91 protein-coding genes, 3 rRNA genes, 4 pseudogenes and 1 riboswitch (2 of these 99 cut by a window edge) are annotated in these 115055 nt (G+C 72.9%); of the genes and pseudogenes, 26 read left to right on the forward strand and 72 right to left on the reverse strand.

Features of this window, described 5'->3' with window-relative positions:
* From ACWH4W_RS26325 to ACWH4W_RS26360, 8 genes are all read right to left on the reverse strand, one after another.
* A protein-coding gene (locus tag ACWH4W_RS26325; RefSeq protein WP_473078332.1) for a DUF881 domain-containing protein crosses the window boundary here: on the reverse strand, positions 1-710 show its 5' portion. Its footprint begins 268 nt before the window's first position; only the first 710 of its 978 coding nucleotides appear in the window; its start codon is at positions 708-710; its stop codon lies beyond the left edge, outside the window.
* A gap of 5 nt (positions 711-715) precedes the next feature.
* Positions 716-1048, reverse strand: a complete 333-nt coding sequence (locus ACWH4W_RS26330; RefSeq protein ID WP_031181996.1) for a small basic family protein — start codon at positions 1046-1048, stop codon at positions 716-718.
* Positions 1045-1947, reverse strand: a complete 903-nt coding sequence (locus tag ACWH4W_RS26335; RefSeq protein WP_473078333.1) for a DUF881 domain-containing protein — start codon at positions 1945-1947, stop codon at positions 1045-1047. Before ACWH4W_RS26335 ends, ACWH4W_RS26330 begins: the two co-directional genes overlap by 4 nt.
* A 111-nt stretch (positions 1948-2058) precedes the next feature.
* Positions 2059-4554 carry a mannose-1-phosphate guanyltransferase gene (locus tag ACWH4W_RS26340; RefSeq protein ID WP_106415212.1) on the reverse strand — a complete coding sequence of 832 codons (2496 nt, stop codon included), beginning with the start codon at positions 4552-4554 and terminating at the stop codon, positions 2059-2061.
* Between the two features lie 111 nt (positions 4555-4665).
* Positions 4666-5274 carry a cardiolipin synthase ClsA gene (gene clsA, locus ACWH4W_RS26345; protein WP_473078334.1) on the reverse strand — a complete coding sequence of 203 codons (609 nt, stop codon included), beginning with the start codon at positions 5272-5274 and terminating at the stop codon, positions 4666-4668.
* 109 nt (positions 5275-5383) lie between these two features.
* Positions 5384-5500 (reverse strand): 5S ribosomal RNA (rrf, locus tag ACWH4W_RS26350).
* A gap of 90 nt (positions 5501-5590) precedes the next feature.
* Positions 5591-8714: ribosomal RNA gene (locus tag ACWH4W_RS26355) — 23S ribosomal RNA — on the reverse strand.
* Positions 8715-9012: 298 nt separating this feature from the next.
* A 16S ribosomal RNA gene (locus ACWH4W_RS26360) occupies positions 9013-10542 on the reverse strand.
* The 16S, 23S and 5S rRNA genes sit together here, the layout of an rRNA operon.
* A 573-nt stretch (positions 10543-11115) precedes the next feature.
* Here ACWH4W_RS26360 and ACWH4W_RS26365 point away from each other — a divergent pair.
* Both ACWH4W_RS26365 and ptsP read left to right on the forward strand, forming a co-directional pair.
* Entirely contained in the window at positions 11116-11565 is a 450-nt protein-coding gene (locus ACWH4W_RS26365) for a PTS sugar transporter subunit IIA (RefSeq protein ID WP_473078335.1), read from the forward strand.
* A gap of 77 nt (positions 11566-11642) precedes the next feature.
* Positions 11643-13313, forward strand: a complete 1671-nt coding sequence (gene ptsP / locus ACWH4W_RS26370) for a phosphoenolpyruvate--protein phosphotransferase (RefSeq protein ID WP_473078336.1) — start codon at positions 11643-11645, stop codon at positions 13311-13313.
* A 59-nt stretch (positions 13314-13372) separates the two neighbouring features.
* Here the strand turns inward: ptsP and ACWH4W_RS26375 are convergent, their stop codons facing one another.
* Entirely contained in the window at positions 13373-14263 is an 891-nt protein-coding gene (locus ACWH4W_RS26375) for a hypothetical protein (RefSeq protein WP_473078337.1), read from the reverse strand.
* Between the two features lie 99 nt (positions 14264-14362).
* Positions 14363-16339: an acetoacetate--CoA ligase gene (locus tag ACWH4W_RS26380; protein ID WP_473078338.1), complete on the reverse strand. Its 1977-nt coding sequence runs from the start codon at positions 16337-16339 to the stop codon at positions 14363-14365.
* 213 nt (positions 16340-16552) lie between these two features.
* Between ACWH4W_RS26380 and ACWH4W_RS26385 the strand changes: the two genes are divergently transcribed.
* Positions 16553-18850 (forward strand): glycoside hydrolase family 31 protein, encoded by a 2298-nt coding sequence (locus ACWH4W_RS26385; protein WP_473078339.1) that lies wholly within the window; start codon positions 16553-16555, stop codon positions 18848-18850.
* A 9-nt stretch (positions 18851-18859) separates the two neighbouring features.
* Here ACWH4W_RS26385 and ACWH4W_RS26390 read toward each other — a convergent pair whose 3' ends face one another.
* Both ACWH4W_RS26390 and ACWH4W_RS26395 read right to left on the reverse strand, forming a co-directional pair.
* The gene (locus ACWH4W_RS26390; RefSeq protein ID WP_473078340.1) at positions 18860-19390 is read right to left on the reverse strand and encodes an NUDIX domain-containing protein; all 531 of its coding nucleotides are present in this window, start codon (positions 19388-19390) and stop codon (positions 18860-18862) included.
* A 49-nt stretch (positions 19391-19439) separates the two neighbouring features.
* Entirely contained in the window at positions 19440-20249 is an 810-nt protein-coding gene (locus ACWH4W_RS26395) for a M15 family metallopeptidase (RefSeq protein ID WP_473078341.1), read from the reverse strand.
* 327 nt (positions 20250-20576) lie between these two features.
* Here ACWH4W_RS26395 and ACWH4W_RS26400 point away from each other — a divergent pair.
* Positions 20577-20846: pseudogene (locus ACWH4W_RS26400) on the forward strand (aquaporin); the annotation flags it as partial.
* Between the two features lie 69 nt (positions 20847-20915).
* Here the strand turns inward: ACWH4W_RS26400 and ACWH4W_RS26405 are convergent.
* From ACWH4W_RS26405 to ACWH4W_RS26425, 5 genes are read right to left on the reverse strand one after another with little or no spacing between them, the layout of a single operon-like run.
* Positions 20916-21521, reverse strand: coding sequence for a GTP-binding protein (locus ACWH4W_RS26405; RefSeq protein WP_473078342.1), 606 nt, complete (start codon positions 21519-21521; stop codon positions 20916-20918).
* On the reverse strand, positions 21502-25155 hold the full coding sequence (locus tag ACWH4W_RS26410) for a hydantoinase B/oxoprolinase family protein (protein ID WP_473078343.1): 3654 nt from the start codon (positions 25153-25155) through the stop codon (positions 21502-21504). Before ACWH4W_RS26410 ends, ACWH4W_RS26405 begins: the two co-directional genes overlap by 20 nt.
* A gap of 24 nt (positions 25156-25179) precedes the next feature.
* Entirely contained in the window at positions 25180-25575 is a 396-nt protein-coding gene (locus tag ACWH4W_RS26415) for a DUF742 domain-containing protein (RefSeq protein ID WP_473078344.1), read from the reverse strand.
* A gap of 9 nt (positions 25576-25584) precedes the next feature.
* On the reverse strand, positions 25585-26019 hold the full coding sequence (locus ACWH4W_RS26420; protein WP_473078345.1) for a roadblock/LC7 domain-containing protein: 435 nt from the start codon (positions 26017-26019) through the stop codon (positions 25585-25587).
* A complete protein-coding gene (locus ACWH4W_RS26425; RefSeq protein WP_473078346.1) occupies positions 26016-29018 on the reverse strand; it encodes a sensor histidine kinase in 3003 nt (1000 codons plus the stop codon). Before ACWH4W_RS26425 ends, ACWH4W_RS26420 begins: the two co-directional genes overlap by 4 nt.
* A gap of 417 nt (positions 29019-29435) precedes the next feature.
* On the opposite strand from ACWH4W_RS26425, the gene ACWH4W_RS26430 reads away from it, so the two are divergent.
* Positions 29436-29981 (forward strand): hypothetical protein, encoded by a 546-nt coding sequence (locus ACWH4W_RS26430; RefSeq protein WP_473079266.1) that lies wholly within the window; start codon positions 29436-29438, stop codon positions 29979-29981.
* Positions 29982-30088: 107 nt separating this feature from the next.
* Complete coding sequence (locus tag ACWH4W_RS26435) at positions 30089-30883, forward strand: IclR family transcriptional regulator (protein ID WP_473078347.1); 795 nt, start codon at positions 30089-30091, stop codon at positions 30881-30883.
* Positions 30884-31412: 529 nt separating this feature from the next.
* Here the strand turns inward: ACWH4W_RS26435 and ACWH4W_RS26440 are convergent.
* From ACWH4W_RS26440 to ACWH4W_RS26455, 4 genes are all read right to left on the reverse strand, one after another.
* The gene (locus tag ACWH4W_RS26440) at positions 31413-36038 is read right to left on the reverse strand and encodes a coiled-coil domain-containing protein (protein ID WP_473078348.1); all 4626 of its coding nucleotides are present in this window, start codon (positions 36036-36038) and stop codon (positions 31413-31415) included.
* Between the two features lie 33 nt (positions 36039-36071).
* Complete coding sequence (locus ACWH4W_RS26445; RefSeq protein ID WP_473078349.1) at positions 36072-36953, reverse strand: hypothetical protein; 882 nt, start codon at positions 36951-36953, stop codon at positions 36072-36074.
* An 82-nt stretch (positions 36954-37035) separates the two neighbouring features.
* Positions 37036-38562, reverse strand: coding sequence for a hypothetical protein (locus ACWH4W_RS26450; RefSeq protein WP_473078350.1), 1527 nt, complete (start codon positions 38560-38562; stop codon positions 37036-37038).
* Positions 38563-38666: 104 nt separating this feature from the next.
* A complete protein-coding gene (locus ACWH4W_RS26455) occupies positions 38667-39362 on the reverse strand; it encodes a GntR family transcriptional regulator (protein ID WP_473078351.1) in 696 nt (231 codons plus the stop codon).
* A gap of 132 nt (positions 39363-39494) precedes the next feature.
* Here ACWH4W_RS26455 and ACWH4W_RS26460 point away from each other — a divergent pair, with 132 nt between their 5' ends.
* The 5 genes from ACWH4W_RS26460 to ACWH4W_RS26480 are packed head-to-tail and all read left to right on the forward strand — an operon-like array spanning position 39495 to position 43986.
* On the forward strand, positions 39495-40817 hold the full coding sequence (locus ACWH4W_RS26460) for an MFS transporter (RefSeq protein WP_473078352.1): 1323 nt from the start codon (positions 39495-39497) through the stop codon (positions 40815-40817).
* A 47-nt stretch (positions 40818-40864) separates the two neighbouring features.
* Complete coding sequence (locus ACWH4W_RS26465; protein ID WP_473079267.1) at positions 40865-41671, forward strand: putative hydro-lyase; 807 nt, start codon at positions 40865-40867, stop codon at positions 41669-41671.
* A 55-nt stretch (positions 41672-41726) separates the two neighbouring features.
* On the forward strand, positions 41727-42485 hold the full coding sequence (locus ACWH4W_RS26470; RefSeq protein ID WP_473078353.1) for a LamB/YcsF family protein: 759 nt from the start codon (positions 41727-41729) through the stop codon (positions 42483-42485).
* Positions 42482-43111: a 5-oxoprolinase subunit B family protein gene (locus ACWH4W_RS26475; protein WP_473078354.1), complete on the forward strand. Its 630-nt coding sequence runs from the start codon at positions 42482-42484 to the stop codon at positions 43109-43111. Before ACWH4W_RS26470 ends, ACWH4W_RS26475 begins: the two co-directional genes overlap by 4 nt.
* Entirely contained in the window at positions 43108-43986 is an 879-nt protein-coding gene (locus ACWH4W_RS26480) for a 5-oxoprolinase subunit C family protein (protein WP_473078355.1), read from the forward strand. Before ACWH4W_RS26475 ends, ACWH4W_RS26480 begins: the two co-directional genes overlap by 4 nt.
* A gap of 75 nt (positions 43987-44061) precedes the next feature.
* Here ACWH4W_RS26480 and ACWH4W_RS26485 read toward each other — a convergent pair whose 3' ends face one another.
* Together ACWH4W_RS26485 and ACWH4W_RS26490 are read right to left on the reverse strand one after the other, a co-directional pair.
* Positions 44062-45480 (reverse strand): HEAT repeat domain-containing protein, encoded by a 1419-nt coding sequence (locus ACWH4W_RS26485; RefSeq protein WP_473078356.1) that lies wholly within the window; start codon positions 45478-45480, stop codon positions 44062-44064.
* A gap of 300 nt (positions 45481-45780) precedes the next feature.
* Positions 45781-46173, reverse strand: coding sequence for an ankyrin repeat domain-containing protein (locus ACWH4W_RS26490; RefSeq protein WP_473078357.1), 393 nt, complete (start codon positions 46171-46173; stop codon positions 45781-45783).
* 258 nt (positions 46174-46431) lie between these two features.
* On the opposite strand from ACWH4W_RS26490, the gene ACWH4W_RS26495 reads away from it, so the two are divergent.
* Positions 46432-46626 carry a hypothetical protein gene (locus ACWH4W_RS26495; RefSeq protein WP_006136669.1) on the forward strand — a complete coding sequence of 65 codons (195 nt, stop codon included), beginning with the start codon at positions 46432-46434 and terminating at the stop codon, positions 46624-46626.
* A gap of 49 nt (positions 46627-46675) precedes the next feature.
* A complete protein-coding gene (locus ACWH4W_RS26500; protein ID WP_473078358.1) occupies positions 46676-48388 on the forward strand; it encodes a P-loop NTPase family protein in 1713 nt (570 codons plus the stop codon).
* A gap of 297 nt (positions 48389-48685) precedes the next feature.
* On the opposite strand, the gene ACWH4W_RS26505 is transcribed toward ACWH4W_RS26500, so the two are convergent.
* A complete protein-coding gene (locus ACWH4W_RS26505) occupies positions 48686-50185 on the reverse strand; it encodes an SCO1417 family PLP biosynthesis transcription factor (RefSeq protein ID WP_473078359.1) in 1500 nt (499 codons plus the stop codon).
* A 99-nt stretch (positions 50186-50284) separates the two neighbouring features.
* On the opposite strand from ACWH4W_RS26505, the gene yczE reads away from it, so the two are divergent.
* The 4 genes from yczE to ACWH4W_RS26525 all read left to right on the forward strand — a co-directional run bounded on the left by yczE (position 50285) and on the right by ACWH4W_RS26525 (position 53767).
* Positions 50285-50950, forward strand: a complete 666-nt coding sequence (gene yczE / locus ACWH4W_RS26510; protein WP_473078360.1) for a membrane protein YczE — start codon at positions 50285-50287, stop codon at positions 50948-50950.
* Positions 50947-51714, forward strand: coding sequence for a glycerophosphodiester phosphodiesterase family protein (locus tag ACWH4W_RS26515; RefSeq protein WP_473078361.1), 768 nt, complete (start codon positions 50947-50949; stop codon positions 51712-51714). Before yczE ends, ACWH4W_RS26515 begins: the two co-directional genes overlap by 4 nt.
* Positions 51715-51766: 52 nt before the next feature.
* Positions 51767-53113 carry an MFS transporter gene (locus tag ACWH4W_RS26520; RefSeq protein WP_473078362.1) on the forward strand — a complete coding sequence of 449 codons (1347 nt, stop codon included), beginning with the start codon at positions 51767-51769 and terminating at the stop codon, positions 53111-53113.
* A 279-nt stretch (positions 53114-53392) separates the two neighbouring features.
* Entirely contained in the window at positions 53393-53767 is a 375-nt protein-coding gene (locus ACWH4W_RS26525; protein WP_003977404.1) for an RNA polymerase-binding protein RbpA, read from the forward strand.
* A 103-nt stretch (positions 53768-53870) separates the two neighbouring features.
* On the opposite strand, the gene fxsA is transcribed toward ACWH4W_RS26525, so the two are convergent.
* The 4 genes from fxsA to ACWH4W_RS26545 all read right to left on the reverse strand — a co-directional run bounded on the left by fxsA (position 53871) and on the right by ACWH4W_RS26545 (position 58340).
* On the reverse strand, positions 53871-54452 hold the full coding sequence (gene fxsA / locus ACWH4W_RS26530; RefSeq protein WP_473078363.1) for an FxsA family membrane protein: 582 nt from the start codon (positions 54450-54452) through the stop codon (positions 53871-53873).
* A 69-nt stretch (positions 54453-54521) separates the two neighbouring features.
* Entirely contained in the window at positions 54522-55406 is an 885-nt protein-coding gene (locus tag ACWH4W_RS26535; protein WP_473078364.1) for a polyprenol monophosphomannose synthase, read from the reverse strand.
* A gap of 541 nt (positions 55407-55947) precedes the next feature.
* Positions 55948-57552: an amidohydrolase gene (locus ACWH4W_RS26540; protein WP_473078365.1), complete on the reverse strand. Its 1605-nt coding sequence runs from the start codon at positions 57550-57552 to the stop codon at positions 55948-55950.
* A 347-nt stretch (positions 57553-57899) separates the two neighbouring features.
* A complete protein-coding gene (locus ACWH4W_RS26545; RefSeq protein WP_048458120.1) occupies positions 57900-58340 on the reverse strand; it encodes an Lrp/AsnC family transcriptional regulator in 441 nt (146 codons plus the stop codon).
* A gap of 214 nt (positions 58341-58554) precedes the next feature.
* On the opposite strand from ACWH4W_RS26545, the gene ACWH4W_RS26550 reads away from it, so the two are divergent.
* Positions 58555-58989: a hypothetical protein gene (locus ACWH4W_RS26550; protein WP_473078366.1), complete on the forward strand. Its 435-nt coding sequence runs from the start codon at positions 58555-58557 to the stop codon at positions 58987-58989.
* A 357-nt stretch (positions 58990-59346) separates the two neighbouring features.
* Here ACWH4W_RS26550 and ACWH4W_RS26555 read toward each other — a convergent pair whose 3' ends face one another.
* On the reverse strand, positions 59347-60519 hold the full coding sequence (locus tag ACWH4W_RS26555; protein ID WP_473078367.1) for an acyl-CoA dehydrogenase family protein: 1173 nt from the start codon (positions 60517-60519) through the stop codon (positions 59347-59349).
* A 413-nt stretch (positions 60520-60932) separates the two neighbouring features.
* Between ACWH4W_RS26555 and ACWH4W_RS26560 the strand changes: the two are divergent.
* Positions 60933-61109 (forward strand): annotated as a pseudogene (locus tag ACWH4W_RS26560) (chitinase); the annotation flags it as partial.
* Positions 61110-61477: 368 nt separating this feature from the next.
* Here the strand turns inward: ACWH4W_RS26560 and ACWH4W_RS26565 are convergent.
* Both ACWH4W_RS26565 and ACWH4W_RS26570 read right to left on the reverse strand, forming a co-directional pair.
* A complete protein-coding gene (locus ACWH4W_RS26565; protein ID WP_473078368.1) occupies positions 61478-61618 on the reverse strand; it encodes an SCO1431 family membrane protein in 141 nt (46 codons plus the stop codon).
* Between the two features lie 141 nt (positions 61619-61759).
* Entirely contained in the window at positions 61760-63133 is a 1374-nt protein-coding gene (locus ACWH4W_RS26570; protein WP_473078369.1) for a peptidase C39 family protein, read from the reverse strand.
* 291 nt (positions 63134-63424) lie between these two features.
* Between ACWH4W_RS26570 and ACWH4W_RS26575 the strand changes: the two genes are divergently transcribed.
* Both ACWH4W_RS26575 and ACWH4W_RS26580 read left to right on the forward strand, forming a co-directional pair.
* Positions 63425-64033: a hypothetical protein gene (locus ACWH4W_RS26575; protein WP_473078370.1), complete on the forward strand. Its 609-nt coding sequence runs from the start codon at positions 63425-63427 to the stop codon at positions 64031-64033.
* Positions 64034-64483: 450 nt separating this feature from the next.
* Entirely contained in the window at positions 64484-66352 is a 1869-nt protein-coding gene (locus ACWH4W_RS26580) for an AAA family ATPase (RefSeq protein WP_473079268.1), read from the forward strand.
* A gap of 37 nt (positions 66353-66389) precedes the next feature.
* Here the strand turns inward: ACWH4W_RS26580 and ACWH4W_RS26585 are convergent.
* The 9 genes and pseudogenes from ACWH4W_RS26585 to ACWH4W_RS26625 all read right to left on the reverse strand — a co-directional run.
* Positions 66390-66869 (reverse strand): annotated as a pseudogene (locus ACWH4W_RS26585) (CBS domain-containing protein); the annotation flags it as partial.
* Positions 66870-66902: 33 nt separating this feature from the next.
* The gene (locus tag ACWH4W_RS26590) at positions 66903-67364 is read right to left on the reverse strand and encodes a PH domain-containing protein (protein WP_473078371.1); all 462 of its coding nucleotides are present in this window, start codon (positions 67362-67364) and stop codon (positions 66903-66905) included.
* A 20-nt stretch (positions 67365-67384) separates the two neighbouring features.
* On the reverse strand, positions 67385-68269 hold the full coding sequence (hisG, locus tag ACWH4W_RS26595) for an ATP phosphoribosyltransferase (RefSeq protein WP_473078372.1): 885 nt from the start codon (positions 68267-68269) through the stop codon (positions 67385-67387).
* A 47-nt stretch (positions 68270-68316) separates the two neighbouring features.
* Complete coding sequence (locus tag ACWH4W_RS26600; RefSeq protein WP_004990764.1) at positions 68317-68589, reverse strand: phosphoribosyl-ATP diphosphatase; 273 nt, start codon at positions 68587-68589, stop codon at positions 68317-68319.
* Positions 68590-68623: 34 nt separating this feature from the next.
* Positions 68624-69109, reverse strand: a complete 486-nt coding sequence (gene ribH, locus ACWH4W_RS26605) for a 6,7-dimethyl-8-ribityllumazine synthase (protein ID WP_106415166.1) — start codon at positions 69107-69109, stop codon at positions 68624-68626.
* A 19-nt stretch (positions 69110-69128) separates the two neighbouring features.
* Positions 69129-70499: a bifunctional 3,4-dihydroxy-2-butanone-4-phosphate synthase/GTP cyclohydrolase II gene (locus tag ACWH4W_RS26610; protein WP_473078373.1), complete on the reverse strand. Its 1371-nt coding sequence runs from the start codon at positions 70497-70499 to the stop codon at positions 69129-69131.
* Positions 70496-71137: a nicotinamide mononucleotide transporter family protein gene (locus ACWH4W_RS26615; protein ID WP_473078374.1), complete on the reverse strand. Its 642-nt coding sequence runs from the start codon at positions 71135-71137 to the stop codon at positions 70496-70498. The genes ACWH4W_RS26610 and ACWH4W_RS26615 overlap by 4 nt, the downstream gene beginning before the upstream one ends.
* On the reverse strand, positions 71134-71748 hold the full coding sequence (locus ACWH4W_RS26620) for a riboflavin synthase (protein WP_473078375.1): 615 nt from the start codon (positions 71746-71748) through the stop codon (positions 71134-71136). The genes ACWH4W_RS26615 and ACWH4W_RS26620 overlap by 4 nt, the downstream gene beginning before the upstream one ends.
* A 144-nt stretch (positions 71749-71892) precedes the next feature.
* Positions 71893-72023, reverse strand: a riboswitch (FMN riboswitch).
* 464 nt (positions 72024-72487) lie between these two features.
* The gene (locus ACWH4W_RS26625; protein ID WP_473078376.1) at positions 72488-73675 is read right to left on the reverse strand and encodes an ROK family transcriptional regulator; all 1188 of its coding nucleotides are present in this window, start codon (positions 73673-73675) and stop codon (positions 72488-72490) included.
* 156 nt (positions 73676-73831) lie between these two features.
* Here ACWH4W_RS26625 and ACWH4W_RS26630 point away from each other — a divergent pair.
* A pseudogene (locus tag ACWH4W_RS26630) lies at positions 73832-75038 on the forward strand (MFS transporter).
* On the opposite strand, the gene ACWH4W_RS26635 reads toward ACWH4W_RS26630, so the two are convergent.
* The gene (locus tag ACWH4W_RS26635) at positions 74998-75456 is read right to left on the reverse strand and encodes an acyl-CoA thioesterase (protein ID WP_473078377.1); all 459 of its coding nucleotides are present in this window, start codon (positions 75454-75456) and stop codon (positions 74998-75000) included. The pseudogene ACWH4W_RS26630 and the gene ACWH4W_RS26635 overlap by 41 nt on opposite strands.
* 174 nt (positions 75457-75630) lie before the next feature.
* Here ACWH4W_RS26635 and ACWH4W_RS26640 point away from each other — a divergent pair, with 174 nt between their 5' ends.
* Positions 75631-77037, forward strand: a complete 1407-nt coding sequence (locus tag ACWH4W_RS26640; RefSeq protein WP_473078378.1) for a uracil-xanthine permease family protein — start codon at positions 75631-75633, stop codon at positions 77035-77037.
* Here ACWH4W_RS26640 and ACWH4W_RS26645 read toward each other — a convergent pair.
* Positions 77019-78146 carry a glycoside hydrolase family 6 protein gene (locus ACWH4W_RS26645; protein ID WP_473079269.1) on the reverse strand — a complete coding sequence of 376 codons (1128 nt, stop codon included), beginning with the start codon at positions 78144-78146 and terminating at the stop codon, positions 77019-77021. The two genes, ACWH4W_RS26640 and ACWH4W_RS26645, sit on opposite strands and share 19 nt — an antisense overlap.
* A 173-nt stretch (positions 78147-78319) precedes the next feature.
* Here ACWH4W_RS26645 and ACWH4W_RS26650 point away from each other — a divergent pair, with 173 nt between their 5' ends.
* Entirely contained in the window at positions 78320-79006 is a 687-nt protein-coding gene (locus ACWH4W_RS26650) for a DUF5995 family protein (RefSeq protein WP_473078379.1), read from the forward strand.
* A 2-nt stretch (positions 79007-79008) separates the two neighbouring features.
* Here ACWH4W_RS26650 and ACWH4W_RS26655 read toward each other — a convergent pair whose 3' ends face one another.
* From ACWH4W_RS26655 to fmt, 11 genes are all read right to left on the reverse strand, one after another.
* Entirely contained in the window at positions 79009-80706 is a 1698-nt protein-coding gene (locus ACWH4W_RS26655) for a flavin monoamine oxidase family protein (protein ID WP_473078380.1), read from the reverse strand.
* A 41-nt stretch (positions 80707-80747) separates the two neighbouring features.
* Positions 80748-81536: a carbon-nitrogen hydrolase family protein gene (locus ACWH4W_RS26660; protein ID WP_473078381.1), complete on the reverse strand. Its 789-nt coding sequence runs from the start codon at positions 81534-81536 to the stop codon at positions 80748-80750.
* Positions 81537-81805: 269 nt separating this feature from the next.
* Positions 81806-82996, reverse strand: a complete 1191-nt coding sequence (locus ACWH4W_RS26665; protein WP_473078382.1) for an MFS transporter — start codon at positions 82994-82996, stop codon at positions 81806-81808.
* Between the two features lie 232 nt (positions 82997-83228).
* Positions 83229-83681, reverse strand: coding sequence for an Lrp/AsnC family transcriptional regulator (locus ACWH4W_RS26670; protein WP_473078383.1), 453 nt, complete (start codon positions 83679-83681; stop codon positions 83229-83231).
* 10 nt (positions 83682-83691) lie between these two features.
* Entirely contained in the window at positions 83692-85170 is a 1479-nt protein-coding gene (locus ACWH4W_RS26675) for an amino acid permease (RefSeq protein ID WP_473078384.1), read from the reverse strand.
* A gap of 245 nt (positions 85171-85415) precedes the next feature.
* On the reverse strand, positions 85416-86858 hold the full coding sequence (locus ACWH4W_RS26680; RefSeq protein ID WP_473079270.1) for a GuaB1 family IMP dehydrogenase-related protein: 1443 nt from the start codon (positions 86856-86858) through the stop codon (positions 85416-85418).
* Positions 86859-86925: 67 nt separating this feature from the next.
* On the reverse strand, positions 86926-87315 hold the full coding sequence (locus ACWH4W_RS26685; protein WP_473078385.1) for a barstar family protein: 390 nt from the start codon (positions 87313-87315) through the stop codon (positions 86926-86928).
* A 410-nt stretch (positions 87316-87725) separates the two neighbouring features.
* Positions 87726-88769 carry a sugar-binding transcriptional regulator gene (locus ACWH4W_RS26690; RefSeq protein WP_473078386.1) on the reverse strand — a complete coding sequence of 348 codons (1044 nt, stop codon included), beginning with the start codon at positions 88767-88769 and terminating at the stop codon, positions 87726-87728.
* 78 nt (positions 88770-88847) lie between these two features.
* Complete coding sequence (gene rpe, locus ACWH4W_RS26695) at positions 88848-89534, reverse strand: ribulose-phosphate 3-epimerase (RefSeq protein WP_473078387.1); 687 nt, start codon at positions 89532-89534, stop codon at positions 88848-88850.
* A 448-nt stretch (positions 89535-89982) separates the two neighbouring features.
* Positions 89983-91410 carry an RsmB/NOP family class I SAM-dependent RNA methyltransferase gene (locus ACWH4W_RS26700; protein WP_473078388.1) on the reverse strand — a complete coding sequence of 476 codons (1428 nt, stop codon included), beginning with the start codon at positions 91408-91410 and terminating at the stop codon, positions 89983-89985.
* A 73-nt stretch (positions 91411-91483) separates the two neighbouring features.
* Entirely contained in the window at positions 91484-92416 is a 933-nt protein-coding gene (fmt, locus tag ACWH4W_RS26705; protein WP_473078389.1) for a methionyl-tRNA formyltransferase, read from the reverse strand.
* A 294-nt stretch (positions 92417-92710) separates the two neighbouring features.
* Here fmt and ACWH4W_RS26710 point away from each other — a divergent pair, with 294 nt between their 5' ends.
* The gene (locus ACWH4W_RS26710) at positions 92711-93259 is read left to right on the forward strand and encodes a hypothetical protein (protein ID WP_473078390.1); all 549 of its coding nucleotides are present in this window, start codon (positions 92711-92713) and stop codon (positions 93257-93259) included.
* Positions 93260-93845: 586 nt separating this feature from the next.
* On the opposite strand, the gene ACWH4W_RS26715 is transcribed toward ACWH4W_RS26710, so the two are convergent.
* From ACWH4W_RS26715 to pyrR, 14 genes are all read right to left on the reverse strand, one after another.
* A complete protein-coding gene (locus ACWH4W_RS26715; protein WP_473078391.1) occupies positions 93846-95993 on the reverse strand; it encodes a primosomal protein N' in 2148 nt (715 codons plus the stop codon).
* 349 nt (positions 95994-96342) lie between these two features.
* Positions 96343-97551, reverse strand: coding sequence for a methionine adenosyltransferase (metK, locus tag ACWH4W_RS26720; RefSeq protein ID WP_473078392.1), 1209 nt, complete (start codon positions 97549-97551; stop codon positions 96343-96345).
* Between the two features lie 237 nt (positions 97552-97788).
* Positions 97789-98991: a bifunctional phosphopantothenoylcysteine decarboxylase/phosphopantothenate--cysteine ligase CoaBC gene (gene coaBC / locus ACWH4W_RS26725; protein ID WP_473078393.1), complete on the reverse strand. Its 1203-nt coding sequence runs from the start codon at positions 98989-98991 to the stop codon at positions 97789-97791.
* Between the two features lie 120 nt (positions 98992-99111).
* On the reverse strand, positions 99112-99384 hold the full coding sequence (gene rpoZ / locus ACWH4W_RS26730) for a DNA-directed RNA polymerase subunit omega (RefSeq protein WP_106415143.1): 273 nt from the start codon (positions 99382-99384) through the stop codon (positions 99112-99114).
* Between the two features lie 62 nt (positions 99385-99446).
* The gene (gmk, locus tag ACWH4W_RS26735) at positions 99447-100040 is read right to left on the reverse strand and encodes a guanylate kinase (RefSeq protein WP_473078394.1); all 594 of its coding nucleotides are present in this window, start codon (positions 100038-100040) and stop codon (positions 99447-99449) included.
* A gap of 60 nt (positions 100041-100100) precedes the next feature.
* A complete protein-coding gene (locus ACWH4W_RS26740) occupies positions 100101-100424 on the reverse strand; it encodes an integration host factor (RefSeq protein ID WP_003977346.1) in 324 nt (107 codons plus the stop codon).
* Positions 100425-100711: 287 nt separating this feature from the next.
* Positions 100712-101557, reverse strand: a complete 846-nt coding sequence (gene pyrF, locus ACWH4W_RS26745; protein WP_473078395.1) for an orotidine-5'-phosphate decarboxylase — start codon at positions 101555-101557, stop codon at positions 100712-100714.
* Positions 101554-102660, reverse strand: coding sequence for a quinone-dependent dihydroorotate dehydrogenase (locus tag ACWH4W_RS26750; RefSeq protein WP_473078396.1), 1107 nt, complete (start codon positions 102658-102660; stop codon positions 101554-101556). The genes pyrF and ACWH4W_RS26750 overlap by 4 nt, the downstream gene beginning before the upstream one ends.
* A 48-nt stretch (positions 102661-102708) precedes the next feature.
* The gene (carB, locus tag ACWH4W_RS26755; RefSeq protein ID WP_473078397.1) at positions 102709-106023 is read right to left on the reverse strand and encodes a carbamoyl-phosphate synthase large subunit; all 3315 of its coding nucleotides are present in this window, start codon (positions 106021-106023) and stop codon (positions 102709-102711) included.
* Entirely contained in the window at positions 106016-107158 is a 1143-nt protein-coding gene (gene carA, locus ACWH4W_RS26760; protein ID WP_473078398.1) for a glutamine-hydrolyzing carbamoyl-phosphate synthase small subunit, read from the reverse strand. The genes carB and carA overlap by 8 nt, the downstream gene beginning before the upstream one ends.
* On the reverse strand, positions 107155-107715 hold the full coding sequence (locus ACWH4W_RS26765) for a PH-like domain-containing protein (RefSeq protein ID WP_473078399.1): 561 nt from the start codon (positions 107713-107715) through the stop codon (positions 107155-107157). The genes carA and ACWH4W_RS26765 overlap by 4 nt, the downstream gene beginning before the upstream one ends.
* Positions 107712-109025 (reverse strand): dihydroorotase, encoded by a 1314-nt coding sequence (locus ACWH4W_RS26770; RefSeq protein ID WP_473078400.1) that lies wholly within the window; start codon positions 109023-109025, stop codon positions 107712-107714. Before ACWH4W_RS26770 ends, ACWH4W_RS26765 begins: the two co-directional genes overlap by 4 nt.
* A 5-nt stretch (positions 109026-109030) precedes the next feature.
* The gene (locus tag ACWH4W_RS26775) at positions 109031-110023 is read right to left on the reverse strand and encodes an aspartate carbamoyltransferase catalytic subunit (protein ID WP_473078401.1); all 993 of its coding nucleotides are present in this window, start codon (positions 110021-110023) and stop codon (positions 109031-109033) included.
* Between the two features lie 106 nt (positions 110024-110129).
* Positions 110130-110714 (reverse strand): bifunctional pyr operon transcriptional regulator/uracil phosphoribosyltransferase PyrR, encoded by a 585-nt coding sequence (gene pyrR / locus ACWH4W_RS26780; RefSeq protein ID WP_473078402.1) that lies wholly within the window; start codon positions 110712-110714, stop codon positions 110130-110132.
* A 262-nt stretch (positions 110715-110976) separates the two neighbouring features.
* On the opposite strand from pyrR, the gene bldD reads away from it, so the two are divergent.
* The gene (gene bldD / locus ACWH4W_RS26785) at positions 110977-111480 is read left to right on the forward strand and encodes a transcriptional regulator BldD (protein ID WP_006131213.1); all 504 of its coding nucleotides are present in this window, start codon (positions 110977-110979) and stop codon (positions 111478-111480) included.
* A 154-nt stretch (positions 111481-111634) separates the two neighbouring features.
* Here bldD and nusB read toward each other — a convergent pair whose 3' ends face one another.
* The 5 genes from nusB to aroB form a co-directional block, all read right to left on the reverse strand.
* Positions 111635-112066 carry a transcription antitermination factor NusB gene (gene nusB, locus ACWH4W_RS26790; RefSeq protein ID WP_473078403.1) on the reverse strand — a complete coding sequence of 144 codons (432 nt, stop codon included), beginning with the start codon at positions 112064-112066 and terminating at the stop codon, positions 111635-111637.
* A gap of 2 nt (positions 112067-112068) precedes the next feature.
* The gene (gene efp, locus ACWH4W_RS26795) at positions 112069-112635 is read right to left on the reverse strand and encodes an elongation factor P (protein WP_106415132.1); all 567 of its coding nucleotides are present in this window, start codon (positions 112633-112635) and stop codon (positions 112069-112071) included.
* 70 nt (positions 112636-112705) lie between these two features.
* Positions 112706-113812 carry an aminopeptidase P family protein gene (locus ACWH4W_RS26800; protein WP_473078404.1) on the reverse strand — a complete coding sequence of 369 codons (1107 nt, stop codon included), beginning with the start codon at positions 113810-113812 and terminating at the stop codon, positions 112706-112708.
* 101 nt (positions 113813-113913) lie between these two features.
* Positions 113914-114756, reverse strand: coding sequence for a Pro-rich N-terminal domain-containing protein (locus ACWH4W_RS26805; RefSeq protein WP_473078405.1), 843 nt, complete (start codon positions 114754-114756; stop codon positions 113914-113916).
* Between the two features lie 131 nt (positions 114757-114887).
* Positions 114888-115055: the 3' end of a 3-dehydroquinate synthase gene (gene aroB / locus ACWH4W_RS26810; RefSeq protein ID WP_473078406.1), read on the reverse strand. The gene runs 927 nt beyond the window's last position; 168 of the gene's 1095 nt are visible here — the last part of the coding sequence; the start codon falls outside the window, past its right edge; its stop codon occupies positions 114888-114890.

Genomic DNA, 115055 nt, shown 5'->3' on the forward strand with positions numbered 1-115055 from the left:
ACCTGGATCGCCTCCGCGCCCGCGGCGCGCAGCTCCTGGACGGCGTCGAGCAGCATGTCCGACTCGACCATCCCCTTCGTGTCCTCCACGGTCATCTCGATGCCGGGCCCCTGCGCGGCCACGGTGCCCGCGAGGACGCCGAGTTGCCGTTCCTTCTCGATCGTCTGCCTGCGCGCCTCCTCGGCCTGGTCGGAGCTGTTCTCCAGCTCCTCCCGCTGCTTCTCGAGACCCTGCCTCTCGTCTTCAAGACGCTCGGTACGGTCGTCGAGTTCATCGAGGATGCGCACAAGATCCTCCTGGCGCGCGCCGCGCAGCGCACCGTCCGTGTCGCTGGTGGAGGCGACCTGGACGGCGAGACCGAACCCCAGTCCGAACAGCAGCAGGGCGACGATCAGTTGGGCCCGGGTCACGCGCGGCGGCCACAGCCCGTTCACGAGCCGCTGCCGCCCGGTCAACGCGGGCCCGCCCGGCTCGTCGGCGACGGGCTCCGCGGGCGCCTGACGCGGCTGGAACGCCTCGGACGGGTGGGACGCGGGGGGCACCTCGGTCCCGCCGTTCCTCACCGGCGCGGCCGGGGGCACCTCCGCGGGCAGTTCCCGGCGCAGCCCGGCCGGGGGCGGCGTGCCGGGGACGGACGCAGGCGTATGGGGGGCGGTCCGCGGCGGGGTCACCGCCGGGCGCGTCGTCTCGGGCTGTTCGCGCTCGCTCATCGGCCTCACGCCCGGAACACGTGCCGGCGGATCGCCGCGGCGTTGGAGAAGATGCGGATACCGAGGACGACGACCACACCCGTGGAGAGCTGCGCACCCACGCCCAGCTCGTCGCCGAGGAACACGATCAGCGCGGCCACGACGACGTTCGACAGGAACGACACCACGAAGACCTTGTCGTCGAAGATCCCGTCGAGCATGGCCCGCAGGCCGCCGAACACGGCGTCCAGCGCGGCGACGACGGCGATCGGCAAGTAGGGCTCGACGACCGCCGGCACCTCGGGCCGGACCAACAGGCCGGCCACCACTCCCACGATGAGGCCCAGTACGGCGATCACGATGTGTCCTTCTCGGTTATCGGCTGTGCGGTTCGTACGGTCACACTCGTTGCGGCGGGCAGCCGGACGTCGTCCTCCGCGGACAGGGCCGTCCGGATGCCGTAGTTCTCCTGCAGGACGTGCAGGTACAGCCCGTCGGCGCTGTTCTGGAACCGGTCGCCGAGCTCCTCGCCGTCCCCCACCGCGAGCACCGTGTACGGCGGTACCAGCGGCTTGTTGTCGACCAGTATCGCGTCTCCCGCGGCCCGGATCGCCGACAGGGCGGTCAACCGCCGCCCGTTGATGGAGACGGCCTCCGCGCCGGACTCCCAGAGCCCGTTGACCACCCGCTGCAGATCGCGGTCCCGGACCCGCCCGGTGTCGGAGAACCCGGAGGTGGAGCGGGGGTCGCCGTCACCGCCGCCGCCGCTGCCCTCGGCGTCGTTCACCACGAGCCGCACGCCCGGTCCGTGGACGGGCGTGGCGCCCGACAGGATGCCCATGAGCGTCGACCGGTCACCGCCGCTGTCCCTCAGCGCCTCCCGCTGCCGTGCGCTGACCTCCGCGCGCAGCTCGTCGATGCTCTCCTCGAGCCGGTCGGCGGCCGCGGTCTCCTCGTCGATCCGGTCGATCAGCTCCTCGCGCTCCTTGGCGACGACCGGAGCGGCGACGCGGGCCTGGGCCGCGCCGACGGTGACGACGCACGCGGCGAGGACCAGCCCCACGGCCAGACCGAGCTTCGCCCTCAGGGTCTTCGGCATGCCGCCGGTCCCCTCGCTCCGCTTCCGGGCGGCGGCCTCGGCGTAGCCGTCGTCGAGACTGTGGTCCATCACGTTGGTGATCAACGACATGGACGCGTCCGGGCGCGCGGGCCGCGCGGGTGTGCTCCGAACGGGGGGTTGCAGCGGCATGCCGCACATCGTCGCACGCCTCGCCCCGTACTTCCGAACAGACCCGGCGGCGTGCCGGACGGGCCCCTTCCGGGACTCCGGTCCGGCACGCCGCCGGTCACTGCGTCCGCTACGGGACGGTCACCTGCCCGCGCTGTCCACGATCGCCGACCACTCGTCGAGGAGCGCCTGCGCGGAGGCGTCGTCGGGCCCCTCGGCCCACAGGTGGGTGACGGCCTCGGCCGGGTCGGGCAGCACCATGACCCAGCGTCCGTCGGCCTCCACCACGCGCACGCCGTCGGTGGTGTCCACGTAGCGGTCTCCGGCCGCCTCGACGACCCGCCGCATGACGAGGCCCTTGACGGCCCACGGGGTCGCCAGGTCGCGCTTGAGGACGTGCGCCCGCGGGATCCGGGCGTCGATCTGGCTCAGCGTCAGCTGGGTCCGCGCGACCAGCCCGATGAGCCGGACGAACGCCGCGGTGCCGTCGTAGACGCCGCTGAACTCGGGGACGATGAAGCCGCCCTTGCCGTCGCCGCCGAAGATCGTCCCTTCCTCGCGGCCGACACGGGTGAGGTCGTCGGGCGACGTGGTCGTCCACTCCACCTGCGTGCCGTGGTACGCCGCCACCTGCTCGGCGATCCGCGTGGTGGTCACCGGCAGTGCGACGCGGCCGCTGCGCCGCTCGGAGGCGACCAGGTCGAGCATGACGAGCAGCGCCCGGTCGTCCTCGACGATCCGCCCCTTCTCGTCGACCAGCGACAGCCGCTCGCCGACGGGGTCGAACCGCACGCCGAAGGCCGCCCCGGAGGACGCCACGATCTCCCCGAGCCGCACCAGGCCTGCGCGGCGCATGTCGGCCGTCTCGGTGGGCCGGGACTCGTCCAGACCGGGGTTGATGGTCAGCGAGTCGACGCCCAGCTTGCCGAGCAGGCTGGGCAGGACCAGGCCGGCGCTGCCGTTCGACGCGTCGACGACGACCTTCAGCCCGGACTCGGCGATACCGGTGATGTCGACGTTGCGCAGCAGCGACCCGGTGTAGGAGTCGAAGACGCTCGCCGGGAAGTGCAGGTCGCCGATCTCCCCGGGGAAGGCACGCCGGTACTCCTGCCGCGCGAAGACGCGGTCCAGCTTGCGCTGGCTGCCCTGCGACAGGTCGGCGCCCTGCCCGTCGAAGAACATGATGTCGACGGAGTCGGGCACGCCCGGCGTGGTGCGGATCATGATGCCGCCGGCGCTGCCCCGCGCGGTCTGCTGCCGGGCCACGGGCAGGGGCACGTTCTCCAGGTCGCGTACGTCGATGGCGCTGGCCTGGAGCGCGGAGATGACCGCGCGCTTCAGGGCCCGGGCGCCTCGGGAGTGGTCGCGGGCCGTGGTGACGGTCGACCCCTTCTTCAGGGTCGTCGCGTAGGCGCCGGCGAGGCGGACGGCGAGCTCGGGGGTGATCTCGACGTTCAGGATGCCGGAAACGCCACGGGCGCCGAAGAGGTGCGCCTGGCCGCGGGACTCCCAGATCACCGATGTGTTGACGAAGGCGCCGGCCTCGATGGTCTTGAACGGGTAGACCCGCACATTGCCCTGGACGATCGATTCTTCACCGATCAGGCACTCGTCACCGATGACCGCGCCGTCCTCGATCCGCGCGGCGCGCATGATGTCGGTGTTCTTGCCGACGACGCAGCCGCGCAGGTTGCTGTGCGGGCCGACGTACACGTTGTCGTGCACCACGGCCTTGTGCAGGAAGGCGCCGCTCTTGACCACGACGTTGGAGCCCACGACCGTGTGCTCGCGGATCTCCGCGCCGGCCTCGACCTTGGCGTAGTCGCCGATGTAGAGCGGTCCGCGGAGCACGGCGTCGGGATGCACCTCGGCGCCCTCGGCGACCCACACGCCGGGCGAGATCTCGAACCCGTCGAGGTCGACGTCGACCTTGCCCTCGAGGACGTCGGCCTGCGCCTTGACGTAGCTCTCGTGGGTGCCGACGTCCTCCCAGTAGCCCTCGGCGACATAGCCGTAGATGGGCTTGCCTTCCTTCATCAGCTGCGGGAAGACGTCACCGGACCAGTCGACGGGGACGTCGGGCTCGACGTAGTCGAAGACCTCCGGCTCCATGACGTAGATGCCGGTGTTCACCGTGTCGGAGAAGACCTGGCCCCAGGTGGGCTTCTCGAGGAAGCGCTCGACCTTGCCCTCGTCGTCGACGATGGTGATGCCGAATTCCAGTGGGTTGGGCACGCGGGTCAGGCAGACCGTGACCAGGGCGCCCTTTTCCTTGTGAAAATTGATCAGCTCGGTGAGGTCGAAGTCCGTGAGGGCATCGCCGGAGATGACGAGAAAGGCATCGTCCTTCAACGCCTCCTCTGCGTTCTTGACGCTCCCGGCGGTACCGAGTGGCTTCTCCTCATTGGCATACGTGAGCTCCATCCCGAGCTCCTCGCCGTCACCGAAGTAGTTCTTGACGAGTGAGGCAAGGAACTGGACAGTCACAACGGTTTCGTTGAGCCCGTGCCTTTTGAGCAGCCGCAGAACATGCTCCATGATCGGCCGGTTGGCCACCGGCAGGAGCGGCTTGGGCATGCTTGAGGTCATGGGGCGAAGACGGGTGCCTTCGCCCCCGGCCATCACGACGGCCTTCATGTCGGAAGCGTCCTCCTCGAAGAGACGACGGTCTGGCCGACACCCGCCTGGTTTGCCGCACACTTATCCAGCATGGGACATCGCGCGCCACGTTGCGCGTGAAGAAGCGAGTCAATCGGCCATGGTGTCCGCACGGATCAAGCGGCGGACTTGGACCACATACAGCACTCCTGCCCACCAATAGAGGGTTGTACCCCATCCGGCGAACGCCCAGCCGAAAATCGCAGCGAGTGATGAGATCCAGCCACTTCCGTCACTGAGCAGGAGCAGCGGGAAGGCATACATCAGGTTGAAGGTCGCGGCCTTCCCCAGGAAGTTCACCTGCGGCGGCGGATAGCCGTGGCGCCGCAGGACGCCCACCATGACCAGGAGGACCAGCTCCCGGGCCAGCAGCACGACGGTCAGCCAGAGCGGCAGAATCTCCCGCCAGGTGAGTCCGACCAGGGTCGAGAGAATGTAGAGCCGGTCGGCCGCGGGATCGAGCAGCCGGCCGAGGCTGCTGATCTGGTTCCACCGACGGGCGAGCTTGCCGTCCAGGTAGTCGCTGACGCCGCTGAAGGCCAGCACCAGGAGCGCCCAGCCGTCGCTCTTCGGCCCGCCGAACTCCGGCCGCAGAATCAGCCAGAGGAACAGGGGTACGCCGACGAGCCGCGCCATGCTGAGCATGTTCGGGATGGTGAGGACACGGTCCGTCTGGACCCGTGTCTCCTGGACCTCCACCCGGGATCCTCCTGTGGGAAACGTTTCTACGATGCTCCCTGACCCTACCGCAACGCGAAAAAGCTCCGGCTCTCGGGCTGTTCGCCCAAGAGCCGGAGCTGTAAAAGAAGTTCGGCGGCGTCCTACTCTCCCACAGGGTCCCCCCTGCAGTACCATCGGCGCTGTAAGGCTTAGCTTCCGGGTTCGGAATGTAACCGGGCGTTTCCCCTACGCTATGACCACCGAAACACTATGAAACTGACAACCGGCCGCATGCCGTGACCATGGCATGGGGTTGTTCGTGGTTTCAGAACCAACACAGTGGACGCGAGCAACTGAGGACAAGCCCTCGGCCTATTAGTACCGGTCAACTCCACACGTTACCGTGCTTCCATATCCGGCCTATCAACCCAGTCGTCTACTGGGAGCCTTACCCCATCAAGTGGGTGGGAGTCCTCATCTCGAAGCAGGCTTCCCGCTTAGATGCTTTCAGCGGTTATCCCTCCCGAACGTAGCCAACCAGCCATGCCCTTGGCAGAACAACTGGCACACCAGAGGTTCGTCCGTCCCGGTCCTCTCGTACTAGGGACAGCCCTTCTCAAGACTCCTACGCGCACAGCGGATAGGGACCGAACTGTCTCACGACGTTCTAAACCCAGCTCGCGTACCGCTTTAATGGGCGAACAGCCCAACCCTTGGGACCGACTCCAGCCCCAGGATGCGACGAGCCGACATCGAGGTGCCAAACCATCCCGTCGATATGGACTCTTGGGGAAGATCAGCCTGTTATCCCCGGGGTACCTTTTATCCGTTGAGCGACGGCGCTTCCACAAGCCACCGCCGGATCACTAGTCCCGACTTTCGTCCCTGCTCGACCCGTCGGTCTCACAGTCAAGCTCCCTTGTGCACTTACACTCAACACCTGATTGCCAACCAGGCTGAGGGAACCTTTGGGCGCCTCCGTTACCCTTTAGGAGGCAACCGCCCCAGTTAAACTACCCATCAGACACTGTCCCTGATCCGGATCACGGACCCAGGTTAGACATCCAGCACGACCAGACTGGTATTTCAACGACGACTCCACCCGAACTGGCGTCCAGGCTTCACAGTCTCCCAGCTATCCTACACAAGCCGAACCGAACACCAATATCAAACTGTAGTAAAGGTCCCGGGGTCTTTCCGTCCTGCTGCGCGAAACGAGCATCTTTACTCGTAGTGCAATTTCACCGGGCCTATGGTTGAGACAGTCGAGAAGTCGTTACGCCATTCGTGCAGGTCGGAACTTACCCGACAAGGAATTTCGCTACCTTAGGATGGTTATAGTTACCACCGCCGTTTACTGGCGCTTAAGTTCTCAGCTTCGCCCACCCGAAAGTGAGCTAACCGGTCCCCTTAACGTTCCAGCACCGGGCAGGCGTCAGTCCGTATACATCGCCTTACGGCTTCGCACGGACCTGTGTTTTTAGTAAACAGTCGCTTCTCGCTGGTCTCTGCGGCCACCCCCAGCTCAGAGCGTAAAGCCCCTCACCAGGTGTGGCCCCCCTTCTCCCGAAGTTACGGGGGCATTTTGCCGAGTTCCTTAACCATAGTTCACCCGAACGCCTCGGTATTCTCTACCTGACCACCTGAGTCGGTTTAGGGTACGGGCCGCCATGAAACTCGCTAGAGGCTTTTCTCGACAGCATAGGATCATCCACTTCACCACAATCGGCTCGGCATCAGGTCTCAGACTACGTGCCAGGCGGATTTGCCTACCTGACGTCCTACACCCTTACCCCGGGACAACCACCGCCCGGGATGGACTACCTTCCTGCGTCACCCCATCACTCACCTACTACCAGCTCGGGTCACCGGCTCCACCACTCCGACCTCGTCCGAAGACTCAGCCGGCGGCTTCACGGGCTTAGCATCACTGGATTCGATGTTTGACGCTCCACAGCGGGTACCGGAATATCAACCGGTTATCCATCGACTACGCCTGTCGGCCTCGCCTTAGGTCCCGACTTACCCTGGGCAGATCAGCTTGACCCAGGAACCCTTAGTCAATCGGCGCACACGTTTCTCACGTGTGAATCGCTACTCATGCCTGCATTCTCACTCGTCAACCGTCCACAACTCGCTTACGCGGCTGCTTCACCCGGCAGACGACGCTCCCCTACCCATCACGATCCCCGTTGGGGGTACATATCGCAATGACACGACTTCGGCGGTACGCTTGAGCCCCGCTACATTGTCGGCGCGGAATCACTAGACCAGTGAGCTATTACGCACTCTTTCAAGGGTGGCTGCTTCTAAGCCAACCTCCTGGTTGTCTCTGCGACTCCACATCCTTTCCCACTTAGCGTACGCTTAGGGGCCTTAGTCGATGCTCTGGGCTGTTTCCCTCTCGACCATGGAGCTTATCCCCCACAGTCTCACTGCCGCGCTCTCACTTACCGGCATTCGGAGTTTGGCTAAGGTCAGTAACCCGGTAGGGCCCATCGCCTATCCAGTGCTCTACCTCCGGCAAGAAACACACGACGCTGCACCTAAATGCATTTCGGGGAGAACCAGCTATCACGGAGTTTGATTGGCCTTTCACCCCTAACCACAGGTCATCCCCCAGGTTTTCAACCCTGGTGGGTTCGGTCCTCCACGAAGTCTTACCTCCGCTTCAACCTGCCCATGGCTAGATCACTCCGCTTCGGGTCTTGAGCGTGCTACTACAGCGCCCTGTTCGGACTCGCTTTCGCTACGGCTTCCCCACCCGGGTTAACCTCGCAACACACCGCAAACTCGCAGGCTCATTCTTCAAAAGGCACGCAGTCACGAGAGCAAGGCAAGCCTCGCTCCGACGCTCCCACGGCTTGTAGGCACACGGTTTCAGGTACTATTTCACTCCCCTCCCGGGGTACTTTTCACCATTCCCTCACGGTACTATCCGCTATCGGTCACCAGGGAATATTTAGGCTTAGCGGGTGGTCCCGCCAGATTCACACGGGATTTCTCGGGCCCCGTGCTACTTGGGTGTCTCTCAAACGAGCCGCTGACGTTTCGACTACGGGGGTCTTACCCTCTACGCCGGACCTTTCGCATGTCCTTCGCCTACATCAACGGTTTCTGACTCGTCTCATGGCCGGCAGACCATGAAAGAGAGATCCCACAACCCCCACGACGCAACCCCTGCCGGGTCTCACACGTCGTAGGTTTGGCCTCATCCGGTTTCGCTCGCCACTACTCCCGGAATCACGGTTGTTTTCTCTTCCTGCGGGTACTGAGATGTTTCACTTCCCCGCGTTCCCTCCACACTGCCTATGTGTTCAGCAGCGGGTGACAGCCCATGACGACTGCCGGGTTTCCCCATTCGGACACCCCCGGATCAAAGCCTGGTTGACGACTCCCCGGGGCCTATCGTGGCCTCCCACGTCCTTCATCGGTTCCTGGTGCCAAGGCATCCACCGTGCGCCCTTAAAAACTTGGCCACAGATGCTCGCGTCCACTGTGCAGTTCTCAAACAACGACCAACCACCCATCACCCCGAGCATGACACTCGAGTGCACTGGGGCCGGCAACTGAAGGAAACTCATTCCCTCAGACACCCAACAGCGTGCCCGACACCCTCACCCTCTCCTCATTCCGTTCCACGCCGAAGCAGTACTAGGAAGACAAGCAGGCCAAGTGTGCCGAGTAGTCAACGTTCCACCCATGAGCAACCAGTGCGAGACGTTCGCCCGCATGCTGGCCTCTGGACTGCCGAGGCAGCCTAGAAGTGCTCCTTAGAAAGGAGGTGATCCAGCCGCACCTTCCGGTACGGCTACCTTGTTACGACTTCGTCCCAATCGCCAGTCCCACCTTCGACAGCTCCCTCCCCGCAAGGGGGTTGGGCCACCGGCTTCGGGTGTTACCGACTTTCGTGACGTGACGGGCGGTGTGTACAAGGCCCGGGAACGTATTCACCGCAGCAATGCTGATCTGCGATTACTAGCGACTCCGACTTCATGGGGTCGAGTTGCAGACCCCAATCCGAACTGAGACCGGCTTTTTGAGATTCGCTCCACCTCGCGGTATCGCAGCTCATTGTACCGGCCATTGTAGCACGTGTGCAGCCCAAGACATAAGGGGCATGATGACTTGACGTCGTCCCCACCTTCCTCCGAGTTGACCCCGGCGGTCTCCCGTGAGTCCCCAGCACCACAAGGGCCTGCTGGCAACACGGGACAAGGGTTGCGCTCGTTGCGGGACTTAACCCAACATCTCACGACACGAGCTGACGACAGCCATGCACCACCTGTACACCGACCACAAGGGGGGCACCATCTCTGATGCTTTCCGGTGTATGTCAAGCCTTGGTAAGGTTCTTCGCGTTGCGTCGAATTAAGCCACATGCTCCGCCGCTTGTGCGGGCCCCCGTCAATTCCTTTGAGTTTTAGCCTTGCGGCCGTACTCCCCAGGCGGGGCACTTAATGCGTTAGCTGCGGCACGGACGACGTGGAATGTCGCCCACACCTAGTGCCCACCGTTTACGGCGTGGACTACCAGGGTATCTAATCCTGTTCGCTCCCCACGCTTTCGCTCCTCAGCGTCAGTATCGGCCCAGAGATCCGCCTTCGCCACCGGTGTTCCTCCTGATATCTGCGCATTTCACCGCTACACCAGGAATTCCGATCTCCCCTACCGAACTCTAGCCTGCCCGTATCGACTGCAGACCCGGGGTTAAGCCCCGGGCTTTCACAACCGACGTGACAAGCCGCCTACGAGCTCTTTACGCCCAATAATTCCGGACAACGCTCGCGCCCTACGTATTACCGCGGCTGCTGGCACGTAGTTAGCCGGCGCTTCTTCTGCAGGTACCGTCACTTTCGCTTCTTCCCTGCTGAAAGAGGTTTACAACCCGAAGGCCGTCATCCCTCACGCGGCGTCGCTGCATCAGGCTTGCGCCCATTGTGCAATATTCCCCACTGCTGCCTCCCGTAGGAGTCTGGGCCGTGTCTCAGTCCCAGTGTGGCCGGTCGCCCTCTCAGGCCGGCTACCCGTCGTCGCCTTGGTGAGCCATTACCTCACCAACAAGCTGATAGGCCGCGGGCTCATCCTGCACCGCCGGAGCTTTCGATCACCAAGGATGCCCAAGATGATCAGTATCCGGTATTAGACCCCGTTTCCAGGGCTTGTCCCAGAGTGCAGGGCAGATTGCCCACGTGTTACTCACCCGTTCGCCACTAATCCCCTCCCGAAGGAGGTTCATCGTTCGACTTGCATGTGTTAAGCACGCCGCCAGCGTTCGTCCTGAGCCAGGATCAAACTCTCCGTGAATGTTTACCCGTGATCGGGTGCACACATCACGAGAGCGGAACATCGGGAGGAATAGTCCCGACGTTCACAGCGTCCTCGCTGTGTTTTCTTCAAAGGAACCTCGACCATCCGGCAGGACCGGACGGACGGGGTATCAACATATCTGGCGTTGACTTTTGGCACGCTGTTGAGTTCTCAAGGAACGGACGCTTCCTTCGTACTCACCCTCTCGGGCTTTCCTCCGGGCGCTTCCCTTCGATGTTTCCAACTCTACCAGTGTTTTTCCGGCCCTCTGACCACCGCTCCGCAAGCATGCGGAAAGAAACCCAGAGACAGGATCTGACAAGTTGGATTGCTGCCGGGTCCTGGACGCGTGACCGCACCCCTCAACCCCAGGCAGGTTTAAGACTGTACACGGGGTCGCCGACCACGTGCAAATCGATTAGGGTGCATGGTCTAGACCTCTTGTCTGGACCACGGATCTGGACCTGTCCCCCGGAACCGGTACGTCTCATGACATACCCTGCTGAACAGCACGCCGGAGACAGCCAGTGACGGCGCTCGTACAGATCTCCACTTCTTGGGAGGCTTCCCATGACCACCGTGACGTCCCCGCTTGCAGGACGCGCCATCGGACTGGCGTCCGTGCCCGATCCGGTCTTCTCCGGGGCCATGGTCGGCCCGGGCACCGCGATCGACCCCGTGCGGGAGCCTTCCGAGGCCGTCTCCCCCGTCGACGGCGTGATCGTCTCTCTGCACCCGCACGCGTTCGTCGTCGTCGACGAGAGCGGGCACGGCGTGCTCACCCACCTCGGCATCGACACCGTCCAGCTCAACGGCGAGGGCTTCGAGGTGCTCGTCAACAAGGGCGACACCGTGACGCGCGGACAAAGCATCGTGCGCTGGGACCCGGCCGCCGTCGAGGCCTCCGGCAAGTCCCCCGTGTGCCCGGTCGTGGCGCTGGAGGCCACGGCGGACGCCCTCTCCGAGCTCCGCGAAGAGGGCGACGTGAAGGCGGGCGACGCGCTCTTCCTCTGGAAGTGACGTGACGCCGTCCCCGCGACGGCACAGAAACATCGGACGCTGCGGCGCGACCCGCCGCTTTACCGGAGACGGGTGAGATGGAGACAACGCTGCGAGGCGTCGGCGTGAGCCACGGTGTGGCGATCGGCGAGGTTCGGCACATGGGCACGGCGGTGCTGGAGCCGCCGGCCAAGCAGATCCCGGCGGAAGAGGCGGAGCGCGAGCAGCAGCGCGCCCGTCAGGCCGTGGAGGCGGTCGCGGCCGATCTGACCGCGCGCGGGAACCTCGCCGGGGGCGAGGCCCAGGCGGTGCTCGAGGCGCAGGCCCTGATGGCGCAGGACCCGGAGCTGATGGCCGACGTGGAGCGGCGCATCGCCGTGGGCAGCTCGGCCGAGCGCGCGGTCTACGACGCGTTCGCCGCGTACCGCGAGCTGCTGGCCAACGCGGGCGAGTACCTGGCGGGCCGGGTGGCCGACCTGGACGACGTGCGCAACCGCATCGTGGCGCGGCTGCTCGGCGTGCCGATGCCGGGCGTACCGGACAGCGACCAGCCGTACGTGCTGGTGGCGAGGGATCTCGCGCCGGCGGACACGGCGCTGCTGGACCCCACGCTGGTGCTCGGCTTCGTGACCGAGGAGGGCGGGCCCACCAGTCACAGCGCGATCCTGGCGCGTGCGCTGGGTGTGCCGGCGGTCGTGGCGCTGCCGGGGGCCGGTGAGATCGCCGAGGGCACGCTGATAGCGGTCGACGGCAGCTCGGGCGAGGTCTTCGTGGACCCGGCCGAGGAGCGCAGGGCCGCTCTGGAGGCCGCGGCCGCGGAGCGTAAGGCCGCGCTGGCGGCGGCGACCGGGCCGGGTGCGACGGCGGACGGGCACAAGGTGCCGCTGCTGGCGAACATCGGCGGGCCGGCCGATGTGGCCGCGGCGGTCGAGGCGGGCGCCGAGGGCGTCGGTCTGTTCCGGACCGAGTTCCTGTTCCTGGACGACAGCAGGAGCGCTCCGTCCGAGGAGAAGCAGGTCGAGGCGTACCGGCAGGTGCTGGAGGCGTTCCCCGAGGGGCGTGTCGTGGTGCGGGTGCTGGACGCCGGCGCGGACAAGCCGCTGGACTTCCTCACCCCGGGCGACGAGCCGAATCCGGCGCTGGGCGTGCGGGGCCTGCGGACCCTGCTCGACCACCCCGAGGTGCTGCGCACCCAGCTGACGGCGCTGGCCAAGGCCGCGGAGGGGCTGCCCGTGCACCTCGAGGTGATGGCCCCGATGGTGGCGGACCGGACCGACGCGAAGGCCTTCGCGGACGCGTGCCGGGAGGCGGGGCTGCGCGCGAAGTACGGCGCCATGGTCGAGATCCCCTCGGCGGCGCTGCGGGCGCGCTCGGTGCTGCGGGAGGTGGAGTTCCTGTCGCTGGGTACGAACGACCTCGCGCAGTACACGTTCGCCGCGGACCGTCAGGTGGGTGCGGTGTCCCGACTGCAGGACCCCTGGCAGCCGGCGCTGCTCGACCTGGTGGCGCTGTCCGCCGAGGCGGCACGGGCCGAGGGCAAGAGCTGTGGTGTGTGCGGTGAGGCCGCTGCGGATCCGCTGCTGGCGTGTGTGCTGACGGGGCTGGGTGTCACCTCGCTCTCGATGGGTGCGGCGTCGATTCCGTACGTGCGGGCGTCGCTGGCGAAGTTCACGCTGGCGCAGTGCGAGCGGGCAGCCGCTGCCGCTCGGGCCGCGGACAGCGCGGAGGAGGCGCGGAACGCGGCGCAGGCGGTGCTGTCGGGCGAGTAGTCCTCCCTGAACGTGCCTGGGGCGCTCCACTTCGGTGGGGCGCCCCTTGTGCTGTGCGGTCAGTGCTGGTGGTCCGGGCCGGGGTCGGCGTCGGTGAGGTCGGGTGACGCGCAGTAGTCCACGTTGGATTCGGGCGGGATGATCTCGCCCGTCTCGGCGTCGGTGCAGTAGGCGTCGAAGACCTCTCCGGCGGTGAGCGGGACGAGTCCGTGGGAGCGCAGGCGCCAGCCGTGGACGCGGTCGGGTTCGCCCGGGGTGCTGGCGCGCATCACGAGGCCGCCGGGGCTCGCGGTGGCGAGGCCGACGGCCAGGACGGTGGTGAACTCCAGGGCCTCGGTCTCGTCGATGCGTACGCCGTCGTCGGTGTCGTCGGCGTGCAGGACGGCGACGAGCGATTCGGGGGGTCCGAAGACGCTGCAGACGAGGTGGCGGTCGCCCGGTGGGGCGGTGTCGAGGATGCGGGTGACGAGGCGGGAGGCGCGGGCGAAGGCCGCGTGTCCGAGGTCCTCGCCGCAGGAGGCGCAGGGGCCGAGGCGGGCGAGGAGTGCGGTGGCGTATTCCCAAGTGGCGCGGCGGACGGCCTCGTCGACGAGGGTGGTCATGAGGTCGGCCAAGGGGCGGCCGTCGTAGGGGACGGCGGGTCCGGTGGCCGCGCGTTCGGCGGTGAAGCGGGTGCGGCTGACGTGGCTGTCGGGGTCGAGGCCGTGGTGCGCGCAGTACTCGGCGTACTCCTCGGGGTCGAAGAGGGCCACCGTGGTGTGGCTGCCCTGGAGGGCGCGGGTGCGCAGGACCGCTTCCACGTGTTTCAGGTAGGTGGCGTGGTCTTCGAAGGCGAAGCTGTCGTAGCGCCGCATGGCGCGGAAGTCGTGTTCGTCGGTCAGCACGCCGATGGTGCCGGCGATCTCGCGGCGCAGGACGCGTCGCAGGGTCCGGTGGTCGGTGTACGCCATGTCTCCCCCTCTGCACGGTCGATCAATGCTCACTCACCGTAATCGGCGGCACTGACAACGGGCGGAGGAGGAGACGCGGCGTGACCGGTCCGGGGCGGCTCAGGGGCGGGTGCGGGCCAGTTCCTGGTAGGGGGCGAGCAGGTCGAGGTCGTCGATGGAGCCGGGGTTGACGGCCTTCTCCAGCGGGGTGCCCTGGAGGAGGCGCTTGACCGGGACCTCGATGCGCTTGCCGGTGAGGGTGTGCGGGATGCCGGGCACCTCGATGATCTCGTCGGGGACGTGCCGGGGCGAGAGCTGGGTGCGGATGGTCTTCCTGATGCGGTCGGTGAGGTCGTCGTCCAGGGTGGCGCCGGGCGCCAGGTGGACGAAGAGCGGCATCCAGTAGCCGCCGTCGGGCTGTTCGATGCCGACGACGAGGGACTCCTTGATCTCGGGGAGGCGTTCGACGGCCTCGTAGATGTCGGCGGAGCCCATGCGGACGCCCTGGCGGTTGAGGGTGGAGTCGGAGCGGCCGTGGATGACGACGGAGCCGCGCGAGGTGAGGGTGATCCAGTCGCCGTGGCGCCAGACGCCGGGGTAGGTGTCGAAGTAGCTATCGTGGTAGCGGCTGCCGTCGGGGTCGTTCCAGAAGTGGATCGGCATGGACGGCATGGGGGTGGTGACCACGAGTTCGCCGACCTCGTCGGTGAGGGGCTTGCCGCTGGGGTCCCAGGACTGCAGGTCGGTGCCGAGGCAGGGGGCCTGGAGCTCGCCGACGTGGACGGGGAGGGTGGGGACGGCTCCGGCGAAGCAGGAGCAGACGTCGGTGCCGCCGCTGACGGAGGCGATCCACAGGTCGTCCCCGCTCTCGGCGAACTCGTCGTGGAGCCAGCGGAAGCCGTCGGGCGGCAGGGGTGAGCCGGTGGTGGCGACGCACGTCACGGCGGACAGGTCGTGGTCGCGCGCGGGGTGGACGCCGGCCTTGCGGCAGGCCATGACGTATGCGGCGGAGGTGCCGTAGAGGGTGGCTCCGGTGCGTTCGGCGATGCGCCACTGGGCGCCGGTGTCGGGGTGGCCGGGGCTGCCGTCGTAGAGGACGACGGTGGTGCCGGTGAGGAGGCCGGAGACGAGGAAGTTCCACATCATCCAGCCGGTCGAGGTGTACCAGAAGAAGCGGTCCTCGGGGCCGAGGTCGCAGTGCAGGCCGAGCTGCTTGAGGTGTTCGACGAGGATGCCGCCCTGGGACTGCACGATGGCCTTGGGCAGTCCGGTGGTGCCGGAGGAGTAGAGCACCCACAGCGGGTGGTCGAAGGGCACCTGTTCGTAGACCGGTCCGGTGTCGGCGGCGGTGAGGGCGGACCATTCCAGGGCGCCGTCAGGGGCGTCGGTGCCGAGCAGCGGGATGTGCACGACGGCGCGCAGGGTGGGCAGTTCGCGGCGGAGTTCGGCGACGGTGTCGCGGCGGTCGTGTTCCTTGCCGCCGTAGCGGTAGCCGTCGACGGTGAACAGGACGACCGGTTCGACCTGCTGGAAGCGGTCGAGGACGCTGCGGGCGCCGAAGTCAGGGGCGCAGGAGGTCCACACGCCGCCGACGGCCGCGGTGGCGAGGAGGGCGACGACGGCCTGCGGGATGTTCGGCAGGTAGCCGCTGACGCGGTCGCCGGGCCGTACGCCGAGGGCGCGGAGCTCGGCGGCGAGGGAGCCGACCTGGCGGCGCAGTTCGGCCCAGGTGACGGGGCGGGGGTCGTGGGTCTCGTCCACGTGGAGCAGGGCGGGCTCGTCCGCGCGGGAGTCGGCCGCGCGCAGGGCGTGCTCGGCGTAGTTGAGGGTCGCTCCGGGGAACCACTGGGCGCCGGGCATGGAGCGGTCGCCGAGGACGCGCTCGTACGGCGTGGCGAAGCGGACGTCGAACCACTCGGTGACCGCTTTCCAGAAGGTCTCCAGCTCCTCCACGGACCACCGGTGGAGCGCCGCGTAACCGCCGTCGGCGGGGGCGCCGTGGTGCTCGGCGGCCCAGGCCTGGAACCGGGTGATGCGGGCCTCGGCGATACGTTCCGGTGTCGGCTGCCAGAGCGGCTGGGGGTTCACGGTCGACATGGGGCGGCTCCCGGACTGTGCGCGTCGTGTGCGTCCTCCGCGCACGGGCTGGGGTGTGCGCGTGACGCGGCTGACAGGGACGATGCCATGTGATCGACTTCCGCACCAGGGCGCCCCCCGCATAGTCCCTGTCGTGAGGATGTGGTCCGATCACGGGTGAACGGGAGTTGAACGCCACGTCTGCGGGGCGCGGTCGATGGCAGGGTGAGCAACATGAACGGTCGTGGCCTGGTGCGTTCGTGGTGGTCGGTCGGCGGGGCGGGAGCGGCACGGGGACCGCGTGCCGTACGAGCAGCGTGGCGCAGGCGGGGGGCGGACGCCACCGGGCCGGTGCGGGCGCGGGTGCCGGGGACCGTGCGGGAGGTGGAGCCTGGTCCGGGCGGGGGTGTGATCCGGTTCGGCCGCTCGGAGCTGCGGATCCTCGTGGCGGTGAACGGCGCGGTGTTCTGGGGCTGGGACGGGGCGGGCCCGGAGCCGTCGTACGCGCTGGCCGGTGCGTGTCCCGAACCGGACCCGCGGGCCGCGCTGGAGCCGGACACGGACGGCGGCTGGCGGGTGGTGGCCGAGCGGGTGACGGTCGCGGTGTCACGGCACGGCGCGCTGGAGGTGCTCACGCCCGGGGGTGTGATGCTGCGGCGGGATCTGCCGCCGCGGTGGTGGGAGCCGGCGGACGGGGGTCCGGCGTGCTGGATGCAGCGTGCGGAGGTGCCGGCGGACGCCCGTTTCTTCGGTCTGGGTGGCCGGGCTGAGGGGCCGCGGCTGCGGGACGGCACCCACCGGCTGGGGAACGGCGTCGTCGGGCGGGCCGCCGAGGGCGCGGGGGGCCCGGCCCCGGTGTCGATGCCCGTGCAGCTGGTGGTGGCCGACGCGGGCACGCATCTGTTGTTCGTCGACAACCCGTGGGACGGCACGGTGACGCTGCGGGAGGGCGCGGAGGGCGCCGGTTCCGGGCACGACCGGGTGGGCACGAGCGAGCTGCGCGTGGCGGGTGGTCCGGTGCGCGGCTGGGTGGTGGTGGGCACGCCGGCGCGGGTCCTGCTGGCGTGGGCCTCGCTGACCGGGGCGCCGGCGCTGCCGCCCGCGTGGGCCTTCGGCCACCACCATGTGCGGGAGGGCGCCGGCGGGGAGGACGACGTGCGGCGGGTCGTCGCCGGGCACCAGGAGGGCGGGCTGCCGCTGGAGGCGGTGCATCTGGGGGACGGTCACCTGGACGGCCGCCGGGCGTTCACCGTCGACCAGGACCGTTTCCCGAAGCTGCCGGTGCTCGCGGACGAGCTGCGGCGCGAGGGGGTCCGGCTGGTGTCGGTGGTGATCCCGGCCGTGCGGGCCGTGCCGGGCGGCGCGGTGTACGAGGAGGGGACGCGCCGGGACGCCTTCGTGCGGGACGGTTCCGGGGAGGTGGTGCGCGCGGCGGGCCGGCGTGGCGAGGCGGTGTTCCCGGACCTCACCGACGCGCGCGTGCGGACCTGGTGGGGCGGCTGGTACGCGGAGCGGACGGAACAGGGCTTCGCGGGGGTGTGGCACACGCTCGACTCGCCCGCGCCGGTCGGCGGGGAGACGCACAACGTGTACGCGCTGTGCCTGGCCAGGGCGGCGTCCGAAGGGCTGCGGGACGAAGCCGTCGACGGCGGGCGGCCGTTGGTGCTGTCCCGGTCCGGGTGGGCGGGGCTCCAGCGGTACGGCGGGGTGTGGTCCGGCGAGGGGGCCGCGGGGTGGCCCGGACTGCGGGCGTCGCTCGCGCTGGTGCTGGGGCTCGGGCTGTGCGGGGTGCCGTTCTCGGGGCCGGACGTCGTCGTCGGCGGCAAGGACGGTTCGCCTGAACTGTACGCGCGGCGGCTGCAGTTGGGCGCGTACCTGCCGTTGCTGCGTACGGTTGCGGCCACTGCGGCGGGTGACGGGCCGTGGGAGTACGGCGCGGGGGTGCTGGAGCACGCGCGTGCGGCGCTGGGCGAGCGGCGGCGTCTGCTGCCGTACTTCGTGACGCTGGCGCATCTCGCGCGGCGGACCGGGGCGCCCTGTGTGCGGCCGTTGTGGTGGGCGGCGCCGGAGGAGCGGGCGTTGCGGGACTGCGAGGACGCCTTCCTGCTGGGGGACGCGCTGCTCGTGGCGCCGGTGCTGGAGCCGGGCGCGGAGCGGCGGGAGGTGCGGCTGCCGCGCGGACGGTGGTACGACACGGCGACGGAGCGGGTGTACGAGGGGCCGGCGACGGTGCTGGCCGACGCCCCGCTGGAGCGGATACCCGTGTTCGCGCGGGCGGGCGCGGTGGTCCCGGTACGCGGGGAGGACGGGGGGACGGAGCTGGAGGTGTGGGCGCCCGCCCCGGGCCGGAGCGGGGGCGGGCCGGTGGTGCCGGACGGCGGGGACGAGGGGGCGGAGCCGGAGGTCGAGCGGTACTCGGTGACCTGGTCGGGCCCGCGGGTCGTCGTCCGGCGGGAGAGGGAGGGCGGCGCGCGGGAGCCGTCCCGGCCGGTACGCGTCCGCGGGCTCGGCCGGTCCGGAGGCCGGACGTAGCGGTCCGGATCAGAGGTAGCGGCCCTCGAAGAAGGCGCGCACGGCCACGGTGTGCAGGGGGAAGGCGAGTTCCTCGGGGCGGCGCAGCAGGTGCGTGCCCTCGGTCTCGTCGGTGGGCGCGGAGACGGGCAGGTCGTCCGCCGGGCGCTCGGGCAGCAGCCCGAAGAGCAGCAGGTGGCCGTCGGGGGCGCTCATGGCGTCGGCGAGCCGGACGTCGCGGCCGGCCGCGTCGAGGCCGGTCTCCTCCTCGAGTTCGCGGACGACGGCCCGGCGCCAGTCCTCACCGTGGTCGATGTAGCCGCCGGGCAGGACGGTGCCGCCCTTGGCGGGCGGGATCGACCGGGTGACGACGACCAGGGCCGTGCCCTGGGTGTCGTACACGGGCTGGAGGGCCACGGCGACGGGGAGCGGGTTGCGGTAGGCGACGGCGCCGCAGGCGGGGCAGGTGCGCGGCCAGCCGGAGACGCCCTCTCCGTAGGGTGTGCCGCAGGACGAACAGTGGGAGTTCACCGCGGAGTTGGGAACGTGAGTATCGGACACGCGCGGGACTGTATCCGATGGCGGACGGGGCGTCTGAGGGGAGGGCGGTTCAACGGTGGCCGGCGAGGGACCTGCGGGCCACGGGGAAGTCGAAGTAGGTGTCCGGGTAGGTCTCGGGCTTGAAGGTGTAGTGCCACCACTCCTCGGCGAGGTTCACGAAGCCGAGGTCCTCCAGGGTGTTCTTGAGCAGCATCCGGTGGGCCCGCTGCTCGTCCGTGATCCTCGGGTCGAGAGTGTGGCTGAGGGTGTCGAAGCAGTCGTAACCGGTGCCCATGTCGACGGAGTTGTCGGGGAACCGCTCGTCCTTCGGCGCGAAGCAGGGGGTGAGGGGTTCGCCCGGGCGGTAGGGCCGGGTGGGGCGGGCGGGGAGCTCGACGAGGGTGAGGTCGACGGTGGAGCCGCGGCTGTGGCCGGACTTCTCCGCGATGTACCCGTCGGCGAACAGGCGGGTCTTGTCGACGTTCGGGTAGAACTCGGCCTTCATGGTCTGGTCGTCGAGGTCCTCGGCCCAGCGCACGAAGTGGTCCACGGCGCGCTGCGGGCGGTAGCAGTCGTAGACCTTCAGGGAGTAGCCCTGCGGCAGCAGCCGTCGCTGGGCGGTGCGGAGTGCCTCGGCGGCGGGGCGGGTGAGGATGCACAGGGGCTGCCGGTAACCGTCGACGGGCTCGCCGAGGAAGGTGTGCGGGGTGACGTAGCGGATCTCGTGCAGGATCGTCGGGTCGACGCTGTGGAGGGCCACGAAGTCGCGGGGCGCCTTGGGTTCGGGCGTCGCCCGGGCGGGCGCGGCGATGGTGGTCGCGGTGAGCAGGGCGGCGAGGGCGGTGACCAGGGCGCGTACCGCGCGCGGTGAATGTGTCATGTCCTCTGCATCTATCAGACGGGGACGGTCGTACGGAAGCAGGCGCCCCGACCCGTTCCGTCACCGACCTCGACGCTTCCCGGACGCCGGTGAACACTTCCGGTGTCCGTCGGCATCGTCGTGCATCCCGGCGCAATTCGGCGCGCCACGGCCGGCGTCCCACCGGCGCCAGGACTCCCCCACGGGCGGTGCGGCTGCGACGGCACGCTCGTCGCGGATGCCGGGCGGGGCGCGGATCCCCCTGTCTCCGGCAGAAGTCGGCACGGGAAACGCACCCTGCACGTGAGGTCCGGGGCCGGCCGTCCCGGGCCCGGCCCAGGAGCCGCCATGACCAACGGGGACATATGCGTCGGCGAGGTCGTCGGCACCGTCATGCTCCTCCTCTTCGGCGCCGGCGTGGTCGCCGCCGTCGTCCTCGACCACTCGAAGGCGAAGGACGCCGGCTGGGTGGTCATCGCGTTCGGCCGGGGCTTCGGCGTGACGGCCGGCGCGTACACCGCCGCCCCGCTGTCCGGGGGCCGCCTCAACCCCGCGGTCACCCCCGGGGTCGCCGTCCGCACCGGCGGGTGGGACACGGTTCCGGTCTACGGGGCCGGGTGACCGGACCGTCGTACGGCGGCTCGTGCTCCGGCCGGCGGGCGCGCGGGCCGCGTCCGTCCGGCCGTGTCAGGTGGCGACCGCGCGGCGCCGCTCGGCGGCCCGGGTCATGGCGTGCTGGACGACGCCGACCAGGACCTCCTTGACCGACTCGCGGTCCCGCGCGTCGCACAGCACCAGCGGCACCCCGTCGTCGAGGTCGAGGGCCCGCCGTACCGCGTCCTCCGGGTAACGGGCGGCACCCTCGAAGCAGTTGACGCCTACCAGGAACGGTATGGACCGCCGCTCGAAGTAGTCGACGGCGGCGAAGCAGTCCTCGAGGCGCCGGGTGTCGGCGAGGACGACCGCGCCGAGCGCACCCTCGGACAGCTCGTCCCACATGAACCAGAAGCGTTCCTGACCGGGGGTGCCGAAGAGGTACAGCACCAGGTCCTCGCGCAGGGTGATGCGGCCGAAGTCCATGGCCACGGTGGTGGTGCTCTTCGCCTCGACACCGCTGGTGTCGTCGACGGGCCGCCCGGCCTCGGTGAGGAGCTCCTCGGTGCGCAGCGGCCGGATCTCGCTGACCGCGCCGACGAGCGTGGTCTTGCCCACGCCGAATCCGCCGGCCACCAGGATTTTGAGCGTGACGGGCTCGACCGGGGGCCTGCCGCGCTCAGATCGCCCGAGGATCATCGGTTCCTTCTCCTGCTCGACGAGGGTCGGGCGGCGGGCCGTATCCCCCGCCGCCGGGGGTTTCGATGACGAGGACGTCGCCGGGGGCGACGTCCGCCGAGTCGCTGCCGACGAGCGGGGTGACCGTGCCGTCGGCCCGCTCGATCCGGTTGGCGCCCGTCGCGCCGGGGGCCCCGCCGGCCATGCCGTAGGGCGGCACCCGGCGGTGCTGGGACAGCGTGGAGACCGTCATGGGCTCCAGGAAGCGGATGCGGCGGACGGCTCCGTCACCGCCGCGCCACCGTCCGGCGCCGCCGCTGCCCCGGCGCACCGCGAACTCCTCGAGCCGGACCGGCAGCCGCCACTCCAGGATCTCCGGGTCGGTGAGCCGGGAATTGGTCATGTGGGTCTGGACGACGGGGGCTCCGGGGTGGCCGTGGCCGGCGCCGGAGCCGGACGCCACGGTTTCGTAGTACTGGTGGCGGGCGTTGCCGAAGGTGACGTTGTTCATGGTGCCGGATCCCTCGGCCTGGACGCCGAGCGCCGCGTAGAGGGCGCCAGTGACGGCCTGTGAGGTCTCGACGTTGCCCGCGACGACGGCGGCCGGGGGTTCGGGCGCCAGCATGGAGCGGGGCGGGACGACGATGCGCAACGGGCGCAGACAGCCGTCGTTGAGCGGGATGTCGTCGGCGACCAGGGTGCGGAAGACGTACAGGACGGCCGCGTCGACGACGGAGGAGGGTGCGTTGAAGTTGGTGGCGAGCTGGGGGGACGTGCCGGTGAAGTCGACGGTCGCGGAGCGGTCGGCACGGTCCACGCTCACCGTGACGCGCAGGACGGCGCCCGAGTCGGTCTCGTAGGCGTACGCGCCGTCGTCCAGGGCGTCGATGACGCGGCGCACCGCCTCCTCGGCGTTGTCCTGCACGTGCCGCATGTAGGCCTGGACGACGTCGAGGCCGTAGGCGTCGATCATGCGGCCGACCTCTTCGACCCCCTTGTGGTTGGCGGCGATCTGGGCGCGCAGGTCGGCGAGGTTGGTCGCCGGATCGCGGGAGGGGTGGGGCGCCCCGGTGAGCAGGCGGAGGGTCTCCTCCTCGCGGAACCGGCCGTTCTCGGTGAGCAGCCAGTTGTCGAAGAGGACGCCCTCCTCGTCGATGGTGCGGCTGTGCGCGGGCATGGAGCCGGGGGCGATGCCGCCGATCTCGGCGTGGTGGCCGCGGGAGGCGACGTGGAAGAGGACCTCGGGGCCCCGCCGCGTGCCGTTCCCGGGTGCGGAGCCGAAGACGGGGGTGATGACGGTGACGTCGGGCAGGTGGGTGCCGCCGTGGTACGGGTCGTTCACGGCGTAGGTGTCGCCGGGGCGCATGGCGGAGCCGCGCCGCCGGACGACCTCCTTGACGCTGGTGCCCATCGAGCCCAGGTGGACGGGGATGTGCGGGGCGTTGGCCACCAGGTTCCCGTCGGGGTCGAAGAGGGCGCAGGAGAAGTCCAGGCGTTCCTTGATGTTGACGGACTGGGCGGTGGCCTCCAGACGGGCGCCCATCTGTTCGGCGATGGACATGAAGAGGTTGTGGAAGATCTCGAGCATGACCGGGTCGGCCTCCGTGCCGACGCCGGAACTCTCCGTGATCGCGACGCGTTCCATGACCAGATGCCCGTCGTCGGTGGTCGCGGCCCGCCAGCCGTCGTCGACGACGGTGGTGGAGCCGTCCTCGGCGATGATCGCGGGGCCGGTGACGGTCTCGCCGGGAGGGAGGTCCTCGCGGCGGTGGAGGGGCACGTCGCACCAGGCGCCACCGGTGTGGAGGCGGACGGTGACGGGCGCGGCGGGCCGCCCCGACCAGGTGGCCAGGGCGGAGAGATCGGGGGGTTCGGTGGTGCCGGTGGCTTCGACGGAGAGGGCCTCGACGACGATCAGGCGGTCGAGGGTGAAGGAGTAGGTGGCGCGGTGCCGGTCCTCGAAGGCGCGCCGCATGGTGTCGGGCTCGGTGAGCCCGACGGTGAGGGTGGTGTCGGTGCCGTCGTAGCGGAGCTGGGCCCGGCGGGTGACCTCGACGCGTTCCTCGGGGACGTCCTCGGCGAGGAGCTCGGCGCGGGCTGCCGCCTCCAGCTCGTCGGCGGTCCCGTGGACGCCGGGCATGGCGGCGGGCTCCAGCGGGGCCTCGACGGAGCGTTCCCGCATGGCGGTGGTGTCGGCGAGGCCGATGCCGAGCGCGGACAGCACGCCCGCCATGGGCGGCACGAGGACGGTGCGGATGCCGAGGGAGTCGGCGACCATGCAGGCGTGCTGGCCGCCCGCCCCGCCGAAGGCGGTGAGGGCGTACCGGGTGATGTCGTGGCCCTTCTGCACGGAGATCCGCTTGACCGCGGCCGCGACATGGGCGACGGCGATCCGGAGATAGCCCTCGGCGACCTGTTCGGGGGTGCGGTCGTCGCCGGTGCTCTCGTGGATCTCGCGGGCGAGGGCGGTGAAGCGTTCGCGGACCACGTCCGCGTCGAGCGGCCGGTCGCCGCCGGGGCCGAACACGGCCGGGAAGTGGGCCGGCTGGACGCGGCCCAGCATGACGTTGGCGTCGGTGACGGCGAGCGGGCCGCCGCGCCGGTAGCAGGCGGGGCCGGGGTCCGCTCCCGCCGAGTCGGGGCCGACGCGGTAGCGGGAGCCGTCGAAGCGCAGCACCGAGCCGCCGCCCGCGGCGACGGTGTGGATGTCGAGCATCGGCGCGCGCAGCCGGACCCCCGCGATCCGGGTGGTGAAGACGCGCTCGTACTCGCCGGCGAAGTGGGACACGTCGGTGGAGGTGCCGCCCATGTCGAAGCCGATGACCCGGTCGAAGCCGGCGAGCCGCGACATGCGGGCCATGCCCACGATCCCGCCGGCGGGCCCGGACAGGATCGCGTCCTTGCCGCGGAACTGCCGGGCCTCGGTGAGCCCGCCGTTGGACTGCATGAACATCAGCCGTACGCCGTCGAGCGCGTCGGCGACCTGGCGCACATGGCGGCGCAGCACGGGTGAGAGGTACGCGTCGACGACGGCGGTGTCCCCGCGCGGCACCAGCTTCATCAGCGGGCTGACCTCGCTGGACAGCGAGATCTGGGGGAAGCCGATGCGGGCGGCGAGCTCCCCGACGGCCTGTTCGTGGGCGGGATGGCGGTCGCTGTGCAGGCAGACCACGGCGACGGCCCGGATCCCGTCGTCGTACGCCTGCCGCAGCGGACCGGTGAGGGCGTCGAGGTCGGGGGCGCGCAGCACGGTGCCGTCGGCCGCGACGCGTTCGTCCACCTCGACGACCCGCTCGTGGAGCGGTGCCGGCAGGTCGATGCGGCGCGCGAAGATGTGCGGGCGGTTCTGGTAGGCGATGCGCAGGGCGTCGCGGAAGCCGCGGGTGACGACCAGCAGGGTGCGCTCGCCCTTGCGTTCGAGGAGGGCGTTGGTGGCGACGGTGGTCCCCATGCGGACGACGTCGACGGGGTCGCCGGAGCCGTTCAGCAGCGCGCGGACGCCGGCCACCGCCGCGTCGGCGCCGGACGGGCCCGAGCGGCCCGGGTCCGGGGCGTCGGAGAGGACCTTGCGGGTGAGCAGCCGGCCGTCGGGGCGGCGCGCGACGATGTCGGTGAAGGTGCCGCCTCGGTCGACCCAGAACTGCCAGCCTGTCACGCCACTACCCCGCTTCCGCGCCGGTCACAGCGCCCGGAGGCCGTTGATCACGTCGCGCAGAATACTCTCGTCCGGCAGCTCGGCCGGGGGGACGGGCCGGTTCACATGGACGAGTTCCGCGTCCACGAGATCACCGACGAGGACCCGGACCACGCCCACCGGCAGGTCGAGCCCCGCGGCGAGTTCGGCGACCGTCTGGGGGATCTCGCGGCACAGTCCGACGATGTCGACGTGTTCCGGGGAGAGGGTGGGGTCGTCCTCCGGGTCGTCCGCGTGCGGCTCCGCGACGACCACGGCGATCAGGTCGAGGCGGTGCTGGGCCGCACTGGTGGTGCGGCCCCGCGTCATGGCGTACGGACGGACGACCGGTCCGGCCTCGTCGTCGAACCAGTGGCTTCTCCCCTGACCGTGAGCGCTCATGCCGGTTCACTACCCGCTCGGGGGCAGATCGGTGCGTGGCGCGGCGCCCAGGTGTGCGCCGACCCGCTTCACCAGGAGGGTCATCTCGTAGGCCACCTGGCCGACGTCGGAGTCGGCGTCGGCGAGGACGGCGAGGCAGCTGCCGTCCCCTGCGGCGGTGACGAACAGGAACGCCTCGTCGAGCTCGACGACGGTCTGGCGGACCTCACCGGCCTCGAAGTGGCGGCCCACGCCCTTGGCGAGGCTGTGGAAGCCGGAGGCTACGGCGGCCAGATGTTCGCTGTCCTCCCGGGTGAGGTCCTTGGACGCCCCTGTGGGCAGGCCGTCGCCGGAGAGCACGATCGCCTTGCGGATGCTGGCGACGCGGTCCACCAGGTCGTCGAGGAGCCAGTTCAGCTCTCCCTTGTCGTTCGCGATGTGGCCGGTGGCGCTCGGTTCGGTCATCGACCGTCCCCCTTAGTCCTTCGTCGTGGTGCTGTGCCGCTGTCGGCGTCGTCGCCCGCGGCGTTCTCCTCCCGGCCGCGCTGCCAGCCGCGCTGGAGCGAGGCCATACGGCTGCGCACTTCGTCCGCGTCCCGTTCGACGGGCCGGGCCCGGTCGGTCTTCCGGGCCGCGACGTCGCGCTTGAGCTGCGGTGCCAGGCTGGCCTGCCGCACGCGCCGGGGCAGTTCCGCGCCGTCGGGCTGCGGTGTGCCGTCGGGCTGCGGTGTGCCGTCGGGCTGTGGTGTGCCGTCGGGTCGCGGTGTGCCGGTGTACGCGTCACTGATGACCGGAGGAAAGTCGTCGGGGCCGCCGCCGGTGGCCGCGGGGCGGCGGGAGGGGCCGGTGGGTGCGGGACCGGCGGGCGCGGGGGTGTCGTCGCGCTTCCCCGTGCCGGTGGCGGTGCCGGGCCGGGCGGAGCCGGTGGCGCGCCGGCGGGCGGGCAGGGGCGGCGGTGTCTCCGTGCCCGGCTGCTCCGGGTCACGCGCGGGAAGCTCCGGCACGGGTTCCGCGCCGGCCCGGCCGATGGCCCGGCGGCCGGTGTCGCCGCGGCGCCGGGAGGGCAGCGGCGGGGGCTCGGCCGCGTCGGGGCGGGTGTGCGGGGCCGCGGTGTCGCCGTCCGTCCGGTCCTCCAGGGCCCGCGGGTCGCGGACCGGGCGACCGTGGGAGCTGACCAGCTTGGGGGTGGCCCGGCGGGTGAGCGGCACGGGTCCGCTCCCCCGCCCGCCGGCCGTCCCGTCCCGGTCGTCCGGGGCGGTGTCGTGCCGCGCGGTGTCGTGTCCGGGGGTGTCGCGGCCGGGGGTGTCGCGGCCGGGGCGCTCGGCGTCGGCGCGGGAGCGGCGGGACCGGAACAGACCGCCGTGCGCGCGGTCCCCGTCGTCCGGGGCGGGGAAGCCGTCGAGGGCGTCCAGGTCGACGGGCGCCTCCAGTTCGACCGGTCCGTCCAGCACGGAGGCGGGCAGTCCGGGCAGGGCCGCGGGCACCTGGGAGAGCGTGGCGCGGCGGCTGTCGGCCGGTTCCTTCTCCGTACGGCGGGGGCGGTCGAGGCGGAACCCGACGCCGTTGGTGTCGGGCACGTCGTCGGTGAGCAGCGCGTCGGGGATGAACACGACGGCCGTGGTGCCGCCGTACGGGGAGGGCTGGAGGGAGACGCGGACGTTCTGGCGCCGGGCGAGCCGGCTGACCACGAACAGGCCGAGCCGGTCGGTGTCGGACAGCTCGAACTCCGGCGTCTCCGCGAGCCGGAGGTTGGCGTCGAGCAGCGCGTCGGCGGCCATGCCGAGGCCCCGGTCGTGGATCTCCAGGGTGAAGCCGTTGCCGACGCGTTCGCCGACGACCTGGACGGCGGTGTGCGGCGGGGAGAACACCGTGGCGTTCTCCAGGAGTTCGGCCACCAGGTGGGTGAGGTCGGCGACGGCCGGTCCGGTGACGGCGACCCGGGGCAGCCGCCGGACCTCGATGCGCTCGTAGTCCTCGACCTCGGCGACGGCGGCGCGGACGACGTCCATGAGCTGCACGGGCTTGCGCCACTGGCGGGAGGGTGCGGCGCCGGACAGGATGACCAGGCCCTCGGCGTGCCGGCGCATGCGGGTGGTCAGGTGGTCCAGCCGGAACAGGTCGGCGAGTTCCTCGGTGTCGTCCGTCCGGCGCTCCATCGCGTCGAGCAGGGTGAGCTGTTTGTGCAGCAGCACCTGGCTGCGGCGGGCGAGGTTGACGAAGACCTCGGAGACGCCGGCCCGCAGTTCGGCCTGCTTGACCGCGGCCTCGACGGCGGCGCGCTGCAGGGTGTTGAGGGCCTGGCCGACCTCGCCGATCTCGTTCTTGTCGTACTCCAGGCGCGGGACCTCGGTCTCGACGTCGACCTGTTCGCCGGCCGAGAGACGGCTCATGACGCTGGGCAGCCGCACCCCGGACGCCTCGTGGGCCTCCAGGCGCAGTTGCCTGAGGTCGCGGATGAGCCTGCGGCCCACGCGCACGGAGAGGAACAGGGAGACGAGCAGGGCGGCCAGGCCGAGCACACCGGCGGCGACGGCCTTGGCGATGACGCCCATGGCGACGGGCCGCACCCGCTCCTGGTAGCGGTCGGTGGCCTGGTCGTTGAGGGTGGCGAGTTCCTCCAGCACCTCCCCGGCGGCGGTGTCCCAGGTCCTGGCGGTGACCCCGCGGGGCTTGCCGTCCTCGGCGAAGACGGCTGCCTGCTCGCCGACCCGCAGCGGGGCGGTGGCGGCGTTCGACCAGAACGTCTCGTAACGCTCGCGCTCGTCCGCGGGGAGCTGCGGCAGCGCCGACTCGTACAGCAGGGTGCGCTGGGCCATCAGGTCGGAGACGTCCCGCACCTCGGTGGGGGCCAGCTCGCCGACGACCAGGGCGGAGCCGAGCAGGGCGTCCTGGCGGGCGAGCAGTTCGCGGGCGCGGGCCAGGTTCACCAGGGCGCGGTACTGCTTGTCGAGGCCGACGTCCTCGACCACGCGCAGGTCGGCCAGCAGCACGTAGCAGGGGTCGACGAGGCGGTTGTAGAGGTCGAGGGCCTGGCGGCGGTCGACGGTGCCGTCGTCGACGCTGCGGCGGAGGGACTGGATGCCCTCGAACGAGTCGAGGGCGGCGTCGAGTTTGCCGGAGCCGCCGTGCATGGCCTCGCGCACGCCGTCGGCGGACGCGCTCCTGCGGACGGCGGCCACGGCCCTGTCGGTGGCCGCACGGCTGCGTTCGAGGGCGGAGAGCCCGTCGGCGGCACGGGGGTCGGCGAGGTGGACGAGGGTCTGCCGGCGCTCCTGCTGGAGGACGCGGACGGTGTCCTCGACCGGGTAACCGACCTCCTCCATCACGGACGACACGTCGAACAGGCGGCTCGCCTCGCGGCTCGTGATCACCGTGGTGAAGACCCAGAGCGTGGTCAGGGACACCAACGGCACGAGAAGCAGCGCCACGATCTTCCGGCGGATGGACTTCCCGCGAAAGCGCATGGCCTCCCCCAGCTCGGCCCCCCGGGTGGCCGGGGGCACGCATGTGCGTCAACAAACGGCGCGAGCCTACTACCGCATCGGGGTCAACTCGAAGACCCGGCCGGAGGGTTGGGTTCCGGCAGGCGGTCGGTACAGGCGGAGTTGTCCGCCGATTGCGGGAGATCGCCTCCCGGAGTCCGGGTCGGGTTTCCCGGCCCTTCCCCCGGGTCGCGGACGGCTGTTGGCCGAAAACTTTCCCGACCGGGAATCTTCACGATGCTCCGCGCGTCCTTACCTGTGGGACATGGGGGCGGAATCAGCCACAGGAGCCGTGTCCCGCATCCGGGCGGCGTAAAACAGCGCAAGCCGGGCAGCCAATGGGGAGCCGGGTCTTCGGACATGGGCAGCGGGCTGGCGGCGGTGGGGAGTGACACGGTGATGGGCACGGCGGAGCGGCGCGGGACGTCCGAGGACGGCACTGCGGCGCGGGATGTGACGCGGCGGGGCGCCGCGGCGGCGGAGCGTGTGACGGACGCGGCCGGGCGACGGGCGGACGGCGGGCCCGTCCGGGAAGCGGCCGAGGACCGGCCGGCCCACCGGCCGCTGTGGGTGGAGGAGCCGGCCAAGCGGCGCCGCATGCCCGATCCGGTGCGGACGGCCGCGGTGCGATCGGTGCTCGTCATCGCGGTGACACTGATCCAGGCCATGGTGGCCCTGCTGTGCACGCTGGCCGGATCCTGGCTCGCCTTCCCGATGGTCATCAGCAGCGTGGTCAGCACGATCGCGGCCACCTGGGCGGTGCTCGACGTGTGGGTGACCCGCCAGGTGTGGAACCAGCGGCACGGCGTGGTGTCCACGCCCAGCAGCACGGCCCGGGCGCTGCGCCGCGAGCGGCGGCAGGCCCGCCGTCGGCAGCGGGCCGCCGAGCGGGAGCAGACCCGCATACGCCGGCGGGGCGGCACCGGGCAGCTGTCACACCCGTAGGACGCGTCGTCGGTAGGGTGGCGTTCCGTATGACGCGCAGGTGAGTGCGGTGCGCGACGGCCCGGCGGGCGGCGCGCACCGGGCGTTCGAAGGGATGGGGGCCGGCCATGACCGGTGCGGGACGGCCCGGAGAGCGGGGGAAGAGCGCGAGCGGCGCCGTGCAGTCCGTGGACCGGGCGGTGAGCGTGCTGGAGATCCTCGCCCGGCGCGGCGAGGCCGGGGTCACGGAGATCGCCGACGAGCTGGGCGTGCACCGCTCCACCGCGTTCCGGCTGCTGGGCGTTCTGGAGAACCGCGGTCTGGTCGCGCAGGCCGGCGACCGGGGCAAGTACCACCTCGGGGCCGGTGTGCTGCGTCTCGCGGGCGCGGCGGCCGTGCGGCTGGACGTCTCGCAGGAGGCCGTCCCGGTGTGCCGGGACCTCGCCGACGAGCTGGGCGAGACGGTGAACACCGCGGTGCTGGACGAGGACGCCGCCGTCAACATCATGCAGGCGCGCGGTACGGCCGCGGTGACCGCGCAGGACTGGCTGGGCCGGCGCACAGCGCTGCATGCGACGTCCAGCGGCAAGGTGTTCCTGGCCCACATGGCGCCCGCGCTCCGCGAGGACCATCTGGCCCGCCCGCTGCGCCGGTTCACGGAGCACACCGTCACGGAGGCGTCCGTGCTGCGCGACGAGCTGGAGCGGGTGCCGGAGCAGGGGTACGCGGCGACGCGCGAGGAGCTCGAACGGGGACTCGTCGCCGTCGCGGCACCGGTCCACGCGCACGACGGCGCGGTGATCGCCGCGATCAGCGTCTCGGGCCCGGTCTTCCGGATGACGCCGGATCGCCTGCCCCGACTGGGCGCCAGGACCGCGGCCGCAGCGGAGGAGCTGTCACGGCGGATGGGGTACGGCTTCTAGGCACCGCCCGCGGCGAGGGCGGCGGACGGTCGGCGCCCCGCGCCACCGGGCACCCGGGCGGGGCGGACCGGCTCGGCAGGTCACGCGCTTGGGCGGCACGGCGTGGTCCGTGAGGCTCGCCGCGTCGGGGACCACGGCGTCGAGGGTCATGCCGCCGGGGGCCGCGTGACGGGCGGTCGGGGCGGGCGAGCGGCCCACTCAAGCACGGACCGTCCGGCGCGCTCGGGAAGCCTCCTCGTCGTCCCACGCGCAGACCGCCCGGGCACGCCAACGCGACCGCCCGGCACCGGGGCGCGGCACCCGGCGCATGACGGACCGTAGGCGGGCGGAGTGACCTGCCTCGGGCGTGAGCCTTCCGACGCACCCGGGAAGTCCTCCCGTCGTCCCACGCGCAGACCGCCCGGGCACGCCAACGCGACCGCCCGGCACCGGGGCGCGGCACCCGGCGCGCGGCCGGGCGTGGCGGCCCCGGCCGCACAGCCGAAGCGACCGGCGGTCACGGCGCCGCGTGGTGCTTCGCGGACGCCGCTCAGGTCGTCGCGGCCGGCCGTTTGAACATGCGGGTGGCGGTGATCTCGCTGTGGGTCTCCTGGCCCGGGTCCGGCTGGGGGAGACCGGGGCGGAGGTGTTCCTCCACGCGGATGTACTTCAGGCCCGCCCTCAGGTCGGCGTCGTTGCGGAGGCGGATGACCAGCGGGAACTCGGCCAGGGCCGTGGTGTCGAACAGGCCGGTGGTGTACAGCAGCTGGACGCCGAGCGCGTCGGCGACCGCCCGCTGGAGCTCCAGCAGATAGGTGGCGTTGGCCCGGCCGATGGGGTTGTCGAGGAACAGCGTCCCCGCGTGCCGGTGCTTGTCGCGGCCCCGGTCGTTCGAGCGCAGCGCGGCCATCGTGCAGTACAGGGCGATGGCCGCGGTGAGAAGCTGCCCGCCGGAGAAGACGTCGCCCATCTGCCCGACCGGCACCCGCTCGGCGCGCAGCACCGCGTCGGGCTTGAGGATCTCCACGGCGACGCCCTTGGGCCGCAGGGCCGCGGCGACCCCGCGCAGGAGCAGGGACATGCCGTCCCGCCGCAGGTCGGAGTTCTTCTTGACGGCCGCCCGGGTGGCCTCGTCGATGACCTCGCCGAGGCGCTCGGTGAGGGTGGCCTGGTCGGGTTCCTCGAAGCGGATGCGCAGGAACTCCTGCCCGGACCACTCCCCCAGGCCCTCCGGCAGCCGGGACAGCCGCTGGGCCGAGCGGAGGGTGGCGAGGGCGGACTCGACCAGGCCGCGCAGCCGGTCCACGATCGAGTCGCGGTTGCGCTCCAGCTGCTCCAGCTCGTCGGTGAGCACCCGCAGCCGGGGGGCGAAGGCGTCGGCCCACTTCTTGGCGTGCTCCGGCAGCGCGGAGGCGGGCAGTTCGCGGATCTGCTGGCGGGCCGGGGTGCGGACCTGTTCGTACCGGGTGGAGTTGGCGTGCCGCACCAGCACGTCGCCGGCCTCGCGCACCGCGGCCTCGGCGGCGGACAGGTCGGCGGCGCAGCCCCGCAGCGAGCGGCGTGCCTCGGCGGCGGACCGCCGGGCGTCGTCGAGACCGCCGGGGTAGGGCTCGGGCTGCTCCTGCTCCTCCTCGGCGGCGTGCTCGCGCAGCAGGTCGCGGAGCATGGCGGCGATCTCGTCGAAGCCGCCGGCCGCGTCCTCGGCGGCCCGGTGGGCGGCGAGGAGTTCGGCGTGCGCCTCCTGAGCCTGGCCCAGCTGTTCCTCGCAGGCGGCGAGTTCGGCGGCGGCGGTGCGCAGGAGGGCCTGGGCGTGCTCGGCGTCGCGCGGGACCAGTTCCTCGGGCAGCTCGGTGTGCGCCTCACCGTCCGCCGGGGCGAGCCGCTCGGTCTCGCCGCGGAGCCGGCCGAGCTGCTCGCTCGCGCCGGACATGCGGGTCTCCAGCAGCTGCACCAGTTCCTCGGCGCGGGCCGCGGCGGCCTGCCGGCTGGGGCCGTCGGCCCCGTCGGGCGACTCCAGCAGCTGCTCGGCGCGGGTGCGGACCTTGTTGCTGAGCCGGTCCAGCTCGGCGCGTGCGGCGCTCTCGTCGCTCTCCGCGCGGGCCTGCTCGGCGCGCAGGTCGGCGCCGACGCCGACCTTCTCGTACACCTGGGACGCGGCACGGTAGGCCTCCCGCAGGGCGGGCAGGGACGCCCGCGGGGCGCCGTCGCCGTCCTCGGGCAGGTCGTCGGGGGCGCCGGCGACCTCGGCGCGCTCGGCGCGCAGGGCGCGGGCGGTGCGCCGGGCGTCGTCGGCGGCGCGCTGGGCGGCGCGCCGGTCCTCGTCCGCGGCGCGGGCCCGCTCCAGGCAGGACTGGGCGCGGGCCTCCGCCTCGGCGGCGTCGTCGGCCAGTTCGCGCACCTTGGCCTGCCATCCGGCGCGTTCGCGCAGCCGGAAGGCGAGTCCGGCGAGGGCGTCGGCGGCGCGCCGGGCCTTCTGGGCGGCCTCCTGCCGTTCGTCCCGGACCCGGACCGCCTCGGCGGCCGCTTCCTCGGCCTCCGCCCGGAGGCTGCGCGCCTCCGCGAGTTCGGCCTCGGCCTCCTCGGCGAAGGTCCGTGCCTGCTCGGCCGTGGCGGCCAGCTCGGCGAGGCGTCCGGCCGGGCAGCCGGTGCGCCAGGAGGCGAGCCGGGCGGCGAGTTCGCGGTCCTTGCCGAGCCGGGCGGCGAGCGTCCGGATCTCCTCGTCCCGCTCGGCGGCGCGGGCGCGCAGCGCCTGCCGCTCCTCGTCGGCGGCGTGCTCGTCGTGCATGGCCGGGTTCGGCGGTACGAGGAACACGTCGCCGGAGCCGGACGCGGGCGTGGGCGCGAGCAGGGCGGCGGCGGTGCCGACGGCGACGGCGGACCGGGGCAGCAGCGCGGCGTCGCCGAGCGCCTCGCGGGCGCGGACGTGGGAGTCGGGGTCGGTGATGACGACGCCGTCGACGAGTTCGGGGCGGGCCGCCAGCACGCGCGCGTGGTCGGCGGGGTCGACGGCCTGGGCGAGGTAGCGCCACCCGGGGAGGGCGGGGATGCCGTGCTCGCCGAGGAACTCGACGGTGGCCAGGACGTCGGGGCCGGGCGGCAGCAGTCCGCCGTCGCCGAGGGCGCCGAGGATGCGGGCGTCGTCGGCGGCGGCGGTGCGCAGCTCGAAGAGCTGCCGCTCCGCCGAGGAGACGGCGTCGTCGAGCAGTTCGCGCAGCTCGTCGGCGAACCGGTCGAGTTCCTCCGCGCTCAGCCCGCCCTCACGGGAGCCGTTCGCGGCGGTGCCGGTGTCCGTGCGCTGACCCGGCACGGTCGTCCGGCGCCGGCCGGACGCGCCCGGCAGGCTCAGCAGCTCCGCCAGCCGCTGTTCGGCGGCGAGGGCCTCGGCGGTGCGGCGCTCGCTCTCGTGGGCGCGCTCGGCCGCCGTGGCCGCGTCGGCGGCGCGGGCGGCGGTGAGTTCCGCGCGGCTCTCGGCGGCGGCCGTCTCACGGGCGTGTTCGGTGGCCCGGCGGGCGGTCTCGCGGGCGGTGTCCCAGGCGGCGACGGCGGTCTTCTCGGCGTCGCTGGCCGCGAGGGCGGCGCGGGCCGGGTCGGCGTCGGGGGCGCTGTCGTCGAGCCAGCCGGCCCGGACGGCCTCGGCGGTCTCCTGCTCGACCTCGGCGAGCCGCTGCCGCAGGTGGCCGATCTCGCTGCGGGCACGCTGCGCCTCGGTGGCGGCGGCGGTGGAGTCGCGGTGGGCGCCGTCGCCGGCCTCCTGGAGCGCGGCGGAGCGCGCCTCCTCCTCGTTGGCGCGGTTCTCGGCGCTTTGCGCGGCGGCGTGCAGGGCGCGGACCAGGTCGAGGGCGGCCTTGGCGCGGGCGGCGAGGGCCGGGGCGGCGTCCCGCTCGGCCTCCTGGATCGCGGCGGACACCCGCGCCACCCGGTCGGCGGCGGCGCGGTGCCGCAGCACGGACTCGGCGGCCTGCCAGGCGGAGTACAGGGTGCGCGCGTCGGCCAGTTCGCGCTTCTGGGCGGCGGCGGACTTCTCGGCGGCGGCGAGCGCCAACGAGGCGTGCCGGTAGGCGAGTTCGGCGGAGACACGGGCGCTGTGCCCGCGGGCGGTCTCGGCTTGGGCGACCGCGTGCGCGGCGGCGGTGACGCGGTGGGCGAGGTCGGCCGCGCGCTCCCGCTCCTGGGCGCCCCGCGCGGAGAGCCGGCGGGCGAGGGTACGGGTGCGGCGCTCGGCGGAGGCGTGGATCTCCCGGGCCCGGGTGCGGGCGTCGGCGGCCTCGACGATGCGGCCGAGCAGGTCGACGGACCCGGCGGTGAAGTCCCGTTCGGCGATGAGTTCGGCACGCCGGCCCAGCTTGTTGCCGAAGCCGCTGACCAGGTCGGCGAGTCCGTCGGTGTCGCGGGTGTCGGTGACGGCGCGCAGCAGCAGGTCGGTGAAGTCGGAGTCCTTCTTCACCGCGAAGAGACCGGCCGCCTCGCCCTCGTCGGCGTTCATCTCCCGCTGGTAGCGGAAGAGTTCGGGGTCGAGCCCGAGGTCGCCGAGGTGTTCGGTCCAGCGTTCGTGGATCTCCTCCCAGTGCACCTCCAGGTGCGGGTAGGTCTTGCCCGCCTCGGTGAGGGCGTCACGGAAGCCCTTCATGGTGCGGCGCCGGCCGCGGGCGCCGGACTGGCCCTCGACGGGTGGGCGCACGGACGTGGCCTCGGCGACGGGGAGGTTGTCCAGGCTGAGGCCGGGACCGGGGCGGAAGGAGTACCAGGCCTCGGCGAACTTCCGCGGGTCGCCTGAGACCTGGCGGCCGCGCCATTCGCTGACCTTGCCGACGACGACGCACTCGCCGGTCTGCACGTGCTGCCATTCGAGGGCCACGTGGCCGCAGTCGTCGGCGAGCAGGAACTTGCGCAGCACGCCGGAGCTGGCGCCGCCGAGGGTGTTGCGGTGCCCGGGGAGCATCACGGAGAAGATCAGCTTCAGCAGGACGGACTTGCCGCCGCCGTTCTCCAGGAAGAGCACGCCGGCGGGCGCGGGCCTGCGGGGCGGGCCGACGGGCTCGTCCGCGAAGAACTCCGCCTGGGTCGGCGCCGGGTTCGGCACGGTGGCGCCGACGCCGCGCAGGTCGAGCACGGTGTCGGCGTAGCGTGCGCCCGCCGGTCCGATGGAGTAGAGGCGGACCCGGGACAGCTCGTACATGGCGGACTCTCGTGTGGCTTCGTGGGGTGGGGGTCAGGCGGAGTGGAAGGGGAGGCCGGCGTCGGCGACCAGGTCCAGGTCGTCGCCGTCCTCGGGCGGCAGCAGGGTGGGGGTGCCGTCGGTGACGGGGACGACGCCGAGGTCGAGCAGTTCGGCCATGGCGGCGCTGCCCGCCATGTCGCGGACCTGGAGCTGGTAGCGGGCGGTGGTGCGGTAGGTGCCGCCGTTGTCGTCGCCGGTGCGCTGGAGGAAGCCGGAGTCGGTGAGGAAGGAGACGGCCTTGGCGACGATGCCGGTGGTGGATCCGGCCAGGCGGCGGGCGTCCTTGGTGGCGCCGGTGGCGCTGCGCCGGGACCAGATCCGCCAGGCGGCCTCGAGTCCGGGGGCGTCGGTGGCCGGGTCGGTGTTCTCGCCCTGTTCGGCGGCCCGCTCCTCCAGGCGGTGGCAGGCCTGGCGGACGAAGGCGTCGACGCCGTTGACCGTGACGCGTCCGATGTAGCCGTCGTCGGCGAGGTCCTCGGGGCGGGGGAAGGCCAGGGCGGCGACGGCGAGGTGGGCGAGTCCGTGCAGGAAGCGGTCGCCGCCGTCGGCGGAGGCGCGGCGCGCGTAGTCGCCCATGCGGACGGCGAAGACGGAGTCCTCGGCGGCGGTGACGGCCATGCCGGCGCGCGGGGACACCTCCAGCACGACGAGTCCGAGGCCGGTGGCCACGGCGTCGGCGAGCCGCGCGAACGGCGGGTCCTCCCGGTAGCGGCGCAGCAGGTCGGCGTACTCCTGGTCGCGGGCGGGCTGGAGCTTGGGCTGGAGGCCGAAGGCGACGAGCCGGGCCGCGTCGGCGGCGTCGGCGGGCGTGACGGCGGTGCTCGCCGGCGTCGCCACGGGCTCCGGCTCGCTCCAGTCGGCGTGCTCGGTCACGGTCGGGGCTCCTCGGTGCGGGCGGGATCGGTGCGGACGGTCTCGGTGCGGGGGGTGTCGCCGCGGGCCGCTCGGGTCGCGGTCACACCGCCTCCGCACGGTCCGCGGCCATGCCCGCCGCGTCCAGCAGGGCCGTGCCCACGATGAGGTCGGCGCCGCCGAACTCGGGGTCGTCGAGCGCGGTGCCGTCGTCCACGGCGAACAGCAGGCTCCGCTCCCCCTGACGGTAGGCGGTGCCGAACGGCGGGCTGGCGGCGTGGACCGCCAGCAGGGCGACCAGGTAGGGCAGCTCGGGATCCTTGCGGCGGGCCTCGGCGAGCAGCCCGGACAGCCGGCGCGGCGCATCGGCCGGGAGGTCCAGCAGTTCGGTGGCGGCCGCGAGCTGCTCCTCGCTGAAGCGGCTGTCGTCGGGGGTGGCGATGAGGTCCGGCTCGGGCATCTCGGCACCGAGGTGCTCCCGCTCCACGGGCGGGGTCAGCAGGATCTCGACGAGGTCGGCGACCCGGACGGACACGGGTGTGCGCAGTCCGGTGCCGTGGGCGAAGAACGCGTCGGTGACCCGGGACGCCTGCTCCACGGGGAGCGGCAGCAGGGGCGCGAGGAGCTGGCCGTAGAGGTCGGTGCCGGCGGCCGCGGCGGGGGTGGCGAAGGCCTGCCGGTCCTGCTCGGCGCGGAACAGCGGGCCGGCCTCCAGCAGCCGGGACTGCAGCTGGGTGTGGCGGCGGATGCAGTCCTTGACGATGTCCACCAGCTCGGCGGCGCGGCGCTTGTGCTCGGGGTCCTCGGACTCGTCGCGGGCCTTGCGGATGTTGGTGAGGATCGCGTTCTCGTGGCGGTAGCGGTCGGCGACGTGCTCGAGCGCCTCGGCGATCATGTCGGGCACGGCGCTGAGCCAGTCCACCGCGCGGACGTTGCGCCGGGTGGCCTCCAGGGCTCGGCGCAGGGTCTCGGAGTACTGCACCGTGCGGTAGCGGGCCTGCTCGGCGGCGAGCTGGGCGTCGGCGAGCCTGCCCCGGCTGATCAGCACCTCGAGCTTGACCTCGGCGGCGATCTGGGCGCTGGTGACGTCCGTGTCGAGGGCGCCGACCAGCACGTTGACCGCCTCGTCGGTGGTGCGCAGGTACACCGTGCCGCCGGGTCCCGGGACCTCTTCGATCAGCTTGAAGTCGTAGTCGCGGCGGACGTACGTGCCGTCCGGGCCGAACACTCCGTACACGGCGCGGAAGCCGCGGTCGACGCTGCCGACGTTGATCAGGTTCTCCAGGACCCAGCGGGCCACCCGCTCGTGCTCGGCGGCGGGGCGGTCGGGGGCCTGCGCGGCGGCGCGGGGGACGAGCCGGGCGACGATCTGGTCGTGGTCGGCGCCGGTGTCGAAGTCCATGGTGAGCGTGACCAGGTCGATGGCGGCGAGGGCGATCTCCGCCATGCCGTACACCGAGTACTCGCCCGCGAGATTGGCCTTGCGGGCGTCGAGGTCGTGCAGCGGCGCGGTGCACGCGAGCGCGCGCAGCCGCCGCGCCAGTCCCTCGTCGGCGGCCGGGCCCGACGCGGGGCGCGGCCCCGCGCTGAGCTGGGGCGGAGCACTGTCCGTCGATGCAGGCGAAGTCACGGTGCACAGACTAGGTCCTCGGTCCGACAACGGCCCAAACGAGGCGGAAGCGTCCCGTTCCCGCGGCCGGCGGACCACCCGCGCCGGCCGGTTCCGCCGCGGTCCTACCCCCCGTTCCCGACCCGGCGCCGGTAGACCTCCACCACTCGTTCCAGCGACAGGTCGAGGTAGGCCGCGAGCAGGCGTTCGGCCGCGTCCCGGTCGCCCGCCTGAAGGGCCTGGAGAATCTCGGCATTGCGCGCGATGTACGGTTCGTGCAGCCGCTGCGGCTCGTCCACCACGTGGAAGGCGAGCCGGAGTTCGGCGAAGACGCTGCGCATCAGCTCGGCGGTGCGCTCGCCGGAGGCGAGGGCGACCAGCTCCTGGTGGAAGTGGATGTTGGCCGTGCCCACCGCTTTCCAGTCACCTTCGCGCGCCGCCCGCTGCCCCTGCGCGACCGCCCCGGCGAGCCCGTCGAGGGCGTAGGGCGGCTCGCCCAGCCCGCGGACGACGGCGCACTCGACGAGCCGGCGGGTGCGGTAGATGTCCTCGACGTCCTCGACGGTCAGCACCCGGACGAACACGCCCCGGTTGAGCTCGTGGACGAGCAGCCGTTCGTGGGTGAGCAGCCGGAACGCCTCGCGCAGCGTGTTGCGGGAGACCCCGAGGGCGCCGCCGATGCTGTCCTCCGACAGCCGGGTGCCGGGCGGGAAGAACCCCTCGGCGATGCGGCTCCTGAGGATGTCCGCGACGCGCTCGGCGGTGCTGGTGCGACCCAACAGGGCGCGGTCGTCGGCGAGTCCGCTCGTCTGCTCTGCCATGCCTGAATTCAAACGCACGCGGAAGGACGAGACAACACGGGTATTGAAGGATCGTTCAACGATCCTCTACCTTGCTGGACACCGGCACGGCTCACTCCTTCCTTGCACCCCCGTCCTTCCTGCGAGGTGCCCATGAGCACGACCCCTCCCCCGCCGCACGCCCTCACCGGCTCCCCACGCCCCGTCAAGTCCGAACCACCGTCCGAGGACGGGGCGTTCGGCTGGCTGCGCGCACTCGGTCCGCGCGGCCGGCGCGCCTTCGGCGGCGCGTTCGGCGGCTACGCCCTGGACTCGTACGACTACTTCACGCTGCCGCTGACGATGGTGGCGCTGTCCGCGTACTTCGGCCTGAACAGCGGCCAGACCGGTCTGCTGACGACCGTGACCCTGCTCGTCTCGGCGGTCGGCGGCGCCCTCGCGGGTGTGCTGGCGGACCGCATCGGCCGGGTCAGGGCGCTGCTGCTGACGGTGATCACCTACGCGGTGTTCACCGTGGCCTGCGGCTTCGCTCCCAACTACGAGACGCTGCTGGTCTTCCGCGCCCTGCAGGGCCTCGGCTTCGGCGGCGAGTGGGCGGTCGGCGCGATCCTGGTCGCCGAGTACGCCGGCGCCCGGCACCGGGGCCGCACCCTCGGCGCGGTGCAGAGCTCCTGGGCCGTCGGCTGGGCCCTGGCCGTGATCGTCTACACGGCGATCTTCTCCCTGGTCGACGACGACCTGGCCTGGCGCGTGATGTTCTGGACCGGCGCGCTGCCCGCGCTGCTCGTGGTGTGGGTGCGGCGCAGCGTGCAGGACGCGCCGGAGGCGGCCGCCGCCCGGGAGAACAGCCCGCACAAGGGATCGTTCGCGGCGATCTTCCAGCCGGCCCGCGCGGGCTCTCCCGGTCTGCTGCGCACCACCCTGTTCGCGGTCCTGCTCTCCACCGGCGTGCAGGGCGGTTACTACACCCTCGCCACCTGGGTGCCGACCTACCTCAAGACCGAGCGCGACCTGTCGGTCGTGGGCACCGGCGGCTACCTCACGTTCCTCATCTCGGGCGCGTTCCTCGGCTACCTGACGGGCGGTCACCTCACCGACCGGCTGGGCCGCCGGCGCAACATCTGGCTGTTCGCCCTGCTGTCGGCGGTGTGCATCGTGGCGTACACGAACATCCCGGACGGCGCGAACACCCTGGTGCTCGTCCTCGGCTTCCCGCTCGGGTTCTGCATGTCGGCCATCTTCAGCGGCTTCGGCTCCTACCTGAGCGAGCTGTACCCGACGGCCGTTCGCGGCACCGGACAGGGCTTCACCTACAACACCGGCCGCGCCGTCGGCGCCGTCTTCCCGACCACCGTCGGCTTCCTCGCCGACGGCTGGGGTGTCGGCGGCGCCCTGGTCTTCGGCGCGATCGGCTACGGCCTGGCCGCGCTGGCGCTGCTGGGGTTGCCGGAGACGCGCGGGAAGGAGCTGGAGTGAACGCCGCCGACGACACCGTCCGCGCCGCCGTGGACGAGCGCCCTGTGATGCTCGCCGACCACCTCGCCGGCGACACCGCGCGCGCGTGGAGCCCGCGGACGGCCCGTGCCCGCTTCCGGGAGGGCCTGGCGATGCCCACGGCCGGAGTGGCCGCCGGGTACACCCAGGCCAACCTGGTCTCCGTGCCCGCCGACTGGGCGTACGACATGCTGCTGTTCTGCCAGCGCAACCCGCGCGCGTGCCCGGTCCTCGACGTCACCGACGCCGGTTCCGCCACCACCGTGCTCGCCCCGGACGCCGACCTGCGCACCGACCTGCCGCGCTACCGGGTGTGGGAGCACGGCGAGCTGGTGGACGAGCCGACGGACGTGCGGGCGTACTGGCGGGACGATCTGGTGTCGTTCCTCATCGGCTGCAGCTTCACCTTCGAGTGGGCGCTCGCGGCGGCCGGCGTGCCGCTGCGCCACCTGGAGCAGGGCCGGAACGTCCCGATGTACGTGACGACGTGGCGGTGCCGCCCGGCGGGGCGGCTGAGCGGTCCGATGGTGGTGTCGATGCGGCCCGTGCCGCCGGAACACCTCGACGCCGCCATCCGGGAGAGCAGTCTGATGCCCGCCGTGCACGGCGGGCCGGTGCACTGCGGCGACCCGTCCGCGCTGGGCGTCGGCGACCTGGACCGTCCCGACTTCGGCGACCGGGTGGACCTCGCACCGGACGACATCCCGGTGTTCTGGGCCTGCGGGGTCACCCCCCAGGCGGCGGTCATGGCCTCCCGGCCGCCGTTCGCCCTCACGCACGCGCCGGGCCGGATGTTCGTGGGCGACGCGCGGGACGAGCAGTTCCGCGTGGTCTGACCGGCGCCCGCACGGCATCCGCCGGCCCTCACCAGCACGAAGGAACGAAGGATTCATGACCTCGATCGATCTGAACGCCGATCTCGGCGAGGGCTTCGGCCACTGGCGGCTCACCGACGACGAGCGGCTCCTGTCGGTGGTGACCAGCGCCAACGTGGCCTGCGGCTTCCACGCCGGGGACGCGCCCACCATGCGCCGGGTGTGCGAACTCGCCGCCGCGCGCGGGGTGCGGATCGGCGCCCAGGTCTCCTACCGCGACCTGGCGGGCTTCGGGCGGCGCGCGATGGACGTGCCGCCCGCCGAACTGGCGGCCGAGGTGGCGTACCAGATCGGCGCCCTGGAGGTGTTCGCCCGCGCGGCGGGGAGCCGGGTGGCGTACGTCAAGCCGCACGGCGCGCTCTACAACCGTGTGGTGCGCGACGAGGAGCAGGCCCGCGCGGTGGTGGACGGGGTGCTCCTCGCCGACCCCGCGCTGCCCGTGCTGGGGCTGCCCGGCTCGCGGCTGTTGCAGGTGGCCGCCAAGGCGGGGCTGCCGGCGGTCGAGGAGGCGTTCGCGGACCGCGCGTACACCGACGAGGGCACCTTGGTGCCGCGCGGCGAGGAAGGCGCCCTGGTCACCGATCCGGGGGCCGTTCTGGAACGTTCGGTGGACCTGGCCCGGAGCGGGGGGGTCGTGGCGCTCTCGGGGCGGCGGATCCAGGTGAAGGCCCGTTCCCTGTGCCTGCACGGCGACACGCCGGGCGCGGTGGACCTGGCGCGACGGGTGCGGGGCGCCCTGGAGGCGTCCGGGGTCCGGGTGGAGGCGTTCGCATGAGGACGCTGCCCGTCGGCGAGGACGCGCTGCTCGTCGAGGTCGCCTCGGGCGAGGAGGCGCAGGCGCTCCTGGCGGAGCTGCTGCGCCGCCGCGCGGAGGGGAGGCTGACGGCCCGTGAGATCGTCCCGGCGGCGCGCACGGTGCTGCTCGACGGCCTGCCCGATCCTGCCCGCCTGGCCGCCGAACTGACCTCGCACCCGGTGCCGCCCGCCCCGCCCCGCCCGGCCGGGACGGTCGAGATCCCGGTGCGCTACGACGGCCCGGACCTGGCGGACGTGGCCGGGCACTGGGGCGTCACGCCGGCGGAGGCGGCCCGCCTGCACGCGGGCGCCGAGTACCGCGTCGCGTTCTGCGGGTTCGCCCCCGGTTTCGGCTACCTCACCGGTCTGCCCGCCCGCTACGAGGTTCCCCGCAGGTCCGCTCCGCGCACGTCCGTCCCGGCGGGCTCGGTGGCCCTCGCCGGGCCGTACACGGGCGTCTACCCGCGCTCCTCCCCCGGCGGCTGGCAGCTCATCGGCACCACCGACCTGGTGCTGTGGGACCACACCCGGGAACCCGCGGCACTGCTCTCCCCCGGCACGCGCGTGCGGTTCGTCCCGGTGACCTCGACGGGGCCGGCGGCATGACGGACCGCGCGCTCTGCGTCGTACGGGCGGGGGCCCTGACGACCGTTCAGGACCGCGGCCGCCCCGGCCACGCCCACCTCGGTGTCCCCCGTTCCGGCGCGCTGGACGGTCCGGCCGCCGCGCTCGCCAACCGCCTGGTGGGCAACGGCCCGGACGCGGCCGTCCTGGAGACCACCCTCGACGGCTGCTCCCTGCGGCCCCGCTCCACCGTCACGGTGGCGGTCACCGGGGCGCCCTGCCGGGTCAGGGTGGACGGACGCCCCGCCGCCTGGGGCGCGCCGGTACGGGTGCGCGCCGGGGCCGTGCTGGACGTCGGGCCGGCGGTCCTCGGCGTCCGCGCCTACGTCGCCGTCTCCGGCGGGGTCGCCGTGGAGCCGGTGCTGGGCAGCCGCTCCACGGACCTGCTGTCCGGCCTCGGTCCGGCGCCGCTGACGGACGGGGCGGTGCTGCCGCTCGGCGCGCCGACGGACCTCCACGCGCGCGTGGACGTGGCGCCGCAGGCGGCGCCGCCCGCCGAACTCGTCCTGCGCGTGACGCCGGGGCCACGCGACGACTGGTTCACCGCTGAGGCGCTGCGGCGCTTCCTGTCCGGCACGTTCTTCGTCTCGTCGGCGAGCAATCGCATCGGGCTGCGGACGACGGGGCCGGTGCTGGAGCGCGCGCGGTGCGACGAGCTGCCCAGCGAGGGGATGGTCCTGGGGGCGGTCCAGGTGCCGCCTGCGGGGACGCCGGTGATTTTTCTCGCCGATCACCCCACGACCGGCGGCTATCCGGTCATCGCCGTGGTGCGCGCGGCGGATCTGTCCGCGGCGGCGCAGGCTCGGCCGGGGACGCCGGTGCGGTTCGTCGCCGCGCGGGCGCGCGGGGGGTGCTGAGGCGTCTGTGGGCCCTCCTCGACCGTCGGCGGGCCGATGCCGGCCCGTCCGGCGGTCGAGGAGCGGAGCCCCGGGTCACACGGCCGTTTCCTCGGGGCCGATCCTGCTGCGGACCGCCGTCTGGACCTCGGCCTCCTCCGCCGGGTCGGCGGCGAGGCGACGGAGGCGGTCGACCACGCGGGCGTCGCCGGTCTCGGCGTGGCGGGCGGCGATCTCGCGGGTGGTCTCCTCGCAGTCCCAGAGACATTCGACGGCGAAGCCGGCGGGGAAGGACGGGTCGGTGGCGGCGAGGGCGCGGGCGGCGCGGCCGCGGAGATGGGAGGAGGCGGTCTCGCGGTAGACGTGCCGCAGTACGGGTGCGGCGCAGGCGATGCCGAGGCGGCCGGCGCCGTCGACGAGGGTCCACAGGGTCCTCGCGTCGGGGCCCTCGCCCCGTACGGCCTCGCGGAGCGCGGCGAGGACCAGGTCGCGGTCGCGCGCCCCGCCCCGGCAGGCGAGCACGCGTGCGGCGGCCTCGCCCAGCGCGTCGGGCCGGCGGGCCCAGCCGCGCGCCCGGTCGACGGCGGCCGTACTGCGCATGCGTTCGAAGGCGTCGACGGCGGCGTCCACGACGGCCGTCGAGCCGTCGGCCGCGGCGCCCTCGATCAGGTCGAGGGCGCCGGGGTCCTCGGTGTCGGCGAGATAGCGCAACGCCGTGCACCGGGCTCCGTCGGTGCCGTCCTGGGCGGCCCGGACGATCTCCGGCCGGTCCTCGGGCCCCGCCACGGCGGACAGGCAGCGGGCGGCCGGCACGTGCAGGGCGGCACCACGGTCCAGACCCTGCTGGGCCCAGTCGAACACGGCCTGGACGCTCCAGCCGGGGCGCGGCCCGGCGGGCCGCATCTGCCGTTGCCAGCGGTCGAAGGAGCCGGCCTCCTGGGCGGCCCGTACGCGCGTGGCGACGGCCGGGCGCGGGTCGTCGGCCCACAGGCGCCAGGGACGTGGTTCGAAGGCGTCCCGCACGGTCGCGGCCAGTTCGGCCTCGCCCTGGGGATCGGTGGAGAAGCGCGCGAGCACCGGGCCGGCGAGGGACCGCAGGCCCGCGTCGTCGTCGCGGAGGGCCAGTTCGTCGAGGGCCCAGGCCCAGTTGGCGCCCTGGGCGGCGTACCTGCGCAGCAGGTGCAGGGCGTCCTGCCGGCCGTAGGACGCGAGGTGGCCGAGGACGGCGAGGGCGAGTCCGGTGCGTGACTCGTCGGTGTCGAGGACGTCCTCGGGACCGAAGAGGTGGGCCTCGACGGCGTCGAGTCCGCCGTGCAGGTCGAGGTAGAGGCGGGCGTAGTAGAGGGAGCGGTTCTCCACCTGCCAGTCGTGGCGCGGGTCGCGCAGCACGCAGTGGTTCAGCGCCGCGAGCGCCTCGGAGCGCGGGGCGGTGAGCGCGTGCAGTGTGCCGTCGCCGCGGCCCCGCTGGAGCAGGCCGAGCAGCGTACCGCTGGGCGCTATGACCGGATCGAACATGGGAAACAGCCTCACATCAAGCGTCGACGCAACCGGGAGTGTGGGTCACCTGGCCGCGTGACAACACGTCGGGGCGCCCGCCGTTTCCTGCTCGCTGTAGACCATCTCTCTCTGCCTCTCGTCGGTGGCCCGTGCGGGCCGCGTCACGGCCCGCGTGGTGCGGCAACACCTGCCCGGCCATCGCGTCCGTGAATCACGTCGTCATGATGACCCGGCGGTCACATCTGCCGCGACCGTATTTCGGCGGCCCTGTACCGCCTCCCCCGTTTTCCGTGTCGTCGCTGGTCGGAGCGGAGTCGCTCAGCCCTCGCCGAAGAGCTCGAGCAGTTCCGTGCGGGCGAACATGCGGGCCGTGTCGACGGCCGACGGGGTGCCCGCGGAGGGGTCGGCGCCGCCTTCCAGGAGGGCCTTGACGACGTCGGTCTCCCCCTTGAAGACCGCTCCCGCGAGTGGCGTCTGGCCGCGGTCGTTGACGCGGTCGGCGTCGGCGCCACGGGCCAGCAGGGCGCGCACCGCCTCGGCGTGGCCGTGGTAGGCGGCGAGCATCACGAGGGAGTCGCCGCGGTCGTTGGTGAGGTCGGCGGGGACGCCCGCGTCGACGTAGGCCACGAGCTCCTCGGTGCGGCCGCGCCGGGCCAGATCGAAGATCTTGGTCGCCAGCTCCACGACCTCGGGGTCGGGGGCTTCACTCATCGCCGGACCGCCTCTCACTGCACGGGTGCACGCATCGGGAACAGGGCGTACGTCTGCACGTGGGGCAGCCGTACGGGTGAATCGCCAGGGTACTGGCTCGGGCGGCACATGACCTGACGCGCCCGAGGTAATGATCAGCGCGGACTCCGCCGGGCATGGGGGCGGATATCCACCCAGTTGCACCTTTTATCGTATAGACACATCCTGTGATCAGGTAAGTACTCATGGCGACTGTCCCCGCGAACCAGGAGAACTCACATGATCATCTCGATCTCATGCGTGGTGCTGCTCGGCATCGTCGTCTTCATCTTCTTCCGCAAGGACGGACTGAAGCTGTCGCACGCACTGGTGGCGATGCTGTTCGGCTTCTATCTGGCCAGCACGGCCATCGCGCCGAGCATCAAGGCGGGCGGCGAGAGCCTCGCCGGCCTCCTGGGCGGGTTCAAGTTCTGACCCGCCCCGCCACGCCCCGCCCGCCCGTACGCACCCTCTGGAGACAGCAGTGGCCCGGCGTCCCCTTCGTCCCCTTCCCCGCGTCCTCAGCAACGGCGGCGCCCAGCTCGCCCGGGGCCGGGAGCTGGCCAGGACGGCGGCCGACAGCGCCACGGACGTCCTCCACCCGCTGATCACCATCACGCGCGGGCTGCGCCGGATGGCCTCGGCCGGACGGCGCAGGTGGGCCGACACGCCCAAGGAGCGGCGCGGCACGCTGCTCTTCGGCCTGGCGGCGGTGCTGCTGGCCGTGGCGCTCGCGCCGTACGGCCCGCTGCTCGCCGTCGTCGCCCTGATGGCGGCGGCGGCCTGGCACGGGCGGGACCGCGCGCCCGTGACGCCGGCCGGACCCGCCCCCGGCCAGTCGCAGCGCCTGAAGTCGCTGTACGAGGCCCTGGTGCCGTACTTCTCGGCGAGTGACGACCCCGAGCCGCTGTACGCCCGCGGCGGCGACTGGGGGAAGGTCTTCTCCGAGTACGAGTTCGACGGCGACGGCCGCCTCGCGCACCTGGTGATCGCCTACCCGGCCTACTTCACGGACGCCGAGCCGGAGTCCCGCGCGCGGATCGAGCACCTGCTCGGCGCCAAGTGCGGACGCGGCCGGGAGTACCACTTCGTGTGGGACGAGGAGGCCAACCTGCTCACCGTCCGCGTCCTCGCCCCGCTGCCCACCGACATCGCCGCGCAGCCCTTCGTCACGGCCCCCGGCGAGACGGTGCTCGGCTTCACCGACCCCACGCGCGTGCAGCGGACGCTGCCGCTCACCCACGGCGCGCACGGCGAGGAGCGGACCGACGTCCCGCCGGTCGTGTGGCGCACCGGCGTCCGCTCCACCGAGCCGCACCTGCTCGCGGTCGGCCAGCCGGGCAGCGGCACCTCGACCCTGCTGCGCTCCATCGCCCTCCAGGCGCTGCACCACGGCGACGTGGTGATCGTGGACGGCGGGGGGACCGGCGAGTACGCCTGCCTCACCGGCCGGGACGGCGTGCTCGCCGTCGAGTGCGCCCTGTCGGGGGCGCTGACCAGCCTGGAGTGGGCGGCCCACGAGACCGAGCGCCGGCTGGCCGCGGCCAGCGAGGCGCACCAGGCGGGCGACCCGCCGCCGGCGGACACCCGGCGCCCCCTGTGGCTGCTGCTGGACCGGCCGAGCGTCTTCACCCACCTGGCCGCGGCGGAGGACAGCACCGACCCGCAGTCCCTGCTCCAGGCCCCGCTGCGGCACGGCCGCGCGGCGAACGTCACGGTGGTGGTCGCGGAACAGTTCGACGGCCTCGACGCCCTGACCGGCCCGGTGCGGCAGCACACCCGCGCGCGCGTCGTGCTCGGCCCCGCCACGGCCGCCCAGCTCGAGACCGTGCTGGGCGCGCCCCCGCACACCACGCCGGTCGACCAGGCGCCGCCCGGACGCGGCTACGCCCGCCTCGGCACGGGCCCGGTCCACCGCCTCCAGGTCCCGGCGACCCCGGACCCCTACGACGACGCGACCAGCGAGGCCCACCGCCAGGCCGTCCTCGACCTGCTCCCGCCCCGCACGACCCCGGCGGACGAGGAGCCGGAGCGCCTGGAGTCCGCGCCGACGGAGCAGGGACCGGTGCCGGAGGCGGTGCGGCTGGACAAGGCGGCCACGGAGAAGGTCGCGGCGGCGGCTGCGCTGGCGGCGGACGCGGAGGCGTCGGAGCCGGCGCCCGCCCCCACGGCCCCGGTGGCGGAATCCTCCTCGTGAGGGCGGGCGAGGCGGTGCCGGGCGCGGTGGAGCGCCGGGCGCGGCCCGGACGTGGTCGGCCGCGCGGTTCCCCGCGCCCCCGAGGGGCGTCACCCGCCCCGCCGTCCGCGGGCAGTCGTGCCGCAGGGCGGCACGGGCGGGCGCCGGGGGCGCGCCCCCTCCGGGGGAGGCGCCTTCCAGCGGGCCTCGCTTCAGCGCCCTGACGGACACGGTGCAACGCCGGGCGCGGCCCGGACGTGGTCGGCCGCGCGGTCCCCCGCGCCCCCGAGGGGCGTCGTCGCCCGCGTCCCGGAGGGGCTACGCCACGAATGTGCGGGGTGGCTCGCCGCCCGACGTCCCGCCCGTCTCGACGATGCGGGCCGCCGCCGCCAGGCGGACCGCCGCTTCCTCGGCGACGGCGCCGCCCACCGTGAACGGCAGCCGGACATAGCCCTCGAACGCGCCGTCCACCCCGAAGCGCGGTCCGGACGGGACGCGCACGCCCACCCGCTCCCCCGCCTCGGCCAGGCGGGAGCCCGAGAGGCCGCCCGTGCGGACCCACAGGGTGAGGCCGCCGCGGGGGACCTCGAACTCCCAGCCGGGCAGCTCGCGCCGGACCGCGCTCACCAGTTCGTCACGGTTCCGCCGGGCCTGGGCGCGGCGCAGCTCGACCGCCTCCTCCCAGCCGCCCGTGCCGAACAGCCAGTTCACGGCGAGCTGTTCGAGCACCGGCGTGCCGAGGTCGGCGTAGGCGCGGGCGGCGACAAGACTGCGGATGACGTCGGGGGCGGCGCGCACCCAGCCGATGCGCATGCCGGCCCAGAACGCCTTGCTCGCCGAGCCCACCGTGATGACCGTCGACCCGGCGGGGTCGAAGGCGCACACCGGGCGCGGCATCTCCACGTCCTCGTCGAACCACAGCTCGCTCATCGTCTCGTCGGCGACGAGCACGGTGCCCGCCGAGCGGGCCGCGTCGACCAGCCGGCGCCGCTGGTCCTCGTCGGCGAGCGCCCCGGTCGGGTTGTGGAAGTCGGCGACGACATAGGCGATGCGCGGGGCTGCCTCGCGCAGCACCTGGCGCCAGCGGTCCAGGTCCCAGCCGGTCAGCCCTTCGGCCATGGCGACGGGGACGAGCCGCGCGCCGGCCTCGCGCATCAGCTGGAGGATGTTGGCGTAGGAGGGGGACTCCACGGCGATCCGCTCGCCGCGGCCGCCGAAGAGGTGGCAGATGGCGTCGATGGCGCCCATCGCGCCGGTGGTGACCATGATCTGCTCGGGCATGGTGGCGATGCCCCGCCGGGTGTAGCGGTCGGCGATCATCGCGCGCAGGGCGGGCAGCCCCGCCGGATAGTCGCCGTGGGTGTGCGCGTACGGCGGCAGCTCCTCCAGTGCGCCCTGGACGGCGCGGGTGAGCCACGGCTCGGGGGCGGGCAGCGCGGCGCAGCCCAGGTCGATCATGGAGCCGAGCGCCTCGGGCGGCAGCGGCTCCAGACCGCGTGCCGGGACCGGGTTGCCGGCCGGGACGGCGGTCCAGCTTCCGGCGCCGCGCCGCGACTCGAGGAAGCCCTCACCGCGCAGCGCCTCGTAGGCGGCGGCCACGGTGGTGCGGCTCACCGACAGGGCGAGGGCGAGTTCCCGCTCGGCGGGCAGCCGCGCGGCGACCGCCACGCGCCCTTCCAGCACCAGCAGGCGGATGCCGTCGGCGAGGGCGCGGTAGGCGGGCGGACGCCGGGTGCCGGGCCCCGCCGGGCGGTCCTGCTGGGAGCCGAGCAGCCGGGCCAGCTGGGCGGCCCCCACCGCGGACGTCCACTGCGCCATACAAATCAGTCCACCTTCCCCGGATTGGCCATGGAGGGCATGACCAGTCAGGCTCCAGGGTGGCACGCGTCGGTCCACTTCCACCACAGGGGGCAGCTCTTGGCCAGAAACGCGCTCCGCGAGCGCCGTCTCGCGCGACGGCTGTTCCAGCTCTACGCGGGTCTGGCCCTGTACGGGGCCAGTTCGGCGCTGCTGGTGCGGTCCGGGCTCGGCCTGGAGCCGTGGAACGTCCTGCACCAGGGCCTGTCCGAGCGCACCGGGCTGTCCATGGGCGTGGTGCTGACCGCCGTGGGCGCGGCGGTCCTGCTGCTGTGGATCCCGCTGCGGCAGCGGCCGGGGCTCGGCACGGTCTCCAACGTGCTGGTGATCGGCGCGGCGATGGACGCGACGCTGGCCGTGGTGCCGGACGCACGCGCCGTCGCCGTACGGGTGGCGCTGATGGCGGCGGGGATCGTGCTGAACGGCGCGGCGACCGGGCTGTACATCGCGGCCCGGTTCGGGCCGGGCCCGCGCGACGGGCTGATGACGGGGCTGCACCAGCGCACGGGGGTGTCGGTGCGTCTGGTCCGCACGGCCATCGAGATCACGGTGGTGGTCACCGGCTTCGCGCTGGGCGGCACGGCCGGCGTCGGCACCCTGCTGTACGCGGTGGCCATCGGCCCGCTCGCCCAGCTGTTCCTGCGCGTCTTCGCGGTGCCCGCACCGGACGAGGGCAGCACCGTCGTCGCGGGGCGGACCCCCCGGCGGGCGATACTGCGGTCGTGACGCCGCGGATACGCCACCCCTACCTCGACCATCCCGGACCGCTCGCCTTCGCCCACCGGGGCGGGGCCGCGGACGGTCTGGAGAACACCGTCCGGCAGTTCCGGAGCGCCGTCGAGGCGGGCTACCGGTACATCGAGACCGACGTCCACGTCACGCGCGACGGCCGGCTCGTCGCCTTCCACGACGCCACCCTGGACCGGGTGACGGACGGAGCGGGCCGGATCGCCGACCTGCCCTGGGCGGAGGTGGCGCGGGCGCGGGTGGCCGGGCGGGAGCCGGTCCCCCTGTTCGAGGAGCTGCTGGAGACCTTCCCCGACGTCCGCTGGAACGTGGACGTGAAGGCCGAACCGGCGCTGCGCCCCTTGGTGGACCTGATCGAGCGCGCCGGGGCCTGGGACCGGATCTGCGTCGGGTCGTTCTCGGAGGCGCGCGTGGTGCGCGCCCAGCGGCTGGCCGGGCCGCGCCTCGCCACGTCGTTCGGCACCCGGGGCGTGGTGAACCTGCGGCTGCGCTCCTGGGGGCTGCCGGTCCCGCTGCGGCGGTCGGCGGTCGCCGCCCAGGTGCCGGAGGAGCAGTCGGGCGTCCGCGTGGTCGACGAGCGCTTCGTACGGGCGGCCCACGCGCGCGGCCTCCAGGTCCACGTGTGGACCGTGAACGAACCGCAACGCATGCACCGGCTCCTGGACCTCGGGGTGGATGGCATCATGACCGATCACATCGGCACACTGCGCGAGGTCATGGAGGACCGCGGCACCTGGGTCTGAGACCCCCCGCGCCCCGGCGCCTCGGCGCGCACACGGGGAAGCGAGGGCACGGGTGGACACCGACACCGTGCGGTCACCGGCGGCGGACGACAGCGCCGGGCGGCGACGCGAGCAGCGCGGCTGGTACTTCTACGACTGGGCCTGCTCCGTCTACTCCACGAGCGTCGTCACCGTGTTCCTCGGCCCCTACCTGACCTCGGTCGCCGAGGCGGCGGCGGACGCGGACGGGTTCGTGCACCCCCTGGGCATACCCGTGCGGGCGGGCTCCTTCTTCGCGTACGCGGTGTCCCTGTCGGTGATCGTGGCGGTGCTGGTGATGCCGCTGGTGGGGGCCGCGGCCGACCGCACCGGGCGCAAGAAGCCGCTGCTCGCCGCGGCCGCCTACACCGGTGCCGCGGCGACCGCCGGGATGTTCTTCCTCGACGGCGACCGCTATCTGCTGGGCGGTCTGCTGCTGGTGGTGGCGAACGCCGCGCAGTCGGTCGCGATGATGCTCTACAACTCCTACCTGCCGCAGATCGCGCCGCCGGAGGAGCGGGACGCCGTCTCCTCGCGCGGCTGGGCCTTCGGCTACGCGGCCGGCGCGCTGGTGCTCGTGGCGAACCTCGTCCTCTACACGGGGCACGACGGCTTCGGGGTGTCCGAGGGCATGGCGGTGCGCATCTGCCTGGCGTCGGCCGGGCTGTGGTGGGGCGCGTTCGCCGTGATCCCGCTGCGCCGGCTGCGGGACCGCCGTGCCCCCGCCCGGGAGGCGGCCCTGCCCGGGTTCCGGCAGCTCGCGGCGACGATCCGCGACATGCGCCGGCACCCGCTGACCCTCGCCTTCCTGCTGGCGTACCTGGTCTACAACGACGGCATCCAGACGGTGATCTCCCAGGCCTCGGTGTACGGCTCGAAGGAGCTGGGGCTCGGGCAGTCGACGCTGATCGTGGCCGTGCTGCTGGTCCAGGTGCTGGCGGTGGCGGGCGCGCTGCTGCTGGGCGTGCTCGCCCGGCGGTACGGGGCGAAGCGCACCATCCTCGGTTCGCTGGTCGCCTGGACGCTGACGCTGGCCGCCGGGTACTTCCTGCCGGCCGGCGCGCCCGGGTGGTTCTTCGTGCTGGCCGCCGGGATCGGTCTGGTCCTCGGCGGCAGCCAGGCCCTGTCGCGCTCCCTCTTCTCCCATCTGGTCCCGCCGGGCAAGGAGGCCGAGTACTTCTCGGCGTACGAGATCAGCGACCGGGGGCTGAGCTGGCTCGGGCCGCTGCTGTTCGGTCTGACGTACCAGCTCACGGGCAGCTACCGGGACGCGATCATCTCCCTGGTGGGCTTCTTCGTGCTGGGGTTCGTCCTGCTCGCGCGGGTACCCGTACGGCGGGCGATCGCCGACGCGGGCAACCCGGTGCCCCAGCGGATTTAGCGCTCGGCGCAAAAGGGCGGTAGTGTACGCGTTTGGCCTGCCAGGCGTACCGTTACTGCGCGTCAAAGATGCCGAACCGCTGTGTCACATCTGTGACCGGGTGTGACAAACCGGGCGTCGGTGGGTACTGCACTGGTTGACAAAGGCTGCGGCCACGACGGTGACACATGACCCGGAACGGGACTCCGAACGGGAATCTTTACCGCCGACCGGACGTTGACCGGATGACGACGACAGCGACACCTGTCCTGTGGGCGACAAGCCCGGGAGGCACGATTCATGAGTGAGCGAGCTCTTCGCGGCACGCGCCTCGTGGTGACCAGCTACGAGACGGACCGCGGCATCGACCTGGCCCCGCGCCAGGCCGTGGAGTACGCATGCGAGAAGGGGCACCGCTTCGAGATGCCCTTCTCGGTCGAGGCGGAGATCCCGCCGGAGTGGGAGTGCAAGGTCTGCGGTGCCCAGGCACTCCTGGTGGACGGTGACGGCCCGGAGGAGAAGAAGGCCAAGCCGGCGCGTACGCATTGGGACATGCTGATGGAGCGGCGCACCCGAGAGGAGCTCGAAGAGGTCCTCGAGGAGCGTCTCGCCGTTCTGCGGTCCGGTGCGATGAACATCGCGGTGCATCCGCGGGACAGCCGCAAGTCGGCCTGATCCCGGCGGGAGCCCGCCCGGACGCACAGCGACAGGACCGAGGGCGCCGTACGTGTACGGCGCCCTCGGTCCTGTCCGCGTGCCCGGCCGCGGCCGGGCGTCCTTACTTCGTCAGCGGGGGCCGCGGGGCGTCCTCGGGGGCGCCTCCGGGCTCGTCCCGGATGACCTCGCCCTGGACCACCCTGCCGTCCGGGCGGTGCACACGGGCCCGGGTGAAGGCGTCCCCCAGCGGACTCTGCGCGGCGGCCTCGCGGAGCTTGCGCTCGAAGGCGCGCTCCGCGTAGCGGCTCACGGCCTTCTGGACCGGCGGCACCAGCAGGAGCAGGCCGAGCGCGTCGGAGATCAGGCCGGGGAGGACGATCAGCAGGCCGCCCAGCATCGTCAGCCCGTTGCCCTCGCTGTTGGGCCGGGGCCCAGGGGGCACGGGGGCGCCGGTCTGCTGCTGTTGCACGGTCTCGGCGAGGTTCTTGAAGGCACGGCGGCCCGCCCGCTTGATCACGTACGAGCCCAGGACGATGCCGGCCACCAGGATCAGGAACACCACCAGGCCGCTCGACGCCCCGGCGACCAGGGTCAGCAGCCAGATCTCCAGCACGAGCCATGCGGCGACGCTCAACGGCAGCAGTGTGCGCAGCCGGGAGCGCCGGGGCCGGGCGGAGTACGGGCTCTGAGCACCAGTCGTCATACCCCCAGTGTGCCTGGGCCGGGCTCAGCACGGGATAAGCGGGGCCCGCCCCGCCGTCCTGCGGCCCTCCTACGACTCGGAGCGCTCGGCGCCCGGCGTCGTCTCCTTGACCGGAGGGGCCGGGGTGGCCGGGGCGGCCTTGCCGGCCCGGGGCTGGCGGGGCTTGTCGTCGTCGCGTCCGAGGGCCTTGCCGACCCTCTCCCCCACGCCCCAGGCGGTGACCCGCCACAGTGCCTCGACGAGGATGTCCCGGCTCATCTTGGAGTCGCCGAGCTCGCGCTCCACGAAGGTGATGGGCACCTCGACGACGTGGTAGCCGGCCTTCACCGCGCGCCGGGCGAGGTCGACCTGGAAGCAGTACCCCTGGGAGGCGACATCCTCGAGGCCGAGGCCTTCCAGCGTCTCGCGGCGGAACGCGCGGAACCCGCCGGTGATGTCGCGCAGCGGCAGGTCGAGCGCCATGCGCGAGTAGAGGCTGCCGCCGCGCGAGATGAACTCCCGCGACTTCGGCCAGTTGACCACCCGGCCGCCGGGCACCCAGCGCGAGCCGAGCACCAGATCGGCGCCCTTGAGGGCGGTGAGCAGCCGGGGCAGTTCCTCGGGCTGGTGGGAGCCGTCGGCGTCCATCTCGATCAGGACGCCGTAGCCGTGCTCCAGGCCCCAGCGGAAGCCCGCGAGGTAGGCGGCGCCGAGGCCTTCCTTGCCCATGCGGTGCAGCACCTGGACGTGGTCGTCGCCGGCGGCCAGTTCGTCGGCGAGCTTGCCGGTGCCGTCGGGGCTGTTGTCGTCGGCCACGAGGACGTGCGCCTCGGGAGCGGCCTTGCGCACGCGTCCGACGATCGCCTTGATGTTCTCCGCCTCGTTGTACGTGGGGATGATCACCAGAGCCGTACCGAGCGGGCCGAATCTCCGCCCCTGGGATCCTGCCGCGAGGGTCCCGTCGCCGTCGTTCACTGCTGCCCCTTCATGTCCTGTGCGCAGGATCCCACCTTAGTCGGCACGGCCCTCGGTGATGTGGCAGGACGTACATGTGGTGGCGTCTTTCCCGAAGATCGGGTAGGCGCGTCTTCCCCTTGCCGGATACGCGCGGACGGACAGCGGATGGGGGCCCGGCGCCCTTCGGGCCGGCCCGGGACCCGCCGGCTGCGGATCGACCTGGAGCCGTTGTCTACTGAGCGCCAGGGCCCCACCCGGGGTCGCACCTCCCCGGCCGGCGGGAGCGTCCCTCGGTCCCGTGCCGCGCTGAGCCTGGCTCCCAGTGGCGGTGCCCGGTACGGCACACCGTCCCTGACCCAGCGGCGCCGGCCCGAGTGGCCGGACGTTCTCCGGTCGGGCGTCCGGTGGTGGACCCGCCGAACCTACCGGCCCCCCGCGGCCGCCTGTCAACAGCCCTCCCACCTGCGCGATGCGGGTCACGTGCCTGGTCGGAGGCGAGGACGCGCAGGTCGCGCGACGGCGGCGGGGCGCGTGATCGTCACCGCGCCGCCCGTGCGGATCACTCCCCCGGTCGTACGAAGACCGTGCGGCCGCCGACCACCGTGCGGAGGCAGACGGGCAGGTCACGGCCGGGGGTGAGGTCGGGCAGGCCGGGGGTGCCGGACCTCGGGTCGGTGGACCAGCGGGCCACCCGGTCGTCGGGCGCCTGGACGACGAGTTCGCCGGTGCGCCAGACGGCGTAGTCGGCGGGGGCGCCGGGCGCCAGGACGCCCGCGTCGTCCCGTCCGGTCGCCCGCCAGCCGCCGCGGGTGTGCGCGGTGAAGGCGGCGCGGACGGAGACGCGGTGCTCGGGGGTGTGGTGGAAGGCCGCCGCCCGGACGGTGCCCCACGGGTCGAGCGGGGTGACCGGGCTGTCGGAGCCGAAGGCGAGCGGGACGCCGGCCCGCAGCAGGGCGGCGAACGGGTTGAGCGTGCGGGCGCGCTCGGCGCCGAGGCGCTGGGCGTACATGCCGTCCTCGCCGCCCCACAGGGCGTCGAAGGCGGGCTGGACGGAGGCGGTGAGACCGAGCTCGGCGAAGGCGGCGATCGTCTCCGGCGTGACCATCTCGGCGTGCTCGACGCGGTGCCGGGCGGCGCGCACCCGGGCGAGGCCGAGCTTCTCGGCCGCCGCGCGGACGCCGTCGACGACGGTGGTGACCGCGGCGTCGCCGATGGCGTGGAAGCCCGCCTGGAGGCCCGCCTCGGTGCAGGCGGCCACATGGGCGGCGACCGCGCCGGCGTCGAGGTGCGCGGTGCCGGTGTGGGCGGCGTCGGCGTACGGCTCGTGCAGGCAGGCGGTGTGCGAGCCGAGGGCGCCGTCGGCGAAGAGGTCGCCCGCCGCGCCGAGCGCGCCCAGCTCGCGGGCCTTGGCGACGTCCTGCTCGGCCCAGTAGCCGACGACGCGGGGGCCCGGCTCCTCGCGGGCGAGGCGCAGCAGGCCGGTGAAGTCGTCCTCGGAGGAGATCTCGGGGCCGCCGCACTCGTGCACCGTGCCGATGCCGAGGGACGCCGCGTGGGCGAGGGCGGCGCGCTGGGCGGCGGCGCGCTGGGCGGGGGTGACGGCGCCCAGCGCGGCGGCGCGCACCGCGTGGTGGTCGTCCCCGGTGAGCGGCCGGTCCTCGCGGGTCACGCCGTCCGCCACGAGGTCGAGCAGCGCGGTGGAGACGACGGCGGAGTGCACGTCGATGCGGCTCAGGTAGAGGGGGCGTCCGCCGGTGGCCTCGTCGAGCTCCGCGCGCGTCGGGGGCCGGCCGCCGGGCCAGCGGGAGGCGTCCCAGCCGTGCCCGAGGAGCACCCGGTCGTCCGGGCGGCCGGCGGCGAACTCCCGCACCCGGGCGAGGGCGTCCTCCAGGGAGACGGCGTCGGACAGGTCCAGGCCGGTGAGGGCGAGGCCGGTGGCGGTGGTGTGGACGTGCGCGTCGGTGAACGCCGGGGTGACCAGTGCCCCGTCGAGGTCGATCACCTCGTCGACACCGTCCGCGAAGGCGTCGGCGGCGCCCTCGGAGCCCACCCAGGCGACCTGCCCGCGCTCGACGACCATCGCCGTGGCGAAGGGGTCGGCGGGGCTGTGCACCTCCCCACGACGGAGCAGGACGGTGGGCGGCGGGGCGATACGTTCACTCATGCCCTCAGTCTCGCGCGCCGGGCGTGCGGCCCCGCACGCAGGTCCCGTTCGGGGCGGCGCTCCTCCAGCACCCCGCGGCGCCCCGAGCCCGCGGCAGGCCGCCGGCGGATCGAGCCGCTCCGCCCGGCGGCCGCACCCCGACGGCACCCCACCGTGCCCACGGCCGCGTGGGCCGGCGGCCACACGGGGCACGACGAAACCGGCCCGGCCGGCCGCCCGGACCCACGCGGCCGCCCCTGGCCGTCGCACGTTCGGGGCCGGCGCCTCCCGACGCGGTCACCGGCCTGCCGCAGGGCGCCCGTATGCCTGACCCGGCCCGGTCCGCCCGCCCGAGTCCGCCGGGCGCGTCAGACGCGGGGAGGCCGTGCCTCGTAGGGCGTCGAAAGGACCACCGTCGTACGCGTGGAGACTCCCGCCAGGGTGCGGACCCTCGCGAGGAGTTCCTCCAGCTCGTGCGGGGTGGCGACGCGGACCTTGAGGATGTAGTTCTCGTCGCCGGCGACGCTGTGGCACGCCTCGATCTCGGGGACGCCGGCCAGCCGGTCCGCGATGTCGTCGGGGGCGCTGGGGTCGAACGGTTTGACCGAGATGAAGGCGGTCATGGGCAGGCCGACCGCCTCCGGGTCGACCACCGCCGCGTAACCGCGGATGACGCCGCGCTGCTCCAGCCGCCGCACCCGCTGGTGCACGGCCGACGTGGACAGGCCCGTGGCCTTGCCCAGGTCGGTGTAGCTCATCCGCCCGTCCTTGACGAGCAGCTGCACGATCTGTCGGTCCAGCTCCTCCATGGCGCTGAACCTACAGGGCGCTTGATCGCCTCGGATACCGGAACGCCGGTGTGCGGGGGCCTCGGACGGCACCCGCGAGCGACATGTGACGAAGACCACACCCGTTGCGCCGTCTCCGTGATGTTTCCGTGATTACCCCCGAGAGGTCGAGGGAAGTGCTTGCTGTGGTCGAGGCCGCAGCGCCTGAACGGCCCAGCCCGAGGGGGAGTACCCAATGCAGAGTCTCAAGCGCCCTGGTCGTACCACGTCCAAGCGGCAGCAGCCGGTCGTCATGCCCGATCCGGAGTACGTCGAACCCGGCACCCCGGACGAGGACGCCGACCCGTACGACACCTTCGAGATGTTCCGGGTCGTGTGCCCGGACTGCTCGCAGCCCATCGCCCTTCTGGCGGACGAGGAGGTCCTGCCGGAGCACGCCCTGTGCGCCTCGCCGTGGAACCCGTTCGGGCTCACGGTCTGCCGGGGCACCGGCCGCCGGGCGTCCGAGGCCCGGCCCGCGGACGAGACCGTCACGCCCCAGGAGCAGGACACGGCCCTGCTGCTGACGCTCCCTCAGGGGCTCGACTGGCGGACCCAGCCCTTCTCGCACGTCGGCGGCCCGGGATCGCGTCCGATCCGGTTCCCGGCGATGCGGCGCGACGCCGCCTGAGCGCGGACCGGCCCAGGGGCGGCGGAGCTCCGCCACCCCCGCTCCTCGCCACCCCCGTCCCCTTTCCGCTTTCCGCTTCCGCCGCACGGGGCACGGGTGAACACACGCTCCCCTCGGACCCCCACGACCGGTCCGATCGTGCGCCGGCCGGGCATGACGCCCCCCACGCAGGCGACGACCGGGCGTCAGCGCCACGGGGTCCGTGCGGCCACCAGCCGAGACCGCCGTGACCGCCCCGCCGCCTCGGTTCCCGGACCCGCCCCCTCCACCGCGGCCTGGCGCGGACGTGGGGCGGACCGGGGCGGCACGCCCCGGAGCGGGTCCGGCTCGCCCGGCCCCGGCGCGGGTCCGGCCGGTTCAGCGCGTCTCCGACCCCGCGAGGTGGCGGGCGATGACCATGCGCTGGATCTGGTTGGTGCCCTCGACGATCTGCAGGACCTTCGCCTCGCGCATGTAGCGCTCGGCGGGGAAGTCGGCGGTGTAGCCGTAGCCGCCGAGGATCTGCACGGCGTCGGTGGTGACCCGCATCGCGGCGTCGGTGCAGTGCAGTTTGGCCATCGCGGCCTGCCGGCCGAACGGCCGCCCCGCGTCGCGGAGCCGGGCCGCCGCCAGGTACAGCGCGCGTCCCGCCTCGATCTGGGTGGCCATGTCGGCGAGCATGAAGCGCAGCCCCTGGAAGTCGGCGATCGGCCTGCCGAACTGGCGCCGTTCGGTGGCGTAGCCGACGGCTTCGTCGAGCGCCGCCTGGGCCACGCCGACGGCGCACGCGGCGATGCCCAGCCGGCCGCCGTCCAGCGCGGACAGGGCGATGGCGAAGCCCTGCCCCTCGTCGCCGATGCGGCGCGCGTCAGGGACCCGGACGCCGTCGAAGTGGACCTGGGCGGTGGGTGAGCCCTTCATGCCCATCTTCTTCTCCGGCGCGGCGGCGCTGAGCCCCTCGGCGTCCCCGGGCACCAGGAACGCGCTGATGCCGCGCGCCCCCTCACCGCCGGTGCGTGCCATGACCGTGTAGAAGTCGGCGACGCCGCCGTGGGTGATCCACGCCTTGGTGCCGTCGACGACCCAGTCGTCCCCGTCGCGGACCGCGCGGGTGCGCAGGGACGCGGCGTCGGAGCCGGAGGAGGGCTCGGAGAGGCAGTAGCCGCCGAGCAGGCCGCCGCCGAGCATCGCGGGCAGGTGTTCGGCGCGCTGCTCCTTGGTGCCGTGGGCGGCGAGCGGATAGGTGGCGAGCGTGTGCACGCTGACGCCGAGGGCGACGGTGAGGCGGACCCGGGCGAGCTCCTCGAGGACCTGGAGGTAGACCTCGTACGGCTGGTCGCCGCCGCCGTACTCGGAGTCGTAGGGCAGGCCGAGCAGGCCGGACTCGGACAGCAGGGTGAACAGCTCGCGCGGGAAGCGGCCCGCTTCCTCCTCCTCGGCGGCCCTGGGGGCGATCTCGCGCTGCGCGATGTCGCGGACGAGCGAGATCAGATCCCGGGCCTCGTCCGTGGGCAGTAGCCGGTCCACCGGCTGCGGGGCGCGGTCGGGCATGGCGTCGCTCTCCTCCCTGTTCGGGCACATCGGCGTGCGCCTGGGGTGGAGGCGTCCGCGCCGGGGTCGTGTCAGTGCCTGGCCGATGGTCGCACTCCCGGGTCTCGGAAGCTGCTGACCAGCGGCTGTGCGCTGTGAGTATGCCCGATCGGCGGCAGCGCGTCACCAGTTAACGACCGCTTACTTCCACGACACTGTACGGCGTCCCCCGGTGACCGCATTGGTCCGCACCATTGGCCAACCGGTCTAGTCCTCCTGGGGTTTTCGCCCCACCGGATCACCGCATTCGCGCCAAGCGACTCGGCTCCCCCTCCCCCGCGAGGAGACACCGGATGCCGTCCCCCCACCGCCCCCGCCCCCTGCGGGCGCTCGTGTCCGCGGCATGCGCCGCCGCGCTCGGCGCCGGACTGCCCACCGGCACGGGCGACGGCACCGCCTACGCCAAGTGCGGTGACGAGAGGTGGAGCCACGACACCCCGGAGACCGTCGCCGCCAAGACGGCCTGGAAGGACGAGCGGGGCCCGGGCGGCACCTTCCTCCGGGAGCTCAGCGGCGGCACCGCGGACGGCGAGCTGATCAAGGCCGTCCGGTGGACGGCGGAAGCCGTACGCGCGGGGGCGGGGCCCCGCGAGAGGGTCCCGCCCCCGCGTCGTCCCCGGCCGCCGCCGGCCGTCACGGCGTGCGGGCTCCGGAACCGGATACGAGGGGTCCCGTTCCTCGACGGCGCGCATCGCCCCGCCGAAGCGCGCCGTGGGACCGGTCGGCGAACAGACGGCGTCCGATGGCGATGGGCCCGGCGCGACGGGCCGACGCTCGCCGGGTGCCGCGATCCGGGGGAGGCGCCACGGGATGCCGGCTGAGGTTCGCCGTCGGTCCGGGCCCCCCGCGGGAGCGGGACGGTCCCGCAGGGATGGGGCAGGTCGGCCCGCGCCGCGGCAGGGCCGCTCGCACCGCGGGACTACAGCAGTCCCAGCTGTGTCACGAGCATCGCGAGGACCACGACGAGGGTCCAGCCCAGCACATGCTCGACGATCTTCGGACCGTCCTCGCGGGGTCCGCCGGTACGGACGCGGGTGACGGTGGCTGCGTTGGCGCTCATGACTTCTACCTGGTCTCCGTGGTGCGTGGATCCCCCCAAGCGACGTCCTCCACCTTGCCACCGGAACCGGCCGGTGCCGCCGAGAGGTTGGTCACACGCGGCGGGCCCCGGTGACGGCCGGGGACCGCCGCGCGCGCCGGCTCAGCGCACGCCCACCGCCGCGAGCGCCTTGCGCTGGCGCGGGGTCGGGCGGGCCGGGAAGTACAGGTAGCAGACGCCGCCGGTGCCGGAGGCGACCTTCCCGGAGGCGTTGTACCGCTTGGTCCTGAGCCAGATGTTCTCCCACTCGCGCCGCCGGTAGATCCGGCGCACGGCCTCGTTGTCCTCCGAGGCGGGGTCGTTGGCGATCACGTCGCCGTCGGCGGTGAAGCCGATCACGGTCATCAGGTGCCCGGCGGTGCCGTAACCCGCTCCCGTCAGCTCCTCCTCCAGGAACGACTGGGAGGTGATGGCCGGGATGCCCGCCGCGATCAGCGTCTCCAGGTCGGTGAGCGACCGCAGGCGGGTGACCACGCCCTGGAGGCCGGGGAAGGTGGCCGCGTAGGCCGCGTTGAACGGCCAGTTGCCGCACCCGGCGTACTGGTGATCGTAGGTGTGGCGGGCCGCGTGGCAGATCTGCGGGTCGGCGTAGGAGGGATCGACCCAGGAGAGCTGCTCCTCGGAGAGCCGGCCGCCCCAGTACTCGATGATCATCTGCGAGGAGGTGGGGCTGCACCAGGCCTCGCCGCCGTTGTCGTACTCCGGGTACCGGCCCTTGTGGATCTCCTGCGAGTAGCGCGGGACGATCAGTTCCCTGGCGAGGCCGGGCGTCGAGGCGGGGACGGTGAACCGGTCGGGGACGTCGGAGCCCATCACGCCGAGGCGCCACACGGTCGGGGTGAGGCGGGTACCCGGGCGGCGGTACAGGGTCAGGCGCAGCCTGCAGGAGGTCAGGCGCAGCCCCGAGGACGCGTCGTCGACGGCGAGCGTGTCCGTCCAGACGCTGCTCCTCCCGTCGCCCTGGTCGTCCACCGAGGTGCGCCGGATGTCGCCGTCGCCGGCCGCCCAGCGGCCCATCACGTACCAGGGGGTGTCCGTGCCGTCGGAGTACGCGCCCTTCAGCTCGACCTGGATCCAGGTGCCCTCGGGGGTGTGCGCGTTCCAGGAGGCGATCGCCTCGGTGGACGGGACCGCGAGGCGGTGGACGGGCGAGGTCCAGGTGGCGTACTCCCAGGCGGCCGTGCGGCCGGTGTGCGGATCGGTGTAGTCCGTGGTGCCGGCCGCCTCGGCGACCACCAGGCCGGGGCGGACGCCGGCCACGGCGCGGGCGCCGGCGGCGGTGCCGGAGCGCCAGTCGGTGTACGTGGTCCAGGCGCGGTTGTCGACGGTGCGGGCGGCGGCCCGCCCGGGCGCCGCGGGCTGGGTGGCGCCGGCGGTCGGGACGACCGCGGACGCCGTCGCCGCGCTCCCGGCGACGGTGGCGACGACCGCCGCGGTCAGCAGGGTTCTGCGGGACGGCAGTTCGGCTCTGCTCATGGGTGGGGGACCCCCAGGTGTCGGGTCGGGACAGGACCGGTGCGCGGCCGCCGGGGGGTGTGCGTCCGGCGGATGGAGCGGGTGTGGGCCCCACTATGAACGCAGCCGGGCGGATCCTGCCAGCATCCGGGCCGCGCGGCGTCCACCGACATGGGACTCGACCAGTGGCGGATCCACCGCGGACGCGCGCCCTCCCGCCCGTGACGGGCGGGGTCCCGGCCGCACGGACCACCGTGCCGTCCGGCGCCTAGAGTGCTCCCGTACGCCCTCCTCACGGCCCGGGAACCAGCCATGCACACGCTCGCCTCCCGCATCCGCCGGCTCCCTCCCTCGTGCGGCCCGGTGCGGCTCGTCGCCGTCGACGGGCACGCCGGGTCCGGGAAGTCGACCTTCGCCGGGCTGCTGGCCGCCGGGCTCGGCGGCGCCCCGGTGCTGCACCTCGACGACATCGCCCGCCACGACGAGCTGTTCGACTGGACCGCACGGCTGCGCGACGAGGTGATCGGCCCGCTCTCCCGCGGCGCGACCGCGCACTACGCCCCCTACGACTGGCGCGCCCGGCGCCCCGGACCGCCGTGCCCGCTGCCCGCCGCGCCGGTGGTGGTCGTGGAGGGCGTCGGCGCCGGACGCGAGGCGCTGCGCCCGTGTCTGGCGCTGCTGCTGTGGATGGACGTGCCGCGTGAGGAGTCCTGGGCGCGGGGGCGGGCGCGGGACGGCGAGGAGCAGCGGGCGTTCTGGGACGGCTGGGAGCGGGCGGAGCGCACGCACTTCGCCGACGACCCCTCGCGCCCCTTCGCGCACCTGCTGGTACGGCAGCGGCAGCAGGGATACGAGGTGGTTCCCGGGCCTGCCGGGACGGACGAGGCACCCTGCTCGATCACGCTCGGTGACGGACCGTAGGCGATGTGGTGATCCCGTGAAGAACGGTCCCGGACAAGTTGCCACGGTCCCCCAACTCGGCTTGACCGAGGGCCCGTACAGGTCTTACGTTCTCAATGTGCGGCCCTTCGGGAGCCGCCGGAAGACGCGAAGCCCCCGGTTGTTCCCCCGTGATCGGGGGCTTCGTTCTGCCCTTTTCACGCTTTCCGGGCGCACAGCGGCATATGACGATCACCCTGGGTGAGGATCACCTTCCGCGCGCCTCCCACGCGCCCCTCCCCCTCTCCGTCTCCCCTGCTCCGCACCCTGTGGACGCGGCGCCCCCGCAGGTACGATGCCCCTCGGTGCGACCGGCGACGACGCTTCGCGCACCTGGCAACTCCGGTCCGCGGCACGGCGGTTCGGCCACAGGACGCCGGCAGCCGAGGGCCGGCCGGCACACCGACGGGGGCACGGTCCGTGGGGGACGCGATGGACTTCGGCACGCAGGGCCCGCAGGCCCCGGCCGACCTCGCCTGGCTGCGAGGCGTGGACGCCTACACGATGGGCGCCTATCCGCAGGCGGAGGAGGAGTTCCGGACCGCCGTGCGGATCGATCCGGGGATGGCCGACGGCTGGCTCGGACTGCACGCGCTGCGCGTCGACACGACGGCCGCGCTGCTGCGCATGTTCCGCCACCGCGACCGCTTCGGCGAACAGCGCGCCCGGCACCGCCGCACCCTCAACTCCTGGTACTGGCTCGGCTGGTGGGTGCAGCCGGTCCTGGAGACCCCGCGCGACCTGCTGCTCGCCCACGCCTCGCACTGGCTGGACGGCCGGCACGTCCCCGAGCTGGACCGCGCGCTCGCCGGGCTGCCCCCGGTGGACACCGACCCGCAGGTCCGCTTCCTGCACGCCTGCCGCGCTTACCTGGTCAAGGACTGGGAGCAGCTGGTCCGGCACACCGACCCGCTCGTCGACGACCCGCTGCTGGGCATCGAGGCGGGCCTGTTCGGCGGCATGGCCCGGGTGCGGCTGGAGATGTACGGGCAGGCCGAGCCGCTGCTGTCGGCGGCGCTGATGCGGTGCCGCAGCGAGCAGCCGCAGCGCAAGGAGCTGCGCTACTGGCTGGCCCGCGCGCACGAGGGCACCGGCCGCAGCGCCGCCGCCCTCCCCCTGTACCGGGCCGTGCACCGGGTCGATCCGGCCTTCATGGACACCTCCGCCCGGCTCGCCGCGATCGCCGAGGGCGACGGCTACGACGACTCCGCCGATCTCGCCGCGATCACCCTGAGCGGCGCCGGGCAGGACACCGTCGACGGCCCCGACACCCTGGACCCGCTCTTCGGGACGGAGGGCCGCGACCTGCGGCTGCCCGCTCCCGGGCCCGCGCCCTCCCCGATGCCCCCGCCGGCCGGGCCGGGGGCGCGCGAGCGCTTCGGCGGCCCCGGCCCGGTGCTGCTCCCGGGCACGGGCCCCACCGATCCGGCGCTGCTGGAGGAGGCGCTCGCGGAGCTGGAGCGCATGGTCGGCCTGGAGCCGGTGAAGCGTCAGGTCAAGGCGCTGTCGGCGCAGTTGAACATGGCGCGGCTGCGGACCGGCCAGGGTCTCCCGGTGCAGCCGCCCAAACGGCACTTCGTCTTCTCCGGACCCTCCGGCACGGGCAAGACCACCGTCGCCCGCATCCTGGGCCGGGTCTTCTACGCCCTCGGGCTGCTCGGCGGCGACCACCTGGTGGAGGCCCAGCGGGCCGACCTGGTCGGTGAGTACCTGGGGCAGACCGCGGTGAAGGCCAACGAGCTGATCGACTCCGCGCTCGGCGGGGTGCTCTTCGTCGACGAGGCGTACTCCCTGTCGAACTCCGGGTACGGCAAGGGCGACGCGTACGGCGACGAGGCGCTGCAGGTGCTGCTGAAGCGGGCCGAGGACAACCGCGACCACCTGGTGGTGATCCTCGCCGGCTACCCGGAGGGCATGGACCGGCTGCTGACCGCGAACCCGGGGCTGTCGTCCCGGTTCACCACCCGCGTGGACTTCCCCTCCTACCGGCCGCCGGAGCTGACCAGGATCGGCGAGGTGCTGGCCGCGGAGAACGGCGACGTGTGGGACGAGGAGGCCCTGGACGAGCTGCGCTCCGTCACCGGGCACGTGGTGGACCAGGGCTGGATCGACGAGCTGGGCAACGGACGGTTCCTGCGCACCCTGTACGAGAAGAGCTGCGCCTACCGGGACCTGCGGCTGTCGGCGTACCCGGGGCCGCTGTCCCGGGAGGACCTGGCGACCCTGCGGCTGCCGGACCTGATGCAGGCGTACGGGGAGGTGCTGTCGGGGCGGGGCCCCTCGGACCCGTCGGAGCCGTGAGACCCCGACGGACGTGACGACGGGGGGCCGCCCGTCGTCAGGTGGTCATCGCCTCCTCCGGCGCCCCGCCCGCCCGCTGCGGGGTGAGCGTGACCCCGCGGTGGGCGGGGTCCCGCACCTCGCCCACGAGCATCTCCAGGACGTCCTCCAGGGCGACCAGGCCCAGCGCCTTGCCGGACGCGTCGGCCACCTGGGCCAGGTGGGTGGCCGCGCGGCGCATCACCGTCAGGGCGTCGTCCAGCGGGAGTTCGGGACGCAGGGTGGTCATCGGACGCCACAGGTGCCGCGGGACGGACCGGTCGGCGTCCTCCAGGTCCAGGACGTCCTTGACGTGCAGGTAGCCCAGGAAGGCGCCGCCCTCGGCCTCCACCGGGAAGCGTGAGTACCCGGTGCGGGCGGTCAGCTCCACGACCTGCCCCGCGGTGACCGCCGGGGTGACCGTCACCAGGGAATCACGGCGCAGCAGGACGTCCGTGACCGGGCGGGAGCCCAGCTCCAGGGCGTCCTCCAGCCGCTCCGCGGTCCGGACGCGGCGACGGGCCGGCCGGGGTCAGTCGCGGGGCGTCCCGGCCCCGGGCGCGGAGTGCGCCTCGGCGAGGGCCCGCAGGACGCGGGCGTCGGCGACGGCGCGCTGCCTGGCGATACCCGGCTGGATGCCGAGCGCGGGCAGGGTGGTGCCGTCGCTGAGGTCGAGGAACACCCAGGCGTCACCCGAGCGGAGGTTCACCTGAAGGATCTCCGCCCACTCGAGGCGGCGCCGGTGCACGATGTTGACGACCGTGACGCCCGCCTCGTCGGCGACGATCTTCGGCCGGGCCAGCAGGAACAGCACACCGGCCAGCAGCGCGGCGGTGAACACGAAGCTGATCCGCTCCCCCGGGCCGAGCCCGCTCAGGAGCAGCCCGATCAGGCTGACGACGACGAACAGCGCGACGCCCGCGGAGAGCAGCACGGCGCGGGTGCGGCCGGGCCGGAAGGTGACGGGCAGCTCGGGAAGCTCGGTGCCGGACATGACGGTTCCTCCCCGCCCGGTCAGAGACGGCAGGCGTGGATCGCCGTGGTGAGGATGGCGCGGGCCCCGATGTCGTACAGGTCGTCCATGATCCGCTGCGCGTCCTTGGAGGGCACCATCGCCCGGACGGCGACCCAGCCCTCGTTGTGCAGCGGCGAGACGGTCGGGGACTCCAGGCCGGGGGTCAGCGCGACGGCCTTCTCCAGCTGCTCGACCCGGCAGTCGTAGTCCATCATCACGTACGTGCGGGCGACCAGGACGCCCTGGAGGCGGCGCAGGAACTGCTGCACCTTGGGCTCCTCGCCGTCCGCGCCGGTGGTGGGGGTCCCCCCGGGCGAGTGCGTTCGAGCCCGGGGGAGGATGACCACGGCCTCGGAGGTCATGATCGGATCGCCGACGACCTCGAGGCCGGCGTTGCGCAGAGAGGTGCCGGTCTCCACGACGTCCGCGATGACCTGGGCGACGCCGAGCTGGATGGCGGTCTCCACGGCGCCGTCGAGGTGGACGACGGAGGCGTCGATGCCGTGTTCGGCGAGGTGCGCGGCGACGATGCCCTCGTAGGAGGTGGCGACGGTCTTGCCGGCGAGGTCGCCGGCCCCGGTGACGGTGCCGGGCTTGGCGGCGTAGCGGAAGGTGGAGCGGGCGAAACCGAGCGGGAGGATCTCCTCGGCGTCGGCCCCGGAGTCGATCAGCAGGTCACGGCCGGTGATGCCGATGTCCAGCCGGCCGGAGGCGACGTAGATCGCGATGTCGCGGGGGCGGAGGTAGAAGAACTCGACCTCGTTGACCGGGTCGACGATCCGCAGTTCCTTGGACTCCCTGCGCTGCTGGTAGCCGGCCTCATGCAGCATCTCCGCCGCAGGGCCTGACAGGGAACCCTTGTTGGGGACGGCGATGCGCAGCATGAGGTCGGCTTCCTTCGCTTGGAACGGGAGGGGAGGGGCGGGGCTTCTTACAGGTGGGCGTAGACGTCGTCGAGGGAGATGCCGCGGGCGACCATCATCACCTGGACGTGGTACAGCAGCTGCGAGATCTCCTCGGCGGCCGCCTCCTTGCCCTCGTACTCGGCGGCCATCCAGACCTCGGCGGCCTCCTCGACGACCTTCTTGCCGATGGCATGGACGCCCTTGTCCACCAGCTCGGCGGTGCGGGAGGTGGCGGGGTCCCCGTGGGCGGCCTTGTGCTGGAGCTCGGTGAAGAGCTCCTCGAACGTCTTCTTGGACATGGTGGTCCTTACCCTACGCGGTGACGGGGACTGCTCACCGCCAGGGTTCGGACACCGAGCGCAGGCAGGCGGCGGTGGCGACGGCCGCGGTGACCGCCTCGTGCCCCTTGTCCTCGCGGGAGCCGGGCAGCCCGGCGCGGTCCAGGGCCTGCTGTTCGTCGTCGCACGTGAGGACGCCGAAGCCGACGGGGACGCCGGTGTCGACGGACACCTGGGTGAGCCCCTGGGTGACGCCCTGGCACACGTAGTCGAAGTGGGGTGTGCCGCCCCGGATGACGACGCCGAGGGCGACGATCGCGTCGTAGCCCCGGCCGGCCAGCACCTTGGCGACGACGGGCAGTTCCCAGCTGCCGGGGACCCGGAGCAGGGTCGGCTCGTCGATGCCCAGGTCGTGCAGGGCGCGCAGGGCCCCGTCCACCAGTCCGTCCATCACCTTCTCGTGCCACTGTGCCGCGACGACGGCGACCCGCAGGTCACCCACATTGCGTACGGTCAGCTCCGGTGCACCCTTGCCGCTCACGTCTCTCCTCGTGGTTCTCTCACTGGTTGCCGCAGGCGGGCACGGTCGGCGTGTCCAGCCAGGGCAGGTCGTGGCCCATCCGGTCCCGCTTGGTGCGCAGGTAGCGGAGGTTGTGCTCGCTCGCGGTGACGGGCATCGGCTCGCGCCGGCGGACGCCGATGCCGTGGCGGGCGAGCGCGTCGCACTTGTCGGGGTTGTTGGTCATCAGGCGGACGCTGCGGACGCCGAGGTCGGCGAGGATCCGCGCGCCCGCGGCGTAGTCGCGGGCGTCGGCGGGCAGGCCGAGTTCGAGGTTGGCGTCGAGGGTGTCGCGGCCGCGCTCCTGCAGTTCGTAGGCGCGCAGCTTGGACATCAGGCCGATGCCGCGTCCCTCGTGGCCGCGCAGGTAGACGACGACGCCGCGGCCCTCGGCCTGGATGCGGTCCAGGGAGGCGTCGAGCTGGGGGCCGCAGTCGCAGCGCCGGGAGCCGAAGACGTCTCCGGTGAGGCACTCGGAGTGCACGCGCACGAGGACGTCCTCGCCGTCGCCGAGGTCGCCGTGCACCAGGGCGACGTGCTCGACGCCGTCGACGGTGGAGCGGAAGCCGTACGCGGTGAAGGTGCCGTGGGAGGTGGGCAGCCGCACCTCGGCCTCGCGGCGGACGGTGGGCTCGCTGCCGCGGCGGTAGGCGATCAGGTCCTCGATGGAGATGATCGACAGGCTGTGCTTGCGGGCGAAGGGGACCAGTTCGGGCAGGCGCAGCATGCGGCCGTCCTCGCCGGCGATCTCCACGATGGCGCCGGCCGGGCGCAGTCCCGCGAGGCGGGCCAGGTCGACGGCGGCCTCGGTGTGGCCGTCGCGCTCGAGCACGCCGCCGGGGCGGGCGCGCAGCGGGAAGACGTGGCCGGGGCGGACGAAGTCGTCCGGCGCGGCGGTGCCGCAGGCCAGCAGCCGGAGCGTGGTGGCCCGGTCGGAGGCGGAGATGCCGGTGGTCACCCCGTGGGCGGCGGAGCCGTCGACGGTGACGGTGAACGCGGTCCGCATCGACTCGGTGTTCTGCGCCACCATCTGCGGGATGTCCAGCCGGTCGAGCTCCTCGCCCGTCATGGGGGCGCAGATCATGCCGCGGCACTCGGTCATCATGAAGGCGACGATCTCCTCGGTCACCTTCTCGGCGGCGACGATCAGGTCGCCCTCGTTCTCCCGGTCCTCGTCGTCGACGACCACCACGGGGCGGCCGGCGGCGATGTCGGCGATCGCCTGCTCGACGGGGTCGAGCCGGAGGTCGAGGTCCTCGGTGTCGTACAGGATCGGTGGGATCGAGGGGGTGGCGCGAGGGGGGTCCCCCCAGGCCTTCCGCTCCGGGGGAGCCTCGTTCGGGGTGGTGGCGGGTGACGGGCGGGCGCTCATGCCGACGCTCCTTCCAGTGCGGGCCGCGCCTCGCGGGTGCGCAGCCACCAGTCGCGCATGCCCCACAGGACGAGTGCGCCGTAGATGACGTAGACGAAGCCGGAGAAGGCGAAGCCGTTGGCAAAGTTCAGCGGGACGCCGACGAGGTCGACGAGCAGCCAGGCGAACCAGAACTCGACCATGCCGCGGGCCTGGGCGTACATCGCGACGACCGTGCCGACGAAGATGTAGGCGTCCGGCCAGGGGTCCCAGGACAGGGACGGGTAGGCGGTGAAGAGGCTTCCGACGGCGAGGGTGCCGAGGGCGGCCCCGGCGAGCAGCACGCCCCGCTCGCGCCAGGTGGCGAACCGGACGGCGACGGAGCCGTCCTGAGCCTGCTGCCGGCCGTGCTGCCACTGCCGGAAGCCCCAGGCGGCGACGAGCATGACCACGACCTGCTTGCCGGCGCTGCCGGAGAGGTGGGCGGTGGCGAACGCGGCGAAGAGGATGAGCCCGGAGAGGAACTGGACGGGCCAGGTCCACAGGGAGCGGCGCCAGCCGAGGGCGAGGCCGATCAGGCCGATCACGTTGCCGATCATGTCCGACCACTTGATGTGCTGGCCGAACAGGGTGAAGGCCTCGGAGTTGAGCCAGTTCACCGGGAGGCCTCCTCACCGGCGACGCGGTCGCCGAGCATCCGCTCGACGTACTTGGCGATGACGTCCACCTCGAGGTTGACCGGGTCCCCGGGCTTCTTGAGGCCGAGGGTGGTCAGGGCGAGGGTGGTGGGGATGAGGCTGACGGTGAAGTGGTCGCGTCCGGCGTCGACGACGGTGAGGCTGATGCCGTCGACGGTGATGGAGCCCTTCTCCACGACGTAGCGGCTCAGGTCCGCGGGGAGGGAGATCCTGACGATCTCCCAGTGCTCGGAGGGGGTGCGCTCGAGGATCTCGCCGGTGCCGTCGACATGGCCCTGCACGATGTGGCCGCCGAGGCGGTCGCCGACGGCGGTGGGCCGCTCGAGGTTGACGCGGGAGCCGACGGTGAGGGCGCCGAGGCTGGAGCGGCCGAGGGTCTCCGCCATGACGTCGGCGGTGAACTCGTCGCCCTCGTGCTCGACGACGGTGAGGCACACCCCGTTGACGGCGATGGAGTCTCCGTGCCGGGCGCCCCGGGTGACGAGGGGGCCGCGCAGCCGGAAGCGACAGGCGTCGTCGAGGGTCTCGACGGCGGTGACCTCGCCCAGCTCTTCGACGATTCCGGTGAACACTTCCCGGGTCCTCCTGCCTCTTCGGGCACGGACTCCGGGGCTGTCGATGACGACAGGATCACGAGCGAGGACACCGGGAGCGACGCCGGACAGGGCACGCCCGAAGGGCGAACCGGTACGGCGGCGCGCACGGATGCCCGCCCGCCGCGCACTGCCTCCCATCCGGACTTTAACCGTCGGTCCAGGAATTTCACCTGGTCAACCGGCCGCTGGAGGCGACCGGGTCGCGGACTGTAACCGCCGGTTCGGACTTTCACCGACCCCGGAGTGCGCTGCTACTGGTACTGCCCCAGTCTGCCACGGCCCGGACTCGGCCACGCGAGTGAGTGGTGTGGCGTGACTCACAGGGGGCGACCGGGCGGCCACCGAGGGTCGCGCGGCGCACAACTTCCCCGGCCGCACGCCCGGTCGTCGCCGCACCGGGGATCGGTCCACCCCTCTTGACGAAATGGTCTAGTCCTTTTAGGGTCCGATCCACCTTCACCGAGAGCGGCGTCCCGCGGGACCGGGACGGCGCCGACTCCCCCTCAGGACCGGCCCGGCGGCGGTGACGACGGCCCTTGCCCGCCGCCGGGCCTCACCACGCACGGACACGCCCGGCCGTCGCCCGCCCCGGCGAAGCCGGACCGCGTACGGCTCCCTGCCCGCCGCCGGTGCGGGGACATCACGGCCACCCGGCCGTGAACCCGCGCGGCCGGCGTCCCGCCGCCCGCCGGCAGACGGACCACCGCAGCCGCCGTCAATGCCCCGGCACCCCGAACAGCTCGTCCTGGGCCCGGTCCCGCGCCGTGAGCAGCGCCCCGCGCAGCACCGCTCCTCCGCCCAGGGTGCTCGGCCGCACGTCGACAGGGAGCGGGGACATCGCCGTCAGGCGGTCGTGGACCCGCGCGGCCAGCGTCTCGCCGCCCGCCTGCCCGATCTCGCCGCCCAGGACCACGCACCCGGGGTCGAGGAGCGCGACCACGGCGGCGACGCCCACGGCGATCCGGTCGGCCAGGGCGTCGAGGAAGCGCGTGTGCACCACACGCTGCGGTGCGGCGACGGCCGCCCGTACGGCACCCGCCGCCTCCGGCTCGGTCCCGGGTTCCGGTGCGACGCCGCATTCGCCCGCGAGTCGCGCGACCGCCGCGGCGCCGGCCAGGGAGTGGAAGCCGCCCGCGCAGTCGGTGGCCGACGGCAGGCCCGGGGTGCCCGGCACGGGCAGGAAGCCGATCTCCCCGGTGCCGCCGGAGGCGCCCCGGAGCAGGGCGCCGCCGAGGATCACGGCGGCGCCGGTGCCGTGGCCGAGCCACAGGAGGACGAAGGTGTCGCGGTCGCGGGCGGCCCCGTCGCGCTGCTCGGCCAGCGCGGCGAGGTTGGTCTCGTTCTCCGCGCTGACCCGGGCGTCGGGCAGCCGCTCCTGGAGCACGGCGACCAGGCGCCGGTGCCACTCCGGCAGGCTCGTGGAGTCGCGCAGTTCGCCGGTCGCGGGGTCGATCAGGCCGGGCGCGCCGACGCCCACCGTGTGCAGCCGGTCGGCGCCCGCCTCCTTGGCCGTCCGTTCGACCAGGGCGACGGCCTGCTCGACGGCAAGGCCCGTGCCGGTGTCGTCGGCGATGGGCAGGGAGGCCTCGGCCAGCACCCCGCCGACGAGGTCGGAGACGACCAGGGCGACGCCCTCGGTGCGCACGTCCAGGGCGGCCAGGTGCGCGCGGTCGGCGACGATGCCGTACAGCTTGGCGTTGGGCCCCCGCCGCTGGGCACGGGCCTCGCCGGCGACCTCGATCAGTCCGGCCTCGGTGAGGCGTTCGACGAGGTCGGCGACGGTGGGCCGGGAGAGCCCGGTGAGTTCCTTCAACTGCCCGGCGGTCAGCGGGCCCTCCTGCTGGAGCAGGCGCAGGGCGAGCCGGTCGTTGATGGCTCGGGCGGTGCTCGGGGATGCGGCCATGCCGGGATCCTTCCAGATCGGCGGGCCCGGCCGGCGGGTGCCGTGTCCCGGAGTACCCGTTTCTTTCAGGCAGGGTTCCTGATAGTTTACGGCGGCGCGCACGACGGCAGTGAGCGGCGCGCGCACGACGGCGGTGAGTCAGGGAAGGGCGGATCGATGAGTGCGGTGGTCCACACACCACACGAGGTGAAGCGGGCACGGTACGCCGTGGCCGCCGTGTTCGCCGTGCACGGCGCGGTCACCGGCTCGTTCGCGACCCGGGTCCCCTGGATCCAGGACCACGCGGGGGTCAGCGCCGGGCAGCTGGGCCTCGCGCTGGCCTTCCCCGCGCTGGGCGCGTCCCTGGCGATGCCGCTCGCGGGCCGCATCTCGCACCGCTTCGGCGCCCGTAACGCGCTGCGCGGACTGCTCGCCCTGTGGACGCTGTCGCTGGTGCTGCCGGCCGCCGCCCCGGACATGCTCACCCTGTGCCTGGCCCTGTTCGTCTACGGCGCCACGGCCGGCATGTCGGACGTGGCGATGAACGCCCTCGGCGTCGAGGTGGAGAACCGGCTCGACCGGTCGATCATGTCGGGGCTGCACGGCATGTGGAGCGTCGGCGCCGTGATCGGCTCGGCGGCGGGCACGCTCGCCGCGCATCTCGGCTCGGACGCCCGGCTGCACCACGCGCTGGCCGCCGCCGTGCTGACGGTCGTGGGCTTCGCGGCCTGCGCCTGGGTGCTCGACCTGCAGCCGACCGAGGACGAGGAGCCGCCGCCCCGGTTCGCGCTGCCGCCGCGCTCGGCGCTGCTGATCGGCGCGATCGGCTTCTGCGCGGTGTTCGCCGAGGGGGCGAGCCTGGACTGGTCGGCGGTCTACCTGCGCGACCAGTCTGGGGACCTCCGCGGGCCTCGCGGCCGCCTGCACGACCGGCTTCACGCTCACCATGGCGGTCGCCCGCATCGCCGGCGACCGGGTGGTGGACCGCTACGGCGCGGTGCGCACGGTCCGCGCGAGCGGCGTGGTCGCCCTGCTCGGCGGCGTGCTGATCGTGTCCGCCGGCCACCCCGCCGTCGCGATGACCGGGTTCGCGCTGATGGGACTGGGCATCGCGGTGGTCGTCCCGCTGTGCTTCGCCGCCGCCGGCCGCAGCGGCTCCAACCCGAGTCTGGCCATCGCGGGCGTGGCGACCATCACCTACACCTCGGGGCTGATCGCCCCGAGCGCGATCGGCCTGCTGGCCCAGGCGACCAGCCTGGTGGTGTCGTTCGTGCTGGTGACGGTACTGAGCTGCGGCATCGCGGGCTTCGCGCGGGTACTGCGCGCGGGCGACCGGGTGAAGGTCACGCGTCCGGACGCAGCAGTTCCCGAACGGCGCCCCTGAACTCCTCGCTCCAGGGCGCCGGGCGCAGGGTCGTGGCGTCCAGCCGCACCAGCACCCGGCTGCCCCGCGCGTAGGTCACCGCGCCGTCCGCCGAGCAGAACCGGAAGCCGTAGGTGAGCCCGGTGGTGCCGAGCCGCTCCACCCACAGGTGGACGGCGTAGGGGCCGGGCCGGGTCACCGGGGCCTCGTAGGTGAGGCGCAGTTCCCTGACCGCGTTGCAGGCGTCGCCGGCGGCGGCCCAGTCGCCGTCGAAGGCGACGCCGCCCGCCTGCATCCACTCGGCCCAGGCGCGCTCGACGAGCAGGGGGTAACGGGCGTTGTGCAGCAACCCCAGCGCGTCGAGGTCGTCGAAGTGGACGGTCACGGGCATCAGCCGGCCGTGGGAGAGGGCGGGCGCGGGCGGGGCTTCGGCGGTCACGTGCGGTGCTCCTGGGACGTACGGGAAAGGTGCCGTGTGCATCGGTCAACGGCGTGCCCTCATCCTAAGCGGACGCTCAGACGCGCTCATCCGTCCGGCCACCTGTGCGAACCACGTCCGTGCGGACCGCACAATGGTGCGGACACGCTGACCTTTCGAGAAAGCGACAACCCCATGGATCTCGGCGTCCGCTGGAAACTGCACGGAGACGGACGCACTCCGGCACCCGGGGCGGTCGTCCGTCCCGACGAGCGCCTCTCCTGGCCGCGCACCGCGGGCCTCGGCGCCCAGCACGTGGTCGCCATGTTCGGCGCGTCCTTCGTGGCGCCCGTCCTCATGGGCCTCGACCCGAACCTGGCGATCATGATGTCGGGCGTCGCGACCGTGATCTTCCTGCTGGCCACCCGCGGCCGGGTGCCCAGCTACCTGGGCTGCTCGCTCTCCTTCGTCGGCGTGGCCGCGGTGATCCGGGCGGACGGCGGCTCCAGCGCCACGGTGACGGGCGCGGTGTTCGTGGTGGGGGCCGCGCTGTTCCTGGCCGGCCTCGCGGTGCGGCGCTTCGGCGCACGGATCATCCACGCGGCGATGCCGCCCGTGGTGACCGGCGCGGTGGTGATGCTGATCGGCTTCAACCTGGCGCCGGTGACCGCCTCGACGTACTGGCCGCAGGACCAGTGGACCGCCCTGTCCGTGATGCTGTTCACCGGACTGGCCGTGGTCTGCCTGCGCGGCTTCTGGTCCCGCATCGCGATCTTCCTCGGTCTGCTCTTCGGGTACGCGCTGTCCTGGGCGCTGGACCGGATCTTCGGACAGATCCACTCGGCCGACGGGAGCGGCGAGGTCACCGACCACTGGCGCCTGGACCTGTCGGGCGTGGGCCGGGCGGACTGGATCGGCCTGCCGGACTTCCACGGGCCGTCCTTCGAGTGGTCGGCGATCCTGGTCGCCCTGCCGGTGGTCATCGCGCTGATCGCCGAGAACGCGGGCCATGTGAAGGCGGTCGGCGAGATGACCGGCGACGACCTCGACGACAAGCTCGGCACGGCCATCTCCGCCGACGGCGTCGGCTCCATGCTGTCCACCGCGGTCGGCGGCCCGCCCAACACCACCTACTCCGAGAACATCGGCGTGATGGCCGCGACCCGCGTCTACTCCACCGCCGCCTACTGGGCCGCCGCCGGCTTCGCCCTGCTGTTCGGCCTGTGCCCCAAGTTCGGCGCGGTCGTGGCCGCGATCCCCGGCGGTGTGCTGGGCGGCATCACCGTCATCCTGTACGGCATGATCGGCCTGCTCGGCGCGCAGATCTGGATCAACGCCAAGGTGGACCTGCGCAATCCGCTGAACCTGGTGCCGGCCGCGGCGGGCATCATCATCGGCGTCGGCAACGTCTCCATGGAGTTCACCGACACCTTCTCGCTCAGCGGCATCGCCCTCGGCACCGTCGTCGTCATCACCGGCTACCACGCGCTGCGCGCCTTCGCGCCCGCCCACCTCAAGACCCAGAGGCCGCTGCTCGACGAGGGCACGTCCTCCTACGACACGGGCGCCGGCCCGCAGGACGGTCAGCGTGCCAAGTCGTAGGCGTACGACGGGCTGAAGGTGCCCGGCGCGCCCTTGCAGCCGTCGGACTCGCCGGGGAGCTTCACCCACAGGTAGGCGTCGATCCGGGCCTCGCCGGTGCTGAGCGTCGGGGCCCGGCCCAGTCTGCGGCCCGCGGGGTCGCACCACTCGCCGTCGGCGGGGGCGCCGTTGCCGTTGCGGCTGGTGTCGATCACCGCGCCGAGGCCCGCCGTGCCGAGGGCGTCCAGCACGGCGCGGTCGTAGGCGATCTCGTCGGCGGTGGCGTGGAAGTTGGACACGTTGCTGAAGATCCCGTCCGACGACACGGGCGAGGCGGCCCCCGCCTGCCGCAGCAGGTCCGCCTGTTTCGCGGGCGTGTGCCAGCCGGAGTGCCCGGCGTCGAAGTAGACGCGGGCGCGGGCGTCGGCCTCCTTGAGCACCCTCCCGGCACGGGCCAGCGAGGCGAACCGCTCGGCCCGCTGCCCGGCGGACAGGCAGTCGGCCTGCGCGACCGAGTCGGGCTCCAGGATCACCACGACCTCCCCGCTGCCGAGCCCGGCGGCGAACCGGTCGATCCAGTCGTCGTAGGCGTCGAAGTCCGGCGCGCCGCCCTCGGAGTGCCCGTCGCAGTCCCGGCCGGGTATCGCGTACGGCACGACGACGGGCACCCGCCCCTGCGCGGCCCCGCCGGACGTCACCGCCCTCACCCGCGCGGTGACCGTGTCCGGCGACCAGTCCGCGAACCACACGGCCGCGGGCTGCTCCGCTATCCGCGACTCGATGACCGGCCGGCGCGGGTCGCCGGGATGCGCCCGCACCCAGTCGAGCACCCGGGAAGCGGGGTGCCGGTAGAGCCGCGCGGACACGGGGACGGTCCGCTTCTTCACACCGGGTTCCTTCCGCACGCCCGGCGACGCGGAGGGCGAGGCGCTCGTCCGCCGCGGCCGGACCGACGGCGAGGCGGGCACGGTGGCCGACGGGGACGTCGAGGGAACGGCGGGCAGCGGAACGAGACGCGGCGACGCGGACGTCACCGGCCGGGCCTCCGGCGCGTCCCGCCCCTCCCCGGCCGCCGAGATCACCCCGGAGACGGTGCCGGCCACGACCACGGCCGAGGCCGCCGCGACCAACGCGGTCCGCCGCGCGGCACGCCGGCGCTCCGCACGGCGCGCGGACAGTCTCCGGGCACGCGAATCCGCCACCTTGTGCTTCTCCCTCCCCCGCGGCGGGCGCGTTCCCCCGTTCCGGGGAAGCGCCGGGCCCGCCGCCGCTGGTGCCACCCTAAAGGTGTCACCCTGCGCTCATGGCGCACCGCGAACAAGTCCTCACCCCGGTCGACGGGGTCGTCGCCCGTATGCGCGCCCTCGAGGCGGCCCTGCCCGCGCGGGACGGGGTCGCGGTCTTCAACCGTGTCTACCTCGCCGTGACACAAGCCGTGGACCGCCGCATCGACGCCGGCCACTTCCCCGACACCCGTGCGGTGATCACGCTGGACGTGCGGTTCGCCGAACGCTACCTGGCCGCGGTGGACGCGGCGGCGGACGGCCGGCGTCCCCCCGCCTGCTGGCGTCCGCTGTTCCAGTTCCGCCGCCACCCCGGGGTGCGTCCGGTGCAGTTCGCGCTGGCGGGCATCAACGCGCACATCGGGCACGACCTCGCGCTGGCCGTGGTGGACACCTGCCGTACGCTCGACTGCGAACCCGCCGACCTGGAGGACGAGTTCGACGCCGTGGGCGAACTCCTCCTGTCGCTGGAGGAGCGCGTCCGCGAGGAGCTGGTCCCCGGCCCCGAGCTGCTGCGGATCGCCGATCCGCTGACCCATCTGCTCGGCGCGTGGAGCCTGGAGCGCGCCCGGGACGCGGCCTGGACGGCGGCGCGCGCCCTGTGGGCGCTGCGCCGGCTGCCCGACGTGGCGGCGGAGTTCACCGAACGGCTGGACACCGCGATGGGGTTCGCGGGGCGCATGCTGCTCACCCCGCTGCCCGGCTGACCTCAGTCCTCCGGGAGTTCGACGGGCGCGATCTCGTCGAACAGGTCGCCGGGGCCCGGGTTGGCCGGGTCGGTGGCGCCCCCGAGGTGGTGCATCACGCCCCACACCGCGTTGAGCGCGGTCTGCACGGCGCCCTCGGCCCAGCCGGCCGTCCAGGAGATGTCGTCACCGGCGAGGAACAGGCCCCGCTTGTCCTCCGGCAGCCGGTCCTGCATGAAGTGGGTGAACAGCCGCCGCTGGTAGCGGTAGTGGCCCGGAAGATTGGCCTTGAACGCGCCCATGAAGTAGGGCTCGTTCTCCCAGGAGACGGTCACCGGGTTGCCGATGATGTGCTTCCGGATGTCGACCTTCGGGTAGATCTCGCCGAGCGACTTCAGCATGACCTCCATCCGCTCGTTCGCGGACAGCGGCAGCCACTTCAGACTGTCGTCGCACCAGGTGTAGGAGAGGCAGATGACGGCGGGCTTGTCCGGACCGTTGTCCAGGAGATACGTGCCGCGGGTCATCCGGTCGGTGAGCGTCATCGACATGACGTCCCGCCCGGTCTGCTCGTCCTTGTCCAGCCAGAACGGCCGGTCCACGGGCACGAAGAGCTTGGAGCTCTCCATGTAGTGGGTGCGCTCGATCGCGGTCCAGTGGTCGATCGGGAAGAGCGAGTCGTCGCAGTCGATCTTCGACAGCAGCATCCACGACTGCGCGGTGAAGACGGCCGCCCGGTACGTACGGATGTCACCGCGCGCGTCGGTCACGGTGATCCGGTTGCCGGCGGTCCGTCCGAGCCGCGTGACGGCGGGACGCGGCTCCCCGGCCACGTGCAGGGACTTCAGCGAGGTGCCGTACGGCCAGTGGACGATCTTCTCCGGCTCCCGCTCCCACAGCCTGAGCGGCAGCTGCTGCGACCCGCCCACGATCCCCCGGTGGTGGTCGTCGGCCTCGGTGTAGACGACCCGCAGGATCTCCAGGATCGAGTTCGGGAAGTCGGTGTCCCACCCGCCGGTGCCGAACCCGACCTGTCCGAAGATCTCCCGGTGCCGGAAGGACGAGAAGGCCTCCGACTCGCAGAGGAAGCCGTAGAACGTCTGGTTGTCGAGCTTCTCCACCAGCCGCGACCAGATCTCCCGGATCCGCGGCACGTCCCGCTCGCGCAGGGCCCTGTTCATGTCGGAGAAGTCGGCCCCCTCCTCCAGGCACCGCGCCCAGGCGTCGGCGACGTCCCGGTAGACCTGCGGCAGATCGTCCATCGTCTCGGCGTAGTGCGACTCGCCCTTCAGGTCCACCACGGTCGAAGGGGTCGCCTCGGCCAGCGGATTGGGGAACGGCCGGGTCTGCAGACCCACGAGGTCGATGTAGTGCTGCAGCGCCGTGGACGACGGCGGGAAACGCATGGCGCCCATCTCCGCCGTGAGCGACGCGTCGCATCCCTCGAAACCGACGGTCCGCAGCCGCCCGCCGATCCGGTCGGCCTCGTACACGACCGGCTTGAGCCCCATCTTCATCAGCTCGTACGCGGCGACGATCCCGGACAGCCCACCGCCGATCACGGCGACCTCGGTGCCGTGCTCGGTCGCCGGGACCTGCCCGATCCCGGCGGGGTGGGCCAGGAAGTCGTCGTACGCGTACGGGAAGTCCGGGCCGAACATGGTGATCGGCGGCTGCTGCTCGTCGGCGTGCTCGACGGCGTTGGGCACGGTGGACGTCATGGGGTACGGACTCCTTGCAGGGGTGGAACCGGAAGAGCGGATCAGACGAGGGACCCGTAGAGACCGGGCCGGCGGTCCCGCAGATACGGGTTGTCCTCGCGGGACGCGGCGAGAAGCGCCGGGTCGGCGTCGGCGAGGAGCAGTTCCTCACCGCGGCCGGCGCGGGCGCGGGCGAGCCCGTCGGGCCCGGCCAGCGCGGACAGCCCCACGAACTCGAACGCGCCTTCCCGGCCGACCCGGTTGACGTACGCGATGTACAGCTGGCTCTCGAAGGCCCGCACGGGCACCACGGACTCGGCGACGAACTGGTACGGGTGCAGCAGGGCCGTGGGCGCCAGCAGCAGGTCGGTGCCGGCGAGGGCGTGGGCGCGGACGTTCTCCGGGAACTCCACGTCGTAGCAGATCACCAGGCCGACGGTGAGGCCGTTCAGCTCGGCCTGCACGACCGTGTCCACGCCCGGGGTGAAGTGGTCGTGCTCGAAGCGGCCGTAGAGGTGGGTCTTGCGGTAGTTCGCGAGACGGGTGCCGTCGGGGACGACGAGCTGGACGGAGTTGTACACCGTGTCGCCGGCGCGCTCGGGGTAGCCGTAGGCGACGGCGAGGCCGTGACGGCCGGCGGTCTCGGCGACCGCGTCGGCCGCGTCGCCGTCGGCCGGCTCGGCGAGACGTCCCAGATCGTCGCCGATGGCGTATCCCGTGAGGAACAGCTCGGAGGTCACCAGCAGTCCCGCGCCCGCGGCGGCCGCACGTCCGGCGGCCTCGTCGAGAACCTCGAGGTTCTCGGCGACGTGGCCAGGACTGCCGGAGCTCTGGAGCAGGGCGATGCGCATGGGTGATCCTCACCGGGAAGGCGGGGGTTGGGGGGTCACCCATGAAGGTACGGTCGCGTGGCTTCGCCGGACAAGGAGAAGCCGTTGCGCACCGGTGTGCCGGTCGTTGCGTGTGAACCGCCGTTCGCGGCGATTCGTTGCGCGGGGGCGTCGGTGTGGCCGGGGGTGTGCGCAGCCCGGCGCTCACGAGGTGCCGTCGTGCTCCCCCTCCCCCGTCGCCCCTGGGAGTTCCCAGGGGCGACGGGGGAGGCACGCATGCCCGCGGAGCGCTACACCGCCCGCCGCCTCCGCACCACGAGCAGCCCCGCCGCCAGCACCATGTACGGCACCGCCGCCACCGCGAACGCCGCACCGTGCCCGTGGCCCGACGCGATCACCGCGTACCCCGCGAACACCGTCAGCGTCACCACTTCGGTCCCCAGCCCCGCGACCGACGTCAGCGTCGCCCGCCCCGTCGCCTCGATCCGGTGCTGCAGGCGCGCCTCCGCCAGCACCGTCGCCGCCTGGAACGCACCGAACGCGGCGGCGACCAGCAGCAGTCCCGGCACGGTCCCGGCAACAGCGCCCACCGCCAGAGCGACCCCACCCCCTCCCAGCAGCAGAGCGAGCCCGCCCGTACCGAACCGCTCCCCCTCCCCCGCCAGCAAGCTCCCCGCCGTGGCCCCGCCCCAGACCACCAGCAGCACCCACGGCACGGCCACATCCGCGACCCCCGTCTCCCGCACCAGCAGCGGTGTGTACTCGTCCAACGCACCCCACACCGCCGCCACCGCCGGCACCAGGAGCAGAGCGCCCCGCACGGACCGGTCGCGCCGTGCCCCGCCCAGCCCGGCCCGCAGAGCCGCGGCCCATCCCCGCTGCACGCCCCCCGCGACCCGATGCTCGGAAAACCGCAGCGCCGTGACCGAGGTCGACAAGCACACCAGCACACTCGCCGCCCCCACAGCCGCGTGCCCGCCCCACGCCAGCACCGGCCCGGCCAGCCCCATCGCCGCCATCACGGCGACCAGCCCCGCCGCCCGCGCCCGCCCCAGCACACGGGCGTACCGGTCCGACGCCCCGGCCCGCTCCAGCTCGTCGTAGACGAGAGCCTCCAGCGCACCCGAGCTCAGCGCCCCGCCGGTCCCCCACAGCACGAACCCCACCGCGAAGGCGGCGTACGACGGCACGAGCACCCACAGGGCGAACCCGGCCCCCGTCAGCAGCGGACCGACGACCAGCAGCAGCCGCCGCGACACCGCGTCGGCCCACGCCCCGGAGGGAACCTCCAGCAGCACGGCCGTGACGGACCACAGGGCGAACAGGGACGAGATCTGCCACACGGACAGCCCGGCGTCGCTGAACAGCAGCGCGTACACCGGGTACAGCAGAACGAATTCTTCGAGGAACGAGTAGCCGTACAGCGTGGTCGTCAGCCGACGCACGCGCACGTCGACGGCACGCGTGGGCGTGGGAGTCATGAGGCCTTCCCGGAAGGGCGGTTCGGACACCGGACGCTGAGGTCGAACGGCGCCCGCGGCGGCCCTCGGGAGGCACTACGCGTGGATCAATGTCGCCAGGTCATACTCCGAGGGTAGTCCTCCGCCCGTCGGCGCACCCTCGCATTCCAGGATCCGCCCCCGGGCTCACCGGTCGCAGAACCGGCGTCGGAGGGCTGCCGCACGAGCCCGGGCCACGCCCGTGCGGTGCCCCTCACCCGGGCGAGCCGGACGAGAACCGCCGCAGCAGCGGCGACAGCACCAGCACGGACTTGGTCCGCTCGACGAACGGCTCACCGGCGATGCGCTCCAGCACCCGTTCGAAGTGCCGCATGTCGGAGGCGAAGACCTGGGCGATGGCGTCCGCGTCCCCGGTCACGGTGGAGGCGGCGACGACCTCCTGGTACCGCTCCAGACCCCGCTGGATGGTCTCCGGGGACGTGTTGCTGCGGCAGTAGATCTCGACGAACCCCTCCGTCTCCCAGCCCAGGGCGGCGGGGTCCACCCGTACGGTGAATCCGGTGATGGCCCCGGTCGCGCGCAGCCGGTCCACGCGCCGTTTGACGGCGGGCGCGGAGAGGCCGACGAGCTGGCCGATGTCCGCGAAGGAGCGACGGGCGTCCTCGGCGAGGGCGTGCACGATGCGTTCGTCGAGATCGTTCAGCACTGCGGGTGGTTCACTTCGCTTCTGATGGGGCGGGGGCGGCGAGCCGGGAGCGGCGGTAGCCGTAGAGGAAGTAGAACACGAGCCCGACGGCCATCCAGACGCCGAAGACGATCCAGGTGACGGTGGACAGGCTGCCCATCATCCACAGGCAGAAGCCGAAGCCGAGGGCGGGCAGCAGCGGGGACAGCGGGACCCGGAAGGAGCGCGGCATGTCGGGGCGGCTGCGGCGCAGCACCACCACGGCGACGTTGACCAGCGCGAAGGCGAAGAGGGTGCCGATGCTGGTGGCGTCGGCGAGCTGGCCGAGCGGGACGGCGGCGGCGAGCACACCGCAGAACAGGGAGACGATCAGGGTGTTGGCGCGGGGGGTGCCGGTGCGCGGGCTGACCCTGGCGAACACCTTGGGCACCAGCCCGTCGCGGGACATGGCGAACAGGATGCGGGTCTGGCCGTAGAGCACGGTGAGCACGACGCTGGCGATGGCGATGACGGCGCAGAACGCCAGCAGGGTGCCCCAGAAGTCCTGGCCGGTGACCTCGCGCATGATCTGGGCGAGGTCGGCCTCGGAGTCGGTGAACCGCCGCCACGGCTTGGCGCCCACGGCGACGGCGGCGACCAGGACGTACAGCGCGGTGATGACGGCGAGGGACAGCAGGATGGCGCGGGGCAGGTCGCGCTGGGCGTTCTTCGCCTCCTCGCCTGCGGTGGAGGCGGCGTCGAAGCCGATGTAGGAGAAGAACAGGGTGGCCCCGGCGGCGCTGACGCCGGCCATGCCGAGCGGCATGAAGTTCTCGTAGTTGCCGGAGCGGAAGCCCTGGACGCCGATGACGCAGAACAGCACCAGCGCGCCGACCTTGACGACGACCATCACGGTGTTGGCGCGGGCGGACTCGCGGGCGCCGCCCAGCAGGAACGCCATGGCCAGCAGCACGACGACCAGCGCCGGCAGGTTGAAGACGCCACCGTCGCCGGGCGGGGCGGAGAGCGCGGCGGGCAGGGTGACGCCGATGGTGCCGTCGAGGAGTTCGTTGAGGTACTCCCCCCAGCCGACCGCGACGGCGGCGACCGAGACGCCGTACTCCAGCATCAGGCACCAGCCGCAGACCCAGGCGATCAGTTCGCCCATCGTTGCGTACGCATACGAGTAGGAGGAGCCGGAGACCGGGATGGTGCCGGCCAGCTCCGCGTAGGAGAGGGCGGAGAAGAGGGCCGTCAGACCGGCGATGACGAAGGAGAGCGTGACCGCGGGACCGGCCTTCGGCACGGCCTCGCCGAGGACGACGAAGATGCCCGTGCCGAGGGTGGCGCCGATGCTGATCATGGTCAGCTGCCACAGCCCGAGGGAGCGGCGCAGGGTGCCGCCCTCACCCTGGCCACCTTCGGCGACCAGGCGTTCCACTGGCTTGCGGCGCATCAGACGCATGCCCGCGCCCTGGGGCTGCGGGGCGGCTGGGCCGCCGTCGTGCGGGGGTGCGCCATGGTCGAGCACGCGCTGACTCCTTGATCGCTGCCGGTCTTCCGCGGCCGGGGACCGACGGCGCCCCGCGACAGCCGGGACCCGTCGAGCGGGGTCCCCGCCGCACACGTACAGCGCGTAACCCTACGAGGTTTGTCGTTGCTGCTGAAATGCAGCAACCTTGCGCACCACCGCACGATCATTGCGTTCCTCGAGGTGAGGCGGATGTTCGTTGCGCCGGCCGTGTGGCCCGTTCCACACCCGCCTCACCGGGTGGGTCAGTTCCAGCTGGCGTGCAGCGGCTTGCCCTCGGCGTAGCCGGCCGCGCTCTGGACGCCGACGACGGCCTTCTCGGCGAACTCCTCCAGCGTGGCGGCGCCGGCGTAGGTGCAGGAGGAACGGACGCCCGCGACGATCGAGTCGATCAGGTCCTCGACGCCGGGGCGCTCCGGGTCGAGGAACATGCGGGAGGTGGAGATGCCCTCCTCGAACAGCGCCTTGCGGGCGCGGTCGTAGGCGGACTCCTCGGAGGTGCGGTTGCGCACGGCGCGGGCGGACGCCATGCCGAAGGACTCCTTGTAGGGGCGGCCGTCCGCGTCGTGCTGGAGGTCGCCCGGGGACTCGTAGGTGCCGGCGAACCACGAGCCGATCATCACGTTGGACGCCCCGGCCGCGAGGGCCATGGCCACGTCGCGCGGGTGGCGGACACCGCCGTCGGCCCAGACGTGCCTGCCGTACTTCTTCGCCTCGGCGGCGCACTCCAGCACCGCGGAGAACTGCGGCCGGCCGACGCCGGTCATCATCCGGGTGGTGCACATGGCGCCGGGGCCGACACCGACCTTGACGATGTCCGCGCCGGCCTCGACGAGGTCGCGGACGCCCTCGGCGGAGACGATGTTGCCGGCGACGACCGGGACCTGCGGGTCGAGTCCGCGCACCAGCCGCACGGCGTTGATCATCGACTCCTGGTGGCCGTGCGCGGTGTCGATGACGAGGGTGTCGACGCCCGCCTCGAGGAGCTGCTTGGCCTTGCCGGCCACGTCGCCGTTGATCCCGACGGCGGCGGCGATGCGCAGCCGCCCCCGGTCGTCGGTGGCCGGCGTGTACAGGGTGGCGCGCAGGGCGCCCTTGCGGGTGAGGATGCCCGCGAGGCGGCCGTCGCGGTCCACGGCGGGCGCGTAGCGGCGGTTGGCGCCGTCGAGGGTGTGGAAGGCCTCGCGCGGGTCCCTGTCGGCGTCGAGGAGGATCAGGTCCTTGGACATGACCTCGTCGAGCTGGGTGAAGCGGTCCACGCCGGTCAGGTCGGCGTCGGTGACCACGCCGACCGGCCGGTGCTCCTCGTCGACGACCACGCCCGCGTTGTGCGCCCGCTTGGGCAGCAGGGACAGCGCGTCGGCGACGGTCTGGTGCGGGGCCAGCACGATCGGGGTGTCCAGCACCAGGTGGCGGCCCTTCACCCAGGAGACGACCTCGGCGACGACCTCGATCGGGATGTCCTGCGGGATGACGACCAGTCCGCCGCGCCGGGCGACCGTCTCGGCCATGCGGCGGCCGGCGATGGCGGTCATGTTGGCGACGACGAGCGGGATGGTGGTGCCCGTGCCGTCGGGCGAGCTGAGGTCCACACCCTGCCGCGAGCCGACCGCGGAGCGGCTCGGCACCATGAAGACGTCGTCGTACGTCAGGTCGTGCGGGGGCTGGATGTCGTTGAGGAAACGCACGTGCTGCACATCCCAGTCGATCAGAGGCGGCCCCCGGACAGGTCAGCCAGGGGGAAGAGCACGTACTTCATTCTCCCACGGTGACCGTGACGTCAGCTCCGGTCGGATCGTCCAGCCCGGTCGGCGAGGTGCTCGGCGGATCCTCCAACGGCGGGCGCCACGGTGGGCGGCGTGGCGCCTCCCACGGCCTCGGCGAACACCTCCTGGGCGGTCGCCCGTCGCCGGGGGCGTCCGCGCGGGCCCGCCGGCCGCGGACGACGAGCGGCAGCCCGCGCTCGACCGCGGCTCCGGGCCGGACGGCGCGGCCGGCGAAGGGGTGCGCGAGGGCGTCCCGGTCGCGCCCGGACCGGTCGGGCAGGCCGAGCGCGCGGGCGCGGCGGCCCGTCAGGCCCGTCTCGTCGGTCACCCCGTCGAGGCCGAGGGGGACGACGAGCCCGCCGGTGAGGCCGTGGGTCATCTCCGTACCGCCGCGGATGCCGCGCGGTGGCCGTCGGCGCGGCACGTCCCGCCGTTCCGGCCGGTGACGGCGCGCCGGACGCCCCGGTCGTGGGAGCCGGGCGTGGGGGCGCCGTGCACTCGTGGTCGTGGGAGTGGCTCCGGTCGTGCTGGGGCAGCAGCCCCTCGAAGCCGCCGGACACGGCGCCGTCCCGCTCGTACGGGAAGGGGCCGCCCTCGTCGATGAGCTCCAGGGTGCGCCGGGCCTCGGCGGGCAGCGCTTCGGTCCGCGCCGGCGCCCCGCCCTCGTCGCCGGCGGCCGAGCGACCCGTCGGCAGGGCGAGCGGCGGGCAGGTCACGGGAGGCGGGAGGAGGGCCCTTCACCGCGGTCTGCGGCCGATGCCGCCGGTCCCCTCCCGGTCCCACACACCGTCAGGGGCCGTCGGGGTCCGCGCGGTTGAGGGCGGAGCGCGGGGCGGGTCCGGCGGTCATCAGGTAGTCGGCGGCCGAGGTGTCGGTCACCAGGCTGGTGACGAGGCCGGAGCGCAGCACCGCGTCGATCGCCGGCCCCTTGCGCTGTCCGCCGGCGATGGCGACGACCTCGGGCACCTTGCGCAGCTGGTCGGTCTTGACGGTGATGCACCGCTCGCCCAGGTCGCGGCCGATCCGGCGGCCCTCGGCGTCGAAGAGGTGCGCGGACATCTCGGCGGCGACGCCGAGGGAGGCGTAGTGCGCCCGCTCCTCGTCGCTGAGCATGTCGTGCACCGTGGAGATGCCCGGCTCCCAGGAGCCGATGGACACGCAGGCGACGGTGACCTTGTCGAAGTACTCGAAGGCCCGGGCGATGCCCGTCTGGTGGCGCAGCGCCTCCGCCGTGGCGACGTCCGGCAGCAGCATCGGCGCGTAGATGGGGTGGGCGTCGCCGCCCGACACCTGCGCGGCGCGGCGCACGGCCTCGACCGAGCCGCGTTCCGCCGTGCCCGCGTCGTACACGCCGGTCAGCTGGACGACCGTGCAGGGCGGCAGCCGGTCCAGGGCCGCCGCCATGTGGATGGTGGAACGCCCCCAGGCGAGACCCAGTACGTCCCCTTCGTTGACCAGCTCGCCGAGCAGGTCGGCGGCCACCTCTCCCAGGTTCTCGGGGTCGGGCGTCTCCTCGGCCTCGGCCGGGGACTCGACCACGACGGCGTGCCGCAGGCCGTAGCGGGCTCGGAGCGCGTCCGAGCGCTCGGCGTCCAGCTCGGCGGGCACGCGGATCTCGATGCGCACCAGATCCCGCTCGAGGGCGGTCTCCAGGACCCTGGCCACCTTGAAGCGGCTGACGCCGAACTCCTCGGCGATCTGGATCTTGGACTTCCCCTCGAGGTAGAAGCGGCGGGCCATGGCCGCCGCCTGCACCAGCTCAGCGGGTCCCATCCGCATGGCTGACCGGCCCGCCGACATACCCGACACGGCGATCTCCTCACTGCTGTTCACGCTCTGGACTCGCCGTTCATCCTTGCAGATCCGGCGCTGTCGATCAGCCCTGCTGACCGCCGTTCACATACATGACGCTCAGTGTTCGGACGACCACGACGCCTTGGCCGTCGCCGCCTCCGCCTGCTTGCGCAGGGCACGGACCGCCTCGGCCGGGTCCGACGCGCCGTACACGGCGGAACCCGCGACGAAGACGTCCGCTCCGGCGTCGGCGCACTGCTCGATGGTCGAGGCCGACACACCGCCGTCGACCTGCAGCCACAGCTCCAGACCGTGCTTGGCGATCAGCTCACGGGTGCGGCGGATCTTCGGCAGCATGATGTCGAGGAACGCCTGCCCGCCGAAGCCCGGTTCAACCGTCATGATCAGCAGCATGTCCAGCTCGGGCAGCAGATCCTCGTACGGCTCGACCGGCGTCGCCGGCCGCAGCGCCATCGAGGCGCGGGCGCCCTTGGCGCGGATCTCCCGGGCGAGCCGGACGGGCGCGGTGGCCGCCTCCACGTGGAAGGTGACGGAACCCGCCCCCGCCTCCACGTACTGCGGCGCCCAGCGGTCGGGCGCCTCGATCATCAGATGGCAGTCCAGCGGCGTGTCCGTGGCACGGGCGAGCGACTCCACGACCGGCACGCCGAGCGTCAGGTTCGGCACGAAGTGGTTGTCCATCACGTCGACGTGGAGCCAGTCGGCTCCCTCCACGGCCTTCGCCTCCTCGGCGAGCCGGGCGAAGTCGGCGGACAGGATGCTGGGACTGATCTGCGGGGCCATGCCCCAAGCGTATGCGCTGCGCCGCGCGGCGGTGCGAAGCGTCCGGGGACTGGTCAACGGGGGGCGAGGACACGGAGATCCGCGCCGCCGCCCCGTGTCGGCCGGAACCGCCCGGAGCCGTCACCCACGGCGTGCCGAGCCCGACGGCCGCCCGCTGGTGGGGGGCGGTGACGAGGAGATCCACGCCACCGCCCCGCGGCGGACGGTCCCGCCCGAACCCGTCACCCACGGCGTCGCCGGCCCGACGGCCGCCCCCCGGCAGCTCGGGCGCCGTCGCGGCGGGGGCCCGAAGACGTCGGCCCGGGGCCGTCTCGACGCGAAGGTCCCGTGGCGGGCCGGCCCCGGCGCGAGGGCACCCGGGACCCACCGGTCCCCGCCCCGCGGACGCCGCTCCGCGCGCGGGAGCCCTCCGTGGCGGGCGGGCCGGGGGCGCCTGCTGTCCCCGGGGTCAGGCCGTGCGGCGGATCAAGGCGAGGTACATCGCGTCGGTGCCGTGGAGGTGAGGCCAGAGCTGGATGTCGGGGCCGTCGCCGAGGCCGGGGACGCCGGGGAGGAGGGGGCGGGCGTCGATCAGCTCGGTGTCCGGGAACTGCTTGAGGAGGTCCGCCACCACGGCGCGCGTCTCCGCGAGGTGCGGTGAGCAGGTCGCGTAGCCGACGACGCCGCCGACCCGCACGGACTCCAGGGCGGTCCGCAGCAGCCCGCGCTGGAGGGGCGCGAAGCCGTCCAGGTCCTCCGGGCGGCGCCGCCACCGCGCCTCGGGCCGCCGGCGCAGGGCGCCGAGACCGGTGCACGGCACGTCGACCAGCACCCGGTCGAAGCTGCCGGGCCGCCACGGCGGACGCGTCCCGTCGGCGGTGACCACCTGGTACGGGCCGGGGTTCCCGGCCAGCGCCCTGGCGACCAGGCCCGCCCGGTGCGGCTGCTTCTCGGAGGCGAGCAGCACGGCCCCGCGTTCGGCGGCGAGCGCGCCGAGCAGCGCCGCCTTGCCGCCGGGCCCCGCGCACGCGTCCAGCCACCGCCGGTCCGGCCCCTCGACGGGCGCCGCCGCGAGGGCGAGCGCCACCAGCTGGCTGCCCTCGTCCTGGACCCCGGCCCGCCCCTCGGCGACCGCCGGGACCGCGCCGGGCTCCCCGCCCTCGGTGAGCCGCACCGCGTACGGGGACCAACGGCCGGGGACGGCGGCCTCCTCGGCCAGCAGCTCGTCGGTGGTGGCCCGCCCGGGACGGGCGACCAGCGTCACCTCGGGCCGCTCGTTGTCGGCGCGCAGCAGTTCCTCGACGCCGGCGCGTCCGCCGCCGAGAGAGTCCCACAGCGCGGAGACCATCCAGCGCGGGTGGGAGTGCACGACGGCGAGATGGTCCTCCGGGTCCTCGTCGTACGGCGGCGCGACCCGCTCCAGCCAGCCGTCCAGGTCGTCCTGCGCGATCTTGCGCAGGACGGCGTTGACGAACTTGGCGCGCCCGTCGCCGAGCACCACCCGGGCCAGTTCCACGGTGGCGGACACGGCGGCGTGCGTCGGGATCCGCGTGCCGAGGAGCTGGTGCGCGCCGAGGCTCAGCACGTCCAGCACCGGCGGGTCCACCTCGCGCAGCGGCCGGTCGACGCAGGCCGCGATGACGGCGTCGTACGTGCCCTGGCGGCGCAGGGTGCCGTACACCAGCTCGGTGGCCAGCGCCGCGTCCCGGGCGTCGAACTTCTCGGGTCCCTCGCTCTCGCGCGCCTTGCGCAGCAGCGGGGGCAGGACGAGGTTGGCGTACGCGTCGCGCTCGTCCACGGCCCGCAGCGCCTCGAAGGCGAGGATGCGGACGGGGTCCTTCTGGGGACGGCGGTAGGGCTTGGCGGGCCTGCGGGGCCGACGGGGCTGGTCGCTCACGAAAAAGGTGCTCCGGATGTGGGTGGGCGTGCGCGCTCCAGCCTACGGCGTACGCCGGGCGGAAGCCGGGGCTTCAGTCGCCGAGGGTCTCCCCGGCCGCGATCCGCACCCCGCGCGCCCAGTCCGCGGCGCGCATCGGCTTCTTGCCCTGGGCCTGCACCCACAGCAGCTCCACGGCGTACGAACCGGTCCCGACGTACACGTTGTTCTTCCCGGCGGACAGCCGGCCGGGCGTCAGGTCGGTGCGGTCCGGTACGGGCGCGGCCTGGACGATCTTCAGCCGCTCGCCGCGGAAGGTGGTCCAGGCGCCGGGCGCGGGCGTGCAGCCGCGCACCACCCGGTCGACGCGCAGCGCCGGGGACCGCCAGTCCACGCGCGCGTCCTCGACGTTGACCTTGGGGGCCAGGCTGACGCCGTCGGCGGGCTGCGGCACGGCCTTCAGCGTGCCGTCCTCGATGCCGTCCATCGTCGCCGCGAGCAGTCCGGAACCGGCGAGGGCCAGCCGGGTGAGCAGATCGCCGCTGGTGTCGGTGGGACGGATCTCCTCGGTGACGGTGCCGTAGACGGGCCCGGAATCCAGCCCCTCCTCGATGAGGAAGGTGCTGGCGCCGGTGATCTCGTCGCCCGCCATGATGGCGTGCTGCACGGGGGCGGCGCCGCGCCAGGCGGGCAGCAGCGAGAAGTGCAGGTTGACCCAGCCGTGGGCGGGGATGTCGAGGGCGACGCGGGGCAGCAGGGCGCCGTAGGCGACGACGGGGCAGCAGTCGGGGGCGATCTGCCGGAGCCGCTCGAGGAAGTCGGGGTCCTTCGGCCTGCCCGGCTTCAGCACCTCGACGCCGGCCTCCTCCGCCCGCTCGGCGACCGGCGAGGCGACCAGCCTGCGGCCGCGTCCGGCGGGCGCGTCGGGCCGCGTGACGACGGCGGCGACCTCGTGCCGCCCGGAGGAGAGAAGAGCGTCCAGTGCGGGAACGGCGACCTCGGGGGTGCCGGCGAAGACGAGCCTCATGGGGTGCGGAGGACCTCTCGGGCGGGAACGGTTCGGGCGACGCACCAGTCTATGGGGCGGCCCTCCGCCGCGGACGCAGGGACAGGGCGCCGCGTCCGGGACACCTGCCGTGCCGTGCAGGAACGTTCCGAGCGGGCGGCCGTGCCGTCCGGCGGGGCCCTCGCAGGGGCGTACGCATATGCCGCCGCGCCCCAGCCCGTGACCCGGGGACCGGATCGGCGTTGGTCAAGGAAGAGTTGACCACGGGCCCCGACAGGGTCCCTCCCTTTCCACGCCGGTTCGAGAGGCTTGTTCATGGCCGACCACGCAACCCACGACGCCCAGGCTCGGGCCAGCCTGCACTTGCTGGTGCGGGACATCGAGCGGGTCCGCCGGCAGGTGGACGCACTGCGCACGCTCACCGCCCAGCTCGGCAACGTCTACCGCCCGCGCCGCTCCGGCCCCTCCACGGGCTTCGTCGTCTACGGACGCGCCCCCGCCCCGACCGTCCGCCTCGCGCAGGAGCTGCGGGACAGCGTCGAGACCCTGGTCACGGCCGCCGTGGACTTCGACCGCTCCCTGGGCTTCTCGTGGGACGCGGTGGGCTCCGCGCTCGGGGTCACCAAGCAGGCGGTGCACCGCCGGTACGGCGCCCGCCGGGCGGCCGCGCAGGCGGCGGCCTCCGCCGAGACCGAGCGGACCACGGAGTCGTCGGGCCCCCGCACGGTCAACGTCGGTTCCGGTGTCACCGCGGTGCCCACCGTGCAGGCGGCCCGCGCCATGCCGACCCAGCCCACCGCGGGCAGCCCGTCCCTCCGCGACGACTCCCGCCCCACGGCGTTCCCGACCCCGCGCAACGGCTGACCCCCTCCGCCCTCCCGGCCGCCGTCCCGGGAGGGCGCGCCCCTTTCCGGGGCACGCCCCGTCCTGACCGTACGGGGGGCTTGTGGCGCGCTCGCCGAACGGAGGTCGGCAGCGCCGCTCGCGGACCGGGCCGCGCGCCATGACCGTCGGGCTTTCCAGTACGCGCCGCACACGCGCCCCGTCCCGCGGACGTCCCGCTTGAGCCACTCCCCGGCCCCCGCCCGCAGCCCTTGACGCCCGCGCCACGACCGTCGACCCCCCTCAGCGCACCGAACACGCATCCGCCGCCATGCAGGCGTCCCGTTCAAGCCACTCCCCCGGCCCCCGCCCGCAGCCCCAGCCCCTCAGCGCACCGAGCAGCCACGCCCGCCCTGCGTCCCTCTCACTCGGCACACTCCCCCGCTTCCGCCCGCAGCGTCCCCCAGCACAGCGCCACGCACGCACCTCCACAGCCGCCCGCCCGCCCGAGGCGCGACCTCCCCGCAGCTACGGGCATGCCCCCGCGGCCCACGGCCTGTCCCCGCCCGTGCAGCGGCCCACCCGGACCTGACTGACCCGTCCGCCCCTCGAAGAGGGGAACGGCCCCCTATCCGATGTCCGGCGGATCGATCCGCACCCACACAGGCGTGCTCCCGCCCCGTGCCGTCCGCGCCGCCTGCGCGGCCTTCAACGCACCCGCGAGGGCCGCGCCGCTGCCCGGGGGGACGCGGATCAGAGCGCGGTCCCACCGCTCGCCGGGCGGGGGCGCGCCCGGGCGGCGGGGGCGGCCCGCCGGGGTGACCGGCATCGGCACCGGACCCAGCACCTCCGCCTGAGGCGGCAGGCGCACCGCCCGGAGGAACCCGGCCACCGCCTCCTCCGGCCCCGACACCGCCGCCATCCGCGACACCGGCGGGAAGCCCAGCTCGCCCCGCTCGGCCAGTTCCCGCACCGCGTGGCCCGCCGGGTCCCAGCGCACCAGTGCCTGCACCGGCCGCAGGGTCGGTTCGGCGACCACGACCACCGTGCCGCCCGCCGGCTGCGGACGGACCAGCGACGCCGCGCCCATCCACCGCCGCAGCGCGTCCTCCCCGGCCCGCAGGTCGGGGCGGCTCAGCATGGCCCACCCGTCCAGCAGCAACGCCGCCGCGTACCCGCCCTCGGCGACCGGCTCCGCACCCGGCGTGCTCACCACCACGGCGGGCGCGCCCGGCACCGTGTCCAGGACGTGCTCACGTCCCGACGTGCGCACCGGGACCGCGGGGAAGGCCCGCCCCAGTTCCTCGGCCGTCCGCCGCGCTCCCACCACCTGCGCCCGCAGCCGGGAACCGCCGCACTCGGGACAGTGCCAGCCGCTCTCCGTACGCCCGCACCACCCGCAGCGCAGGTCGTCCGAGCCCTGCGCCTCCAGCGGTCCGGAGCAGTGGCGGCACCGCGCCGGCGCCCGGCAGGTCGCGCACGCCATCCGCGGGACGTAACCGCGCCGGGGCACCTGGACCAGCACCGGCCCGTGCCGCAGTCCCTCCCGGACCGTCTGCCAGGCGAGCGTGGGCAGGCGGGCGGCGCGGGCGGCCTCGTCCCGCGCGAGGTCCTGGTCGCCCACGGTCCGCACCAGCGGCGCCGCGGCCCGCACCCGCTCCCGCGCGGCCTGCAACGGCCGCGCCCAGCCGGTGTCGACGAGCTGAGCGGCCTCCACGGTGCAGCTCCACCCGCCCAGCAGAAAGCCGCACCGGTCCTGCGCGGCCCGCAGCAGCAGCACCTCCCGGGCGTGCGGCTGCGGGGCGTGCTGCTCGCTGTGGTTGTCGTCGCCGTCGTCCCACACGGCGACCAGCCCGAGGTCGCGCACCGGCGCGAACATCGCCGCCCGCGTCCCGATCACCGCCCGCACCGAACCCCGCCGTACGGCGAGCCACTGGGCGTAGCGCCTCTCCGGTCCGGCGTCGGCGGTGAGCACCGCGTGCCGGCCCTCCCCGAGCAGTCCGGTGAGGGCGGCGTCGAGCCGGGCCACGGCCCGCCCGTCCGGCAGGACGACCAGCGCGCCGCGCCCCGAGGACAGGGTCGCCGCGACCGCGCGGGCGACCTCCTCGCACCACAGCGGGCCGGGCAGGGCGCTCCACACCGCGCGCGGGCTGCCGCCCGAGGCCAGGGACTCCAGGAAGGCCGGGCCCTGCTCGTACCGCTCCCAGGACCCGGCCGCCGGAGCCGGGGGCGGGGGCAGCGGTTCCGGCGAGGCGCGCCGCTCGGCGCGGGCGTTGCGCGGCGGCACGGCGAGCTGGAGGACGTCGGCGAGGCTGCCCGCGTACCGGTCGGCGACCGCGCGGGCGAGGCCGAGCAGCTCCTCGTCCAGGACCCGCTCGGGCGAGACGACCTGGGCCAGCGCGGCCAGCGGGCCCGAGTAGTCGGATTCGGCCAGGCGCTCGATCAGGAACCCGTCGATCAGGCCCCCGCCCTCGCGCCGCCCGTCCCGCACCCGGTGCCGGCCGGCGCCGAAGCGCACCCGCACCCGGACCCCGGGCTGGGCGTCGGCGTCCAGCTCCTCGGGCACGGCGTAGTCGAAGTAGCGGTCGAGATGGAGCACGCCCTTGTCGACGAGGACCCGGGCGACGGGCAGCTCCTTGGCGAGGGCGGCGCCCCGCCAGGTGCGCGGCTTGGCCCGGGGGGCCTTGGCCTGCCGCACGCTCTCCCGGATGAGCGCGAGCTGCTCGGGCGGCGCGCCCTGCGCACCCCCGTGCCCCTGTCCGTCCTCGCTGCTCACGTCCGCATTCTTCCAAACCCGACTGACAACGCCCCCCGCCCGCCCCGGACCGGGCGCACACCGACGCTCCTCGGGCGACCGCGCCCCGGCGGCCGGGCGGCCCCGCCCGAAGACCCCGCGCCCCAGTCGCTCGCACCCCGCCGTCGCGGGCAGCCGTCGGGCCTCCCCCACTGCTCAAAGGCCTGGGGGACCGAGCGGCACGGGTGGACGCAACGGCGTCCCGTACTGCTGGGCAACCGCACGGACGAGCGCGGGCGGGAGCCGGCACAGCCCTCCCCGGACGCACCGGGGCCCGGTGCCCCTCCTGGCGGGAGGGGCACCGGGCCTCGGCGGCGGAACAGCGTGCGGGCTACAGCCCCGCGGCCTTCCGCAGCGCGTCCACGCGGTCGGTGCGCTCCCAGGTGAAGTCCGGCAGCTCACGGCCGAAGTGGCCGTACGCGGCGGTCTGGGCGTAGATCGGACGCAGCAGGTCCAGGTCGCGGATGATCGCGGCGGGACGGAGGTCGAAGACCTCGTCGATCGCCCGCTCGATCTTCTCCACGTCGACCTTGGCGGTGCCGAAGGTCTCCACGAACAGACCCACCGGCTCGGCCTTGCCGATCGCGTACGCGACCTGCACCTCGCAGCGCGCGGCCAGGCCGGCCGCCACCACGTTCTTGGCGACCCAGCGCATCGCGTACGCCGCCGAGCGGTCCACCTTGGACGGGTCCTTGCCGGAGAAGGCGCCGCCGCCGTGGCGGGCCATGCCCCCGTAGGTGTCGATGATGATCTTCCGGCCGGTCAGGCCGGCGTCACCCATCGGGCCGCCGATCTCGAAGCGTCCGGTCGGGTTCACCAGCAGCCGGTAGTTCTCGGTGTCGAGCTTGATGCCGTCCTCCAGCAGCGCCTTCAGCTCCGGCTCCACGACGAACTCGCGGATGTCGGGGGCGAGCAGCGACTCCAGGTCGATGTCGGAGGCGTGCTGCGAGGAGACGACCACGGTGTCCAGGCGGACCGCCTTGTCGCCGTCGTACTCGATGGTGACCTGGGTCTTGCCGTCCGGGCGCAGGTAGGGGATGGTCCCGTTCTTGCGCACGTCGGACAGGCGCTTGGAGAGCCGGTGGGCGAGGAAGATCGGCAGCGGCATGTACGTCGGCGTCTCGTCCGTCGCGTAGCCGAACATCAGGCCCTGGTCGCCCGCGCCCTGCCGGTCCAGCTCGTCGTCGTCGCCCTCGACCCGGGTCTCGTACGCCGTGTCGACGCCCTGGGCGATGTCCGGGGACTGCGCGCCGATCGACACCGAGACGCCGCAGGAGGCGCCGTCGAAGCCCTTCTTCGAGGAGTCGTAACCGATCTCCAGGATCTTGCTGCGCACCAGCGTCGCGATGTCCGCGTACGTCTTGGTGGTGACCTCGCCGGCCACGTGCACGAGACCGGTGGTGATCAGGGTCTCGACGGCGACCCGGGAGGACGGGTCCTCGCGAAGCAGCGCGTCGAGAATGGTGTCGCTGATCTGGTCAGCGATCTTGTCGGGGTGACCCTCGGTCACGGACTCCGAGGTGAACAGACGACGGGACACAATGCTCCCTGGGGTTGCAGCGGCTGCTGGCTGATCATGGGCGAACGGCGGGGGCTGCACCCGACGCCGTCGGTGGAACAGTTTATCGGTCGTGCGTCGCCACCGGTCGCCCCGTCTCGCCTCGCGAGAGCGCCGTGACCTGCGGCACGGGCATTCTCCCCGTGCGGGGCGCGGTTCGCCAGAGGCACCACGCCCCGGATGGCGAGGTTCCGGATGGCCGGGGAACGGATGAGCCACTCATGCGAGACGTTCGGCCACCAGGTCCCAGACGGTGTCGGCGAGGGCCTCCTTCGGCCCGTGCGGGACGGGCGTCTCGCTGCCGTCGGCACCCAGCACCACGGCCTCGTTGGTCTCGGCGCCGAAGGTCTTCGCCTCGCCCACCTCGTTCACCACGAGGAGGTCGCACCCCTTGCGCTTCAGCTTGGCGCGGCCGTTGGCGAGCACGTCGTCGGTCTCCGCGGCGAAGCCGACGATCACCTGTCCGGTCCTCGCCCGGTCGCCGGAGACCTCCGCGAGAATGTCCGGATTCCGTACCAGGGTGATGGGCTCCGGCTCCGTGCCGTCCTTCTTCTTGATCTTCCCGGACGCGTAGACGGCGGGGCGGAAGTCGGCCACGGCGGCGGCCATGACCACCGCGTCGGCGTCGGCGGCGGCGCCGAGGACGGCCTCGCGCAGTTCCACGGCCGTGCCGACGCGCACGACGTCCACGCCGGCCGGGTCGGGCAGCGCGGTGTTGGCGGCGATCAGGGTGACGCGGGCGCCGCGGGCGGCGGCGGTGCGGGCGAGGGCGTAGCCCTGCTTGCCGGAGGAGCGGTTGCCGAGGAAGCGGACCGGGTCGAGGGGCTCGCGGGTGCCTCCGGCGCTCACCACGACGTGCCGTCCGGCGAGGTCGGGCGCGGCGGCGCCGCGGACCAGGACGCGACGGCAGACCTCGAAGATCTCGGCCGGGTCGGGCAGTCGGCCCTTGCCGGTGTCGACGCCGGTGAGGCGGCCCACGGCCGGCTCGACGACGACGGCGCCGCGGGCGCGCAGCGTGGCCACGTTCTCCTGAGTGGCCGGGTGCTCCCACATCTCGGTGTGCATGGCGGGGGCGAGGACCACCGGGCAGCGCGCGGTGAGGAGGGTGTTGGTGAGGAGGTCGTCGGCGAGGCCGTGGGCGGCCTTGGCGAGCATGTCGGCCGTGGCGGGTGCGACGACGACCAGGTCGGCGTGCTGTCCGATGCGGACGTGCGGCACCTCGTGGACGTCGTCCCAGACCTCGGTGGAGACCGGGTTGCCGGACAGGGCGGACCAGGTGGCGGCGCCGACGAAGTGCAGGGCGGAGGCCGTGGGGACGACCCGTACGTCGTGGCCCGACTCCGTGAGCCGCCTCAGCAGCTCGCAGGCCTTGTAGGCGGCGATGCCGCCGCTGACCCCCAGAACGACCTTCGGCTTGTCCACCGTCTCTCCCCGGACCTCGGAAACCTTGCCATCACCCATGAGACACCACAGGCCCGGCAGACGTGCTGCCGGGCCTGTGGAAAAGTCAGCTGCGAGCTGATCGTACGACGTACTGACCGATCACTGGGCGGGGCCGTCGACGGCCTCGGAGGTCAGCAGTCCCGCGTTGATCTCGCGCAGGGCGATCGAGAGCGGCTTCTCGTGGACGTGGGTGTCGACGAGAGGACCGACGTACTCGAGCAGGCCTTCGCCGAGCTGCGAGTAGTACGCGTTGATCTGGCGGGCCCGCTTGGCCGCGTAGATCACGAGGCTGTACTTCGAGTCCGTGGCCTCGAGGAGCTCGTCGATCGGCGGGTTGATGATGCCCTCGGGCGCGGAGATGGAAGAGGACACGCTCTACCTTCCGATGGATGGGAAAGATGCAGTCGCTTCGACCGGCGGACAGTCGCCCACGGTCACACGACGTTCATCAAGGCTAGCAGCTCACGGCCGACCTCCTGGACGGAGGTGTTGACCAGGGTCGTGTCGAACTCCGGTTCGGCGGCGAGCTCGGTCCTCGCGGCCTCCAGACGGCGCTCGATGACCTCCGGCGACTCGGTGCCGCGGCCGGTGAGCCGGCGCACCAGTTCCTCCCAGGAGGGAGGGGCCAGGAACACCAGCTGGGCCTCGGCCATGGACGCGCGGACCTGCCGCGCGCCCTGGAGGTCGATCTCCAGGAGCACGGGCACACCCGCCTCCAGGTGCTCCAGCACCGCCGCGCGGGGCGTGCCGTAGCGGTTCCCCGCGAACTCGGCCCACTCCAGCAGCTCGCCGTTGGCGATCAGCTTGTCCATCTCCTCGTCGGTGACGAAGAAGTAGTGGACGCCGTGCTGCTCACCGGGGCGGGGCTTGCGGGTCGTCGCCGACACCGAGAGCCAGACCTCGGGGTGTTCCTTGCGCATATGAGCGACGACCGTGCTCTTGCCGACCCCGGAGGGGCCGGAGAGCACGGTCAGCCGCGGACGTTCGTCCGGGGGTGCGGGGGTCGCCCCCCGGGGTGTTGCAGCCATGCGGCGATTATTCCAGCAATCGCGGGGTGTCCGGGACGCCGGTCCCGGACCGCCCGTGACTCAGGAGCCGGTGCTGCCGAACTCGCGCTCCAGGGAGGCGATCTGGTTCGAACCGAGACCCCGCACGCGGCGGCTCTCGGAGATTCCCAGACGCTCCATGATCTGCTTGGCGCGGACCTTGCCCACGCCCGGCAGGGACTCGAGCAGGGCGGAGACCTTCATCTTGCCGATGACGTCGTTCTCCTGGCCCTGCTTGATGACCTCGTGCAGGGAGGCGCCGGAGTGCTTGAGTCGATTCTTGACCTCGGCCCGCTCCCGGCGAGCCGCGGCGGCCTTTTCGAGCGCGGCTGCGCGCTGTTCAGGGGTAAGGGGCGGAAGAGCCACGCCTACGTCACCTCGGATGTCGAACTGTCGGATACGGACCGGTGAGGAACCTAGTCGCCCCACACCTGGGGAGCTACGAGCAACACGTGCCCGTTCTCCCCCACTGCCTGGAAGGCGTGGGAGGTAGCCCCACCCGTCGGAGACTAGCGGCCAGAGCGCTCTGAGTCAGCGAGAACAGAGGAAAAGTCCTGGTCAGCCTCCGTCAGGTCGGACATTCTGGACAAAATTCCTCGGATTTGAGGGTGGATCCACAGTGCGACCACCACGGAGCCCCCTCGTGGGCCGTCTCAGGCGGACGTCACCGCGGCCCGGATCTCGTCCGCGAACCGCTCCGCGGCGTCACGCAGAGCGACCACGTCGGGACCGTGGCGCAACACCCCGCGGCTGACGTTCGGCACCACGTTGCGCACCGCGCGCCCGAAGACCGCCGGGAGGTCCGCCGCCGTCGCCCCCTGCGCCCCGATGCCCGGCGCGAGGATCGGCCCGCCCATGCCGAGGTCGTAGGAGGACAGGTCGCCGAGGGTGGCGCCGACGACCGCGCCGAAGGATCCGAGCGGCTCCTCCCCCGCGTTCTCCAGCGCCAGGTGGCCGAGGACCGTCGCCCCGACCGTGCGCCCGTCGGCCCGCACCGCGTGCTGCACCTCGCCGCCCTCCGGGTTGGAGGTCAGCGCCAGCACGAACAGCCCGGCGCCGGACTCCCGGGCCAGCGCGACGGCCGGGCTCAGCGAGCCGTAGCCGAGGTACGGCGACACGGTGAGCGCGTCGGAGAACAGCGGCGCGTCCCGGTGCAGGAACGCCTCCGCGTAGGCGGCCATGGTCGAGCCGATGTCGCCGCGCTTGGCGTCCATGACGACCAGCGCCCCGGCCGCCCGCGCCTCCCGCACCGTCTTCTCCAGGACGGCGACGCCGCGTGAGCCGAACCGCTCGAAGAAGGCGCTCTGCGGCTTGAGCACGGCGACCCGGTCGGCCACCGCCTCGACGACGGTGCGGCTGAACCGCTCCAGACCGTTCACGTCGTCGTCGAGGCCCCACTCGGCGAGCAGGGAGGCGTGCGGGTCGATGCCCACGCACAGGGGCCCCCGCTCGTCCATCGCGCGGCGCAGCCGTGCGCCGAAGGGTTCGGGACCGGTCATGCGGACGTCCTCACGTCGGCGCCCACCGCGTCGGCGAGCGTGGCGTAGGGGCTGGTGCGCAGCCGTGCGGCGAGCCCCTTGTGGATGGCGCGGGCCCAGCAGGGGCCCTGGTAGACGAAGGCGCTGTACCCCTGGACCAGGGTGGCGCCGGCCAGGATGCGCTGCCAGGCGTCCTCGGCGTCCTCGACGCCGCCGACGCCGACCAGGGTGATGCGGTCGCCCACGCGCGCGTAGAGGCGGCGCAGCACCTCGAGCGAGCGGGCCTTGAGGGGCGCGCCGGACAGTCCGCCGGTCTCCTGGACGAGGGCCGGGGCCGCGGTCAGGCCGAGTCCCTCGCGGGCGATGGTGGTGTTGGTGGCGATGATGCCGTCCAGGCCCAGTTCCACGGCGAGGTCGGCGACGGCGTCGACGTCCTCGTCGGCCAGGTCGGGGGCGATCTTCACCAGCAGCGGCACCCGGCGGGCCGGGACCGCGCGGTCGGCGGCCTCGCGCACGGCGGTGAGGAGCGGGCGGAGCTGGTCCACGGCCTGGAGGCTGCGCAGCCCGGGGGTGTTCGGGGAGGAGACGTTGACCACCAGGTAGTCGGCGTGGGGCGCGAGCCGCTCGGCGGACTTCACGTAGTCGGCGGCGGCCTCGGACTCCGGGACGACCTTGGTCTTGCCGATGTTGACGCCCACGACCGTCTTGAACACCGGCTCGCGGGAGGCGAGGCGGGCGGCGACGGCGAGCGAGCCGTCGTTGTTGAAGCCCATGCGGTTGATCAGCGCCCGGTCGGGGACCAGCCGGAACAGCCGCTTCCTGGGGTTGCCGGGCTGCGGCTCGCCGGTGACCGTGCCGATCTCTACGTGGTCGAAGCCGAGCATGGCCAGGCCGTCGATGCCGACGGCGTTCTTGTCGAAGCCGGCGGCCAGTCCGAAGGGGCTGTGCAGGCGCAGTCCGAGGGCCTCGGTGCGCAGTTCCTCGTGGCGCGGGGCGAGCACCGCGGCGACGAAGGTGCGCAGGACCGGGACGCGGGCGACGCGGCGGATCCAGCGGAAGGCCAGGTGGTGGGCCCGCTCCGGGTCCATGCGTGAGAAGAGCAGGGTGAAGAGAATCCTGTACATGGTGTCCTCATGGAGAGGGGGACACCGTTTCCGGTGTCCCCCTGGGGGCTACTGGTCCTCGCGGGCCGCGGTCAGGTGCTCCGCGTGTTCCTGGAGCGAGCGGACGCTCACGTCGCCCCGGTTGAGCGCGTCGATGCCCTGGACCGCGGCGGCGAGCGCCTGGACCGTGGTCAGGCAGGGCACCGACCGGGCCACCGCCGCCGTACGGATGTCGTAGCCGTCGAGGCGGCCGCCGGTGCCGTACGGGGTGTTGACGATGAGGTCGACCTCGCCGTCGTGGATGAGCTGGACGATGGTCTTCTCGCCGTTCGGGCCGGTGCCCTCGAAGTGCTTGCGCACCACGGTGGCGTTGATGCCGTTGCGCTTGAGGACCTCGGCGGTGCCGGAGGTGGCGAGCAGCTCGAAGCCGTGGGCCGCCAGCTCGCGCGCCGGGAAGATCATCGAGCGCTTGTCCCGGTTGGCGACCGAGATGAAGGCGCGGCCCTTGGTGGGCAGCGGGCCGTAGGCGCCGGCCTGCGACTTGGCGTAGGCCGTGCCGAAGACGCTGTCGATGCCCATGACCTCACCGGTGGAGCGCATCTCCGGGCCGAGGACCGTGTCGACGCCGCGGCCGTGGATGTCGCGGAAGCGGGTCCACGGCAGCACGGCCTCCTTGACGGAGATCGGCGCGTCCAGCGGCAGCTCGCCGCCGTCGCCGGTGGCCGGGAGCAGGCCCTCGGCGCGCAGTTCGGCGATGGTGGCGCCCAGCGAGATCCGCGCGGCGGCCTTGGCCAGCGGCACCGCGGTGGCCTTCGAGGTGAAGGGCACGGTGCGGGAGGCGCGCGGGTTGGCCTCCAGGACGTAGAGGATGTCGCCGGACAGCGCGAACTGGATGTTGATCAGTCCGCGTACCCCGACACCGCGCGCGATGGCCTCCGTGGAGGCGCGCAGCCGCTTGATGTCGAAGCCGCCGAGGGTGATGGGCGGCAGGGCGCACGCCGAGTCACCGGAGTGGATGCCGGCCTCCTCGATGTGCTCCATGACGCCGCCGAGGTAGAGCTCCTCGCCGTCGTAGAGGGCGTCGACGTCGATCTCGACGGCGTCGTCGAGGAACCGGTCGACGAGGACCGGCCGGGAGGGGCTGATCTCGGTCGACTCGGCGATGTACGCCTCCAGCCGGTTCTCGTCGTAGACGATCTCCATGCCGCGGCCGCCGAGCACGTAGGACGGGCGCACCAGGACCGGGTAGCCGATCTCGTCGGCGATGGCCTTGGCCTCGGCGAAGGTGGTGGCGGTGCCGTGCTTGGGCGCGGGCAGGCCGGCCTCCTTGAGGACCCGGCCGAAGGCGCCGCGGTCCTCGGCGGCGTGGATGGCCTCCGGCGGGGTGCCGACGATGGGCACGCCGTTGTCCTTGAGCGCCTGGGCGAGGCCCAGCGGGGTCTGCCCGCCGAGCTGGACGACGACGCCCGCGACCGGGCCGGCCTGCTGCTCGGCGTGGACGACCTCCAGGACGTCCTCCAGGGTGAGCGGCTCGAAGTAGAGCCGGTCGGAGGTGTCGTAGTCGGTGGAGACGGTCTCCGGGTTGCAGTTGACCATCACGGTCTCGTAGCCGGCGTCGCTCAGGGCGAAGGAGGCGTGGACGCAGGAGTAGTCGAACTCGATGCCCTGGCCGATGCGGTTCGGGCCGGAGCCCAGGATGATGACGGCCGGCTTCTCGCGGGGCGCGACCTCGGTCTCCTCGTCGTAGGAGGAGTAGAAGTACGGCGTCTTCGCGGCGAACTCCGCGGCGCAGGTGTCGACCGTCTTGTAGACCGGCCGGATGCCGAGCACCTGGCGGACCTCGCGGACGACGTCCTCGCGCAGTCCGCGGATCTCGCCGATCTGCTGGTCGGAGAAGCCGTGCCGCTTGGCCTCGGCGAGCAGGTCGGCGGTCAGCTCGGGGGCGGCGGCCAGCTCGTCGGCGATCTCCTTGATGAGGAAGAGCTGATCGACGAACCACGGGTCGATCCTCGTGGCCTCGAAGACCTCCTCGGGGGTGGCGCCCGCGCGGATGGCCTGCATGACGGCGTTGATGCGGCCGTCGGTCGGGCGGACGGCCGCGCGCAGCTGTTCGGTCTTGTCGCCGGGGTCGCCGGTGAAGGTGAACTGGCTGCCCTTCTTCTCCAGCGAGCGCAGCGCCTTCTGGAACGCCTCGGTGAAGTTGCGGCCGATCGCCATGGCCTCGCCGACCGACTTCATGGTGGTGGTGAGGGTGGAGTCGGCGCTCGGGAACTTCTCGAAGGCGAACCGCGGGGCCTTCACGACCACGTAGTCGAGGGTCGGCTCGAAGGAGGCCGGGGTCTCCTGCGTGATGTCGTTCGGGATCTCGTCGAGGGTGTAGCCGACGGCGAGCTTGGCCGCGATCTTGGCGATGGGGAAGCCGGTCGCCTTGGAGGCGAGCGCGGAGGACCGGGAGACGCGCGGGTTCATCTCGATGACGATGACCCGGCCGTCCTCGGGGTTCACCGCGAACTGGATGTTGCAGCCGCCGGTGTCGACGCCGACCTCGCGGATCACGGCGATGCCGATGTCGCGCAGGATCTGGTACTCGCGGTCGGTGAGCGTCATCGCCGGGGCGACGGTGATGGAGTCGCCGGTGTGCACGCCCATGGGGTCGAAGTTCTCGATGGAGCAGACGACCACGACGTTGTCGTTCTTGTCGCGCATCAGCTCCAGCTCGTACTCCTTCCAGCCGAGGATGGACTCCTCCAGGAGCACCTCGGTGGTCGGCGAGAGGGTGAGGCCCTGGCCGGCGATGCGGCGCAGCTCCTCCTCGTCGTGCGCGAAGCCGGAGCCGGCGCCGCCCATCGTGAAGGAGGGGCGGACGACGACCGGGTAGCCGCCGAGTTCCTCGACGCCCTTGAGGACGTCGTCCATGGAGTGGCAGATGTACGAGCGGGCGGACTCGCCGTGGCCGATCTTGCGGCGCACGGCCTCCACGACCTCCTTGAACAGGTCGCGGTCCTCGCCCTTGTGGATCGCCTCGACGTGGGCGCCGATCAGCTCGACGCCGTACTTGCCGAGGACGCCGTTCTCGTGCAGGGAGATCGCCGTGTTGAGGGCCGTCTGGCCGCCCAGGGTGGGCAGCAGGGCGTCCGGCCGCTCCTTGGCGATGATCTTCTCGACGAACTCGGGCGTGATCGGCTCGACGTAGGTCGCGTCGGCGATCTCCGGGTCGGTCATGATCGTCGCCGGGTTGGAGTTGACCAGGACGACGCGCAGGCCCTCGGCCTTGAGCACGCGGCAGGCCTGGGTGCCGGAGTAGTCGAACTCCGCGGCCTGGCCGATGACGATCGGGCCGGAGCCGATGACCAGGACGGACTGGATATCGGTGCGCTTAGGCACGCTGGCCCTCCATCAGGGAGACGAAGCGGTCGAACAGGTAGGCGGCGTCGTGCGGGCCCGCGGCCGCTTCGGGGTGGTACTGGACGCTGAAGGCCGGCTTGTCGAGCAGCTGGAGGCCCTCCACCACGTTGTCGTTGAGACAGACGTGGGACACCTCGGCGCGGCCGAACGGGGTGTCGGAGACCTGGTCGAGGGGGGCGTCGACGGCGAAGCCGTGGTTGTGCGCGGTGACCTCGACCTTGCCGGTGGTGCGGTCCTGCACCGGCTGGTTGATGCCGCGGTGGCCGTACTTCAGCTTGTAGGTGCCGAAGCCGAGGGCCCGGCCGAGGATCTGGTTGCCGAAGCAGATGCCGAACAGCGGGGTGCCGCGCTCCAGCACGCCCCGCATCACGGAGACGGCGTGGTCGGCGGTGGCGGGGTCGCCGGGGCCGTTGGAGAAGAACACGCCGTCCGGGTTCACCGCGTACACGTCGTCGACGGTCGCGGTGGCGGGCAGCACGTGCACCTCGATGCCGCGCTCGGCCATGCGCTGCGGGGTCATGCCCTTGATGCCGAGGTCGACGGCGGCGACGGTGAACTTCTTCTCGCCGATCGCGGGGACGACGTACGGCTCGGTGGTGGCGACCTCGGCGGAGAGGTCCGCCCCCTCCATCTCGGGCGCCTCCTGGACGCGGGCGAGCAGGGCGGCGGCGTCGCGGACGGCGTCGCCGCTGAAGATGCCGACGCGCATGGCACCGCGCTCGCGCAGGTGCCGGGTGAGGGCGCGGGTGTCGACGCCGCTGATGCCGACGACGCCCTGGGCGGCCAGCTCCTCGTCGAGGGTGCGGCGGGAGCGCCAGCTGGACGGCACGCGCGCGGGGTCGCGCACCACGTAGCCGGAGACCCAGATCCGCTGGGACTCGGCGTCCTCGTCGTTGACGCCGGTGTTGCCGACGTGCGGGGCGGTCATCACCACGACCTGGCGGTGGTACGACGGGTCGGTGAGGGTCTCCTGGTAGCCGGTCATGCCGGTGGAGAACACCGCTTCGCCGAAGGTCTCCCCCACCGCCCCGTAGGCACGGCCGCGGAAGATCCGGCCGTCCTCCAGGACGAGTACGGCGGGAACCCTGGCGGCTCCCCTGGTGGAGGTTGTCATCGTGCGCCTTCCGTCTTGTTGATCATGTTCGTGAGGGCTTCGACCCACTCGGTGTGCTCGGCCGCGTGGTCGGAGCGGAACCCGGAGTCGATGAGCCGGTCGCCGTGCTGCCAGGTGATCACCAGCAGGCCGCCCTCGGTGAGGACCTTGCCGGCGATGCCCTTGTCGAGCCGGGCCTCGCGCAGCGCGCCGGCCGGGACGAAGAAGTCGTCCGCGCCGGGGCGTGCGACGTCCAGTCCGGCGTCGCTCAGGGTGAGCTCGGCACGGCTGCGGGTGCCCAGGCCGTGCGCCACGATGCGGTCCAGCCACTGACCGGCGGTGGTCGAGCCGTGGTAGCGGCCGCTCATGGTCAGGATCGCCGGGCCGGGGTCGTCCGGCGTGGCGTGCAGCTCCGGCAGGTCGCCCTGGAGCGTGCCGCGCCACTTCCAGCCCTCGCGCATCAGCCAGTAGACGAGCGCGACGAAGAGGGCGAGACCGACGACCCAGCCGATCCGGGCGGCCCAGTCGGTCACTTCCGCCGATTGCTTCTCGGCGGCCAGCAGGATGAAAGATGTCACGTGAGCTTCCCGTCGACGAGCGTGGCCTTGCCCCGGAGCCAGGTGTGCGTGACACGGCCCGGCAGCTCACGGCCCTCGTAGGGCGTGTTGCGGCTGCGCGAGGCGAAGCCCGCGGGGTCCACCGGTCCACGGTATGCCGTGTCGACGAGGGTGAGGTTGGCGGGCTCACCTGCCGAGACGGGGCGGCCGTGGCCCTCGGCGCGTCCGATGCGCGCCGGGGTGAAGGACATGCGGTCGGCGACGCCGGCCCAGTCCAGCAGACCGGTGTCGACCATCGTCTCCTGGACCACCGACAGCGCGGTCTCCAGGCCGACCATGCCCATGGCGGCCGCGGCCCACTCGCAGTCCTTGTCCTCGTGCGGGTGCGGGGCGTGGTCGGTGGCGACGATGTCGATGGTGCCGTCGGCGAGCGCCTCGCGCAGGGCCAGGACGTCGCGCTCGGTGCGCAGCGGCGGGTTGACCTTGTAGACCGGGTTGTACGAGCGCACCAGCTCGTCGGTGAGGAGCAGGTGGTGCGGGGTGACCTCGGCGGTGACGCGGATGCCGCGGGACTTGGCCCAGCGGACGATCTCCACGGACCCGGCGGTCGACAGGTGGCAGATGTGGACGCGGGAGCCGACGTGGTCGGCGAGCAGCACGTCCCGGGCGATGACCGACTCCTCGGCGACGGCCGGCCAGCCGCCGAGGCCGAGCTCGGCGGAGACGACGCCCTCGTTCATCTGGGCGCCCTCGGTGAGCCGGGGCTCCTGGGCGTGCTGGGCGACGACGCCGTCGAAGGCCTTCACGTACTCCAGGGCGCGGCGCATGATCACGGCGTCGTGGACGCACTTGCCGTCGTCGGAGAAGACGGTGACGCCGGCCGCGGACTCGTGCATGGCGCCCAGCTCGGCGAGTTTCCGCCCCTCCAGGCCGACGGTGACGGCGCCGACCGGGCGTACGTCGCAGTAGCCGTGCTCCTTGCCGAGCCGCCAGACCTGCTCGACCACGCCGGCGGTGTCGGCGACCGGGAAGGTGTTGGCCATGGCGAACACGGCCGTGTAGCCGCCGCTCGCGGCGGCGCGGGTGCCGGTCAGCACGGTCTCGGAGTCCTCGCGGCCGGGCTCGCGCAGGTGGGTGTGCAGGTCGACCAGGCCCGGCAGCAGCACCTTGCCGCCGGCCTCGACAACGGTCACGTCCTGCGCGCCTCCGGCACGGCCGGCGCCCTCGGCGGACAGCCCGGCGCCGACCTGAGTGATCGTTTCGCCGTCGATCAGGACGTCCTGCGGCTCGCCGCCGAGCACCTTCGCACCACGGATCAGGGTCTTGCTCATCGGTCTCACTTCTCCTCGGCGGTACGGGCGGGGGCGGGCGTGCCGGCGGTCTGGAACTCGGCTCCGCCGAGCAGCAGGTACAGGACGGCCATCCGGATGGAGACGCCGTTGGTGACCTGTTCGATGACGGTGCAGCGGCCGGAGTCGGCGACCTCGGCGGTGATCTCCATGCCGCGGACCATCGGACCGGGGTGCATCACGATGGCGTGCTCCGGCATCCGCGCCATGCGGTCGCCGTCGAGGCCGTAGCGGCGCGAGTACTCGCGCTCGGTGGGGAAGAACGCGGCGTTCATCCGCTCGCGCTGGACGCGCAGCATCATCACCGCGTCGGACTTGGGCAGCGTGGAGTCCAGGTCGTACGACACCTCGCAGGGCCAGGTCTCGACGCCGACCGGGAGCAGGGTGGGCGGGGCGACGAGGGTGACCTCGGCGCCGAGGGTGTGCAGCAGGTCGACGTTGGAGCGGGCGACCCGGCTGTGCAGGACGTCGCCGACGAGGGTGATGCGGCGGCCGTTCAGGTCCTGGCCGAGCCCGGTGTCCCGGCCGACGAGCCGGCGGCGCATGGTGAAGGCGTCGAGCAGCGCCTGGGTGGGGTGCTGGTGGGTGCCGTCGCCGGCGTTGATGACGTGGGCGTCGATCCAGCCGGAGGTGGCGAGCCGGTAGGGGGCCCCGGAGGCGCCGTGCCGGATGACGACCGCGTCGACGCCCATGGCCTCCAGGGTCTGGGCGGTGTCCTTCAGGGACTCGCCCTTGGAGACGCTGGAGCCCTTGGCGGAGAAGTTGATGACGTCCGCGGACAGCCGCTTCTCGGCGGCCTCGAAGGAGATCCGGGTGCGGGTGGAGTCCTCGAAGAAGAGGTTGACGACGGTACGGCCGCGCAGGGTGGGAAGTTTCTTGATCGGCCGGTCGGCCACCCGGGCCATCTCCTCGGCGGTGTCGAGGATGAGGACGGCGTCGTCGCGGGTGAGGTCGGCGGCCGAGATGAGATGACGCTGCATCTGTCAGGCTCCGTGAAGGCAGTTCAATGAGGCGAAATCGGGCAGACGGGTACGCGCGTGGGCGTGCCGCGCCGGCGCACACGCGTCCGGTGTGCGCTTCGCGGTGCTACTGGGGGGTCTGCTTGGCGCCGAGCAGCACGGTGTCGCGGCCGTCCTCCTCGGCGAGCAGGACCTTGACCGTCTCCCGCAGCGACGTGGGGAGGTTCTTGCCGACGTAGTCGGCGCGGATGGGCAGTTCGCGGTGGCCGCGGTCGACGAGCACGGCCAGCTGCACCGCGCGGGGGCGGCCGATGTCGTTCAGCGCGTCGAGGGCGGCGCGGATGGTGCGGCCGGAGAAGAGCACGTCGTCGACGAGGACGACGAGTCTGCCGTCGATGCCGTCACCGGGGATCTCGGTGCGGGCCAGCGCGCGCGGCGGCTGCATGCGCAGGTCGTCGCGGTACATGGTGATGTCGAGCGAGCCGACCGGGACCTTGCGCTCGGTGATCTGCTCGAGCTTGTCGGCGAGCCGCCGGGCGAGGAAGACGCCTCGGGTCGGGATGCCGAGGAGCATCACGTCGTCGGCGCCCTTGGCGCGTTCGACGATCTCGTGGGCGATACGGGTCATGACCCGGGCGATGTCGGGGGCCTCGAGAACGGGCCGTGCGTCCGGCCGCGACGCGGGCGGCGGTTGCGGATCCTGCGTGTCCATACGAAACGGACCTCCTTCTCCGCCTCACGGGACGGACCTTAAAGGACGTCGGGTTGCGTCCCACAGGCTAGCAGGTCGTTCACGGGCCGCAGCGACACCCCCGATCACCCGGATGGAGCAACCGATCTTCGCTACCACGGAAGAGTCGGTGTGGACCATTCGGCTTGACGCACGAGAGTAACGCTGCGTAACCTCACAGTGAGTTACCAGCCGCGCGGCATGGAATTCAGCCATCCGCGTCGACACAGTGCCGGGGAGCTATATGTCCAGCGAATACGCCAAACAGCTCGGGGCCAAGCTCCGGGCCATCCGCACCCAGCAGGGCCTTTCCCTCCACGGTGTCGAGGAGAAGTCCCAGGGCCGCTGGAAGGCGGTCGTGGTCGGTTCGTACGAGCGCGGCGACCGCGCCGTGACCGTGCAGCGCCTCGCGGAGCTGGCGGACTTCTACGGCGTCCCGGTGCAGGAACTGCTGCCGGGCACGACCCCGGGCGGCGCCGCCGAGCCCCCGCCGAAGCTGGTCCTGGACCTGGAGCGGCTGGCCACGGTGCCGGCCGAGAAGGCGGGCCCGCTGCAGCGCTACGCGGCGACGATCCAGTCGCAGCGCGGTGACTACAACGGCAAGGTGCTGTCGATCCGCCAGGACGACCTGCGCACGCTCGCCGTGATCTACGACCAGTCGCCCTCGGTCCTCACCGAGCAGCTCATCAGCTGGGGTGTGCTGGACGCGGACGCGCGCCGTGCGGTGGCGTCCCACGAGGACGCGTAGGCGCTCCGCGGGGGCGCAGAAACGTGCCGCCGGGGTGCCGGAACCTTGTGGTTCCGGCACCCCGGCGGTTTTTTGTCCGTCGGCTGCGGTCGTGCACCGGCCGCGGGCCGTGACGGGTCGAGCGCGCGGTTCCCCGCGTCCCTGGCGGGGCGCTCTACTCGTCGCGGCGCAGGGACGGCTTGAGTTCCTTGAGACGGCCGAGGAGGCCGTTGACGAACGAGGGGGACTCGTCCGTGGAGAACTCCTTCGCCAGCTGCACCATCTCGTCCAGCACGACCGCGTCCGGGGTCTCGTCGACCCAGATCAGCTCGTACGCGCCGAGCCGCAGGATGCTGCGGTCCACGACCGGCATCCGGTCGAGTGTCCAGCCGACCGAGTACTGGGAGATCAGCTCGTCGATCCGCTTCGCGTGCTCCGCGTAGCCCTCGACGAGCTGCATCGTGTACTCGCTCACCGGCGGCTGCCGGGGGTCGGTCCGGGAGTGCCGGATCCAGTCGGCGAGGACCGTCAGGACCTCGGTGCCGCGCTGGTCGCCCTCGAAGATGATCTGGAAGGCGCGCTTGCGGGCCGTGTTGCGGGCAGCCACGGTTAGCTGTTCACCCGGCCGAGGTAGTCGCTCGTACGGGTGTCGACCTTGATCTTCTCGCCGGTGGTGATGAAGAGCGGGACCTGGATCTGGTGGCCGGTCTCCAGCGTGGCGGGCTTGGTGCCGCCGGTGGAGCGGTCGCCCTGGACGCCGGGCTCGGTCTCGGCGACGGTCAGCTCGACGGCGGCCGGGAGCTCGACGAAGAGCACCTCGCCCTCGTGCTGGGCGACGGTGGCCTCGAAGCCCTCGACGAGGAAGTGGGCGGCGTCGCCGACGACCTTGCGGTCGATGTGCAGCTGGTCGTAGGTCTCCATGTCCATGAAGACGAAGTAGTCGCCGTCCATGTAGGAGAACTGCATGTCGCGCTTGTCGACGGTGGCCGTTTCGACCTTGACGCCGGCGTTGAAGGTCTTGTCGACGGTCTTGCCGGACAGCACGTTCTTCAGCTTGGTGCGCACGAAGGCCGGGCCCTTGCCGGGCTTGACGTGCTGGAACTCGACGACGGACCAGAGCTGGCCGCCTTCGAGCTTGAGCACCATGCCGTTCTTGAGGTCGTTCGTGGAAGCCACGGTTGCGGAATCTCCTGGACTGGACTGACGTGGACGACGGCCGGGGCGAAGGCAGGCGCACTGCGCGAGGCTAGAGCGCGAGCAGCTCCTTGGTCGTGATGGTGAGTAGCTCGGGTCCGCCGTCCGCCTCGGGGCGCACGACGAGCGTGTCATCGATCCGGACTCCGCCCCGGCCGGGGAGATGGACCCCCGGCTCGACGGTCACCGGCACGCAAGCGTCCAGTTTACCCATGGCCGCCGGGGTCAATTGAGGGTCCTCGTCGATTTCCAGTCCGACTCCGTGACCGGTGAGGGCCGGAAGCGCCTCCCCGTACCCGGCGGAGTCCAGCAGCTGGCGCGCCGCACGGTCCACGTCACGGCACGCGGCGCCGGGCGCCAGGGACTCGCGTCCCGCGCGCTGGGCGGAGAACACCAGGTCGTACAGCTCGACCTGCCAGTCGGCGGGGGCCGTGCCGATGACGAAGGTGCGGCCGATCTCGCAGCGGTAGCCGCGGTAGGTGGCGCCGAGGCAGACGGAGAGGAAGTCGCCCTCCTCCACCCGCCGGTCGGTGGGGCGGTGGCCGGGGCGGCCGGCGTGGGGGCCGGTGGCGACGGAGGTGGGGAAGGCCGGGCCGTCGGCGCCGTGGTCGACCAGGCGGCGCTCCAGTTCCAGGGCGAGGTGGCGTTCGGTGCGGCCGACCAGGATGGACTCCAGGAGTTCGCCCAGGGCCTGGTCGGCGATCTCCGCGCCGATGCGGAGACAGGAGATCTCCTCCTCGTCCTTGACCACGCGGAGCTGTTCGACGGCGCCGCCGACACCGGTGAGGCGCAGCCGGGGGGCGGCCTCGCGGATCGCGCGGTGCCGGGTGACGGTGAGGTGGTGCTCCTCCACGGCGAGGGCGTCGACGCCCTGGGCGACGGCGAGGGCGGCGGCCTCCACGGCGGGGTCGCCGCCGATGCCGGTCATGACGTGCAGGCGCAGGGCCTCGTCGGGGCGGTGGTGCGGGACGCGGTCGTCCGGGGGCTCCGCGCACACCAGCACGTCCTCGGCCCTGCCGAGCAGCAGCACGGCGTTCCCGGGGACGGCGCCGGACAGGTAGCGGACGTTGGCGGGCCGGGACACCAGCGCGGCCGTGCTGCCGCTCGCGTTGCAGCGTTCCCGGAGGCGCGTCCGGCGGACCGCGTAGACCTCAGACATGGTTCGAGCCTAGGAGCGGCGGCGGGATGTCGCCGGTCGAGCGGGGCCGACCGGGGACCCGGCCGCTCCCCCACCGGGGCTCGTGCCTCAGGGAGAGGGACTCACCACTTGGGCGGGCTGGCTATCGCCCGGGTGAGGACGTCGTCGAGGATGCGGGCCGTCTCCGGTATGTCCAGCTGGGAGTTGTCGATGATCGGCAGGCCCGAGCCGTACCAGCCGGCCATGCGGCCGTGGATGCGGGCCACCTCCTCGTCGCTGAGGCGGCGGTTGCCGGTGCGCTCCGCGTTGCGCTCCAGGACGACGTCCAGGCCGGGCAGGAGGACGACGGGCAGCAGGCCTGGGCCGACGTGCCGCTTCCAGCCGCCGAGGCCGACGACCGGGCGGTCGGGGAAGACCGCGTCGTCGAGGATGCAGGAGATGCCGTTGGCCAGGAAGTTGCGGGCGGCGAAGCCGCAGGTGCGGCGGGCCAGCCGGTACTGGGCCTCCGAGTTGTCGTTCCAGCCGGTCTGCGGGTCGGCGAAGCCGGAGCGGACCCACTCGCGGACGTCGTCGAGGCTGATGTGCGCGGTGGGCACCCGGCGGTGGTCCGCCCAGTACTTGGCCACGCTCGTCTTGCCGGCGCCCGCGGGGCCGATGAGCAGGACGGCGAGGGTCGCCGCGGTCGGGCCGGGGCCCGCGGGGGCCTGCGGCGGGCTCGGCACGGCAACCGGGGCGCCGGGCGGCAGCGTGACATGGCCGGTGGTGTCCGGCGGCGGAGGCATCGAGGCGTGCCGCGGGCCCGCCGGGGGCGGGGGCGCCGGGTAACCGGGGGGCTGGGCGGGCGTCGGGGCCGCGGGGCCCTGCTGGTGCTGACCTGGGTGGTGCGCGGCCGGTGACCAGCCGGCGGCCGGTCCGTGCCCCGGCTGGTGGGGCGGCGGCAGCGGAGAACCCACTGCGTGCTGCATCCGGTGCCACTCCGTCTCGTACAGGCAATGGGTCACTGACAGCGGGGGCCGTCCCCGCGTCACCGAACGGTACCGCCCCCTGCCGTCGTTGTGTGAACGGCCGGGGGCGGTGATGAGTGCCCGTCAGGCGGCTACTCACCCACCTCGCCGTAGGCGGCGAGCAGGACGGCCGGGTCGGGGCCCTCCAGCACGGTGGGCTTGGCGAGCCCGTCGAGGACGACGAAGCGCAGCAGGTTGCCGCGGGACTTCTTGTCGACCTTCATGTTCTCCAGCAGTTTGGGCCACTGGTCGTAGCGGTA

This window comes from Streptomyces sp. DSM 120436, from assembly GCF_055778765.1.

What these genes read in the sequence shown, in the direction of transcription:
- ACWH4W_RS26335 (WP_473078333.1), bottom strand. Translation starts at nt 1,947, where the DNA reads ATGTGCGGCATGCCGCTGCAACCCCCCGTTCGGAGCACACCCGCGCGG.
- ACWH4W_RS26340 (WP_106415212.1), bottom strand. Translation starts at nt 4,554, where the DNA reads ATGAAGGCCGTCGTGATGGCCGGGGGCGAAGGCACCCGTCTTCGCCCC.
- ACWH4W_RS26365 (WP_473078335.1), top strand. Translation starts at nt 11,116, where the DNA reads ATGACCACCGTGACGTCCCCGCTTGCAGGACGCGCCATCGGACTGGCG.
- ptsP (WP_473078336.1), top strand. Translation starts at nt 11,643, where the DNA reads ATGGAGACAACGCTGCGAGGCGTCGGCGTGAGCCACGGTGTGGCGATC.
- ACWH4W_RS26375 (WP_473078337.1), bottom strand. Translation starts at nt 14,263, where the DNA reads ATGGCGTACACCGACCACCGGACCCTGCGACGCGTCCTGCGCCGCGAG.
- ACWH4W_RS26380 (WP_473078338.1), bottom strand. Translation starts at nt 16,339, where the DNA reads ATGTCGACCGTGAACCCCCAGCCGCTCTGGCAGCCGACACCGGAACGT.
- ACWH4W_RS26385 (WP_473078339.1), top strand. Translation starts at nt 16,553, where the DNA reads ATGAACGGTCGTGGCCTGGTGCGTTCGTGGTGGTCGGTCGGCGGGGCG.
- ACWH4W_RS26395 (WP_473078341.1), bottom strand. Translation starts at nt 20,249, where the DNA reads ATGACACATTCACCGCGCGCGGTACGCGCCCTGGTCACCGCCCTCGCC.
- ACWH4W_RS26405 (WP_473078342.1), bottom strand. Translation starts at nt 21,521, where the DNA reads ATGATCCTCGGGCGATCTGAGCGCGGCAGGCCCCCGGTCGAGCCCGTC.
- ACWH4W_RS26415 (WP_473078344.1), bottom strand. Translation starts at nt 25,575, where the DNA reads ATGAGCGCTCACGGTCAGGGGAGAAGCCACTGGTTCGACGACGAGGCC.
- ACWH4W_RS26420 (WP_473078345.1), bottom strand. Translation starts at nt 26,019, where the DNA reads ATGACCGAACCGAGCGCCACCGGCCACATCGCGAACGACAAGGGAGAG.
- ACWH4W_RS26425 (WP_473078346.1), bottom strand. Translation starts at nt 29,018, where the DNA reads ATGCGCTTTCGCGGGAAGTCCATCCGCCGGAAGATCGTGGCGCTGCTT.
- ACWH4W_RS26430 (WP_473079266.1), top strand. Translation starts at nt 29,436, where the DNA reads ATGGGCACGGCGGAGCGGCGCGGGACGTCCGAGGACGGCACTGCGGCG.
- ACWH4W_RS26435 (WP_473078347.1), top strand. Translation starts at nt 30,089, where the DNA reads ATGACCGGTGCGGGACGGCCCGGAGAGCGGGGGAAGAGCGCGAGCGGC.
- ACWH4W_RS26440 (WP_473078348.1), bottom strand. Translation starts at nt 36,038, where the DNA reads ATGTACGAGCTGTCCCGGGTCCGCCTCTACTCCATCGGACCGGCGGGC.
- ACWH4W_RS26455 (WP_473078351.1), bottom strand. Translation starts at nt 39,362, where the DNA reads ATGGCAGAGCAGACGAGCGGACTCGCCGACGACCGCGCCCTGTTGGGT.
- ACWH4W_RS26460 (WP_473078352.1), top strand. Translation starts at nt 39,495, where the DNA reads ATGAGCACGACCCCTCCCCCGCCGCACGCCCTCACCGGCTCCCCACGC.
- ACWH4W_RS26465 (WP_473079267.1), top strand. Translation starts at nt 40,865, where the DNA reads ATGCTCGCCGACCACCTCGCCGGCGACACCGCGCGCGCGTGGAGCCCG.
- ACWH4W_RS26470 (WP_473078353.1), top strand. Translation starts at nt 41,727, where the DNA reads ATGACCTCGATCGATCTGAACGCCGATCTCGGCGAGGGCTTCGGCCAC.
- ACWH4W_RS26475 (WP_473078354.1), top strand. Translation starts at nt 42,482, where the DNA reads ATGAGGACGCTGCCCGTCGGCGAGGACGCGCTGCTCGTCGAGGTCGCC.
- ACWH4W_RS26480 (WP_473078355.1), top strand. Translation starts at nt 43,108, where the DNA reads ATGACGGACCGCGCGCTCTGCGTCGTACGGGCGGGGGCCCTGACGACC.
- ACWH4W_RS26485 (WP_473078356.1), bottom strand. Translation starts at nt 45,480, where the DNA reads ATGTTCGATCCGGTCATAGCGCCCAGCGGTACGCTGCTCGGCCTGCTC.
- ACWH4W_RS26490 (WP_473078357.1), bottom strand. Translation starts at nt 46,173, where the DNA reads ATGAGTGAAGCCCCCGACCCCGAGGTCGTGGAGCTGGCGACCAAGATC.
- ACWH4W_RS26495 (WP_006136669.1), top strand. Translation starts at nt 46,432, where the DNA reads ATGATCATCTCGATCTCATGCGTGGTGCTGCTCGGCATCGTCGTCTTC.
- ACWH4W_RS26505 (WP_473078359.1), bottom strand. Translation starts at nt 50,185, where the DNA reads ATGGCGCAGTGGACGTCCGCGGTGGGGGCCGCCCAGCTGGCCCGGCTG.
- ACWH4W_RS26525 (WP_003977404.1), top strand. Translation starts at nt 53,393, where the DNA reads ATGAGTGAGCGAGCTCTTCGCGGCACGCGCCTCGTGGTGACCAGCTAC.
- fxsA (WP_473078363.1), bottom strand. Translation starts at nt 54,452, where the DNA reads ATGACGACTGGTGCTCAGAGCCCGTACTCCGCCCGGCCCCGGCGCTCC.
- ACWH4W_RS26540 (WP_473078365.1), bottom strand. Translation starts at nt 57,552, where the DNA reads ATGAGTGAACGTATCGCCCCGCCGCCCACCGTCCTGCTCCGTCGTGGG.
- ACWH4W_RS26545 (WP_048458120.1), bottom strand. Translation starts at nt 58,340, where the DNA reads ATGGAGGAGCTGGACCGACAGATCGTGCAGCTGCTCGTCAAGGACGGG.
- ACWH4W_RS26550 (WP_473078366.1), top strand. Translation starts at nt 58,555, where the DNA reads ATGCAGAGTCTCAAGCGCCCTGGTCGTACCACGTCCAAGCGGCAGCAG.
- ACWH4W_RS26555 (WP_473078367.1), bottom strand. Translation starts at nt 60,519, where the DNA reads ATGCCCGACCGCGCCCCGCAGCCGGTGGACCGGCTACTGCCCACGGAC.
- ACWH4W_RS26565 (WP_473078368.1), bottom strand. Translation starts at nt 61,618, where the DNA reads ATGAGCGCCAACGCAGCCACCGTCACCCGCGTCCGTACCGGCGGACCC.
- ACWH4W_RS26570 (WP_473078369.1), bottom strand. Translation starts at nt 63,133, where the DNA reads ATGAGCAGAGCCGAACTGCCGTCCCGCAGAACCCTGCTGACCGCGGCG.
- ACWH4W_RS26575 (WP_473078370.1), top strand. Translation starts at nt 63,425, where the DNA reads ATGCACACGCTCGCCTCCCGCATCCGCCGGCTCCCTCCCTCGTGCGGC.
- ACWH4W_RS26580 (WP_473079268.1), top strand. Translation starts at nt 64,484, where the DNA reads ATGGACTTCGGCACGCAGGGCCCGCAGGCCCCGGCCGACCTCGCCTGG.
- ACWH4W_RS26590 (WP_473078371.1), bottom strand. Translation starts at nt 67,364, where the DNA reads ATGTCCGGCACCGAGCTTCCCGAGCTGCCCGTCACCTTCCGGCCCGGC.
- hisG (WP_473078372.1), bottom strand. Translation starts at nt 68,269, where the DNA reads ATGCTGCGCATCGCCGTCCCCAACAAGGGTTCCCTGTCAGGCCCTGCG.
- ACWH4W_RS26600 (WP_004990764.1), bottom strand. Translation starts at nt 68,589, where the DNA reads ATGTCCAAGAAGACGTTCGAGGAGCTCTTCACCGAGCTCCAGCACAAG.
- ACWH4W_RS26610 (WP_473078373.1), bottom strand. Translation starts at nt 70,499, where the DNA reads ATGAGCGCCCGCCCGTCACCCGCCACCACCCCGAACGAGGCTCCCCCG.
- ACWH4W_RS26625 (WP_473078376.1), bottom strand. Translation starts at nt 73,675, where the DNA reads ATGGCCGCATCCCCGAGCACCGCCCGAGCCATCAACGACCGGCTCGCC.
- ACWH4W_RS26640 (WP_473078378.1), top strand. Translation starts at nt 75,631, where the DNA reads ATGGATCTCGGCGTCCGCTGGAAACTGCACGGAGACGGACGCACTCCG.
- ACWH4W_RS26650 (WP_473078379.1), top strand. Translation starts at nt 78,320, where the DNA reads ATGGCGCACCGCGAACAAGTCCTCACCCCGGTCGACGGGGTCGTCGCC.
- ACWH4W_RS26655 (WP_473078380.1), bottom strand. Translation starts at nt 80,706, where the DNA reads ATGACGTCCACCGTGCCCAACGCCGTCGAGCACGCCGACGAGCAGCAG.
- ACWH4W_RS26660 (WP_473078381.1), bottom strand. Translation starts at nt 81,536, where the DNA reads ATGCGCATCGCCCTGCTCCAGAGCTCCGGCAGTCCTGGCCACGTCGCC.
- ACWH4W_RS26665 (WP_473078382.1), bottom strand. Translation starts at nt 82,996, where the DNA reads ATGACTCCCACGCCCACGCGTGCCGTCGACGTGCGCGTGCGTCGGCTG.
- ACWH4W_RS26685 (WP_473078385.1), bottom strand. Translation starts at nt 87,315, where the DNA reads ATGACCCACGGCCTCACCGGCGGGCTCGTCGTCCCCCTCGGCCTCGAC.
- rpe (WP_473078387.1), bottom strand. Translation starts at nt 89,534, where the DNA reads ATGGCCCCGCAGATCAGTCCCAGCATCCTGTCCGCCGACTTCGCCCGG.
- fmt (WP_473078389.1), bottom strand. Translation starts at nt 92,416, where the DNA reads ATGAGGCTCGTCTTCGCCGGCACCCCCGAGGTCGCCGTTCCCGCACTG.
- ACWH4W_RS26710 (WP_473078390.1), top strand. Translation starts at nt 92,711, where the DNA reads ATGGCCGACCACGCAACCCACGACGCCCAGGCTCGGGCCAGCCTGCAC.
- gmk (WP_473078394.1), bottom strand. Translation starts at nt 100,040, where the DNA reads ATGGCTGCAACACCCCGGGGGGCGACCCCCGCACCCCCGGACGAACGT.
- pyrF (WP_473078395.1), bottom strand. Translation starts at nt 101,557, where the DNA reads ATGACCGGTCCCGAACCCTTCGGCGCACGGCTGCGCCGCGCGATGGAC.
- ACWH4W_RS26750 (WP_473078396.1), bottom strand. Translation starts at nt 102,660, where the DNA reads ATGTACAGGATTCTCTTCACCCTGCTCTTCTCACGCATGGACCCGGAG.
- carA (WP_473078398.1), bottom strand. Translation starts at nt 107,158, where the DNA reads ATGACAACCTCCACCAGGGGAGCCGCCAGGGTTCCCGCCGTACTCGTC.
- ACWH4W_RS26770 (WP_473078400.1), bottom strand. Translation starts at nt 109,025, where the DNA reads ATGAGCAAGACCCTGATCCGTGGTGCGAAGGTGCTCGGCGGCGAGCCG.
- ACWH4W_RS26775 (WP_473078401.1), bottom strand. Translation starts at nt 110,023, where the DNA reads ATGCAGCGTCATCTCATCTCGGCCGCCGACCTCACCCGCGACGACGCC.
- pyrR (WP_473078402.1), bottom strand. Translation starts at nt 110,714, where the DNA reads ATGGACACGCAGGATCCGCAACCGCCGCCCGCGTCGCGGCCGGACGCA.
- bldD (WP_006131213.1), top strand. Translation starts at nt 110,977, where the DNA reads ATGTCCAGCGAATACGCCAAACAGCTCGGGGCCAAGCTCCGGGCCATC.
- ACWH4W_RS26800 (WP_473078404.1), bottom strand. Translation starts at nt 113,812, where the DNA reads ATGTCTGAGGTCTACGCGGTCCGCCGGACGCGCCTCCGGGAACGCTGC.
- ACWH4W_RS26805 (WP_473078405.1), bottom strand. Translation starts at nt 114,756, where the DNA reads ATGCAGCACGCAGTGGGTTCTCCGCTGCCGCCGCCCCACCAGCCGGGG.